The 113,341-nt window shown below is 70.2% G+C and carries 103 protein-coding genes, 5 pseudogenes and 1 riboswitch (2 of these 109 running past the window's edge); of the genes and pseudogenes, 60 read left to right on the forward strand and 48 right to left on the reverse strand.

Translation table 11 applies throughout. The annotated features are described in order from the left end of the window. A protein-coding gene (locus MRQ36_RS15500; protein ID WP_242796246.1) for a hemerythrin domain-containing protein crosses the window boundary here: on the reverse strand, positions 1-148 show its 5' portion. 452 nt of this gene lie to the left of the window's left edge; the window shows 148 of its 600 coding nt (coding positions 1-148); the start codon lies at positions 146-148; its stop codon lies beyond the left edge, outside the window. A 148-nt stretch (positions 149-296) separates the two neighbouring features. On the opposite strand from MRQ36_RS15500, the gene MRQ36_RS15505 reads away from it, so the two are divergent. From MRQ36_RS15505 to MRQ36_RS15540, 8 genes are all read left to right on the forward strand, one after another. Continuing rightward, positions 297-1,556, forward strand: coding sequence for a cyanophycinase (locus MRQ36_RS15505; protein WP_242796248.1), 1,260 nt, complete (start codon positions 297-299; stop codon positions 1,554-1,556). Between the two features lie 167 nt (positions 1,557-1,723). Further along, positions 1,724-2,983: an alkaline phosphatase gene (locus MRQ36_RS15510; protein WP_242796250.1), complete on the forward strand. Its 1,260-nt coding sequence runs from the start codon at positions 1,724-1,726 to the stop codon at positions 2,981-2,983. Positions 2,984-3,140: 157 nt separating this feature from the next. Next, complete coding sequence (locus MRQ36_RS15515) at positions 3,141-4,571, forward strand: hypothetical protein (protein WP_242796252.1); 1,431 nt, start codon at positions 3,141-3,143, stop codon at positions 4,569-4,571. Positions 4,572-4,677: 106 nt separating this feature from the next. Beyond that, entirely contained in the window at positions 4,678-5,571 is an 894-nt protein-coding gene (locus MRQ36_RS15520; protein ID WP_242796254.1) for a MurR/RpiR family transcriptional regulator, read from the forward strand. A 104-nt stretch (positions 5,572-5,675) separates the two neighbouring features. Then, positions 5,676-6,620 carry a transporter substrate-binding domain-containing protein gene (locus tag MRQ36_RS15525; RefSeq protein ID WP_242796256.1) on the forward strand — a complete coding sequence of 315 codons (945 nt, stop codon included), beginning with the start codon at positions 5,676-5,678 and terminating at the stop codon, positions 6,618-6,620. A gap of 171 nt (positions 6,621-6,791) precedes the next feature. Next, positions 6,792-7,646: an amino acid ABC transporter permease gene (locus tag MRQ36_RS15530; protein WP_242796258.1), complete on the forward strand. Its 855-nt coding sequence runs from the start codon at positions 6,792-6,794 to the stop codon at positions 7,644-7,646. Beyond that, the gene (locus tag MRQ36_RS15535) at positions 7,643-8,419 is read left to right on the forward strand and encodes an amino acid ABC transporter ATP-binding protein (protein WP_278187516.1); all 777 of its coding nucleotides are present in this window, start codon (positions 7,643-7,645) and stop codon (positions 8,417-8,419) included. The genes MRQ36_RS15530 and MRQ36_RS15535 overlap by 4 nt, the downstream gene beginning before the upstream one ends. After that, entirely contained in the window at positions 8,419-9,588 is a 1,170-nt protein-coding gene (locus MRQ36_RS15540) for a M20/M25/M40 family metallo-hydrolase (protein ID WP_242796260.1), read from the forward strand. The genes MRQ36_RS15535 and MRQ36_RS15540 overlap by 1 nt, the downstream gene beginning before the upstream one ends. Before the next feature lie 72 nt (positions 9,589-9,660). Here the strand turns inward: MRQ36_RS15540 and MRQ36_RS15545 are convergent, their stop codons facing one another. The 9 genes and pseudogenes from MRQ36_RS15545 to MRQ36_RS15585 form a co-directional block, all read right to left on the reverse strand. Continuing rightward, positions 9,661-10,329 carry a C39 family peptidase gene (locus MRQ36_RS15545; protein ID WP_242796262.1) on the reverse strand — a complete coding sequence of 223 codons (669 nt, stop codon included), beginning with the start codon at positions 10,327-10,329 and terminating at the stop codon, positions 9,661-9,663. 382 nt (positions 10,330-10,711) lie between these two features. Further along, the gene (locus tag MRQ36_RS15550; RefSeq protein ID WP_242796263.1) at positions 10,712-11,134 is read right to left on the reverse strand and encodes a pyridoxamine 5'-phosphate oxidase family protein; all 423 of its coding nucleotides are present in this window, start codon (positions 11,132-11,134) and stop codon (positions 10,712-10,714) included. Between the two features lie 49 nt (positions 11,135-11,183). Then, a complete protein-coding gene (locus MRQ36_RS15555) occupies positions 11,184-11,525 on the reverse strand; it encodes a DUF1232 domain-containing protein (RefSeq protein ID WP_242796264.1) in 342 nt (113 codons plus the stop codon). Positions 11,526-11,559: 34 nt separating this feature from the next. Beyond that, positions 11,560-12,414 (reverse strand): hypothetical protein, encoded by an 855-nt coding sequence (locus tag MRQ36_RS15560; RefSeq protein WP_242796265.1) that lies wholly within the window; start codon positions 12,412-12,414, stop codon positions 11,560-11,562. A gap of 160 nt (positions 12,415-12,574) precedes the next feature. Beyond that, positions 12,575-13,006 carry a hypothetical protein gene (locus MRQ36_RS15565; protein ID WP_242796266.1) on the reverse strand — a complete coding sequence of 144 codons (432 nt, stop codon included), beginning with the start codon at positions 13,004-13,006 and terminating at the stop codon, positions 12,575-12,577. A gap of 127 nt (positions 13,007-13,133) precedes the next feature. Further along, entirely contained in the window at positions 13,134-15,527 is a 2,394-nt protein-coding gene (locus MRQ36_RS15570) for an FtsX-like permease family protein (protein WP_242796267.1), read from the reverse strand. Continuing rightward, positions 15,524-16,206, reverse strand: a pseudogene (locus MRQ36_RS15575) (ABC transporter ATP-binding protein). The gene MRQ36_RS15570 and the pseudogene MRQ36_RS15575 overlap by 4 nt, the downstream one beginning before the upstream one ends. Continuing rightward, the gene (locus MRQ36_RS15580) at positions 16,203-16,727 is read right to left on the reverse strand and encodes a PadR family transcriptional regulator (RefSeq protein ID WP_242796268.1); all 525 of its coding nucleotides are present in this window, start codon (positions 16,725-16,727) and stop codon (positions 16,203-16,205) included. The pseudogene MRQ36_RS15575 and the gene MRQ36_RS15580 overlap by 4 nt, the downstream one beginning before the upstream one ends. A gap of 91 nt (positions 16,728-16,818) precedes the next feature. Further along, positions 16,819-17,157 carry a MarR family winged helix-turn-helix transcriptional regulator gene (locus MRQ36_RS15585; RefSeq protein ID WP_242796269.1) on the reverse strand — a complete coding sequence of 113 codons (339 nt, stop codon included), beginning with the start codon at positions 17,155-17,157 and terminating at the stop codon, positions 16,819-16,821. A 214-nt stretch (positions 17,158-17,371) separates the two neighbouring features. Between MRQ36_RS15585 and MRQ36_RS15590 the strand changes: the two genes are divergently transcribed. Then, the gene (locus tag MRQ36_RS15590; RefSeq protein ID WP_242796271.1) at positions 17,372-18,025 is read left to right on the forward strand and encodes a carbonic anhydrase; all 654 of its coding nucleotides are present in this window, start codon (positions 17,372-17,374) and stop codon (positions 18,023-18,025) included. 73 nt (positions 18,026-18,098) lie between these two features. On the opposite strand, the gene MRQ36_RS15595 is transcribed toward MRQ36_RS15590, so the two are convergent. Further along, the gene (locus tag MRQ36_RS15595; protein WP_242796273.1) at positions 18,099-19,118 is read right to left on the reverse strand and encodes a hypothetical protein; all 1,020 of its coding nucleotides are present in this window, start codon (positions 19,116-19,118) and stop codon (positions 18,099-18,101) included. A 4-nt stretch (positions 19,119-19,122) separates the two neighbouring features. Beyond that, positions 19,123-19,253: riboswitch (cyclic di-AMP (ydaO/yuaA leader) on the reverse strand. Positions 19,254-19,940: 687 nt separating this feature from the next. Here MRQ36_RS15595 and MRQ36_RS34450 point away from each other — a divergent pair. The 4 genes and pseudogenes from MRQ36_RS34450 to MRQ36_RS15615 all read left to right on the forward strand — a co-directional run. Then, positions 19,941-20,711: pseudogene (locus MRQ36_RS34450) on the forward strand (HAD-IC family P-type ATPase); the annotation flags it as partial. A 91-nt stretch (positions 20,712-20,802) separates the two neighbouring features. Next, complete coding sequence (locus MRQ36_RS34455; RefSeq protein ID WP_374250237.1) at positions 20,803-21,558, forward strand: HAD-IC family P-type ATPase; 756 nt, start codon at positions 20,803-20,805, stop codon at positions 21,556-21,558. A 50-nt stretch (positions 21,559-21,608) separates the two neighbouring features. After that, on the forward strand, positions 21,609-22,193 hold the full coding sequence (locus tag MRQ36_RS15610; RefSeq protein ID WP_242796275.1) for a hypothetical protein: 585 nt from the start codon (positions 21,609-21,611) through the stop codon (positions 22,191-22,193). Between the two features lie 70 nt (positions 22,194-22,263). Then, positions 22,264-22,908, forward strand: coding sequence for a DUF305 domain-containing protein (locus MRQ36_RS15615; protein WP_242796277.1), 645 nt, complete (start codon positions 22,264-22,266; stop codon positions 22,906-22,908). A gap of 55 nt (positions 22,909-22,963) precedes the next feature. On the opposite strand, the gene MRQ36_RS15620 is transcribed toward MRQ36_RS15615, so the two are convergent. Then, complete coding sequence (locus MRQ36_RS15620) at positions 22,964-23,179, reverse strand: SHOCT domain-containing protein (RefSeq protein ID WP_242796279.1); 216 nt, start codon at positions 23,177-23,179, stop codon at positions 22,964-22,966. A 144-nt stretch (positions 23,180-23,323) separates the two neighbouring features. Then, positions 23,324-23,623 (reverse strand): metal-sensitive transcriptional regulator, encoded by a 300-nt coding sequence (locus tag MRQ36_RS15625; protein WP_242796281.1) that lies wholly within the window; start codon positions 23,621-23,623, stop codon positions 23,324-23,326. Positions 23,624-23,713: 90 nt separating this feature from the next. Here MRQ36_RS15625 and MRQ36_RS15630 point away from each other — a divergent pair, with 90 nt between their 5' ends. From MRQ36_RS15630 to MRQ36_RS15660, 7 genes are all read left to right on the forward strand, one after another. After that, positions 23,714-23,974, forward strand: coding sequence for a heavy-metal-associated domain-containing protein (locus MRQ36_RS15630; RefSeq protein ID WP_242796283.1), 261 nt, complete (start codon positions 23,714-23,716; stop codon positions 23,972-23,974). 60 nt (positions 23,975-24,034) lie between these two features. After that, entirely contained in the window at positions 24,035-25,453 is a 1,419-nt protein-coding gene (locus MRQ36_RS15635) for an MFS transporter (protein ID WP_242796285.1), read from the forward strand. 100 nt (positions 25,454-25,553) lie between these two features. Next, the gene (locus MRQ36_RS15640; protein WP_242796287.1) at positions 25,554-25,763 is read left to right on the forward strand and encodes a heavy-metal-associated domain-containing protein; all 210 of its coding nucleotides are present in this window, start codon (positions 25,554-25,556) and stop codon (positions 25,761-25,763) included. A gap of 34 nt (positions 25,764-25,797) precedes the next feature. After that, on the forward strand, positions 25,798-26,697 hold the full coding sequence (locus MRQ36_RS15645) for a DUF748 domain-containing protein (RefSeq protein WP_242796289.1): 900 nt from the start codon (positions 25,798-25,800) through the stop codon (positions 26,695-26,697). After that, positions 26,694-28,949 (forward strand): cation-translocating P-type ATPase, encoded by a 2,256-nt coding sequence (locus tag MRQ36_RS15650; RefSeq protein ID WP_242796291.1) that lies wholly within the window; start codon positions 26,694-26,696, stop codon positions 28,947-28,949. Before MRQ36_RS15645 ends, MRQ36_RS15650 begins: the two co-directional genes overlap by 4 nt. An 82-nt stretch (positions 28,950-29,031) precedes the next feature. Continuing rightward, on the forward strand, positions 29,032-29,205 hold the full coding sequence (locus MRQ36_RS15655; protein WP_242796293.1) for a CsbD family protein: 174 nt from the start codon (positions 29,032-29,034) through the stop codon (positions 29,203-29,205). A 75-nt stretch (positions 29,206-29,280) separates the two neighbouring features. Next, complete coding sequence (locus tag MRQ36_RS15660; protein ID WP_242796295.1) at positions 29,281-29,796, forward strand: hypothetical protein; 516 nt, start codon at positions 29,281-29,283, stop codon at positions 29,794-29,796. 3 nt (positions 29,797-29,799) lie between these two features. Here MRQ36_RS15660 and MRQ36_RS15665 read toward each other — a convergent pair whose 3' ends face one another. The 3 genes from MRQ36_RS15665 to MRQ36_RS15675 all read right to left on the reverse strand — a co-directional run bounded on the left by MRQ36_RS15665 (position 29,800) and on the right by MRQ36_RS15675 (position 32,738). Further along, on the reverse strand, positions 29,800-31,056 hold the full coding sequence (locus tag MRQ36_RS15665; protein ID WP_242796297.1) for an RNA polymerase sigma factor: 1,257 nt from the start codon (positions 31,054-31,056) through the stop codon (positions 29,800-29,802). Further along, the gene (locus tag MRQ36_RS15670; protein ID WP_242801142.1) at positions 31,053-31,412 is read right to left on the reverse strand and encodes a YciI family protein; all 360 of its coding nucleotides are present in this window, start codon (positions 31,410-31,412) and stop codon (positions 31,053-31,055) included. Before MRQ36_RS15670 ends, MRQ36_RS15665 begins: the two co-directional genes overlap by 4 nt. A gap of 117 nt (positions 31,413-31,529) precedes the next feature. After that, complete coding sequence (locus tag MRQ36_RS15675; protein WP_242796298.1) at positions 31,530-32,738, reverse strand: DUF2786 domain-containing protein; 1,209 nt, start codon at positions 32,736-32,738, stop codon at positions 31,530-31,532. A 291-nt stretch (positions 32,739-33,029) separates the two neighbouring features. Here MRQ36_RS15675 and MRQ36_RS15680 point away from each other — a divergent pair, with 291 nt between their 5' ends. From MRQ36_RS15680 to MRQ36_RS15705, 6 genes are all read left to right on the forward strand, one after another. Beyond that, positions 33,030-33,788: a DUF3152 domain-containing protein gene (locus MRQ36_RS15680; RefSeq protein WP_278188321.1), complete on the forward strand. Its 759-nt coding sequence runs from the start codon at positions 33,030-33,032 to the stop codon at positions 33,786-33,788. 44 nt (positions 33,789-33,832) lie between these two features. Beyond that, the gene (locus MRQ36_RS15685; protein ID WP_242796303.1) at positions 33,833-34,498 is read left to right on the forward strand and encodes a response regulator transcription factor; all 666 of its coding nucleotides are present in this window, start codon (positions 33,833-33,835) and stop codon (positions 34,496-34,498) included. Position 34,499: 1 nt separating this feature from the next. After that, on the forward strand, positions 34,500-35,693 hold the full coding sequence (locus tag MRQ36_RS15690) for a cell wall metabolism sensor histidine kinase WalK (RefSeq protein ID WP_242796305.1): 1,194 nt from the start codon (positions 34,500-34,502) through the stop codon (positions 35,691-35,693). 212 nt (positions 35,694-35,905) lie between these two features. Beyond that, a complete protein-coding gene (locus MRQ36_RS15695) occupies positions 35,906-36,421 on the forward strand; it encodes a DUF2231 domain-containing protein (RefSeq protein WP_242796307.1) in 516 nt (171 codons plus the stop codon). Positions 36,422-36,560: 139 nt separating this feature from the next. Continuing rightward, entirely contained in the window at positions 36,561-37,409 is an 849-nt protein-coding gene (locus MRQ36_RS15700; protein WP_242796309.1) for an NAD(P)-dependent oxidoreductase, read from the forward strand. A 13-nt stretch (positions 37,410-37,422) separates the two neighbouring features. Further along, complete coding sequence (locus tag MRQ36_RS15705) at positions 37,423-38,400, forward strand: aldo/keto reductase (protein WP_242796311.1); 978 nt, start codon at positions 37,423-37,425, stop codon at positions 38,398-38,400. Here the strand turns inward: MRQ36_RS15705 and MRQ36_RS15710 are convergent. From MRQ36_RS15710 to MRQ36_RS15720, 3 genes are all read right to left on the reverse strand, one after another. Beyond that, positions 38,397-39,626, reverse strand: a complete 1,230-nt coding sequence (locus tag MRQ36_RS15710; RefSeq protein WP_242796313.1) for a PP2C family protein-serine/threonine phosphatase — start codon at positions 39,624-39,626, stop codon at positions 38,397-38,399. The two genes, MRQ36_RS15705 and MRQ36_RS15710, sit on opposite strands and share 4 nt — an antisense overlap. Before the next feature lie 11 nt (positions 39,627-39,637). After that, positions 39,638-40,072, reverse strand: coding sequence for an ATP-binding protein (locus MRQ36_RS15715; protein WP_242796315.1), 435 nt, complete (start codon positions 40,070-40,072; stop codon positions 39,638-39,640). Between the two features lie 137 nt (positions 40,073-40,209). Continuing rightward, positions 40,210-40,956: a cyclopropane-fatty-acyl-phospholipid synthase family protein gene (locus MRQ36_RS15720; protein ID WP_242796316.1), complete on the reverse strand. Its 747-nt coding sequence runs from the start codon at positions 40,954-40,956 to the stop codon at positions 40,210-40,212. 277 nt (positions 40,957-41,233) lie between these two features. On the opposite strand from MRQ36_RS15720, the gene MRQ36_RS15725 reads away from it, so the two are divergent. Both MRQ36_RS15725 and MRQ36_RS15730 read left to right on the forward strand, forming a co-directional pair. Then, a complete protein-coding gene (locus MRQ36_RS15725) occupies positions 41,234-42,268 on the forward strand; it encodes a PHB depolymerase family esterase (protein ID WP_242796317.1) in 1,035 nt (344 codons plus the stop codon). Positions 42,269-42,412: 144 nt separating this feature from the next. Further along, complete coding sequence (locus tag MRQ36_RS15730) at positions 42,413-42,928, forward strand: ATP-binding protein (protein ID WP_242796318.1); 516 nt, start codon at positions 42,413-42,415, stop codon at positions 42,926-42,928. Between the two features lie 18 nt (positions 42,929-42,946). Here MRQ36_RS15730 and MRQ36_RS15735 read toward each other — a convergent pair whose 3' ends face one another. Next, on the reverse strand, positions 42,947-43,135 hold the full coding sequence (locus MRQ36_RS15735; RefSeq protein WP_242796319.1) for a hypothetical protein: 189 nt from the start codon (positions 43,133-43,135) through the stop codon (positions 42,947-42,949). A 348-nt stretch (positions 43,136-43,483) separates the two neighbouring features. Between MRQ36_RS15735 and MRQ36_RS15740 the strand changes: the two genes are divergently transcribed. The 8 genes from MRQ36_RS15740 (at position 43,484) to MRQ36_RS15775 (ending at position 53,556) form a co-directional block, all read left to right on the forward strand. Next, positions 43,484-44,893, forward strand: a complete 1,410-nt coding sequence (locus tag MRQ36_RS15740; RefSeq protein WP_242796320.1) for a glycoside hydrolase family 6 protein — start codon at positions 43,484-43,486, stop codon at positions 44,891-44,893. Positions 44,894-45,257: 364 nt separating this feature from the next. Next, entirely contained in the window at positions 45,258-45,404 is a 147-nt protein-coding gene (locus MRQ36_RS15745; protein WP_242796321.1) for a hypothetical protein, read from the forward strand. Continuing rightward, positions 45,401-45,481, forward strand: coding sequence for a K(+)-transporting ATPase subunit F (kdpF, locus tag MRQ36_RS33320; RefSeq protein WP_308194969.1), 81 nt, complete (start codon positions 45,401-45,403; stop codon positions 45,479-45,481). The genes MRQ36_RS15745 and kdpF overlap by 4 nt, the downstream gene beginning before the upstream one ends. Next, positions 45,481-47,136 carry a potassium-transporting ATPase subunit KdpA gene (gene kdpA, locus MRQ36_RS15755; protein WP_242796323.1) on the forward strand — a complete coding sequence of 552 codons (1,656 nt, stop codon included), beginning with the start codon at positions 45,481-45,483 and terminating at the stop codon, positions 47,134-47,136. Before kdpF ends, kdpA begins: the two co-directional genes overlap by 1 nt. Before the next feature lie 20 nt (positions 47,137-47,156). Continuing rightward, positions 47,157-49,343, forward strand: a complete 2,187-nt coding sequence (gene kdpB / locus MRQ36_RS15760; RefSeq protein WP_242796325.1) for a potassium-transporting ATPase subunit KdpB — start codon at positions 47,157-47,159, stop codon at positions 49,341-49,343. Beyond that, a complete protein-coding gene (locus tag MRQ36_RS15765; protein ID WP_242796327.1) occupies positions 49,343-50,224 on the forward strand; it encodes a potassium-transporting ATPase subunit C in 882 nt (293 codons plus the stop codon). Before kdpB ends, MRQ36_RS15765 begins: the two co-directional genes overlap by 1 nt. A gap of 87 nt (positions 50,225-50,311) precedes the next feature. Beyond that, positions 50,312-52,861: a DUF4118 domain-containing protein gene (locus MRQ36_RS15770; RefSeq protein WP_242796329.1), complete on the forward strand. Its 2,550-nt coding sequence runs from the start codon at positions 50,312-50,314 to the stop codon at positions 52,859-52,861. After that, positions 52,858-53,556, forward strand: a complete 699-nt coding sequence (locus MRQ36_RS15775) for a response regulator (RefSeq protein ID WP_242796331.1) — start codon at positions 52,858-52,860, stop codon at positions 53,554-53,556. The genes MRQ36_RS15770 and MRQ36_RS15775 overlap by 4 nt, the downstream gene beginning before the upstream one ends. Before the next feature lie 126 nt (positions 53,557-53,682). Here MRQ36_RS15775 and MRQ36_RS15780 read toward each other — a convergent pair whose 3' ends face one another. Further along, positions 53,683-54,090, reverse strand: a complete 408-nt coding sequence (locus MRQ36_RS15780; RefSeq protein ID WP_278187518.1) for a cupin domain-containing protein — start codon at positions 54,088-54,090, stop codon at positions 53,683-53,685. Between the two features lie 170 nt (positions 54,091-54,260). On the opposite strand from MRQ36_RS15780, the gene MRQ36_RS15785 reads away from it, so the two are divergent. Continuing rightward, a complete protein-coding gene (locus MRQ36_RS15785; protein ID WP_242796335.1) occupies positions 54,261-55,214 on the forward strand; it encodes an acyl-CoA desaturase in 954 nt (317 codons plus the stop codon). A 231-nt stretch (positions 55,215-55,445) separates the two neighbouring features. Here MRQ36_RS15785 and MRQ36_RS15790 read toward each other — a convergent pair whose 3' ends face one another. Continuing rightward, positions 55,446-56,177, reverse strand: coding sequence for a GAF and ANTAR domain-containing protein (locus MRQ36_RS15790; protein ID WP_242796337.1), 732 nt, complete (start codon positions 56,175-56,177; stop codon positions 55,446-55,448). 32 nt (positions 56,178-56,209) lie between these two features. After that, the gene (locus MRQ36_RS15795) at positions 56,210-56,962 is read right to left on the reverse strand and encodes a GAF and ANTAR domain-containing protein (RefSeq protein ID WP_308194868.1); all 753 of its coding nucleotides are present in this window, start codon (positions 56,960-56,962) and stop codon (positions 56,210-56,212) included. A 302-nt stretch (positions 56,963-57,264) separates the two neighbouring features. Between MRQ36_RS15795 and MRQ36_RS15800 the strand changes: the two genes are divergently transcribed. From MRQ36_RS15800 to MRQ36_RS15815, 4 genes are all read left to right on the forward strand, one after another. Then, positions 57,265-57,675 carry an STAS domain-containing protein gene (locus MRQ36_RS15800; RefSeq protein WP_242796341.1) on the forward strand — a complete coding sequence of 137 codons (411 nt, stop codon included), beginning with the start codon at positions 57,265-57,267 and terminating at the stop codon, positions 57,673-57,675. Positions 57,676-57,851: 176 nt separating this feature from the next. After that, entirely contained in the window at positions 57,852-59,195 is a 1,344-nt protein-coding gene (locus MRQ36_RS15805; protein ID WP_242796343.1) for an AI-2E family transporter, read from the forward strand. Next, the gene (locus MRQ36_RS15810) at positions 59,192-60,004 is read left to right on the forward strand and encodes a SigB/SigF/SigG family RNA polymerase sigma factor (RefSeq protein WP_374250244.1); all 813 of its coding nucleotides are present in this window, start codon (positions 59,192-59,194) and stop codon (positions 60,002-60,004) included. Before MRQ36_RS15805 ends, MRQ36_RS15810 begins: the two co-directional genes overlap by 4 nt. 83 nt (positions 60,005-60,087) lie before the next feature. Continuing rightward, positions 60,088-60,915 carry an alpha/beta fold hydrolase gene (locus MRQ36_RS15815; RefSeq protein WP_242796345.1) on the forward strand — a complete coding sequence of 276 codons (828 nt, stop codon included), beginning with the start codon at positions 60,088-60,090 and terminating at the stop codon, positions 60,913-60,915. A gap of 59 nt (positions 60,916-60,974) precedes the next feature. Here the strand turns inward: MRQ36_RS15815 and MRQ36_RS15820 are convergent, their stop codons facing one another. From MRQ36_RS15820 to MRQ36_RS15830, 3 genes are all read right to left on the reverse strand, one after another. Beyond that, positions 60,975-61,274 carry a hypothetical protein gene (locus tag MRQ36_RS15820; protein ID WP_242796347.1) on the reverse strand — a complete coding sequence of 100 codons (300 nt, stop codon included), beginning with the start codon at positions 61,272-61,274 and terminating at the stop codon, positions 60,975-60,977. Between the two features lie 355 nt (positions 61,275-61,629). Next, on the reverse strand, positions 61,630-62,811 hold the full coding sequence (locus MRQ36_RS15825) for a low temperature requirement protein A (protein WP_242796349.1): 1,182 nt from the start codon (positions 62,809-62,811) through the stop codon (positions 61,630-61,632). A 196-nt stretch (positions 62,812-63,007) separates the two neighbouring features. Next, a complete protein-coding gene (locus MRQ36_RS15830) occupies positions 63,008-64,051 on the reverse strand; it encodes an acyl-CoA desaturase (RefSeq protein ID WP_242796350.1) in 1,044 nt (347 codons plus the stop codon). A gap of 444 nt (positions 64,052-64,495) precedes the next feature. Here MRQ36_RS15830 and MRQ36_RS15835 point away from each other — a divergent pair, with 444 nt between their 5' ends. Next, a complete protein-coding gene (locus MRQ36_RS15835) occupies positions 64,496-64,795 on the forward strand; it encodes a hypothetical protein (protein ID WP_242796351.1) in 300 nt (99 codons plus the stop codon). Positions 64,796-65,427: 632 nt separating this feature from the next. Here MRQ36_RS15835 and MRQ36_RS15840 read toward each other — a convergent pair. The 4 genes from MRQ36_RS15840 to MRQ36_RS15855 all read right to left on the reverse strand — a co-directional run bounded on the left by MRQ36_RS15840 (position 65,428) and on the right by MRQ36_RS15855 (position 68,871). Further along, entirely contained in the window at positions 65,428-66,315 is an 888-nt protein-coding gene (locus MRQ36_RS15840) for an aldo/keto reductase (protein ID WP_242796352.1), read from the reverse strand. A gap of 31 nt (positions 66,316-66,346) precedes the next feature. Further along, positions 66,347-66,751 carry a cupin domain-containing protein gene (locus MRQ36_RS15845; RefSeq protein WP_242796353.1) on the reverse strand — a complete coding sequence of 135 codons (405 nt, stop codon included), beginning with the start codon at positions 66,749-66,751 and terminating at the stop codon, positions 66,347-66,349. 14 nt (positions 66,752-66,765) lie between these two features. Next, the gene (locus MRQ36_RS15850; protein ID WP_242796354.1) at positions 66,766-67,791 is read right to left on the reverse strand and encodes an aldo/keto reductase; all 1,026 of its coding nucleotides are present in this window, start codon (positions 67,789-67,791) and stop codon (positions 66,766-66,768) included. Positions 67,792-67,977: 186 nt separating this feature from the next. After that, entirely contained in the window at positions 67,978-68,871 is an 894-nt protein-coding gene (locus MRQ36_RS15855; RefSeq protein ID WP_242796355.1) for a helix-turn-helix transcriptional regulator, read from the reverse strand. A 149-nt stretch (positions 68,872-69,020) separates the two neighbouring features. Between MRQ36_RS15855 and MRQ36_RS15860 the strand changes: the two genes are divergently transcribed. The 3 genes from MRQ36_RS15860 (at position 69,021) to MRQ36_RS15870 (ending at position 72,560) form a co-directional block, all read left to right on the forward strand. Beyond that, positions 69,021-70,058, forward strand: coding sequence for a zinc-dependent alcohol dehydrogenase family protein (locus MRQ36_RS15860; protein WP_242796357.1), 1,038 nt, complete (start codon positions 69,021-69,023; stop codon positions 70,056-70,058). 81 nt (positions 70,059-70,139) lie between these two features. Then, the gene (locus tag MRQ36_RS15865; protein WP_242796359.1) at positions 70,140-70,904 is read left to right on the forward strand and encodes an SDR family oxidoreductase; all 765 of its coding nucleotides are present in this window, start codon (positions 70,140-70,142) and stop codon (positions 70,902-70,904) included. Positions 70,905-71,075: 171 nt separating this feature from the next. Continuing rightward, complete coding sequence (locus MRQ36_RS15870; protein ID WP_242796361.1) at positions 71,076-72,560, forward strand: MFS transporter; 1,485 nt, start codon at positions 71,076-71,078, stop codon at positions 72,558-72,560. A 3-nt stretch (positions 72,561-72,563) separates the two neighbouring features. Here the strand turns inward: MRQ36_RS15870 and MRQ36_RS15875 are convergent. The 4 genes and pseudogenes from MRQ36_RS15875 to MRQ36_RS15895 form a co-directional block, all read right to left on the reverse strand. Continuing rightward, positions 72,564-73,764 (reverse strand): annotated as a pseudogene (locus MRQ36_RS15875) (low temperature requirement protein A). Between the two features lie 698 nt (positions 73,765-74,462). Then, positions 74,463-74,719 (reverse strand): annotated as a pseudogene (locus tag MRQ36_RS33935) (hypothetical protein); the annotation flags it as partial. Positions 74,720-74,845: 126 nt separating this feature from the next. Then, on the reverse strand, positions 74,846-75,292 hold the full coding sequence (locus MRQ36_RS15890) for a nuclear transport factor 2 family protein (protein ID WP_242796363.1): 447 nt from the start codon (positions 75,290-75,292) through the stop codon (positions 74,846-74,848). Positions 75,293-75,504: 212 nt separating this feature from the next. Continuing rightward, positions 75,505-75,957, reverse strand: a pseudogene (locus MRQ36_RS15895) (nuclear transport factor 2 family protein); the annotation flags it as partial. Between the two features lie 133 nt (positions 75,958-76,090). Here MRQ36_RS15895 and MRQ36_RS15900 point away from each other — a divergent pair. Next, positions 76,091-76,654: a TetR/AcrR family transcriptional regulator gene (locus MRQ36_RS15900; protein ID WP_242796367.1), complete on the forward strand. Its 564-nt coding sequence runs from the start codon at positions 76,091-76,093 to the stop codon at positions 76,652-76,654. A gap of 164 nt (positions 76,655-76,818) precedes the next feature. On the opposite strand, the gene MRQ36_RS33940 is transcribed toward MRQ36_RS15900, so the two are convergent. Beyond that, positions 76,819-77,055: a helix-turn-helix transcriptional regulator gene (locus tag MRQ36_RS33940; protein ID WP_308194870.1), complete on the reverse strand. Its 237-nt coding sequence runs from the start codon at positions 77,053-77,055 to the stop codon at positions 76,819-76,821. A 202-nt stretch (positions 77,056-77,257) separates the two neighbouring features. Between MRQ36_RS33940 and MRQ36_RS15910 the strand changes: the two genes are divergently transcribed. Continuing rightward, on the forward strand, positions 77,258-77,989 hold the full coding sequence (locus tag MRQ36_RS15910) for a transposase (RefSeq protein ID WP_242796371.1): 732 nt from the start codon (positions 77,258-77,260) through the stop codon (positions 77,987-77,989). A 346-nt stretch (positions 77,990-78,335) separates the two neighbouring features. Here MRQ36_RS15910 and MRQ36_RS15915 read toward each other — a convergent pair whose 3' ends face one another. Beyond that, positions 78,336-79,367: an XRE family transcriptional regulator gene (locus tag MRQ36_RS15915; RefSeq protein WP_242796373.1), complete on the reverse strand. Its 1,032-nt coding sequence runs from the start codon at positions 79,365-79,367 to the stop codon at positions 78,336-78,338. 202 nt (positions 79,368-79,569) lie between these two features. Between MRQ36_RS15915 and MRQ36_RS15920 the strand changes: the two genes are divergently transcribed. From MRQ36_RS15920 to MRQ36_RS15950, 7 genes are all read left to right on the forward strand, one after another. After that, a complete protein-coding gene (locus MRQ36_RS15920) occupies positions 79,570-80,520 on the forward strand; it encodes a CBASS cGAMP-activated phospholipase (RefSeq protein ID WP_242796375.1) in 951 nt (316 codons plus the stop codon). A gap of 4 nt (positions 80,521-80,524) precedes the next feature. Beyond that, positions 80,525-81,682 carry a nucleotidyltransferase gene (locus MRQ36_RS15925; protein WP_242796377.1) on the forward strand — a complete coding sequence of 386 codons (1,158 nt, stop codon included), beginning with the start codon at positions 80,525-80,527 and terminating at the stop codon, positions 81,680-81,682. After that, positions 81,654-82,070 (forward strand): hypothetical protein, encoded by a 417-nt coding sequence (locus MRQ36_RS15930; RefSeq protein ID WP_242796378.1) that lies wholly within the window; start codon positions 81,654-81,656, stop codon positions 82,068-82,070. Before MRQ36_RS15925 ends, MRQ36_RS15930 begins: the two co-directional genes overlap by 29 nt. An 85-nt stretch (positions 82,071-82,155) precedes the next feature. Continuing rightward, the gene (locus MRQ36_RS15935; RefSeq protein ID WP_242796379.1) at positions 82,156-85,155 is read left to right on the forward strand and encodes a hypothetical protein; all 3,000 of its coding nucleotides are present in this window, start codon (positions 82,156-82,158) and stop codon (positions 85,153-85,155) included. 243 nt (positions 85,156-85,398) lie between these two features. After that, a complete protein-coding gene (locus MRQ36_RS15940) occupies positions 85,399-86,484 on the forward strand; it encodes a hypothetical protein (protein ID WP_242796380.1) in 1,086 nt (361 codons plus the stop codon). A gap of 187 nt (positions 86,485-86,671) precedes the next feature. Then, positions 86,672-88,204, forward strand: coding sequence for a hypothetical protein (locus MRQ36_RS15945; RefSeq protein ID WP_242796381.1), 1,533 nt, complete (start codon positions 86,672-86,674; stop codon positions 88,202-88,204). A gap of 138 nt (positions 88,205-88,342) precedes the next feature. Beyond that, positions 88,343-89,272, forward strand: a complete 930-nt coding sequence (locus MRQ36_RS15950; protein ID WP_242796382.1) for a hypothetical protein — start codon at positions 88,343-88,345, stop codon at positions 89,270-89,272. A gap of 189 nt (positions 89,273-89,461) precedes the next feature. On the opposite strand, the gene istB is transcribed toward MRQ36_RS15950, so the two are convergent. Both istB and istA read right to left on the reverse strand, forming a co-directional pair. Continuing rightward, a complete protein-coding gene (gene istB, locus MRQ36_RS15955) occupies positions 89,462-90,250 on the reverse strand; it encodes an IS21-like element helper ATPase IstB (RefSeq protein ID WP_242796383.1) in 789 nt (262 codons plus the stop codon). Then, positions 90,250-91,479 (reverse strand): IS21 family transposase, encoded by a 1,230-nt coding sequence (gene istA / locus MRQ36_RS15960; RefSeq protein ID WP_242796385.1) that lies wholly within the window; start codon positions 91,477-91,479, stop codon positions 90,250-90,252. The genes istB and istA overlap by 1 nt, the downstream gene beginning before the upstream one ends. A 703-nt stretch (positions 91,480-92,182) precedes the next feature. Here istA and MRQ36_RS15965 point away from each other — a divergent pair. Further along, on the forward strand, positions 92,183-94,483 hold the full coding sequence (locus MRQ36_RS15965; RefSeq protein WP_242796387.1) for a DUF262 domain-containing HNH endonuclease family protein: 2,301 nt from the start codon (positions 92,183-92,185) through the stop codon (positions 94,481-94,483). Between the two features lie 165 nt (positions 94,484-94,648). Here MRQ36_RS15965 and MRQ36_RS15970 read toward each other — a convergent pair whose 3' ends face one another. Then, positions 94,649-96,142, reverse strand: a complete 1,494-nt coding sequence (locus MRQ36_RS15970; protein WP_242796389.1) for a DNA phosphorothioation-associated putative methyltransferase — start codon at positions 96,140-96,142, stop codon at positions 94,649-94,651. 212 nt (positions 96,143-96,354) lie between these two features. On the opposite strand from MRQ36_RS15970, the gene MRQ36_RS15975 reads away from it, so the two are divergent. Next, positions 96,355-96,729 (forward strand): hypothetical protein, encoded by a 375-nt coding sequence (locus MRQ36_RS15975; RefSeq protein WP_242796390.1) that lies wholly within the window; start codon positions 96,355-96,357, stop codon positions 96,727-96,729. Here the strand turns inward: MRQ36_RS15975 and MRQ36_RS15980 are convergent. From MRQ36_RS15980 to MRQ36_RS16020, 9 genes are all read right to left on the reverse strand, one after another. After that, positions 96,726-97,565, reverse strand: coding sequence for a phosphoadenosine phosphosulfate reductase family protein (locus MRQ36_RS15980; RefSeq protein ID WP_018584450.1), 840 nt, complete (start codon positions 97,563-97,565; stop codon positions 96,726-96,728). The two genes, MRQ36_RS15975 and MRQ36_RS15980, sit on opposite strands and share 4 nt — an antisense overlap. Then, complete coding sequence (locus tag MRQ36_RS15985; protein ID WP_242796391.1) at positions 97,562-101,137, reverse strand: hypothetical protein; 3,576 nt, start codon at positions 101,135-101,137, stop codon at positions 97,562-97,564. The genes MRQ36_RS15980 and MRQ36_RS15985 overlap by 4 nt, the downstream gene beginning before the upstream one ends. After that, complete coding sequence (locus tag MRQ36_RS15990) at positions 101,134-102,243, reverse strand: DUF4007 family protein (protein WP_242796392.1); 1,110 nt, start codon at positions 102,241-102,243, stop codon at positions 101,134-101,136. Before MRQ36_RS15990 ends, MRQ36_RS15985 begins: the two co-directional genes overlap by 4 nt. After that, the gene (locus tag MRQ36_RS15995) at positions 102,236-103,525 is read right to left on the reverse strand and encodes a cysteine desulfurase family protein (RefSeq protein ID WP_308194872.1); all 1,290 of its coding nucleotides are present in this window, start codon (positions 103,523-103,525) and stop codon (positions 102,236-102,238) included. Before MRQ36_RS15995 ends, MRQ36_RS15990 begins: the two co-directional genes overlap by 8 nt. A 493-nt stretch (positions 103,526-104,018) precedes the next feature. Next, positions 104,019-104,429 (reverse strand): hypothetical protein, encoded by a 411-nt coding sequence (locus tag MRQ36_RS16000; protein ID WP_018584454.1) that lies wholly within the window; start codon positions 104,427-104,429, stop codon positions 104,019-104,021. Further along, complete coding sequence (locus MRQ36_RS16005; RefSeq protein WP_242796394.1) at positions 104,429-106,582, reverse strand: AAA family ATPase; 2,154 nt, start codon at positions 106,580-106,582, stop codon at positions 104,429-104,431. The genes MRQ36_RS16000 and MRQ36_RS16005 overlap by 1 nt, the downstream gene beginning before the upstream one ends. A gap of 228 nt (positions 106,583-106,810) precedes the next feature. Beyond that, positions 106,811-108,946 (reverse strand): DEAD/DEAH box helicase family protein, encoded by a 2,136-nt coding sequence (locus MRQ36_RS16010; protein ID WP_242796395.1) that lies wholly within the window; start codon positions 108,944-108,946, stop codon positions 106,811-106,813. Between the two features lie 317 nt (positions 108,947-109,263). After that, positions 109,264-109,809, reverse strand: coding sequence for a prepilin peptidase (locus MRQ36_RS16015; protein ID WP_242796397.1), 546 nt, complete (start codon positions 109,807-109,809; stop codon positions 109,264-109,266). Positions 109,810-110,026: 217 nt separating this feature from the next. Then, positions 110,027-110,377 (reverse strand): helix-turn-helix domain-containing protein, encoded by a 351-nt coding sequence (locus MRQ36_RS16020; RefSeq protein WP_242796399.1) that lies wholly within the window; start codon positions 110,375-110,377, stop codon positions 110,027-110,029. Between the two features lie 974 nt (positions 110,378-111,351). Here MRQ36_RS16020 and MRQ36_RS16025 point away from each other — a divergent pair. The 4 genes from MRQ36_RS16025 to MRQ36_RS16040 form a co-directional block, all read left to right on the forward strand. Continuing rightward, positions 111,352-111,723, forward strand: a complete 372-nt coding sequence (locus MRQ36_RS16025; RefSeq protein WP_242796401.1) for a hypothetical protein — start codon at positions 111,352-111,354, stop codon at positions 111,721-111,723. Next, positions 111,717-112,580, forward strand: coding sequence for a hypothetical protein (locus MRQ36_RS16030; protein WP_242796403.1), 864 nt, complete (start codon positions 111,717-111,719; stop codon positions 112,578-112,580). Before MRQ36_RS16025 ends, MRQ36_RS16030 begins: the two co-directional genes overlap by 7 nt. Before the next feature lie 101 nt (positions 112,581-112,681). After that, on the forward strand, positions 112,682-113,257 hold the full coding sequence (locus tag MRQ36_RS16035) for an SAF domain-containing protein (protein WP_308194970.1): 576 nt from the start codon (positions 112,682-112,684) through the stop codon (positions 113,255-113,257). Between the two features lie 20 nt (positions 113,258-113,277). Then, positions 113,278-113,341: the 5' end (the start) of a hypothetical protein gene (locus MRQ36_RS16040; RefSeq protein WP_242801150.1), read on the forward strand. It continues 671 nt past the right edge of the window; 64 of the gene's 735 nt are visible here — the first part of the coding sequence; it begins with the start codon at positions 113,278-113,280; the stop codon falls past the right edge of the window.

Below are 113,341 nucleotides of genomic sequence, written 5' to 3' on the forward strand. Positions count from 1 at the left end.
GCTCGGCGATCACCACGTCGGCGAGCTGCCGGCGGTGCTCGGGGGTGCCCTGCCGGCTCTCCAGCTCGACGAAGATCGCCTCGACCTCTCGGTGGTCGGCCATCAGGACGTCGACGACGTCCTGACCCGTGGTCTGCGTGTGGCTCATGGGTTCCCCTTTACCGGTGCGGTCGGATCGGCTCATCGAAGGCACTACCCCGCAGTCGGTGGGTGAACCACGCGGACCGTTGTCGCTGCCGGCCCGGTGTCGTACGCTCTCCCCGGCCCGCCCTCACGGTCTCCAGTGAGGAGCAGTCATGCCCTTGAACCGCCTGCTGACCCTCGGGGTCGGCGCCTGCACGGCGGTCGCGCTGAGCGTGCCGATCGCCGCCGCGCCGGCCTCGGCCACCCCCTCCCACCACCGCACCGGCGGCAGCCTGGTGCTGGTCGGCGGCGCCCTCGCCGACGACAACGCCGAGGTCTACGACGACATCGTCCGGCTCGCCGGTGGACGCGGAAAGGCCCGGATCGGCATCGTCACCGCCGGTGCCCCGGTCCCCGCCGAGGACCCGGACGCCGACACCCCGGACTGCAACAACAGCGTCTGCAACGGCGACTACTACGCGAAGCTGTTCCGCTCCTACGGGGTGGCGGACGCGCAGTGGATCCCGATCGACCTGGACCACCCCGGTGCCGCCGAGGACCCGAAGGTCGTCGCGCAGATCAACTCGATGAGCGGGTTCTTCTTCGGCGGCGGCGACCAGTACCGGTACGTCACCACGATGACCCGGGGCACGGCCCAGCGGGACTCGGCGGCGCTGGCCGCGGTGCGGCGGAAGCTGCGCGGCGGCGCGGTCGTCGCGGGCACCAGCGCGGGCGCGCAGATCATGGCCGGCCGGGACATGATCACCGGTGGTTCCACCGAGCCGGGCCTGCGGGACGGCGCGAAGCCGGGCTACTTCGACGACGCGGACGTGCTCGGCTACCTGCCCAAGGGTGGCTTCGGCTTCTTCACCGCCGGTCTGCTGGACACCCACTTCTCCCGGCGGGGCCGGGAGGCCCGGTCGATCCGGCTCGCCTCGGACACCCACCACCCGCGCGTCTTCGGCCTGGACGAGAACACCGCGCTGGAGGTGACCGGGGTCGGCGGTCGCAGCGAGTCGCTGCGGGTGCTCGGCCAGCGCGGGGTCAGCGTGCTCGACCTGCGTCGGGCCCGGGTGACCGACACCGGCGGCGTCTGGGGCATCGAGGGCGTGCGGTGGAGCCGGCTCACCGCCGGGGACGCCTACCGGGCCAACGGGTGGCGGGTGGTCGTCGCCGCCGGCAAGGCGCCGGTGACCGCGGTGGACGGTCCGTGCACGGTGCCCGCGTCGGACGACGTCTTCTACGACTACGCGTTGGTCGGCCTCGCCGAAGGGCTGGCCGGGCAGGCCGGCTGCGCGTCGGTCGGCGGCACGTCGTACGAGAAGGACCCGCAGTGGGCTGCCCGGCTGACCCGGGGGTACGGCTTCGCCGCGTACCGGGCGGGGGAGTCGACCACGTTCACCGACGTGGTGATCGGCATCGCCAAGGCGTGACCGGAGGCCGGGCTCCCCGTGTCGGGGAGCCCGGCACCCGGCGGTCGGTTGCCCGGGGCGACAGATGTCCGACCGCTGTCCGCCCCCGGTTAACCTCGCGGTCAACGGCCGGGCCGCCGCCTCCTGTTGCCTGGTGTGCGAAGCGTCCCATCCACAGGAGGAAACGCGTGAATCTCCGCAGCAGCCGGCTCCTGGCCCCGGTGATCGCCGGCGCGGTCGCCGCCGCCGGGCTGAGCCTGGTCAACCCCGTCACCCAGGCCACCGCCGGGTCGGGCAAGGCGCGGGCCCGCAATGTCATCTTCATCAACGGTGACGGGATGGCCGCCGCCCAGCGCGAGGCCGCCCGCCTCTACCTCGCCGGCCTCGACGGCCAGCTCACCATGGACAAGCTGCCGATCTCCGGCCAGCTCACCACCAGCCCGCACGACCCGAAGGCCCCGGTCACCGACTCCGCCGCCGCGGCCACGGCGTGGGCGACCGGCGAGAAGACGTACAACGGCGCGATCAGCGTCGACACCGACGGCAACCCGCTGCCCACCCTCGGCGCGCAGGCGAAGGCGGCCGGCAAGGCCACCGGCCTGGTCACCACCGCCCAGGTCACCGACGCCAGCCCGGCGGCGTTCTTCGCCAACACGGCCAACCGCTCGGCACAGGACGAGATCGCCCGGCAGTACCTGGAGGTCACCCGGCCGGACGTCATCCTGGGTGGCGGCGAGGACTGGTGGCTGCCGGCGGGCACCGCCGGGGCGTACCCGGACAAGCCGGCCGAGGACCCGTCCGAGGCGAGCAAGGGCACCAAGGGAGACCTGATCACCGAGGCGAAGGCCAAGGGCTACCAGTACGTCTCCACCGCCGAACAGCTCGACGCGGCCAAGGGTGGCAAGCTGCTCGGCCTCTTCGCCAACGAGGAGCTGTTCCAGCAGCGCCGCGAGGGTGAGGGCGACCGCTACGACCCGCCGGCCAGCCTGGCCACGATGACCGCGAAGGCGCTCTCGACGCTGTCGAAGAACAAGAAGGGCTTCTTCCTCTTCGTCGAGGAGGAGGGCGTGGACGAGTTCGCCCACGAGAACAACGGCACCCGGATGCTCCAGGCCCTCGCCGAGCTGGAGAAGGCCGTCGCGGTCGCCCGCAACTACGCGGCCACCCACCCCGACACCCTGGTCGTGGTGACCGGTGACCACGAGTGCGGCGGCCTGACCGTCGAGGACACCGGCACCGCCGACGAGTCCGGTGACGGCATCTCGGCCGAGGACGGCCCGTTCCCGATCAAGGGGAGCAACCTGAGCTTCAACCTGGACTGGACCACCAGCGGCCACACCGGCGTCGACGTGCCCGTCACCGCCTACGGTCCGCTGGCCGAGCAGTTCACCGGCAAGCACCCGAACACCCACGTTCACGAGGTGCTCGCCCGGATCCTCACCCGCTGATCCGACCGGTTGCGCCCTCCCGCCCGTACCCGGGCCGGGAGGGCGCTGCCATGTGCGCGCCGACTGTCATCCCGGTGTAACAGAAATTACTCATTGAGCGTGGAAGTTAATCGATGTAACTTCTGTTTCATCGATCCGTGGCCCCTCGGAGGTGCCCATGTCCCCTTCCCGCAACCCCCGCCGGCTGTCCCTGGTGGCGGCCGTCGCCGCCCTGCTCACCGTCGCCCCGATCGGGGTGACCGCCGCGCACGCGCAGGTCACCCGCATCCGGCAGGGCAGCGCCGGCGACGTCAGCCGGACCGCCTGGTCCGGCCCGGCGTACACGATGAACGGCTCCGGCGGGATCATCGCCGCCACCATGACCCAGGCGATCAACGCCATCCGCGGCGGCACCGGGTCGATCGACGTGGTGGTCGTCGCCGGCTCCGGCAACACCACCCCGGAGTGCGACGTGATCACCGGGCTGACCGGGGTCAACTCCTGCACCACGCTGACCCTGACCGCCGCCCGCGACGGCAACGACGCCCAGGTCAACACCGACATCCGCAACGCCGAGTTCGTCTACTTCGCCGGTGGCAACCAGTGCAACTACGTGGCCTGGAAGGGCACCGCGCTGGAGGCGTCGGTGGAGTCGGTGGTCGCCAAGGGCGGCGGCGTCGGTGGCGGCAGCGCCGGGCTCCACGTCAACAGCGACATCGTGTACGACGCCTGCACCGCCAGCACCACCTCGGCGATCGCGCTGGCCGACCCGTACGACCGGTCGGTCACCTTCACCACGGGGATGTTCCGCTGGCCCAACTACGCCAACACGATCAACGACTCGCACTTCGTCACCCGGGACCGGATGGGCCGGACGATGGCGTTCGTCGCCCGGGCGGTCAAGGACGGGCTGGTCACCGGGGGCAAGGCGTGGGGCGTGGGGATCGAGGAGGGGGCCTCCTTCTACATCGACCGGAACGGGCTGGGCACCCTGAGCGGGCCGAGCGCGTACGTGGTGCTCGGTGACCACCAGCCCGAGGTGGCCGTCGCCGGCCAGCCGCTGACGTACTCGAACTTCAAGATCTGGAAGCTCGCCGGCGGCCAGACGTACGACTTCGCCAACCGCCCCACCTGCGGCTACTACCTGAAGAGCGTCCGGGCCGGCGTGCCGGACGCGAACCTCTACAGCGGCACCCCGGTGACCGACTGCACGACGCCCCCGCCGCCGCCCTCCGGTGGCTCCGGCTATGCCGAGGTGGAGCCGAACGACTCCCGCACCGCCGCCAACGACATCTCCGGGCTGACCTATCCGGCCACGGTGACCGGGGACATGAAGAGCGGCACCGACCGCGACTACTTCGCGCTCACCCTCGGCAGTGGACAGACACTCACCGCGACCTGCGCCGTCCCGGCCGCGTACGACGCCGACCTCTATCTGCTCAGCTCTACCGGGAGCACGCTGACCCGTTCGGTGAACAACGGCGCCGGCGCCGACGAGTCCGTCACCCTCGCCCGCACCACCTCCGGCTCCGCCACCTACTACCTCGACCTGGAGGCGTACTCCGGCTCCGGCACGGACGACTACACCTGCACCCTCTCCAAGTCCTGATCCCACCGCACATTCACGGAAAGAGTGGCCATTCCCCGCCGAATGGCCACTCTTTCCGTGAATTTGTCGTCGTCGGGCCGGAGGCGAGGGCGGTTAGGCTCGGCGCGTGTCGAAGACCGATCCTGTCTCTGAGTCGGGCGAGGCCCATGTGGTGGGCGTCGCGGCGCTGATCCGGCAGCGGCTCGGCGAGTGCAGTCCGGCCGAGCGGCGGGTGGGCCGCGCGCTGCTCGCCTCCTACCCGGCCGCCGGGCTGGGCACCGTCGCCGTTCTCGCGGAGCGGGCCGAGGTCAGCGCGCCGACGGTGCTGCGCTTCCTGGCCCGGCTCGGCTTCGGTGGTTACCCGGAGTTCCAGCGTGCGCTCCGCGACGAACTGGCCGAGCGGGAGACCTCGCCGCTGATCGCGTACCGGGCGACCGAACGCAGTGGGGTGCCGCCGGAGGGGGCCCTGGCCCGGGCGGCGGCCACCCTGCCCGAGGCGGTCGCCGGCACCCTCGCCGAACTGCCGCAGGGCGAGCTGGACGCCGCCGTACGCCTCTTCGCCGACCAGCAGTACCGGGTCACCGCGGCCGGCGGCCGGTTCTCCGGACTGCTCGCCCACTATCTGGTGCTGCACCTGATGCAGGTACGCGGCGGCAGCCGGCTGCTCCCGGCCGGCCCGGTCGAGCGCACCGACCTGCTGGTCGACGTCGGCAAGCGGGACCTCTTCGCGCTCTTCGACTTCCGCCGGTACGAGGAGCCGACCCTGGCGCTGGCCCGGGAGGTCACTTCGCGGGGCGCCAAGGTGGTGCTCTTCACCGACCGGTGGCTCTCCCCGGTGGCCGGCCTGGCCGAGGTGGTGCTCCCCGGCCGGGTCGACTCGCCGTCGCCGTACGACAGCTTCGTGCCGGCGTTGGCGCTGGTGGAGACGGTGGTGGCCGCGCTGATCGACCGGCTCGGGCCGGTCGCCGGGGCCCGGCTCAAGGCGATGGAGGCCGCCCAGCAGGCATTCGGGGCTGCCTGACGGGCGACGGAAGCGCGTTACAGAAAACTGTAACCCCACCGAAATCGTAACGTGGGTTACAGTCCGGGGGCTGGTTCGTCTGGCACCCCCGGAAGGACACCCCCATGCGTATCCGTCAGGTCGCCCTGCTCGGCGCGACCACCGTGCTGCTCGCCGCCACCGCCGCCTGTGGCGGTTCCACCTCCACCGCCGCCTCCGGCGACGACGTCAAGCCCGTCTCCGTCACCATCGACGGCGTCGGCGCGGTCACCACCGACACCGCCCTGGCGAAGAGGGTCCCCGCCGACGTGCGCGGCCGGGGCAGCCTGACCGTCGCCACCAACGCCCCCTACCAGCCCTTCATCGACTTCAAGGTCGAGGGCAAGAACGACGAGTTCAAGGGCCTCGACTACGACCTGTTCCAGGCCGCTTCGGCCCGGCTCGGGCTCAAGGCCACCTTCTCCCAGCAGCCCTTCGACGGTCTCGTCCCCGGCCTCCAGGCCGGCAAGTACGACGCCATCGCCGGCGGCATCACCGACAAGAAGGAACGCCAGCAGGTCGCCACCTTCGTCGACTACTCCGCCTCCGGCACCGGCTTCCTGGTCAAGTCCGGCAACGCGCTCGCGGTGAAGACGGTGGCCGACCTCTGCGGCCGGAAGGTCGCCGTGCAGAAGGCCAGCAACCAGTCGAAGAACCTGGCCACGTACTCGAAGGAGAGCTGCGCCGGCAAGGCCATCGACATCAAGGAGTACCCGGAGAACCCGCAGGCGGTGCAGGCGCTGATCGCCGGCAACGTCGACGTGGTCGCCGCCACCAAGGTCAACCTGGTCGACACCGCCGCGTCGCTGGCCGGCAAGGCGGAACTCGTCGCGGATGCCTCCGCCCCGAACGGCTGGCTGGCCAGCCCGAACGGCTTCGGTTTCCTCAAGGCCAACAAGGAGCTCGCCGAGGCGTACCGGGCCGCCGTGCAGTCGCTGATCGACGACGGCACGTACGCCAAGATCCTCGGCCAGTGGAAGCAGACCCCGATCGCCGTGAAGCAGGCCACCATCGACCAGGCCATCGACTGAGCCCGGCGGACCACCACCCCTGATCCGCGGTCGCCGGGCGCCCTCCGACTCCGTGAGGGCGGGCCCGGAGAGGCGCCCGGCGACCGCTAGACCTTCTCTCGCTCGCGACTGCGGGGCTCCGCTGCGCTGCACTCCTCGCGCTCGCCGCACCCCGCCGCAGGAGGCACCGCAATGACCACCGAAACCCAGGCCGTACGGGTCGTCCCCGTACGCCATTACGGGCGATGGCTGACCGCGCTGCTCGTGGTCGGGCTGAGCGCCCTCTTCCTCCGGGCGCTGCTGACCAGCCCCAACCTCGAACCGGGCACCATCGCCCACTACCTGTTCAAGGACTACGTCCTCGACGGCGTGGTCACCACGCTCTGGCTGACCCTGCTGGCAATGGTCTTCGGCACCGTCGGCGGCGTGCTGATCGCCGTGATGCGGCTGTCGGAGAACCCGGTGCTGCGCGGCGTCTCCTGGGTCTTCGTCTGGATCTTCCGGGGCACCCCGCTGCTGGTCCAGATCATCTTCTTCGGGTTCCTCGGGGCGCTCTTCCCCCGGCTCACCCTGACCGTCCCGTTCACCGGCACCGTCCTGTTCGACAAGCCCACCAGCGTGGTGGTCACCGGCACCGTCGCCGCCGTGCTGGCCCTGTCGCTCAACGAGATGGCATACGCCGCCGAGGTGATCCGGGGCGGCATCCTGGCCGTCGACGCCGGGCAGACCGAGGCCGCCGCCGCGCTCGGCATGAGCCCCACGCTCACCCTGCGCCGGGTGGTGCTGCCGCAGGCGATGCGGGTCATCATCCCGCCGATGGGCAACGAGACCATCACCATGCTCAAGTCCACCGCGCTGGTGTCGATCATCGCCGGTCGGGACCTGATGACCGCCGTGCAGACCGTCTACCAGGGCAACTACAAGGTGATCCCGCTGCTGGTGGTCGCCGCGATCTGGTATCTCGCGCTGGTCAGCCTGCTCTCGGTCGGCCAGTGGCTGATCGAGCGGCGGTTCGGGCGCGGCTTCACCCGGGGAGGCGTGCGATGACGACCACCACAGGCGTCCCGATGGTGCACGCCGAGGGCGTCACCAAACGGTTCGGCCCGCTGGAGGTGCTCAAGGGCATCGACCTGACCGTGGCCCCCGGCGAGGTGAGCTGCCTGCTCGGCCCGTCCGGCTCCGGCAAGTCCACCTTCCTGCGCTGCATCAACCACCTGGAACGCATCGACGGCGGGCAGCTCTCGGTCGACGGCGAACTGGTCGGCTATCGCCGCCAGGGCGACAAGCTGCACGAGCTGAAGGCCCGGGAGGTGGCCCGCCGCCGCCGGGACATCGGCATGGTGTTCCAGCGGTTCAACCTCTTCCCGCACCTCACCGCCCTGGGCAACGTCATCGAGGCCCCCGTCCGGGTGCTCGGTACGCCCCGGGAGAAGGCCCGTGCCGAGGCGCTGCGGCTGCTGGACCGGGTCGGCCTCGCCGAGAAGGCCGGCAACTATCCGGGCCAGCTCTCCGGCGGCCAGCAGCAGCGGGTGGCGATCGCCCGGGCGCTCGCCATGCACCCGAAGCTGATGCTCTTCGACGAGCCCACCTCGGCGCTCGACCCGGAACTGGTGGGTGAGGTGCTGGACGTGATGAAGGGTCTCGCGGCCGACGGCATGACCATGGTGGTGGTGACCCACGAGATGGGCTTCGCCCGCGAGGTCGCCGACTCCGTCGCCTTCCTCGACGGAGGAGTCGTGGTCGAGGCCGGCACCCCGGCCGAGGTGCTCGGCAGCCCCCGGCACGACCGGACCCGCGCCTTCCTCGACAAGGTGCTCTGATGGGTCCGCTGCTGGCGGCCGCCGGGGACCGGCTGGCCGACTACCACGACCGGCTGACCCGGCTGGTCGCGGTGGACTCCGGCTCCGGCCACGTCGACGGGCTGCGCGCCGCCGCCGACCTGGTGCAGACCTGGTGCCTGGAGGCCGGGATGGCGGTCGAGCGGGAACCGGTCGCCGACCCGCGCGGCACCCCGCTCGGCGACGTGCTGGTGGCCCGCCGGCGGGGGACCGGCCGCCGCCGGATCCTGCTGGCCGGTCACCTGGACACCGTGTTCCCGCCCGGCACGGCCGCCGCCCGGCCGTTCCGGGTGCACGACGGCCGGGCGTACGGGCCGGGGGTCAGCGACGACAAGGGTGGCCTGCTGGCCGGGCTCGCCGCCGTCGAGGTGCTCGCCGCGCTGGGCCTGCACGGGTACGGCGAACTGGTGCTGGTCTGCACGCCCGACGAGGAGATCGGGTCGACCGGAAGTCGGCCGCTGCTGCGTACCCTCGGCGCGGCGGCCGACGTGGCACTCTGCCTGGAATGCGCCCGCGACAACGGTGACCTGGTGTCGGCGCGCAAGGGCGTCGCGGACCTGGAGGTGACCCTGCGGGGCCGGGCCGCGCACGCCGGCATCGAGCCGGAACGCGGCGCGAACGCGCTGCTCGCTGCGGCCCGGCTGACCGTCGCACTGGACGCGCTCAACGGCCGCTGGCCCGGGGTGACGGTGAACGTCGGGGCGCTGGAGGCCGGTGGCCGGCCCAACGTGGTCGCCGACCGGGCCCGCCTGCTGGTCGACCTGCGTGCCTGGCGCAGCGCCGAGTACGAGGCCGCGCTCGCCGAGATCCGCCGGCTGGTCGCCGAGCCGACCGTCTCCGGGGTACGCGCCGAACTGGCCGTGCACGCCCCCACCCCGCCGTGGGAGCCGGGACCGTCCGGCCGCTGGCTGACCGAGTTGGCGGCCAAGGTCGGCGCCGGCATCGGCGTGCCGGTGTCCCACACGGCGACCGGTGGCTGCGCCGACGCGAACCTGCTCGCCGAGGCGGGCGCGGCGGTGCTCGACGGGCTCGGTCCGGTCGGTGGCGACGACCACAGCCCCACCGAGTGGCTGGACCTGGACTCGGTGGTGCCCCGGGTGGCGCTGCTCGCCGGCCTGATCGACGAGGTCGCCCGCGCCGAGCGGCCCTGACGACGCCGAAGGGCCGGCCTCCCCGCTGGGGGAGACCGGCCCTCCGTCGGTCGTGCTGCTCGTGCTGCCCGGTCAGGAGCTGTAGCCGCGGCCCGCGATCCAGTTGGCCAGCTCGGTCACGTCCATCCAGTACTCCGGCTCACCGGGGCTGGCCGGGTCGGCGATCAGCACCGTGTTGCCGTCGTCCTTGTACTCCACCACGGTCAGGTAGTGGCCCGGGTAGCTGTGCTCGACCCCGTCGACGTCCACCGCGCCGCCGAGGATGTTGGCGACGACCGGGCGGCCGTCGTCCACGGCGGCCCTGATGTCGACCCGTAGCCGCTCGACCTGCTCCCGGGTGGCGACGTCGTCGCGGATCTCGGTGGTCCGGTACTTGCCACCGGTGTACTCGTTGAGCACCCGCGTGATGTCGATTGCGGAGTCGGTGCCGTTCTCGGTGGTGCCCAGCTTGCGGGCCAGTTCGTCCTGGCTGACCGTCCTGCCCTCGGCCGACAGGGCGATCCGGGCCGACGCCGGACCACAGTAGAAGAAGTTCGGCTGCGCCTCGTACCGGTAGCCGGTGCGGCGCTCACCCTTGTCGGACTTGCCGTTGCCCTTGGTCGTCGAGCTGACCGGCTTGCCCTCGACCGGTCCGCGCTCGGCCGGGGCGGCGTGGGCCGCGACGGCGGGGCCGGCGACGACGCTGCCGGACATGACCAGACCGGCCACGGACAGCATGCTCCTACGGAAGATCGGGTTCATGTCGAAGCTCCATTCGGGGGTTTTTGCCGTCTCCGGGGCGGAGACGCAAGCACCGGGAGTGGCGCTCGGAACCGGTGTGCCGGGAGCGGACGGGCCGCTCGCCGCACGTCGTCCTGCTCGTCGTACGGAGGTCCAACGGCCGGGGGACGGCGCAGATTCCGGCCGGACCTGGCCGCCGAGACAGCGAATCGGACATCCGGCACGATGAGGGGCGGCCGGGTCGATTGGCCTGAGGTTATCCAGGCCGGGAGGTGGCGGCGCGGACGCCATGAATCTGATGACCGATGAATCAGACCCCACCCACGACGCAAACTTCTTGATCAACACTGCGGGTGCGGGTGCGGGTGCGGGTGCGGGTGCGGGTGCGGGTGCGGTGGGTGGGTCAGGGGGTGGTGGGGTCGGGGAGGCTGCCCAGGAGGCGGGTGACCGTGATCTCGATGACCACCCGCTGCGGGTTGGGGCGGGGCTGCCGGTAACGCTCGGCGTAGCGGCGCTCGGCCTCGGCCACCGACTCGGGGTCGCGGCGCAGCACCGCCCGGCCCTCCACGGTCAGCCACCAGCGCCCGTCCACCTGGCAGACCGCCACCGGGGTGCCTTCCGGCCCGGCCGCCGCCACGTGCCGAGCCTTGGCCGAGGTGCCCGAGGTGATCACCCGGGCCAGTCCGGCCTCGGCGTCGAGGGTGACCCCCACCGGTACGACGTGCGGGGTGCCGTCCGTGCGCAGGGTGGTCAGCGTGGCGAGGTGCCGGTCCCGGAAGAACGCGGCGACCCGCGTGTCGTGCGGGTCCAACCGGTGGTCCGCCATGTTCGATCCCCTGTCCGTCAGTGCGGACCGGCGGCCCGTTCGAGCCCGATCATGACACGGGACGGTGCAGCCGACCCGGCTCCGGCGGAGACTCCGGCTGACCGGGCAGTCGCCGCTGCGCCGCCCGGTGCTTCTGCACCAGCCGGCCCAGATAGAACAGCGACCCGGCCAGCACCCCCATGTCGTCCAGATAGATCGGGTCGGGGAGCAGGTCGACCGGGAGGATCGTGTAGATCAGCGCGCCGTAGAAGGCGACCTTGCCGCCCACGCCCAGCGCGCCGAGCAGGCGCCGGGTGCGGACCACCCGGATCGCGAGCAGTACGGCGCCGACGAGCGTCGCCAGCGCGACCACACCGGCGACCACGACCAGGACCCACGCCTCCCGCGACACACCGTCACGCTAGCCGAACCCGGCCCGTGCGGCGTCAGTACGCCGGGACGGCCGCCCGGCCGCGGGCGACCGTCGGGGTCTCGCGGGTGACGGTCGGGGTCTCGCGGGTGGTCTCGGTCGAGCCCCGGGTCGCGGTGACGGTCTCCCGGGTCGTCTCGGCGGCCGCCCCCGACACGTCCATGGTGGACAGCAGCGACTGGGCGTCCGGGGTGCGTCCGGTCGCCGCGTACGCCTCGTCGCGCAGGCTCCGGGCCGCGGCGGCGGCCAGCTCGGCGGCCCGCCAGGCGGCCTGTTCCCGCTCCCGGGCGACCTGGTGCCGGGCGAGCAGGTTGTCCTGGACCATCCGCCGCAGCAGCAGCTCCTGCTCGACCGGGTGCCGGCGGGGATCCCAGCCGACGTGGCCCAGGATGTCGCTGAGCTGCTGCACCGTGATCTCACCGCGCCACCGGGCGTCCAACGCCGCCCGGTGCAGCCAGCGCTCCCGGTCGGCGTACTCGGCGGGGGTCCGGACCGTACGCGGCAGGGGCAGCGCGGCGGCGGCCGCCAGCCGTCGGACGTCCGCCTCGACCTTCTCGTACGCCTGCCACGCCTCCTCGACCGTCTCCTCGGCCGCCAGCCACTCGGTGCGGCGACGCTCCGCCGTGGCCGCCGCGCGCTCCGCCGCGACCGCGACCTCCTGCGCGTAGCGGGCCCGTTCCCGGGCCTCCTCGGCCAGCTCGATGCTGCTCGGCATGGCGGCCTCGCTGATCCGGTCGCCGAACACGGAACGGAACAGCTCCGGACGGATGATCAACCCGGCGACGGCGACCACCGCCACGGCGAGCAGGGCGAGCCAGATCCCGGCGGCCTGGGGGACGTCGAGCAGGACGGAGGAGAAGACGGTCTGCATCACCAGCACCTCGTGGTGGAACGTTCGGAACGGACGGTCGGGGCCCGGTCGACGGGCGGAGCGCCACGCGGCAGCGCGGCGACGGTGCGGAGTTCCGCACGGGGTCGTACCCGATCGGGTCGGCAGGGACACGTGGGCCGTGCGGAAGACGGCCGGCGGCTCAGACGAGCGGGGGGCCGCGTCGGGCGACGGCGTCCCGGCCCGGATCGGCGGGCGCGACCACGGTGCGGGCCGACGGGCGGAGAGCCACCTCGTGCCGGTCCGGTCGCTGCACGCGGACACCGGGTGCCGGCGCGTCCTGCGCGCCGGTCGCCCGGTCGACGGTCTCCGCCGCACCGACGGTGGGCGAGGAACCCACCACGGGGGACCCGGGGTCGGCGACGATGTGCCGGCCCGGGGCCGCGGCGACGAGGGAACCGGCGGACCGGAACTCCGGGGCGGCCACAGGTCGGAGCGCGCCGACGGTGGACGTGGCGGCGACGCCGCCGAAACCGACGACGAGCACGAGGGCGGTGACCGCGAGCCGGGTCAGCTCCCGCAGGGTGCGCAGCGTCGCCGCCCAGAGGGTCGGGGCGAACGCTTCGAGCAGCACCACATCAACCTATCGGTCAGGTCCGCCTCGTGCAGCTCGACGATCTTCCTCAGCGACGTGACCCGGCCCACGTCGACGCATGTGGACGGTCCACCCGGTGCCCCGTGCCACCGGGTGGACCACCTCGTCACTCCGCGCGCAGTCCGTCCGGCCGGGTCAGTCGCCACAGCACCGGCAGGCTCGCCGCGGTCACCAGCAGCACCACGGCACAGCCCAGGCCGACGCCGAGCCCGATCACCGGCCAGCTCACCACGAGGGGCGCACCGACCATCCGCAGCAGGGCGGCGCCGAGACCCAGCCCGAAGAGCACCGCCAGGACCAGCCCGACCAGCACCGGCGCGCCGGTCTGCCCCAGCACCGACCAGCTCAGGGTGCGCCGCCGGGTGCCGACGGCGACCAGCATGGCGAGCAGCCGACGCCGTTCGCGGAGCTGCTCCAGGACGCCCACCAGCATGCTCACCCCGATCAGCAGCAGGGTGACCACCGCGCCGACGGAGAGCCCGCGACGGACGTCGGTGAACCTGCTGTCCTCGGTGACCGGGCTGAGGCGGGAGACCGAGGCGAGGAGATCGAGGCCGGCGGCGGCGGTGCGGATCCGCTCCACCGCGTCCGGGTCGGCCGGGTCGAGGCTGAGCAGCACGACGGCGGTCGACCGGCTCGGCGGGAGGGCGGCGGCGGCCTTCGGGGTGAGCAGCAGCCCGTCGTGCAGCCCTCCCACCGGATCCGGCCGTGAGGTGGCCGCCCGGGTTCCCGCCGGCACGGTCCAGGTCGAGGTGCCGTCACCGATGGTCACCCGGTCGCCGGGGGCGAACCCGGCGGTCGACCGGTCCGACCCGGGTGGCCGGGCCAGGAAGGCGTCCCCGTCGACGCAGGAGTCGAGCCGGGCGAACTCGGCCAGCGCCCGGCAGTCGCCGATCCGTACGTCGGCGATCGGCGGTGCCTCGTCGGTCGGGCCCGCGGCCGGGCCGGGGCCCTCCGCCGGTCGGGGATCGCCGGGCCGGGCGGGGGAGGCGGGTACGGCGGTGGCCACCGTGGACAGGGTGCCCACGCTCCCGGACACGCCCGGGATGGCGGCCAGGCGGGCCAGCGCCACCGCCGGCTCCGTCGTGCCCGGCCGGACCCGGACCTCCACCTGGGCCCGGGTCGGGTCCTGCCCGCTCGGGTGCCGGAACTCGTCCTGCACGCCCACGACCAGCATCTGCAGGCCGATGGTGCCGGCCACCGCGACCGCCACCCCGTTGACCAGGCGGGCCGAGGTGGCGCTGTCCAGCTGGAGCCGGCGGACCGCGAGCTGCCAGGCGGGCGGGCCGCCGCGCAGCCGGCGTACCAGCAGGTCGACCAGCCAGGGCAGCAGGGTGACGGTGCCGACCAGCAGGAGCACCGCGCCGGCCGCCACCTGGCCCTGGACGGCCAGTGACCGTTCGGTGCGGACGCTGGTCAGCGGCTGGAGCAGGGCGAGTCCGGCGGCCGGCAGCAGCAGCCGCCACCAGAGCCGGCGCCGGACCGGGGTGGCCCGGCGGCTCACCCCCAGCGGCTCGACCACCACCCGGCGCAGGGCCAGCAGCGCCACCCCCACCGCGAGCAGTGGTACGGCGAGCGCCACCACCGCCACCAGTGCCGGCAGGGGACGCAGGTCGTCGGCGTACACGCTGATGTCGGCGAGGGTGACCAGCGGGGCCAGCCGGCGGCCGGCCGCGAAGAGCACGCCGCCGACGCCCAGCCCGAGCAGGGCGGCGGCGGCCGCCTCCCCGGCGGCGATCCGGCGCACCATCGCGGTGTCCGCCCCGAGCAGCCGCAGTGCGGCCAGCCGGCGGTCCCGCTGCTCCCCGCCGAAGCGGACCGCCGCGCCCAGGAAGACCACGATCGGCAGCAGCAGCACCACGAAGACGACGACCACCAGGAGCACCAGGAGCGGGCCGAACTCCTCGCCCGGCGATCCGCCGCCGAAGCCGTCGATCCGCACCGCCGACTCCGTCGGCACGTCGTCGTCGCGAAGGTAGAAGGCGAGTTCGTGCGGGCCGGCCAGCCCGTCCCGGCCGATCGTGCCGACCACCCGCGCCCCGCCCAGCCGGGGCGCGAGGAGCGCGCCGTCGGGCGAGTCGAGCACTTCCCGCAGTGCCGGGGAGACGACCACCTCCCCGTCGCGCGGCAGCGCGGTCAGGCCGGGCGGGACGGGCGCGGCGGGCCCCTCCGGGTGGAGGATCCGCCCCCGGACGGGGCGCTCCCGGAAGGCGGTGTCCACCGCCGTCACCAGCATGGTGTTCGCTGCTGCCGTCTGCAGCTCCGCGCCCTGGCCCTGGTCGTTGCGGGCCGCGCCCCGCTCCTGCCGGGCGTCGAGCGCGCCGGGGACCGCCGCGGCCAGCAGCAGCATCGCCACCCCGATGCCGACGCCGAGCGCGGTCAGCGCGGTCCGGGTCCAGCCCTCCCGGCCGCCGGTGAACGCCAGCCGCGCGCCGAGCAGCAGGTCGCCGACGCCGGCCCGCAGCCGGCCACCGCGCCGCGGCGTCGCCACGCCGGTCACGCCGCCCGCTCCAGGTCGCGGGCCCGGCCGTCGCGGACCACGACCTCCCGATCGGAGTACGCGGCCACCCGCGCCTCGTGGGTGACCAGCACCACCGCGGCGCCGCTGTCCCGGGCCGCCGCCGTCAGCAGCCGCATCACCCGTTCGCCGTTGAGCGAGTCCAGCGCGCCGGTCGGCTCGTCGGCGAAGACCACCCGGGGCCGGCGACCAGTGCCCGGGCGACCGCCACCCGCTGGCCCTGCCCGCCGGACGCCTCGCCCGGTCGCTTGCCGGCCACGTCGCCCACCTCCAGCCGGTCCAGCCACTCGGCGGCCCGCCGCTCGGCCTCGCGTCGGCGTACCCGCTCCAGCCGCAGCGGCAGCGCCACGTTCTCCAGGCAGGTCAGCTCGGGGACGAGCTGCCCGAACTGGAAGACGAAGCCGAACTCCCGACGACGCAGCGCGCTGCGTCCCGCGTCGGAGAGGGTGGCCAGGTCGACGCCCCGGTAGCGCACCGTGCCCGAGTCGGGCGTGACGATGCCGGCGAGGCAGTGCAGCAGGGTGGACTTGCCGGAGCCGGACGGCCCCATCACCGCGACCACCTCACCGGCCCGTACGGCCAGCGAGGCGCCGGCCAGCGCGGGCGTCGGGCCGAACGACCGGTGCAGCTCCTCGGCGACCAGCAGTGGCTCCCCGGTCATCGGCGCAGCTCCTTCGCCAGCTCGTCGAGGCGCGCGGCGGTCAGTTCCAGCCAGCGCAGGTCCGCCTCCAGGTGGAACAGCGCGTGGTCGCAGATCAGCTGGTCGGCGAGGTCGCCGCGGGTCTTGCGGCGGGTGAGCTCACGCATCAGCCGCAGGTGCTCGGCGCGCTGGGTGTCCAGCAGGTCGGCCGCCGGGCGACCGGTCAGCAGGGCGAGCACCACCTTGGTGTAGAGGGTGCTCTGCAGGTAGGGCTCGGGTTTCTCCGGCTGGGACAGCCACTGCTGGACGTCGGTGATCCCGGCGTCGGTGATCGCGTACCGCTTGCGTTCCGGGCCTTCGCCCGGCTCGACCGACTCGACCTCCACCAGGCCGTTGCGCAGCAGCCGGGACAGCGTCGCGTAGACCTGGCCGAAGGGGAGCGGGCGGGCCTGCCCGAACCGCTCGTCGTACGCCCGTTTGAGGTCGTACCCGTGGCGGGGGCTCGACTCCAACAGGCCGAGAAAGGTGTGACCGATCGACATGCCGGGGACTATACACATGAGGTATACCTAGTACGTATACCTGGGTGTGCGGGTGCGCGCCGGGGTGCGGATGCTGCCCGCCCCGGCGGTCTCAGCTGCTGGTGGAGTCGCCCGCCGGCTCGTCGGTGAAGAGCGCCAGCAGGGCGCCGATCCGCTGGGCCGCCTCGGCCGGGTGCCGGAAGTGCCCGCTCGGGTTCACCGTGTACTCGTTGCGCCGGCCGACCCGGGTGCGGTGCAGATAGCCGTCGGCCTCCAGGTCGGCGACGATCGCCTGGGCGGCCCGCTCGGTCACGCCGACCTCGTCGGCGACGTCGCGCAGCCGGGCGGTGGGGTTACGCGCGATGGCGAGCAGCACGTGCCCGTGGTTGGTGAGGAACGTCCAGTTCCGGCTGCTCCCGTTCTCGCCTGCTGTCGTCGCCATGTCGGACATGGTAGGGCCCTCCTCGTGGTTCCGGGTGCGGGCCTCGGCCCGACGGTGCCTTCGGCACGCGCGTGACCACTGAGGGTCAAGGGATTTCCGACGCGTGAAATGTGGATCACGTAAATCTTGACGTATCTTTCGCTGCGTGTGACGGTGGAGGCGAGGCCGCCTCCGTCGCCGGCCGGGCTGACCAGGTCGTTTTCGTGCCAGGGACGAGGTGGGGATGACCCCGAACACTCCGGAGCAGGCGCTCGCCGAGCTGTACGCGGGCAACCGGCGATTCGTCGGCGGCGCGCCGCGCCACCCCAACCAGGACGCCGACCACCGGACGGCGGTCGCCGACGGGCAGCACCCGTTCGCGGTGATCGTCGGGTGCTCGGACTCCCGGCTCGCCGCCGAGATCATTTTCGACCGTGGCCTCGGTGACCTCTTCGTGGTCCGGACGGCCGGCCACACGGTCGGCCCCGAGGTGCTCGGCAGCGTCGAGTACGCGGTGACCGTGCTCGGCACCCCGCTGATCGTGGTGCTCGGCCACGACTCGTGCGGCGCCGTGCAGGCCGCCAGGGACGTGGCGACCACCGGCACGCCGCCGGCCGGCCACCTCGGGGCGGTGGTCGACGCCGTCGTGCCGAGCCTGCAGCGGGCCGCCGAGCAGGGCGTCACCACCATCGACGGGATCGTCGACATCCACATCGCGCAGACCGTCGAGGCGCTGCTGGCGAACTCCACCGTGCTGGCCGAGCGGGTCACCGCCGGGCGGTGCGCGGTGGTCGGCATGTCGTACCGGCTGAGCGCCGGCGAGGTGCGCACGGTGACCACCGTGCCGGCGGGCGAGCAGACCGCGACGGACCGGACCGCTCCCGCCGTCACCGGCTGAGCGCCCTCGGACCAGAACGAAGGGGCCGCCCCGCGTGATCGCGGGGACGGCCCCTTCGTCGTACGTCGCCGGCTCAGAGCAACGACATGTGTACGTGGTCGGTGTGGTTGGACGGGCCGCTGTAGGACTTCCACCCCGTCGCCGGGAACCAGATCTGCCGGTTCCAGATCACGTAGTAGATGCCGAGCCGGTCGGCGTTGCGAATCAGGAAGGCGGCGAGGTTGTTGCCGTACCGGCGGGTGTCGTTGTTGTGCCAGGGGGAGAAGCCGCTGTTCTGCAACGACCAGTCGCAGGCCCGGCCCTTCGGGTGCTCCCACGGCCCACCCGGCCGGTAGCAGCCGACGAAGCGGTTGAAGCCGGCCCGCTTGACCTCCTTGTACGCGTGCAGCGTGCGCGGGGTGATGCAGCCGGAGGTGGTCGGATCGTTCTCGCTGCACGACTCCGGACGCCAGTCACCGTCGGAGCCGCGACCGGGGGCGACCCGGGCGACCGGGGAGGTGGCCGAGACCAGACCACCGGTGAAGCCCAGCCCGCCGACCAGGGCGAGCGACTTCTCCGCCTCGTTCTTCTTGCGGGCCATCTCGTTGGTCAGCTTCGCCTGCTCGCGTACCTCGGCCTCGACCGCCAGCCGGGCCTGCTCGGCGCGGTTGCGCACCGCACTGACGTCGGCGAGCTTCTGCTCGTTGACCATGTTCAGCTCGTCCAGCGCGGCGGCCCGCTTCACGAACGAGTCCGGCGCGTTGCTCTCCAGCAGCATGGCCATCGCGCCGATCCGGCCGGTCCGGTACGACTGCGCGGCGATCTGCGCCACCTGGGGCTTCAGGGCCTCCAGCTCGTCCTTGGCCCGGCGTTCCTCGGCGGCGAGCTGGCGCTGCCGCTCCTCGGACTTGGCCAGCTTCGCCTTCGCCTGGATGTAGCCCCGGTTGGCCGCGTCGATCACGTCGGTGATCAGCGCCGGCTCGTCGTCCTCCTCGTGCCCCGAGGGGGCGGGGGTGGTCGGGGCGGCCGTCGCCGGGGTGGGGCCGGCCACGACAGCGAAGGCGGCGAGCACGGCCACCACGGGTGTCAACCAGCGGCGCAGGGGTGCCGTCACAGTGTTCCCTTCCGTCGACCGCCGACCGGGTTAGCTGACGGGTTCGGGACGGAAGTGGCCCCTACCGCTCGCGCGGATTCACCCCATGTACCTGGTTCCCCGGTTCGCCGTGCGGCGATTGGGCGGCGGCACCGCAGGCGCCGGTGCGCGCCTTCGGCGGTGACCGGCAGCGAGGTTACCCGAGAGCACTCCCGGGCAGCTACGTCCTGAAGCCCACCAAACGCGGTATTTCGCTGCGACCCAGCGTGACCAGCATCGCGTTTAACACCGGCCGTCACGCTGCGCAGTGTCACCATCCGACCTCCGTACTCCTCGGGGCGTCCGGCCACCCGACGCGGCGGCGGGCGGCATGGTGAAGGCATGACGGAGCACGGGCAGGCGACCGGTCACGCCGGGTACTCGACCGGCCACGCCGGGCAGGCGGGTGGCCACGGCGGGGCGGGCGGGCACGACAAGCACGCCGGGCACGACCCGGAGATGTTCCGGAGACGCTTCTGGCTCTGCCTGGTGCTGACCGTGCCGGTGGTGCTGACCAGCCACATGGTGATGGACTGGTTCGGCTACTCGCTGGAGTTCCCTGGCCGGTCGTTGGTCGGGCCGGTGCTCGGCTCGGTGGTGTTCTGGTGGGGCGGCTGGCCGTTCCTGGTCGGGGCGGTCCGCGAGGTGCGGGACCGCGCCCCGGGGATGATGCTGCTGATCGGGATGGCCATCACCGTCGCGTACGGTGCGTCGCTGGCCACCAGCCTGGGCGCGTTCGACCTGGACTTCTGGTGGGAGCTGGCGGCCCTGGTGACCATCATGCTGCTCGGCCACTGGCAGGAGATGAAGGCCGTCGGGCAGGCCCGGGGGGCGCTGGCCGCGTTGGCCGCGCTGCTGCCCGACGACGCCGAGCGGGTACGGCCCGACGGGGGCACCGAACGGGTGCCGATCGCGCAGCTGCGGCTCGACGACGTGGTGCTGGTCCGCCCCGGCGGCCGGGTGCCGGCCGACGGACGGATCGTCGACGGCGGCGCCGAGCTGGACGAATCCATGATCACCGGGGAGTCCCGTCCGGTTGCCCGGTCGGTCGGGGATCGGGTGGTGGCGGGCACCGTCGCCACCGACTCGGCGATCCGGGTCCGGGTGGAGGCGCTCGGCGAGGAGACCACGCTGGCCGGGATCCAGCGGCTGGTCGCCCAGGCGCAGCAGGCCGGCGGACGGGCGCAGGTGCTCGCCGACCGCTTCGCGGCGTGGCTGTTCTATGTCGCCGTCGGCACCGCCGTGGTCACCGTGCTGGTCTGGAGCCTGCTCGGCAACGTCGGCGAGGCGGTGGTGCGGACGGTGAGCGTGCTGGTGATCGCCTGCCCGCACGCGCTCGGCCTCGCCATCCCGCTGGTGATCGCCCTCTCCACCGCCCTGGCGGCCCGCTCCGGCATCCTGGTCCGCGACCGGCTGGCCCTGGAGCGGATGCGCCTGGTCGACGCGGTGCTCTTCGACAAGACCGGCACGCTGACCCGGGGCCGGCACGTCGTCACCGAGGTGGCCGGGACGGCCGGTGTGGCCGGGCCGGAGGTGGTGCGGCTGGCCGCCGGGGTGGAGGCGGACAGCGAGCACCCGCTCGCCCGGGCGATTGTCGCCGCCGCCGGGTCGGCCGGCGGGCCGGCCCGGGCGAGCGAGCGGCTTCCGGTCGCTGCCGGGCCGCGGCGTGCAGGCCACCGTCGAGGGCGCCGAGTACGCCGTCGGTGGCCCGGCCCTCCTGCGCGAGCTGGGCGTACGACTGCCGGACGACCTCGCCCGGGTCACCGGGCGCTGGGCGGAGCGGGGGTCGGCCGTGCTGCACCTGGTCCGCCTGCCGGACACCGTGCTGGGCGCGCTCGCCCTCGCCGACGAGGTACGCCCCGAGGCCCGGGAGGCGATCGCCGAGCTGCGGGCGCAGGGCGTCCGGACCATCGCCATGATCACCGGTGACGCCCGGCCGGTCGCCGAGGCGGTCGCCGCCGACCTGGGCTTCCGGCCCGGCGTCGACGAGGTCTTCGCCGAGGTCCTGCCCGCCGACAAGGACGCCAAGGTCACCGAACTCCAGCGGCGCGGACTGACCGTGGCGATGGTCGGTGACGGGGTGAACGACGCCCCCGCCCTGGCGCGGGCGGACGTCGGCATCGCCATCGGGGCCGGTACGGACGTGGCGATCGAGTCGGCCGGGGTGGTGCTCGCCTCCTCGGATCCGCGCGGGGTGGCCGGCGTGGTCCGGCTCTCCCGGGCGTCGTACCGCAAGATGGTGCAGAACCTGGCCTGGGCGGCGGGCTACAACGTGGTCGCGCTGCCGCTCGCCGCCGGCGTGCTGGCCTGGGCGGGGGTGGCGTTGAGCCCGGCGTTGGCGGCGGTGCTGATGTCCGCCTCGACGATCGTGGTGGCGCTCAACGCCCAGCTGCTGCGCCGGGTGCGGCTCACGCCGGAGTGACCGGACGGTTCGTCGCGGCGGGTCACCGCCGAGCCGCTACCGTGGTGGGCGTGCGGACCGAGGCGGGCGTGACCACCGGGCGGTGGATGCGGCTCGTGCTGCTCTGCTGCACCCTGGTCGGGCTGGCCGCGATGCACACCCTCGGCCACGGCGCACATGCCTCCGACAGCCACGGCGCACACGCCTCCGACGGGCCCGGCGCGCACGCCTCCGCTCCGGCGGAGCACCTAGCCGACGCGGTCGTGGAGATGGCCGCCGGTGCGGTCTCCGGTCATGTCGTGGACATGGCAGGCGTGGCCGTCTCCGGTCACGGCTCGAACGGGGCCGCCGGGGCGCTTCCCGTCGTGCCGAAGGTCGCGTCGGCGTCCGGACGGACCGTCGACTGCGCCGGGGACGGCTGCGGGGCGGCGCTCGCGGTTCCGCTCGGCCCGTCCGGGGGCGACCCGGCAGGTTGGAGCGTCTGCCTGGCCGTGCTGGGTGGCTTCGCGCTGGTGCTGCTGGTCGTCGTGCTGCTGCGTCGTCGACCGGTCGGCGTACGGCCCGCTGTCGGGTCGTCGCGCGTGAAGGGACCACGGGCACCCCCACCCCGTCCCGTCGGGCTGCGCCTGGCCACGGCGTCGGTGCTGCGCAGATAGGAACGCCCGACGCGGGGATCCCCCGCGTCCCGTTCCGCCGCGTACGTTCCGACTCCGAAAGGTTCTTCCCGTGTCCACTCGTACCATCGCGCGTCGTGCCGCCCTGGCCGGCGCGACCACCGTCGCCGCCCTCGCCCTGGCCGCCTGTGGCGGCGCGGACCACTCGACCTCCGGCTCCGGCCACGGCATGCCGGGGATGGGTGCCAGCGCCACCCCGCCGACGGGCGCCTCGGCCTCGTTCGGGGCCGCCGACGTGATGTTCGCCCAGATGATGATCCCGCACCACCAGCAGGCCGTGGAGATGGCCGACCTGGCCGCCACCCGGGCAGCCGACCCGGAGGTGAAGAAGCTGGCCGGCGAGATCCGGGCGGCCCAGGCCCCGGAGATCGCCACCATGACGGGCTGGCTCGGCACCTGGGGCGCGCCGGTTCCCGCGGCGAGCGCCGGCCACGGCACCTCGATGCCGGCGATGGACCACGGCATGCCCGGCATGATGTCCGACGCCGACATGGCGAAGCTGACGGCGGCGTCGGGTGCGGACTTCGACCGGCAGTTCCTGACCATGATGATCGCCCATCACGAGGGCGCGATCACCATGGCGCAGGAGGAGACCGCGAAGGGCGCCAACGCCGACGCCAAGGCCCTCGCCGAGCGGATCGTCACCGCGCAGCAGGGCGAGATCGCCACCATGAAGAAGATCCTCGACCGGCTCTGACGCCGATCGCCGGGTGCCGGGACCGGGTCCGGTCCGGGCACCCGGTGGTGCCGGCTCAGCCGATGCCGGCGCGACGGCGCCGGTACTCCTCCTCGTCGATCTCGCCGCGGGCGTACCGGTCGTCGAGGATGCGCCGGGCCGAGGTGGTGCCGGCCGGCTGCGGGTGGCCGGCGGTCAGCCGGACCACCAGCCACACCAGGATCGCCAGGACCGCCAGCACCAGCAGCGACCAGACCCACATCCAGCCCATCATCGGGCCGTTCCACATCATGGGGCCGCCCTCCCGTCCGTGCTCGGGGTCGGCCGGTCCGGGGCGCCGGGGGCGCCGGCACCGGTCGCCACCATCGAATCTACGGGGGTCGGGGGTCGCCGGGGTGGGGCCGGCGGACCCCGGCGTACGGGCCGAAGGTCCTGGTCAGCCGCGCTTCATCAGTCGGCCGACGGCGGCCATCATCTCGCTCGCCATCTCGTCGGCGCGTCCCTCGACGGCGCCCTCGTGCATGCAGTGCCGGGCGTGCCCGTCGAGCAGGCCGAGGCCCACCTTGTCCAGGGCGGCCTGGATGGCGGAGATCTGGGTGAGCACGTCGATGCAGTAGCGGTCGTCCTCGACCATCTTCTCGATGCCCCGGACCTGCCCCTCGATGCGGCGGAGCCGCGCGAGCAGCTGGTCCTTGCTGGCGGTGTAGCCCCGGGTCGGGGTCGTCGGTGCGGTCATGACACCAAGGGTACCGGTACCCCCGGCGGGTATGCTACGGTCCTCAGGCGGTTATACCCCTACCGGGTACCCCTACCAGAGGAGTCAGTCATGGGCTGCCGTCAGCACATCCCCGCAGGCACCGCCGCGGAGCCCGCCGAGTCGGACGCGGGCGACCGCACCCACCTGATCGACGGCATGTCCTGCCAGCCGTGCGCCGCCAAGGTCGACGCGGCGGTACGTGCGGTCCCGGGCGTCACCGATGTCCGGATCGATCTCGCCGCCGGCCGGCTCACCGTCGCCGGCTCGGCTTCCGACCAGGCCGTCCACGCCGCCGTCACCGACGCCGGCTACCAGATCAGAGGTTCGTGACCGCCGAGGCGGTCACGCGTTCGCCCCGGCGTACGGCGCCGGGGTCAGGAAGGACTCGCAATGTCTGCTGACCCGCGACGCTGGTGGGCACTGTCCGTGCTCGCCGCCGCGCAGTTCATGGTCATCATGGACACCTCGATCATCGCGGTCGCGCTGCCCGACATGCAGCGTGATCTGGGCTTCTCCCCGCAGGGCCTGCAATGGGTCTTCAATGCCTACGTGGTCGCCTTCGGCGGGTTGCTGCTGCTCGGCGGCAGGCTGGCCGACCTGTGGGGCGCCCGGAGGGTCTTCGCCACCGGCTGGGCGATCCTCGTCCTGGGATCCGTGCTGGCCGCCGTCGCGGGCGACGCCGCCACGGAGGTGGCCGGCCGCGCCGTGCAGGGCGTCGGCGCCGCGCTCATCGCCCCCGCGGCGATGACTCTGCTCATGTTCCTCTTCGCCGGTCAGCCGGCGGAGCTGCCGAGGGCGCTCGCCTTCTACGGGGCGGCGGCGCCGGCCGGCGGCACCGCGGGTGTGTTCATGGGTGGTGCCGTCACCGAGTGGCTGAGCTGGCCGTGGGTGTTCGTCATCTACCTGCCGATCGGGCTGCTCACCCTGGCCCTCACCCCCACGACCCTGCCCCGGGTGCCGGGTCGACGCGGAAGTTTGGACCTGGCCGGCGCGGTGGTGGTCACCGGCGGACTGGCCCTCGCCGTGTACGCCATCGTCCGGGCGCCCGAGCGCGGCTGGTCGTCGCCGGAGACGGTGGCCCAACTCGCCACGGCTGTCGTGTTGCTCCTCGGATTCGTCGGCTGGCAGCGGGTCGTCCGCAGCCCGCTGATGCCGCTCTCGGTCTGGCGTACGCCGAATCTGGCCGCCGCCAACCTCGCGATGGCGCTGCTCGGTGCCGCGTGGATCCCGATGTGGTATTTCCTCAACCTCTACATCCAGCAGGTCCTGGGCTTCGGCGCGTTCGCCAGCGGCGCCGCACTGTTGCCGATGACCGCACTGATGATGGTCCTCATGGTCGCCGTCACCGGCCGGCTCATCGCCAGGTTCGGCACCCGGCCGCTGATCGTGGTGGGCCTGGTGGTGCTCGCCGCCGGGCTCGGCCTGCTCGCCTCCGCCGACCCGGACGGCAGCTTCGCGGTGGACGTGCTGCCCGGCTCGTTGGTGGCGGCGGTCGGCATGTCGCTGGTGTTCATCCCGGCCACCATGGCCGCGATCGGGGCGGTCGCCCCGGAGATGGGCGGCCTGGCCTCGGGCATCGTGAACACCACCTACCAGGTCGGGTCCGCGCTCGGCCTGGCGGCGATGACGGCGGTCGCGACCTCCCGCGGCGCGGATCGGCTGGGCGATCCCGGGGCGCTCACCGAGGGCTTCTCGGCGGCGTTCGTCGGCGCGGCCGTGGTCGCGCTGGTCGGGGCCGTCCTGGCGGCGGTCACCCTCCGTCGACCAGCGCCGGTGCCGGCGGCTGACCGGGTGCCGGTCGACGCCTGACCCGGGCGACTGTAACCAGACACACGTCAATCAGGGAGACGTCCGCCTTGCTGGTACCCCTAGGGGGTATATAGTGAGGAGGTCGGAAGGAGAAAGCGACATGGTCACCACCACGTACCAGGTGCAGGGCATGACCTGCGGGCACTGCGTCAACTCGGTCAGCACCGAGCTCGGCGCGCTTCCGGGCGTCAGCGACGTCCAGGTGGAGCTGGCCTCCGGCCAGGTCACCGTCACCAGTGAGAGCCCGTTGGACACGGACACCGTCCGCGCCGCCGTGGACGAGGCCGGCTACGACCTCGTCGGGGCGTGACGGGTCCGCGGACCCGCAGAACCGAGGTATCACGATGAACACGGCGACAAAGCTGAGCGGCTTCGCCCTCGGCCTCGCGGCGGTGTTCGGCGCGGCGTACGGGGTCGGCCAGGTGGCCGGCCCCGGCACCCCCGTCGCCACCACCCGGCACGACACCACCGGCACCGGTCACTCCGACGGTGACCACGCCACCGACGACACCACCACCCACCTGCCCGGCGGGTTGCTCGTCTCCGACCGGGGCTACACGCTGCACCCGGTGGCCGCGCCCACCGGGGAGTTCGCCTTCCGGGTCACCGGCCCGGACGGCGCACCGGTCACCCGCTACGACGTGGCGCACGACAAGCGCATGCACCTCATCGTCGCCCGCCGGGACCTCTCCGGCTTCCGGCACGTCCACCCGGAACTGGCCACCGACGGCACCTGGCGGGTCGCCACGCCGCTCGCCGGCCCCGGCGTCTGGCGGGCGTTCGCCGACTTCACCCCGAGCGGCGGGGAGCCGCTGACCCTCGGGGTCGACGTGACCGTCCCCGGCGCCCTGGCCGACCGGCCGCTGCCCGCGCCGGCCACCAGCACCACCGTCGACGGCTACACCGTCACCCTGACCGGCACGCCCGAACCGGGCCGGACCAGCGAGCTGACCCTCACCGTCAGCCGGGACGGGCAACCGGTCACCGACCTGCAGCCCTACCTCGGGGCGTACGGGCACCTGGTGGCGCTGCGTCAGGGCGACCTGGCGTACCTGCACGTGCACCCGACCGGCGCACCCGGCGACGGGCGCACCCCGGCCGGCCCGGCGGTCAGCTTCCTCGCCGAGGTGCCCTCGGCCGGGGCCTACCGTCTCTATCTGGACTTCCGGCACGGCGACACCGTGCACACCGCCGAGTTCACCGTCGTGGCCGGCGGGCACCACGGACAGGAGGTGCCGCGATGACCTCGACCGCCAAGCCGCTGCCGGTCGCCCCGAACCGGATCGAACTCGCGATCGGCGGGATGACCTGCGCGTCCTGCGCCGCCCGGATCGAGAAGAAGCTCAACCGGATGGACGGCGTCGAGGCGACCGTCAACTACGCCACCGAGAAGGCCACCGTCCGGTACGCCGACGAGGTCGCCCCGGCGGACCTGATCGCCACCGTGGAGAAGACCGGCTACACCGCCGTCGTACCGCCGCCGCCCGGCTCGGCCGGGGCGGAGGCCGTGGCGGAGCCGGTGGACGAGCTGCGCGGGCTGCGGACCCGGCTGTGGGTGTCGGTGGCGCTGGCCGTACCGGTGATCCTGCTCGCCATGGTCCCGGCCTGGCAGTTCGACTACTGGCAGTGGCTGTCGCTGACGCTGGCCGCCCCGGTGGTGGTCTACGGCGGGCTGCCGTTCCATCGATCCGCGCTCATCAACCTGCGGCACGGCGCCGCCACCATGGACACCCTGGTGTCGCTCGGCACCCTCGCCGCGTTCGGCTGGTCGCTCTGGGCGCTCTTCCTCGGCGACGCCGGGATGCCGGGGATGACCCACCCGTTCCGCTTCGACATCACCCGCACCGACGGCGCCGGCAACATCTATCTGGAGGCGGCGGCCGGGGTCACCGTCTTCATCCTCGCCGGCCGCTACTTCGAGGCCCGCTCCAAGCGGACCGCCGGCGCGGCCCTGCGCGCGCTGCTCGAACTGGGCGCCAAGGAGGTTGCGGTGCTGCGCGGCGGGCAGGAGACCCGCCTCCCGGTCGACCAGCTCGTGGTGGGGGACCGGTTCGTGGTCCGACCCGGCGAGAAGATCGCCACCGACGGTGTCGTCGTCGAGGGCACCTCGGCGGTCGACGCCAGCATGCTCACCGGCGAGTCCGTGCCGGTCGAGGTCGGTCCGGGCGACACCGTGGTCGGCGCGACGGTGAACGCGGGCGGCCGGCTGGTCGTCCGGACCACCCGGGTCGGTGCGGACACCCAGCTCGCCCAGATGGCGAAGCTGGTCGAGGCGGCGCAGACCGGCAAGGCGGCCGTGCAGCGGCTCGCCGACCGGATCTCCGGCGTCTTCGTACCGATCGTGATCGCCCTGGCCGTCGGCACTCTCGGCTGGTGGCTCGGCTCCGGCGCGGGGCCCACCGCCGCCTTCACCGCCGCGGTGGCCGTGCTGATCATCGCCTGCCCGTGCGCCCTCGGCCTGGCCACGCCGACCGCGCTGCTGGTCGGCACCGGGCGGGGCGCCCAGCTCGGCATCCTGATCAAGGGCCCCGAGGTGCTGGAGTCGACCCGGCAGGTGGACACCGTCGTGCTGGACAAGACCGGCACCGTCACCACCGGGAAGATGACCCTGGTCGACGTGCTCCCCGCCACCGGCGAGGACGCCGACGAGCTGCTCCGGCTGGCCGGCGCGCTGGAGGCGGCCAGCGAGCACCCGATCGCCCAGGCGATCGCGGCCGGTGCCGCCGAGGCGGGCGACCTGCCGCCGGTGACCGGCTTCGCCAACCTCGAAGGGCTCGGCGTGACCGGGTCGGTCGACGGTCGTGACCTGGTGGTCGGGCGGCTGCGGCTGTTGCGGGAGCGGGGTCTGGACGTACCCGAGGAGGTCGTGCGGACGGTGACCGGGGCGGAGGCCGCCGGGCGGACGGCGGTGCTCGCCGGGTGGGACGGCCGGGCCCGGGGTGTCCTCGCGGTGGCCGACGTGGTCAAGCCGACCAGCCGGGCCGCGATCGCCCGGCTGCGGGAGCTGGGGCTCACCCCGGTGCTGCTCACCGGCGACAACACCACGGTCGCGCAGGCGGTGGCCGCCGAGGTCGGCATCGACCGGGTGACCGCCGAGGTGCTGCCCGCCGACAAGGTGGACGTGGTCGAGCGGCTCCAGGGCGAGGGACGGACCGTGGCGATGGTGGGCGACGGGATCAACGACGCCGCCGCGCTCGCCCAGGCCGACCTGGGACTGGCCATGGGCACCGGTACCGACGTGGCGATCGAGGCGTCGGACCTCACCCTGGTCCGGGGCGACCTGATGGCCGCCGTGGACGCCATCCGGCTCTCCCGGCGCACCCTGGCGATCATCAAGGGCAACCTGTTCTGGGCGTTCGCCTACAACGTGGCCGCCCTGCCGCTGGCCGCCGCCGGCCTGCTCAACCCGATGATCGCCGGGGCCGCGATGGCCTTCTCGTCGGTCTTCGTGGTGGCCAACAGCCTCCGGCTGCGCCGCTTTCGTCCGGTCGGGTGACTGTTCGCACCCAGACGGTTGAGTCCGGGCAGGGTGGGGTACATCTCCGGGCGTAACGGAAACCGCCGAGTGGAGGTACGCAATGGGTATCGACGACAAGATCGACAACGCGTCCGAGAACACCGCCGGTAAGGTCAAGGAGGGCCTCGGTCGGGCCACCGACAACGAGCGCCTCGAGGCCGAGGGCCGTAACGACCAGGCCAAGTCCAACCTCAAGCAGGCCGGTGAAAAGATCAAGGACGCTTTCAAGAGCTGACGTACGACTGCACACCGCCGGGCCGGCCAACGCCGGCCCGGCGTGCTGCCCGGCCGATGACGTACGGGGAGAACGATGTCCGGAACCACCGTGATCCGTGCCGCCGCCCTGGTGGCGATGACCGCGCTCGCCGCGGGCTGCCAGTCCACCGGAACGGACGAGGCCGCCGCCCCGGCCGGCAGCAGCACCCCCGCCGCGCCGAGCGCCGACCCGGAGGCCGCTCCGGCGGTCACCACCTCCCCGGTGTCCTCGCCGTCACCGGCGACCGCGGCCAACACCGTTGCGGTCTGCTCCACCGTGGACAAGCTCATCATCACCAAGAGCAAGGAGATCGCCGCCGGCTCCGCGTCGGCCACCCGCCGGGAACTCACCCCCGAGCAGATCAACGCCGAGGTGAAGAGCGACCTGGCCGACCTCGCCGACGACGTACGCGGGCAGGCCGCCCGCGCGACGGACCCGGAGATCAAGGCACTGATCACCGCCACCGCCAAGCAGATCGACGCCGGAGCCGACTCCGCCACCCCGGTGAAGTGGCTGAGCTCGACCTTCGTCGGCATCCCCCAGCGCCTCAGCGAGCAGTGCCGGGTCTGACCCTCACGCCGGTCCGCCGGTGGCCAGCCGGGCGGCGCGCAGCTCCAGGTAACGCTGCTCGGGCCGGCTCGTGGTGCCCCGCGCCGCCGCCAGGTACGCCGCCCGGGCCGCCGCCCGCTCCCCGGCCAGCTCCAGCAGGTGCCCGCGCACGGCGGCCAGCCGGTGGTGCCCGGCCGTACGCTCGTCGTGGTCGAGCGGGGCGAGCAGCGCCAGCCCCGCGCGCGGGCCGTCCACCATGGCCACCGCGGCGGCCAGGTTGAGGGTCACCATCGGGTTCGGCGCGAGCCGGGCGAGCAGCCGGTAGAGGGCGACGATCTGCCGCCAGTCCGTGGCCGCCGCCGAAGGTGCCTCGGCGTGCACCGCGGCGATCGCCGCCTGCAGCTGATACGGCCCGGGCGGCGACCAGGTCAACGCCTCGGTGACCAGGGCGACCCCCTCGTCGATGGCGTCCCGGTCCCACCGGGTGCGGTCCTGCTCGGCCAGTGGCACCAGCTCGCCCGCCGGTCCGGTCCGGGCGGCCCGGTGCGCGTCGGTCAACAGCATCAGCGCCAGCAGGCCGGCGACCTCGCCGTCGTCCGGCAGCAGCCGGCGCAACCGGCGGGTCAACCGGATCGCCTCCGCGGTCAGCTCCGTCCGGTGCAGGTCGGCGCCACCGGAAGCGGTGTACCCCTCGTTGAAGACCAGGTAGAGCACGCGCAGCACGGTGCGCAGCCGCGCGTCGCGCTCGTCCGGCGCGGGCAGCGTGAAGCGGGCGCCGGCCGCCTCGATCCGCTGCTTGGCCCGCCGGATCCGCTGGCTCATCGTCGCCTCCGGCACCAGGTAGGCCCGGGCGATCTGCGCGGTGCTCAACCCGCCGACCGCGCGCAGCGTCAACGCCACCTGCGCGGGGCCGGTCAGCGCGGGATGGCAGCAGAGGAAGAGCAGGGTCAGCGTGTCGTCCCCGGCCGGCGGCTCCTCGTCGGCGGCCGGCGCGACGCCCGCGTACGCCGGCTCCCGTCGGGCCACCGCGACCTCGCGCTGCCGGCGGGCACGCTCGCTGCGCCACTCGTCGGTCAGCCGGCGGCTCGCCACGGTGACCAGCCACGATCGCGGTTGCTCCGGCACGCCCTGCGCGGGCCACTGGACGGCGGCGGCGAGCAGGGCCTCCTGGACGGCGTCCTCGCAGGCGTAGAACTGGCCGTGCCGGCGGACGAGCACGCCGAGGACCTGCGGCGCCAGGGTGCGCAGCAGGTCCTCGACGGCGGGCCCGGGGTCGGTCACCCGTCCGTGCCGGCCTGGTGCATCAGCGGCCGGACCTCCAGCACGCCGACGCCGTACCGCACGTCGGGCCAGCTCGCCGCGATCTCCGCCGCCCGTTCCGGGCTCTCGCAGTCGACCATCAGATAGCCGGCGAACTGCTCCTTGCTCTCCAGGAACGGCCCGTCGGTGATTTCCGCGCCGGTGCCGCCCTTCCGGACGGTACGGGTCTGCGACGGGTCGGCCAGCGCCTCGCCACCGACCAGCTCACCCGACTCGGTGAGCTTCTTCATGATCTCGTCGACGTCACCGAAGATGGTGTTCCGCTCCTGCTCCGTGAGTTCCTCGACGAAGCCGGGACGGTTCCAGATCAGCAGCATGTACTTCACGGTGCAACTCCTCGAAGGTGCGGGCCACCGGCGGTGGCGCCTCTCGGTGCCTGGTCGGAGCCGGGGCGCCGTACCCGACATCCTCGCCGGAGAAGTTGCGGGAAGTCGTCAGCGACGCCCGCGTACCTGCTGGCGGGCGGGGGCGTCGGCGTCCAGGGAGGCCCGGTCGGCCGCCGAGGTGCCGGACGTCCAGCCCTCCGCGTCCCGGACGGCCAGCCGGTGCCGGGTCACCCCGGGAAAGAGCGTGTCCAGCCGTTCCCGGACCGCGTCGGAGCGGGCGGCGAGCACCGGGAGCAGGGCGTCCGCGCCCCGCGCCGCGACCGCCTCCTGCCCGGCGGCCTCGGTGGCGGCCCGCAGCCGTTCCCCTATCCGCAGCGCGAACGCGTTGAGGAACGACTCGTCGTACGCCTTCGTGCGCCGGCTGCCGCTCTTCGACCGCCGTTCGCCCCGGCCGCGCAGCATCGCCGAGGTGGCCTGCACCAGCAGGGACGTGTGCAGCAGCTCGACCGCCGCCAGGTCGGCCGGGAAGCCGAGCACGGTGGCGAAGCCCAGGTCGTCCGACCAGACCGACTCGCACCGGTTCGCGCCGGCCACCTCCTGCACGAGCAGCGCCTTCGCCGCCGCGTACGGGGCGTCGGTGCCGATCCGGACGCCGCTCGGCCGGTCGGGGCGTTCGGCGGTCGCGTCGAGCAGCGCGGCGTCGATGCTGTGCCGGGCCATCAGCTCCTGCGCCTTGCCGGTCAGCGCCTCCGCCTCGGCGGGGAAGGTGGTCGACTCCGCCTTCGCCAGCAGCGCCCGGACCCGGTCCAGCATCCGCGAGCCGGACTTCCCGGCGTCGCCCCTCGGGGTCGCGTCCGGGCGACCCGGCGGCGGACGGAGCACCGCGATCGGCGGCAGCCCCTCGACCAGGACGAGGGCGTCCACCGCGTCCCGCAGGGCGGTGATCCGGTCGCCGTCCGCCCGCCGGGTCAGCCAGTCGGCGTCGTCGTCCCACCGCCCGCCCAGCTCGGCGAGCTGGTCGTCGAACCACGCGGGGACCGGGCCACGCTGGTCCCGGCGCTGCGCGGCGGCGGTGTCCCGGAGCAGCCGGGCGGCACCGGGTTCGAGCCGTCGGGTCGCCAGCCGGTCCAGGTCGACCGGCTGCCAGCCGCGCAGCCAGAGCCGCCCGACCGCGCGGGTCAGCCGGGCCAGCAGGGCCGCGTCCACCGCCGCCGGCGCGCCGACCACCAGCCGGTCGAGCGCGCGCTCGGCCTCGCGTACGTCGGTGCCGCGCGCCGCCGTCAGGGCGGCGGCGACCAGTTCCTCGGCGTCCGGCACGGGCGGGTCCCCTCCTCGACGGTCGGCCCGATGCGGGGCGACCCGGGGCGGCGAGCTGCCCACCCGTGCAGGAACGGTACCGGCGGAACCGCTCCGCCGACGGGTGACCGCCACCACGGCCACGTCGCAGCGGTCGGCCGGGTCGTTCAACCATCGGGGCCCGGCGTGCGTACTCCTGACCGAGCACCGCCAGGGCGACGGACGGAGATCGATGTGCGCGGGCGAACGACCAGCGGGCTCCACCGCCGGCCCCGGGTGTCCCGGGCCGGCCCGACGGCCCTGCTGGCGCTGCTGGTCGTGGTCGGCGTCGCCGCCGGTGGCGCGTACGCGGCCCACCCCGACCTGCTGATCGCGGCCGGGGTCCGGCCGGCCGGTCCGCCGTCCGCCCACCCGCGGCCGTCCCCGCCCGCGACCCCGGCCCCCGGCCCGACCACCCGGCGGCCCGAGCCGACCCTGAGTTATCCGTCCCGGGGTACGGGCCGGTTCCGCACCGCCACCGCCCGGGGCGCGGTGGCCGGCCGCACGGGACAGCTCCTGCGGTACCGGGTGGCCGTCGAGGAGGGCATCGACACGGTCGACGTAGAACGGTTCGGCCGGGAGGTGGCGGCGGTGCTGGCGGACCCGCGCGGCTGGACCGGCGGCGGGCGGTGGCGGCTGCAACGCGTCGGCCCGGAGACCCGCGCCGACTTCACCGTGCTGCTGACCACCCCGCAGACCCGGGGACGGCTCTGCGCCGACCCCACCGACCGCTACACCTCCTGCCGCAACGGCGACCAGGTGGTGATCAACGTGGCGCGCTGGGCGCGCGGGGTGCCGCAGTTCGGCGGCGACCTGGCCCGCTACCGGCAGTACCTGCTCAACCACGAGGTCGGCCACCGGTTGGGCCACGACCACGAGCGCTGCCCCGGCGTCGGCGACCCGGCCCCGGTCATGCAGCAGCAGACGCTCGGACTGCACGGCTGCACCCCGAACGCCTGGCCCCGGGTCGGCGACACCTCCTACGCCGGACCACCCGGCCAGTACGACGACCCGGTCCCGGACACCGACTGAGCGGCCCGGCCGGAGCCCTCCGGCCGCGGGTGAATACTGGGCGGGTGGAGAGCACCCGGCCCCGCCTGCTGCTCGTCGAGGACGACCGCGCGCTGACCGGGCTGCTGGCCGACCTGCTCGACGAGGAGGGCTACGCCGTCGACGTGGCCGGCGACGGGCACACCGGCCTGCACCTCGCGCTGAGCCGCGACTACCAGCTCATGGTGGTCGACCGGGGACTGCCGGTGCTGGACGGGCTGGAGCTGGTCGCCCGGCTCCGGGCGCGCGGGATCACCTGCCCGGTGCTGCTGCTCACCGCCCGCGGCGCGCTGGCCGACCGGGTCGAGGGGCTGGACGCCGGTGCGGAGGACTACCTGGTCAAGCCCTTCGAGGTGGCCGAGCTGCTGGCCCGGCTGCGGGCGCTGCGCCGCCGGCACCCGGAGACCGCCGGCTGGTTGCCGCTGGGCCGCCGCCGGCTCGACGTGGCCAACCGCCGGGTGCTCGACGGCCCGCGCGAGATCCCGCTCTCCGCGCGCGAGTTCGCCGTACTGCACGCGTTGGCCGGCCGCCCGACCAAGGTCTTCACCCGGGCCGAGCTGCTCAGTGCCGCGTTCGACCACGCCGACGCGCCGGGCACCGTCGACGCCTGCGTCCACCACCTGCGCCGCAAGCTGGGCCGGGACGCCGTCCGGACGGTGCACGGGCTGGGCTACCGGCTCGGGGCGGAGTGACGTGGACGAGATCCGGCTGGTCCGGGCCCGCCGCCGCAGCGTCGCGCAGACCGCCGGGGCGATCGGGGTGGTGCTGCTGCTGGTCGGCGCGCTGATGTTCGTGCTGACCAGCCGGCAGGAGTCCCGGGCGCTGAACGGCACGCTGACCCGGGTGCTGGCGGTGGCGGAGGACGTGGACGACCCGCCGCCGGGGCAGTACCTTGCCCGGCAGCGAGCCGGCGCGACGGCCGTCGAGGTGACCCGGAGCGCGCCGCCGGAGCTGGTCCGCGTACTCGATCAGGCGGTGCGGCGACCACCGGGCCGGTTCGACGCCAGCGCGGGCGATGACCGGCCGGTGCGGGTGCTGGTGGCCCGCCGGCCGGACGGCAGCCGCTGGGCGGTCGCCGCCGACCTGCGCCCGCTGCGCCGGCAGCGCGGCCAACTGGCCCTCGCGCTGCTCGTCGCCGAGCTTGCCGGGCTGGCCGGTGCGCTGGTGGCCGCCGCCCTGCTGGCCCGGCGGGCGGTCGCGCCGCTGGCCACCGCGCTGGCCCTGCAACGCCGCTTCGTCGCGGACGCCTCGCACGAGCTGCGCACCCCGCTGACCGTGCTGCACACCCGGGCGCAGCTGCTGGCCCGGCGGGGCCGCACCCAGCCGGCGGAGCGGCTCACCGACCAGCTCGACCAGCTCGTGGCGGACACCCGGGCGCTCGGCGAGGTGGTCGAGGACCTGCTCGTCTCGGCCGCCGCCGAGCACCAGCCGCTGCCCGACACGGTCGTCGACCTGGCCGAGGTGGCCCGTGAGGTGGTCGCCAGCATGGGCCCGTACGCGCAGGGCCGGGAGGTGGAGCTGCTGGTCGACGCGGCGGGGTCGGCCCCGGTGCGGGGTGCCCGGACGGCGTTGCGCCGGGCGCTGACCGCCCTGGTCGACAACGCGATCGGCCACGTACCGCCCGGCGGCACGGTGCGGGTGAGCGTGCTGCGGCGGGACGACCGGGTCCGCGCCGCGGTCGCCGACGACGGGGTGGGGCTCGACCCGACCGAGGCCGACCGCCTCTTCGACCGCTTCGCCCACGGCGCCTCCGGTGCGGGCCGCCGCTTCGGCCTGGGCCTGGCCCTCGTGCAGCACGTCGCCCTCGCCCACCGAGGCACGGTCGACGTCACCGGCACCCCCGGCCAAGGCGCCACCTTCACCCTCGTCCTACCCGCGGCGGCCTGACCCCACCCGCTGCCCGCTCCGCCGCTCCGCCGCCCCGCCGTTTTCACGGAAAGCGGGGTCATTCCGTGCCGGATGGCCACTCTTTCCGTGAATCAGGCCCCACCCGCCGGGTGGGGCGGGCGGGGCGGGTAAGGCGGCGCAAGAACTTCGCAAGAAACGGTGGGCAGGGTGGGGCGGACAGCGAAGCCTGCGAGCTCCTCGAGGAGAAGACCGTGCCCGACACCGTCAACGGACTGCCCCTGCACCCGCTCGTGGTGCACGCCGTCGTCGTCCTCCTGCCGCTGGCCGCGCTCGGCGTGGTCGCCCTGGCCGTACGGCCCTCGTGGCGGGGCCGCTTCGGGGTGCTCGTCGTGGTGATCTCCGCGCTGGCCACCGCCGCGATCCCGGTGGCCACCTCCAGCGGCGAGAGCCTGGAGCAGCGGGTAGGTGACCCGGGCCGGCACGCCGAGCTGGGCGACCAGCTGCTCTGGTTCGCGCTGCCGCTGCTGGTCCTGGCGGCCGCTCTGGTCTGGCTGCACCGGCGGGCGGCCCGTCCGGTCGACGGCACGACCGAGCCGGTGCGGTCGGCCCGTCCGGGGGCGCTGGGCCTGGTGGTGGCGGTGCTGGCCGTGGTGGTGGCGGCGGCAAACCTGGTGCAGGTCTACCGGGTGGGCGAGTCCGGGGCGAAGGCCGTCTGGGGCGACACCCCGGCCGCGACCGCGGGCAGCCACGGCGACGGCGACGACTGAGGACGGCTCCGGGTGCGTCTGTCGTCGTCCCAGCGACGACAGACGCACCCACCCGTTCTCGGGGCGCTCCGCGCTGCGCCGCGTGCCCGCCGGTGGTGAGATGGACCGCGGGCGCGGGGCGAGAGGGAAGGGGCGGCGGATGAGCCGGGTCGTGGTCACCGGAGGCAGCGGGAAACTCGGGCGGGCCGTCGTGGCCGAGCTGGTCGAGCACGGGTACGACGTGGTCAACCTCGACCAGGCCCCGCCGGTCGAGCAGCGGTGCCCGTTCACCCGGATCGACCTGACCGACCAGGGGCAGGTGCTGGAGGCGTTCACCGGCATCGACGCGCGCTATTCCGGGGTGGACGCGGTGGTGCACCTGGCCGCCATCCCGGGCCCCGGCGTCGCGGGCAACGCGGTGACCTTCCGCAACAACATCACCGCCAGCTACCACGTCTTCTCGGCCGCCCGGTCGGTCGGCATCACCAACGTGGTGTGGGCGTCCAGCGAGACCCTGCTCGGCCTGCCGTTCGACGAGACGCCGCCGCCGTACCTGCCGGTGGACGAGGAGTACCCGGCCCGGCCGGAGACGTCGTACGCGCTGGCGAAGCACCTGGAGGAGCAGTTGGTCGCCCAGTTCTGCCGCTGGGAGCCACGGCTGAAGGCGATCGGCCTGCGCTTCTCCAACGTGATGGAGCCGGCCGACTACGCCGACTTCCCCGGCTACCACGCCGATCCGAGGCTGCGGTCCTGGAACGCGTGGGGCTACATCGACGCCCGGGACGGCGCGCAGGCGGTACGGCTGGCGCTGGCCCACGAGGCGACCGGGATGGACGTCTTCGTGATCGCCAACGCGGACACGGTGATGGACCGGCCGAGCGCCGAGCTGGTCGCCGAGGTCTTCCCCGGGGTGCCGCTGCGTCGGGAGCTGACCGGCACCGAGACCCTGCTCTCCATCGACAAGGCCCGGCGGGTGCTCGGCTACGCGCCGAAGCACGGCTGGCGCTGAGGAGGACGACCCCATGGAATACGTGAAGTTCGGCGGCACCGGCCTGGAGGTGTCCCGGCTGAGCCTGGGCTGCATGAGCTACGGCGACCCGGGTCGGGGAGCGCACCCGTGGTCCCTGCCGGAGGAGCAGAGCCGGCCGTTCATCCGGCAGGCGCTGGAGCTGGGGATCAACTTCTTCGACACGGCCAACGTCTACTCCGACGGCACCAGCGAGGAGATCGTCGGCCGGGCGCTGAAGGACTTCGCCCGCCGGGACGACGTGGTGATCGCGACGAAGGTGCACGGCCGGATGGGGGAGGGGCCGAACCGGGGCGGACTGTCCCGTAAGCACATCATGAGCGAGATCGACGCCAGCCTGCGCCGCCTGTGCACGGATCACGTCGACCTCTACCAGATCCACCGCCTCGACCCGGGCACCCCGATCGAGGAGACCCTGGAGGCGCTGCACGACCTGGTCCGCGCCGGCAAGGTCCGCTACCTGGGCGCCTCCTCGATGTACGCGTGGCAGTTCGCCCAGGCGCTCTGGGCCGCCGAGCGGCACGGCTGGACCCGTTTCGTCTCCATGCAGAACCACTACAACCTGCTCTACCGCGAGGAGGAGCGGGAGATGCTGCCGCTCTGCGCGGACCAGGGGATCGCGGTGATCCCGTGGAGCCCGCTGGCCCGGGGGCGGCTGACCCGGGACTGGGGGGAACGCACCGAGCGGGCGGAGAGCGACGAGTTCGGCCGGGGGCTGTACGCGCGTACCGAGGAACCGGACCGCGCGGTGGTCGAGGCGGTGGCCCGGATCGCCCGGGAGCGGGGCGTACCCCGGGCGCAGGTGGCGCTGGCCTGGGTGGCCCGCAACCCGACGGTGACCGCGCCGATCGTGGGCGCGACGAAGCCGCACCACCTGACCGACGCGGTCGCCGCGCTGGACCTGGCGCTGACCGACGAGGAGGTGGCGGCGCTGGAGGCGCCGTACGTCCCGCACCCGGTGGCCGGCTTCTAGGCGAGCACCCCGGCCGGCGGTTCCGGCCCGGGCCCGGGCGGCCCCAGCCAGCGGACCAGCAGCACGGTGGCGTCGTCGGCGAGCTTGTCGTCCTGGTACGCGAGGATGGCGTGCACCAGTCGCCGACCGGTCTCCGGCAGCGGCAGCCCGTCGGCGAGGGTCCGGACGGCGAAGTCGACCAGCCGGTCCGTCCCGAACGGCTCGCCGTCGGCCGACCGTGCCTCGGTGATCCCGTCGGTGTAGAGGAGCACGTCGTCGCCGGGTTCCAGGGACTCCAGGACGACCACGGGCGGGCGTTGGTCGCCGAGGGTGACCGGCAGCGCGGTGGGGGTGGGCAGCACGGTGGCCAGCCTGCCGCGGCGGATCACCAGCCCGCTCGGATGGCCGGCGGAGATCACCCGCAGCCGGCCGGTGCGCTGGTCGAGTTCGGCGAGGATGCCGGTGATCATGCCGCGCCGGTCGTGCTGCCGGACGGCGTCGTCGATGTGGTGGTAGGTGTCGACCAGGTCCATGCCGCTGCGGCGGGCGTTGCGGTAGGCGGCGAGGGCGAGGCTGGCGAGCATCACCGCCCGCATGCCGCCGGCCGAGCCGTGCCCGACGGCGTCGAAGAGCGCCAGGTGCGCGGTGTCGCCGTTGACCGCGTAGTCGAAGGCGTCGCCGCCGACGTCGTAGCTGGGCTCCAGGATGCCGCTGATGACCATGCTGCCGGTGGAGAAGGTCAGCGGCGGCAACTGGGCGCGCAGCATCTCCGCCGCCAGCCGCATCGGCGCCCGACGCCGGACCCGCTCCACCGTGTCGCTGTAGAGCGACCGGGTGACCAGCAGTTCGGCGAGCAGCGACGCCGCCGTCCCGTACGCCGCCACCCGCTCCGGCGGCACCGGTGCCGCCGCGAGCACCTCGACCACGCCGAGGCGTTCCATGCCGTCCAGCAGCGGCACCCAGAGCCGGGTGGCCACCGCGCCGTCCGCGCCGCTCTCACTCGGGTACGGGCACAGCATGCCGAACGCCCGCCCGGCGAGGGTGCCGTCGACGGTCAGCACCTGGCGCGCCGGCGTGTCCGGGCCATGCATCGGCAGTAGTTCCCGCTGCTCGTGGTCCACCAGGTAGAGGATCATGTCGGTCGCACCGAGCCGCTCGGCGGCCCGCCGCGCCATCACCGGCAGGTCCTCCGGACGCGCGTGGTGGGAGTGGTGCAGCAGGTCGTGCAGGGCTTCCCGCTCACTCATCCGGTTCTCCGTCAGTCGGGGTGGCGCGGGAAGGAGGCCCAGATGTTCTTGGTGGTGTCGGTGGCGTACCAGCCGACGGCGAGGGAGAGGGACTCGGCCAGTTGCAGCCCGCGACCACCGGAGTCGAGGGCGCCCGCGTCACCCGTCTGCGGCACCGTGGTCGTGTCGTGGTCGGCCACGTCGAGGATGAAGCAGTCGTCGCTGGCGAGCAGCGTGACGATGGTGGGCGGCCGGCCGTGCCGCAGCGCGTTGCTGGCCAGTTCGGTGGCGACCAGGGCGACCAGGCCGGGTACCTCGTCCAGCTCCTCGCCCTGCACCAGTCCGTGCCGGGTCAGCGCCTCGCGCAGGGACGCGCGCAGACCACGCAGGTCCGCCGCGTCGGCCAACGTCCACGACTGGAGTTCGGCGGCCTGCGGCGGCGGCGGTGAGGTGCGCAGCTGTCCCATGATCCTGCTTTACCCTGCGTAGCGGGCCGTTAAGCAGCGTCCGGGCGGCCGATACTGTCACTCGCGTCTCCCCGGCGAACCGGCGCGGCCCGGACGGGCGGGTACGGACCCACCCGCCCGGGCCGGCGGTGCCGTGGTCAGCGGCGCAGCAGCGCGAACACTCCCCAGCCGAGGTGGTCCCGCCGATGGCGGACGTGCCGCAGCGGGTCCTCGGTCAGCTCCTGCCGCAGCTGCGGCGCGAGCTCGTCGTCCGGGTTGGCGTCCAGCCAGCGGCGGAGGCTGAGCCAGTGCGCCGCCGCGTACCGGTCCCAGCTGTCCTGGTCGGCGAGGACCATCTCGACCAGGTCCCAGCCCTCGTCCTGAAAGAGCCGGACCAGCCCGGGCAGGTCGTGGAAGTCCGCCCGGGTGGTGGCGTGGCATCCCTCGACGGTCTCCTGGTCGGGCGGGTCGAGCCGCCAGTACGGCTCCCCGACGAGCAGCATCCCGCCCGGGCGCAGGCTGCGTCCCAGCAGTTCCAGGGTGCCGGGGACACCCCCGCCGATCCAGGTGGCACCGACGCAGGCGGCCACGTCGACCGGCTCGTCGGGTACGTACCCGGCGGCGTCGCCGTGCACGAAGCGGACCCGGTCGGCGACACCGAGTTCGGTGGCGCGTTCCCGGGCGGCGGCGGTGAAGGCGGTGCTGAGGTCGACGCCGGTGCCGACGATGCCGTGGTCCCGGGCCCAGGTGCAGAGCAGTTCGCCCTTGCCGCTGCACAGGTCGAGCAGCGACGAGCCGGGGCGGAGCTTGACGGCCCGGCCGAGGGTGGCCAGCTTCGGCGCGTCGATCGGGTTGAGGATGCGGAGGTCGCCCTCGCGGATGACGAAGCTACGGGGCAGATCCATGTCGATGACTCCTGACGGTGGAAGGGGGTGTGCGGGCGGTCTGGCGCTGGTCGGCGGGGATCAGCGCAGCGGGCTGCGGCACGAAAACACCCTCTTCGGCGTCGCGGAGTGACGGAGCGGCCAGGCTAAGCCGCTCGCGTCGGGCCGCCAACGGGTTTTCGTCCACATGCCGGGCGGCCCCGGGGTGTCGGCCGCGCGGATATCGGCTGTGGTCCATGTCACGTTAGCGTCGCCGCACGTCGGTCCTACCGGCCGGCGCATGAGGACGGGAGGGCCCATGAGGACACCCTGGAAGACCGCTGCCGCCGCCGTCGCCGTCCTGGTCACGGTGGCGCTGACCGGTACGCCGGCGCACGCCGCCGGCACGCCGTACACGAAGACCCCGGTCGCCGGCGCGCTCGGCACGTACCCGGTCTCCGCCGTCTACGTCGCCGGGGTCTCCTCCGGCGGCTACCTGGCCACCCAGCTCCAGGTCGCCTACTCGGCGCGGATCCGGGGCGCCGCGATCTTCGCCGCCGGTCCCTACTACTGCGCCCAGAACAACGTCGCCCAGGCGCTCTACGGCTGTGGCGACAACCTCTACCCGACCCATTTGCCCGCCCTGGAGACCTACACCCGCACCTGGGCGTCGTACGGCTGGGTCGACGGGGTCGGCAACCTGGCCGGCCAGCCCGTGTACGTCCAGCACGGCGGCAGCGACGGCACGGTGAAGAAGTCCGTCTCCGACGACCTGGTCGGCTACTACCGGGACTTCGGAGCGAACGTGCAGTACGACGCCGGCGGCTCCGCCGGGCACGGCTGGGTCACCCCGTACGGCACGGTGGGCTGCACGGCGACCGCCTCGCCGTACCTCAACGACTGCGGCACCGACCCGCAGGGCAGCTTCCTCACCCGGCTCCTCGGCGCGGTGCAACCGCCGAACACCGGCCCGCTCGGCGGCACCCTGATCAGGTTCGGCCAGGACACGTACGCGGTGAACGGCTGGGCGGCCGGCCTCAGCATGGACGCCAGCGGCTTCGCGTACGTCCCGGCCGCCTGCGCCGCCGGCACCACCTGCCGGCTGCTGGTCGCCCTGCACGGCTGCGCCCAGGGGTACGCGAAGGTCGGCACCGCCTTCGTCGACCGCGCCAACCTCAACCAGTACGCCGACACCAACCGGCTGATCGTGCTCTATCCACAGGCCACCGCCTCGGCGGTGAACCCGAACGGCTGTTGGGACTGGTGGGGATACCTCGGCGCGACGAACTATCCCGTCAAGGGCGGCGCGCAGGTGGAGACCGTCATGAACATGGTCCGCCGCCTGGACGGCTGAGCAGTTTCCGCCGCGGGACGAGCCGCCGACTGACGGATCAGTGCCGGTGGCGGCTCACGCCGGGCGACCGACCCCGCCGGACACCGTGGATGGTTGTTGCCGCGCAACGGTCGCGCTGCCGGCGAACCTGAGTAACCTGCGAGCGTGCCCGACGCTGCAGCGACACCCGACTCCGGTCATCCGGCGTCGGCCGGCGTCGCCGGCATCGTGCCGCTGATGTCCCAGGACTTCACCGCCGGCACGGTCACCAGCCTCCGCCACGCCCTCCAGGCGCAGGTCACCGCGGCGGGACTCACCGGGGACGTGGGCTACGACTTCGTCCTCGCCGTCCACGAGCTGGTCACCAACGCCGTACGCCACGGTGGTGGCCACGGGCACCTCGACCTGCGCCGCCACGACGACGTCCTGATCTGCGAGATCACCGACCAGGGTGCGACCGGGGGCAGCCTGCCGGTACGACTGTCCGCCACCGACATCGCCGGCGGACGTGGGCTCTGGCTGGCCCACCAACTGACCGAGGGCCTCATCCTCACCCAGCGGGCCAGTGGGGTGACCGCCACCGTCACCGCCTGCCTCGACCGGGCCGACCGGAACGCCGACCCGACACCGCGCTCATCCGGCCACGGCGAGCCCGGCCGGGCGGAGGACGCCCAGGGCTGACCTGACAGCGGGAGCGGATCAGCCGTGCTGCTGCGTGTCGTGCGCCGCCGACTGGTGGGGCCGCGCCGCCGGGTCCACCGCGAAGGGGTGCCGGAGCCGGCGCATCGCTTCCTCGCCGCCGTCGAAGGCCAGGCTCGGGGCGTCGGTTCCGTCGGTGGTCGGCATGGCGAGGAACAGTGCCGATCGATCAATGCCATTCGATGTCATGCGGGAGTCCTAGGGTTCTGCGGAGGAGTGGTTCAGGGCGCGGTCGGGTGGACCCGCGCAATGCGAGTCGGCGCGCTCGTAACGACAACCGGAGGTGTCCCGATTCGCGGGGCGACCGCCCGGCGACGCCGACCCTCGCACCATACCCGCCGTCGCGGCCCGTCATGCACCACTGCCGCAACCGGTTCCGACGCCCGGCGAGCCCTTCGCTGAGTCGCCGTCGCGGAAGGCGGCGGATCGGCGTGACGAGCTGAGTTCCATGTCTTGGCAGCGGAGCGCGCCTCGGTTACCGTCTGGGAACGCTCCCACAAACTTAGAAACATCTATGTGATCAGGAGGCAACACGTCGTGGCTACTCTCTCCTCGCTACGCCGCAGATCGGCGGCCGTCGGCACGGCCGCCGTCGCGGTCGCCACCGCCGCCGGCGTCTGCCTCGCCGTCAGCAGCGCGTCCGCCGGTACGGTGTCCGGATCGCTCTACCGTGACCCGAGTTCGGCCGTGGTCCGCTGGGTGGCCGCCAACCCCGGCGACTCGCGTACCGCCGTCATCCGCGACAAGATCGCCAGTCAGCCGCAGGCCCGCTGGTTCGCCAACTTCAACCCGTCGACCGTGCAGTCCGAGGTCTCCGGGTTCATCGGCGCCGCCAACGCGGCGCAGCAGATCCCGGTGCTGTCGGTCTACGAGATCCCCAACCGGGACTGCGGCGGGGCCAGCGCCGGTGGCGCACCGGACCTCAACCAGTACCAGACGTGGGTGTCCAACTTCGCCAGAGGACTGGGCAACCAGACGGTCATGATCATCCTGGAGACCGACGCGCTCGCCCTGCAGACCTGCCTGAGCAGCGGTGAGATCAGCGCACGCGACCAGGCGATCGCGACGGCCACCCGGACCATCAAGTCGGCCAACCCCAACGCCAAGGTCTACCTGGACGGTGGCCACTCCACCTGGAACAGCGCCAACGAGACGGCCAACCGGCTCCGGGCGGCCGGCGTGCAGTACGCCGACGGCTTCTTCACCAACGTGTCGAACTTCAACTCCACCTCCGGCGAGGCGAACTTCGGCCGGGCGGTCATCTCCGCCCTGAACGGCATGGGCATCCCGGGCAAGCGCCAGGTCATCGACACCAGCCGCAACGGGGGCGCCAGCGGGGACTGGTGCGCCGACGACAACACCGACCGCCGCATCGGGCTGTACCCGACGACGAACACCGGCGACGCCAACATCGACGCGTACCTCTGGGTGAAGCCGCCGGGGGAGGCGGACGGCTGCCGCTACGCGGCCGGGTCGTTCCAGCCGGACCTGGCCTACAGCCTGGCCACCGGCGCACCCAACCCGCCCACCACCACGCCGCCGACCACCGCCGCGCCGACCACCGCTGCGCCGACCACCGCCGCCCCGACCACGGCCCCGCCGACGACCGCGCCGCCGACCACGGCTCCGCCCACCACCACGCCGCCGCCCGCGGGCAACGGCTGCTCCGCGTCGGTGGCGGTCAACCAGTGGAACGGCGGCTTCACCGCGAGCGTCAACGTCACCGCCGGCTCCGCGGACGTCAACGCCTGGGCCGTGACCATCACGCTGCCCGGCGGTGCCGCGATCACCGGCACCTGGAGTGCGCAGGCCAGCGGCACCAGCGGGACCGTCCGGTTCACCAACGTGAGCTACAACGGACACGTCGGTGCCGGGCAGTCGACCAACTTCGGCTTCCAGGGCACCGGCACCGGCCCGGGCGCGACGGCCACCTGCGTGGCCGGCTGAGCCCACCCGATGTCGCGGCCCGGCGCGGAGGACACTCTCCGCGCCGGGCCGGCTCCTTTTCCGGTACGGCCCGGACCGTGGATGCCCGAACGGCGGGTGGGCGAACCGCACGGCGGTCGACCCCGGGCCACGGCGCTGTCGTGCCGCGCGGCCTCAGTGAACCGCGGTGTCTGCCCGGCCTGACATGACGGCCGACGGCGGTCGATCCAACGGCCCTCACTTTCCGCTACGAACTCTTCACCTGGCTGATATGTCGGTGACCGGCCTCACCTGATCGAGGGACGGCGTGAAAACGGCGTCAAGAATCGCCCGTTCGCCGTGATGGTCGCGTTATAGCCCCTGTCGTCGGGGCGCGGGTGGCGTTGTGATTGCTCGGCGCGGCCGGACGGCGGCCGCGGCGACGTGGTCGGAGATTGGGGAGTCAGACGTGTCTGACGTGGTGTTCGTGGTGTTGACGGTGGCGCTGTTCGTGGCGCTCGCCCTGGTGGTGAGGGGCGTGGAGAAGCTGTGAGCGCCGTCGGCCTGGTGCTGGCGAGCGGCCTGGGCGTGTTCCTGGTGGTCGCCCTGCTGTTCCCGGAGCGTTTCTGATGACCACGACAACGGCCGGGGTGCTCTTCGTGCTGTCGCTGGTGGTGGCGCTGGTCGCCGTCCACCGGCCGTTCGGCGACCACCTGTACCGGGTGGTCTCCGGCACCCGGTCCTGGCGGGTGGAGCGGGGGATCTACCGCCTGGTCGGCGTCAACCCGACCGTCGAGCAGTCCTGGGGTGTGTACGCCCGCAGTGTGCTGGCCTTCTCCGCCGTCTCCGTGTTGTTCCTGTACGCGTTCCAGCGGTTGCAGAACCACCTGTGGCTGTCGCTCGGCTTCGACCCGGTGGTGCCGCACGGCGCCTGGAACACCGCGGTGTCGTTCGTGACGAACACGAACTGGCAGTGGTACTCGGGCGAGTCGACGATGGGTCACCTGGTGCAGATGGCCGGCCTGGCGGTGCAGAACTTCGTCTCCGCCGCCGTCGGCATCGCCGTGGCCGTCGCCCTGGTCCGCGGGTTCGCCCGCAGCCGCACCGGCGAGCTGGGCAACTTCTGGGTCGACCTGGTCCGGATCGTGCTGCGGATCCTGCTGCCGGTCGCGGTGCTCGGCGCGCTCGCCCTCATGCTCGGCGGCGTCGTGCAGAACCTCTCCGCCGGCACCGACGTGACCACCCTGACGGGCGGCACCCAGCACCTCACCGGCGGCCCGGTGGCCGGCCAGGAGGTGATCAAGGAGTTGGGTACCAACGGCGGCGGCTTCTACAACGCCAACAGTGCCCACCCGTTCGAGAATCCGACGGCCTGGACGAACTGGTTGGAGATCTTCCTGATCCTGGTGATCCCGTTCAGCCTGCCCCGAGTCTTCGGGCGGATGGTGGGGCAGAACCGGCAGGGCTACGCCATCGCCGCGGTGATGGCCATCCTCGCCCTGGCCAGCATCACCCTGACCACCGTCTTCGAGCTGGCCGGCCACGGCACGGTCCCGCAGACGGTCGGCGCCGCCCTGGAGGGCAAGGAGGTGCGCTTCGACGTGTCGAACTCGGCCACCTTCGCCGCCGCCACCACGCTCACCTCCACGGGGGCGGTCAACTCGTTCCACGACTCCTACACCGCGCTCGGCGGCGGGATGCTGCTGGGCAACATGATGCTCGGCGAGGTCGCTCCGGGCGGTGTCGGCTCCGGCCTCTACGGGCTGCTGATCCTGGCGGTTATCACGGTGTTCGTCGCCGGCCTGATGGTCGGGCGCACACCCGAGTACGTGGGCAAGAAGATCAGCTCGCGGGAGATCAGGATCGCGTCGCTGTACTTCCTGGTCACCCCGGCGCTGGTGCTCGCCGGCACGGCCGCGGCCTTCGCCACCGGCAACAACGCGACCGCGCTGAACGTCGGCCCGCACGGCCTGTCCGAGGTGCTGTACGCGTTCACCTCGGCGAGCAACAACAACGGCTCCGCGTTCGCCGGCATCACCGTCAACACGCCCTGGTGGAACACCGCACTGGGGCTCTGCATGCTGCTCGGCCGGTTCCTGCCGATCATCCTCGTCCTCGCGCTGGCCGGCTCACTCGCCCGCCAGCCACCCACCCCCGCCTCCGAGGGCACCCTGCCCACCCACAAGCCGCTCTTCGTCGGCATGGTCGTCGGCGTCACGGTGATCCTCGTCGCGCTCACCTTCCTGCCCGCCCTCGCGCTCGGCCCCCTCGCTGAGGGGCTGTGACCACCATGAGAGAGACCGACATGACCACCTCCACGCCGGCACCGCACGGTACGGCGGACGCCCCCACCCCGGGCACACCCGCCGCCCACGGCAACCGCGGCGGCGGGCTGCTCGACCCGCAGCAGCTCGCCCGGTCGCTGCCGGACGCGCTGCGCAAGCTCGACCCGCGCACCCTGTGGCGCAACCCGGTCATGCTGATCGTCGAGATCGGCGCCGCCTACACCACCGTCCTCGCAGTGGCCGACCCGTCGGTCTTCGCGATCGCCATCGTGGTCTGGCTCTGGCTGACCGTGGTCTTCGCCAACCTCGCCGAGGCCGTCGCCGAGGGCCGGGGCAAGGCGCAGGCCGCCGCCTTGCGCCGGGCGAAGACCGACACCGTCGCCACCCGCGCCCTCGACTGGACCGCGGGCGCCGCCCCCGACGCCTACCGCACCGAGTCGGTGCCGGCCCCGCAGCTCAAGCAGGGCGACATCGTCGTGGTGCAGGCCGGGGAGATCATCCCCGGCGACGGGGACGTGGTCGAGGGCATCGCCAGCGTCGACGAATCCGCGATCACCGGCGAGTCCGCACCGGTCATCCGGGAGTCCGGCGGCGACCGCAGCGCGGTCACCGGCGGCACCAAGGTCCTCTCCGACCGGATCGTCGTGCAGATCACGCAGAAGCCGGGCGAGAGCTTCATCGACCGGATGATCAACCTGGTCGAGGGCGCCAACCGGCAGAAGACCCCGAACGAGATCGCGCTGAACATCCTGCTCGCCGCGCTCACGATCATCTTCCTGCTGGCCGTGGTCACCCTCCAACCACTGGCCATCTTCTCCAAGAACTTCCAGGCCGCCGCGCCGGACACCGCGGCCGTCACCGACGGCGGCATCACCGGCATCGTGCTGGTCTCGCTGCTGGTCTGCCTGATCCCCACCACCATCGGGGCGCTGCTGTCGGCGATCGGCATCGCCGGCATGGACCGCCTGGTGCAGCGCAACGTCCTCGCCACCAGCGGCCGCGCCGTCGAGGCCGCGGGCGACGTCAACACCCTGCTGCTGGACAAGACCGGCACCATCACCCTCGGCAACCGGCAGGCCGCCGAGTTCGTCCCCGTCGCGGGCACGGACGCGGCGGCGGTGGCGGACGCGGCGCAGCTGTCCAGCCTCGCCGACGAGACCCCCGAGGGCCGCTCCATCGTCGTGCTGGCGAAGAACGAGTTCGGCCTGCGCGAACGCGAGCCGGGTCTCATCCCGCACGCCACCTTCGTACCCTTCACCGCCCAGACCCGGATGAGCGGCGTCGACCTCACCGCGGGCGACAGACCGGCGCGGCGGATCCGCAAGGGCGCCGCCGCCGCGGTGGCGAAGTGGGTACGCGACAACGGCGGCCACCCCACCGAGCAGGTCGGCCAGATCGTCGACGAGATCAGCGGCATCGGCGGCACACCCCTGGTGGTGGCCGAGCAAGTCGACGGAGTACCGGCCCGCACCCTCGGTGTCATCCACCTCAAGGATGTCGTCAAGGCCGGTATGCGGGAGCGCTTCGACGAGATGCGCGCGATGGGCATCCGCACCGTGATGATCACCGGCGACAACCCCCGCACCGCGAAGGCCATCGCCGACGAGGCCGGCGTGGACGACTTCCTCGCCGAGGCCACCCCGGAGGACAAACTCGCCCTCATCCGCAAGGAGCAGGAAGGCGGCCGGCTCGTCGCGATGACCGGCGACGGCACCAACGACGCCCCCGCCCTCGCCCAGGCCGACGTCGGCGTGGCGATGAACACCGGCACGTCGGCGGCGAAGGAGGCCGGCAACATGGTCGACCTCGACTCCGACCCCACGAAACTCATCGAGATCGTGGAGATCGGCAAGCAACTGCTGATCACCCGCGGCGCGCTCACCACCTTCTCGATCTCCAACGACATCGCGAAGTACTTCGCGATCATCCCGGCCATCTTCGCCGGCATCTACCCGAGCCTGGAGACGCTCAACGTGATGCGGCTGGCCAGCCCGGCGTCGGCCATCCTCGCCGCGGTCATCTTCAACGCGCTGGTGATCATCGCGCTGATCCCGCTCGCCCTGCGGGGGGTGCGTTACCGGCCGGCGGCCGCGTCGAAGCTGCTCAGTCGCAACCTGCTGGTCTACGGACTGGGCGGCATCATCGTGCCGTTCGCCGGCATCAAGCTCATCGACCTGCTCATCCAGCTCATCCCCGGGATCTCGTGATGCGCCTACCCACCTGGCTCGCCCAGCACCTCGCCGCCCTGCGCGCCCTGCTGGTCCTCACCGTCCTGCTCGGCCTCGCGTACCCGCTCGCTCTGGTCGCGGTCGGCCGGCTCCCCGGCCTCGCCGAGCGCACCGACGGGTCGCTGGTGACCGCGCACGGGCACCCGGTCGGCAGCGCCCTGATCGGGCAGTCGTTCACCGACGCGGCCGGCAACCCCGTCCCGCGCTATTTCCAGTCCCGCCCCTCCGCCGCCGGCGACGGCTACGACCCGACCGCCACCGCAGCCAGCAACCTCGGCCCGGAGGACATCGTCGACACCCTCGCCACCGACCCCGAGGGTTCCCGGCGGAGCCTGCTCACCCAGGTCTGCGCGCGCAGCAGAGCCATCGGGGAGTTCGAGGGCGTCGACGGCGCCCGCCCCTACTGCACGGCGGACGGAGTAGGGGCCGTCCTGGCGGTCTTCCGCCGCGACGGCCTGACCGGCCCCGCCACCCGGGTGGTCAGCGTCAACCAGGCCGCACCCGCCACCCCCTTCCTCAGCGACTACGAGGGCGTACCCGTGGAGCCGGCCACGCCCGGCGAGGACTACCGGGCGACCGGGGCCACCATCGTCGCGATCCGCGGGGCCGCGCCCGCCGACCCCGCGGTGCCGGCCGACGCGGTCACCGCCAGCGGCAGCGGCCTCGACCCGCACATTTCCCCGGCGTACGCGAAAATCCAGGTCGCGCGGGTGGCGCGCGAGCGCGGCGCGGACCCGGCCGCGGTCCAGCGTCTCGTCGAGGAGCACACCAGCGGCCGGACGCTCGGTTTCCTGGGCGCACCCGCGGTGAACGTGCTGGAACTCAACCTCGCGCTCGACGAGACGCTCCCGGCACCCTGAACACGGTGGTGCCGGGCCGCGACGCGCCACGCCGGCCCGGCGACCACCATCGCGCCGCCGATCGCCCTGGGGGAAGGAGGAACTGCTGTGCCGCGAGGGGAACTACGCATCCATCTCGGCGCCGCACCCGGCGTCGGCAAGACCTACGCCATGCTCGAAGAGGCGCGGCGCCGCGCCGAACGCGGCACCGACGTGGTCATCGCGCTCGTCGAGACGCACGGCCGGCCGCACACCGCCGCCATGATCGGCGACCTGGAGACCCTGCCCCGCCGCGTCATCACCCACCGCGGCGCCGACTTCACCGAGATGGACCTCGACGCGGTGCTCGCCCGCCGTCCGGAGGTGGCCGTGGTCGACGAACTCGCCCACACCAACGTCCCCGGCTCCCGCCACGAGAAGCGCTGGCAGGACGTCCAGGACCTCCTCGACGCCGGTATCACCGTGCTCACCACCGTCAACATCCAACACCTGGAATCGCTCAACGACGTCGTCGCCCAGATCACCGGCACCACCCAACGCGAGACCGTCCCCGACGCCGTCGTCCGCGCCGCCGAACAGGTGGAGCTGGTCGACATGACCCCGGAGGCCCTGCGCCGTCGGATGGCGCACGGCAACATCTACCGGCCCGACAAGATCGACGCCGCGCTCGGCAACTACTTCCGCGTCGGCAACCTCACCGCGCTGCGCGAGCTGGCCCTGCTCTGGCTCGCCGACAAGGTGGACGCGCAACTCGACGCCTACCGCGCCCAACAGGGCATCTCCGCCACCTGGGAGGCCCGCGAACGGGTCGTCGTCGCGCTCACCGGCGGACCCGAGGGCGAGACACTCATCCGCCGCGCCGCCCGGATCGCCGCCCGCGGCAGGGGCGCCGACCTGCTCGCCGTACACGTCGCCCGCAGCGACGGCCTCGCCGGCGCCGACCCCGCCCGACTCGCCCGCCAGCGGGTCCTGGTGGAGAGCCTCGGCGGCACCTACCACCAGGTCCTCGGCACCGACATCCCGGCCGCGTTGCTGGCATTCGCCCGCGGCGTGAACGCCACCCAACTGGTGCTCGGCGCCAGCCGGCGGGGTCGCTTCGCCCAGCTGTTCGCCCGCGGGGTCGGGGTCACCACCACCGCGCTGTCCGGGCCGATCGACGTCCACCTCGTCACCCATCCGCAGGCCGGCCGTGGCCGCGCCGGCGGGGTCCCGGCGGCGCTGTCGCGCCGCCGCCGGCTGCTGGGGTTCGGCCTCGCGTCGCTGGGCATGCCGCTGCTCACGTGGCTGCTGAGGGCGCTGCCCGACCTGACGCTGACCAACGACATCCTGCTCTTCCTCGCCGGCGTCGTCGGCGTGGCGCTGGTCGGCGGGCTGTGGCCGGCGCTGGTCGCCGCGCTCGGCGGCTCGCTGCTGCTCAACTGGTTCTTCACCCCGCCCTACCACACCCTGACCATCGCCGAGGCGGACAACCTGCTGGCCCTCGGCGTCTTCGTCGGCGTCGCCGTCGCGGTCAGCTGGGTCGTCGACGTCGCCGCCCGGCGTACCCGGGAGGCGGCGCGGGCGTCCGCCGACGCGCAGACGCTGGCCACCGTCGCCGGCGGCGTGCTGCGCGGTGAGCGTGCGCTCCCCGCGCTGCTGGACCGGCTGCGGGAGACGTTCGGCCTGCGCGCGGTCAGCGTGCTCGAGCTGACCGCCGAGGCCGAAGGCCGACCCGCCCGCGCCCGGGAGGAGAGCGCCTGGCAGGTCGCGGCCAGCGTCGGAGAGGCGCCTCCCGGCAGTCCCAGCGCCGGGGAGACCGCCGTACCCGTGGACGACCGGCTCACCGTCGTGCTGGCCGGCCGGCGACTGGAAGCCGCCGACCGGCGGGTGGTCGAGGCCTTCGCCGCGCAGGCCGCCGTCGCGCTGCGCCAGGAACGCCTCGCCGAGGAGGCCGCCACCGCCCGGCCGCTGGCCGAGGCCGACCGGATGCGTACCGCGCTGCTCGCCGCCGTCAGCCACGACCTGCGTACGCCGCTCGCCTCCGCCAAGGCCGCCGTGTCCAGCCTGCGCAGCCACGACGTCGAGTTCGACGCCGACGACCGCGAGGAACTGCTCGCCACGGCCGACGAGTCGCTGGACCGCCTCGGCCGCCTGGTGGCGAACCTGCTGGACATGAGCCGGCTCCAAGCCGGCGCGCTGGGGGTGACCCGGACCGCGATCGGGCTGGAGGACGCCGTACCCCGAGCCCTGGACGAGCTGGGCCCCGACGCGGCGGACGTGGCCACGGACATCCAGGCTGACCTGCCGGCGGCGCTGGCCGACCCAGGGCTGCTGGAACGGGTCCTGGTCAACATCGTCGCCAACGCGCTGCGACACAGCCCACCCGGCCAGCCACCGCGCGTCACCGCCAGCGCCCACGCCGGGCAGGTCGAGCTGCGGGTCATCGACACCGGTCCCGGCATCCCCGCCGATCAGTGGGAACACGTCTTCCTGCCGTTCCAGCGCCTCGGCGACCGGGACAACACCACCGGCGTGGGGCTCGGTCTCGCCCTGTCCCGCGGCCTCATCGAGGCGATGGGTGGCAGCATCACCCCCGAGACCACCCCCGGCGGCGGCCTGACCATGGTGCTACGCCTACCCGCCGCCGCACCGACCAGCGCGGAAGGGCCGCAGGAATGATCCGCATCCTCGTCGTCGACGACGAACCGCAGATCCTGCGCGCCCTGCGGATCAACCTGCGTGCCCGCGGCTACGACGTCCAGGTCGCCGACACCGGCACCGCCGCCCTCAAGACCGCGGCCAGCCACCCACCGGACCTGGTGGTACTCGACCTGGGCCTGCCCGACATCGACGGCGTCGACGTCATCCGCGGACTGCGCGGGTGGACCACCGTGCCGATCATCGTGCTCTCCGGCCGGGCCGGCAGCGAGGACAAGGTCGCCGCCCTCGACGCCGGCGCCGACGACTACGTCACCAAACCGTTCGGCGTCGACGAACTCCTCGCCCGCATCCGCGCGGTCACCCGCCGCCTCGCCGCCACACCGGCCGACGGCGCCGCGTCCGGCGCGACGGCCGCGCCCCGCGTCGGCCGGCACACCGTCAACCTCGTCGACCGCACCGTCACCCGCGACGACGGCGTCGAGGTGCGGCTCACCCCCACCCAGTGGGCCATGCTGGAGAAACTGCTGCGCCACCCCGGCAAGCTGGTCAGCCAACGGCAGCTCCTGCACGACGTCTGGGGGCCGGAATACCAGCACGAGACCAACTACCTGCGCCAGTACATGGCCCAGCTGCGCCGCAAGCTCGAAGACGACCCCGCCCGCCCCCGGCACCTCATCACCGAGCCCGGAATGGGCTACCGTTACCGGCCCTGAGCCTCCGTCCCGTGGAGGCTCCGGTGCAGCAGGCGAGGCCGGCGATGAGGTCGTCGCCGAGGCGGGCGGCGGCTCGGCGTAGCGCCGCCCGCCCCGGAGGGACCGGCCGAGTAGCCCGGTGTGCGGCTACAGGAACTCGCTGCGGTAGGTCGAGGCCAGCTCCGCCGCGCGGCGGCGGCGTTCCGCGACTTCCTTCGGCGACAGCTGCGGCGGCGGCGCGTCCCGGCCCGCGAGGACGTCGCCGATACGCAGGAAGTACTCGTCCTGCCCGGCAGGGGTGCACATGCAGAGCATCCGGGCCGGCGCGCCGGAGACGTTGCGGAAGTTGTGCGGCGCGTTCGCCGGGATGTTGACGGTGGACCCGGCCCGTACGGTGTGCCGCTCGCCGCGGAAGGTGAACTCGATCTCGCCCTCGAGGATCGTGAACATCTCCTCGAAGTCGTGCCGGTGCGGCGGCGGGCCGCCGCCGTCCGGACCACCACGACGGGCGGTGTTTCGTCCGGTGACTGAAGGGCATCTCTGTATCGGGGTCATCGACTCCAACGTTGCGCCGGCAACGCGGTGCCATCCACCGCATAGCCGGCGGACGGCTGCCCAGACCTCGCGGCCTTCCCCTCGTCAGTCCTCCGGTTCGGGATCACAAGCTGGTGCGCTCCGCAGCGGGCGTACGTGATCGTCGGACCGGTCCCGGAAGGTATGTGGTGATGAGCGTAGAACTGTCCGCCGGCCGCGCGAGTACGCCCCGTCCGGCGCCGAAGCCGCTGATCGAGGGCACCCAGTCGGCCGGCTCCCTGATGATGTTGTGGATCTTCCTGGTGCTGCCGGTTGCGGCGCTGATCGCGGCGGTGCCGCTGGCCTGGGGCCGGGGTCTGTCCGGGCTGGACGCCACGATGGCCGTCGTGGGCTACGTGATCGCGATGGCCGGCGCGACTGTCGGGTTCCACCGGCATCTCACCCACCGATCGTTCAAGGCCCGCCGCGGCCTGCACATCGCGCTGGCGGTGGCCGGCAGTCTCGCCGTGCAGGGAAGCCCCACCAAGTGGGTGGCCGACCATCGCCGCCATCACGCGTTCACCGACCGGGAGGGCGATCCGCACTCGCCGTGGCGCTACGGCACCGGCGTGGCGGCGCTGGCCAAGGGACTGCTCCACTCCCACCTGGGATGGCTGCTGAATCGGGAGATCACCAACAAGGCCCGCTTCGCCCCTGACCTGCTCGCCAACCGCGACATCAGGGTCGTGGACCGACTGTTCGGACCGTTGGTGGCCGCGTCGCTGCTGCTCCCGGCGGTGATCGGTGGTCTGGCCAGTGGCTCGTGGGCCGGGGCGTTGACCGGATTCTTCTGGGCCGGGTTGGTCCGTATAGCGGTGGTGCACCATGTCACCTGGTCGGTGAACTCGATCTGTCACGTCGTGGGTCAGCGGCCGTTCGCCAGCAAGGACAAGGCCACGAACTTCTGGCCGTTGGCGCTCCTGTCATTCGGGGAGAGCTGGCACAACTCCCACCACGCCGACCCCACCGCTGCCCGCCACGGTGTGCTGCGCGGGCAGATCGATCCCGCCGCCCGGCTGATCTGGCTCTTCGAGAAGCTCGGCTGGGCCCGCGACGTCCGCTGGCCCGACCCGGCACGCCTGGCCGCCCGCCGCACCAACCCATGACCGGCCGGGAGCCTCGCCGACCCGAGAGACACCTCGCACCAGGATGCCCGCCGGCACCGATGGCAGGCGTCACGTCCCAGCCAGATGCTCGGCGGGATCGGCGCACGGCTGTCCCGCGTCGGTCACAGGTCGTAACGGTAGGCGCTGCGGCGCCTGCACCCGGTCGGCGCGCCTCTCGGCGAGTGCCGTTGAGGCGGCACCGCGGATCGCCGCCGGCCGGACAGGCGACCGCTACGCGTCGAGGATGTGGGCGAGCATCGCGGGGTCGCTGAGGACGCCGTGGGCCACCTCGGTCAGTTTGCGGTTGTGGCGGCGGGCGTAGCCGCGGATGGCAGCGAACGCCTCGTCGACACCGAGGCCGGTCGCCTGCGCGACCGCGCCCTTGGCCTGCTCGATGACGATGCGGCTGTTCAACGCACCCTGCAGCTGCTCGGTGAGGAGTTCGCCCCGGCGGATGGCGCGCTCCTGCAGCAGTCCGATCGCGGCGACGTCCGCCAGGGCCTGCATGACCGGCACATCGGTGCCCGCGAAGTCGCCGCCCTTGGTGTCACCGAAGACGTTCAAGGCCCCGATCACCTGCGTGCGCAGCCGCAGCGGGAACGCGTGCACCGATTGGAAACCCGCCGCGGTGGCCCGGGGCGCGAACCGGGGCCACCGGTCGCTCGCCTTCGCCAGATCGACGTTGATGACGGGGACACCGGTCCGGAAGGCTTCCTGGCAGGGACCCTCGTGGGTCTGCAGCTGGAACAGCTCCACAAGTTTGACGTTCTCGTTCGAGCCGGCCATGAACTCGAGCCGGCCGTCCCGGCCGGCGAGGACGAGCCCCACAGCCGCCGCGCTGACCAGGTCGGCCGCGCGATCGGTGAGCATGTGCAGGAAGTCCATCAGGTCGAAGTCGTCCACCAGGGTGTCGGCCACCTCGACGAAGATCGTCGCCATCCGTTCGGCTGAGACGATGGTCATGCTTGCCTCCCGGCTTGTCCGGCTGTGGACGGTCATGGGGATCCTCCGGATTGCGACCCGTCGCGGTCGAGCCGTAGCCGCCGCGCGACGATGTCCCGGACCACGTCGCTGAGACGGCGATTCTCCGCGTAGGCGTGGGCACGGATCCGTGCCGTCGCCTGACCGATTGGTATCCCGAGCTGCACCATGACCATGCCCTGCGCTTGGAACAACTCCGCACGGTACTCGCCCGCGTCGTCGTCGATGTCGGCGATGCCGCTGCTTGCCGCCTGTTCCTGCCGGTCGAGCAGGGCGGTCACCGTGACGTCGGCGAAGGTTAGGGCGTCGGCGAACTCCGCGGCGGTCAACCGCCCCGTGCGGTCCCGGAACACGTCCAGGACGCCGAGACGGGCGGCGCCGATCTGCAGCGGGAACGCGAACACCGCGCGGAGACCGCCGTCGTGGGCGGCGGGAGCGTAGAACGGCCAACGATCGCCCTCCCTGGCCATGAGGTCCGGAAGATCCGAGACCAACACCGGACGGCGGCTGGTGAAGGCGTCCACGCAGGGGCCCTCGCCGAACATGGACTGCAACTCCTCGAGGCGTTCGCTGGCCGGGTCGGACGCGGCGGTCACCGCACCGATACCGTCCTCCGTCATCACGCTGATCCCGACCCCGCACGCCGACAGTTCCCGCGCGGCGACGTCGCAGACCCGCCGCAGCAGGTCGTCCCTGCCGTCGGGCCCGGGGGCCCGCCGCAGGACGAGGTTCCTGAGGTACGAGACGCGGTCATCCACGGCTCGCACCGACGGCGCGGTTGGCTGGCGCGCCCAGGTTGGGCGGTGACAGTGAGCAGGAAGTCACGAAATTTGGATCGAGCACAGCGGCACCTTCCAGGTGCGGTGCCGCCGGAGGGCTGGGGCAGCAGAACTCGCGGAGTGTTTCCGTCAGCCTAGCCCCGAATCGACGTCGGCGTATGGAGGCCTTCGGTCGCTCCGATCGTCGGGCGTTCGCGCATCGGGTCATGCGGCGGTAGTGTCGAGCTGCGGCCCTTCGCGGTCGTTGCCCAAGCCCCCGGCATCAGGTGACTCGTGCCGAGGTGGGACTGATGGTCCAGGTATCCGGTGACCATTTCGTCATCAACGTGCTGACCGCCCCGCGACCTCCTGCCGCCCTGGTGTGCCTGGCGGGTGAGATCGACATGGACGCCGACCCGGCATTGGCGGGCGTGGTCGACCGGCTGTCCGCCGTGGCGCCGTCCGAGGTCGTCGTGGATCTGGCCGACGTAACCTTCGCCTCCTCGACGCTGCTCAACTTCCTCGCCCGGGCGCACCTCGCCCTCACCGCCGACACGGCGCTGATCGTGTGCCGCCCCGGGCCCCACACCCGGCGGCTGCTGGAGATGACGGGCGTGGGGAAGTTGGTGACGATGCGCGGCGACCTGCCGCCGTCCGGCTACTGGATGCCGCACGCCGCCGCGCGGCCGGAGGATCCGCCCGCCCTCGGCGACATCGACTGACCCACCTTCGGCAACCCCCGGCACCGGCCGCGTTCCCTTCCCCGCCTGCAAGCGCACCTGGGGCGACCCACTTATATAGAGGATTTTCGATGAAAGAGACACCTCCCACCGTTCCGGAACCCGGCACCACCTGGATCGAAACCGCCCGGCGGCGGGCACGAAGTCGTCTCGTCCCGATGCGGCGGAGATGGGAACCGCCGGCGTTCACCAGCGGTCCGCCGATCGGCGACACGACCGCGCCGGTCCCGGCGCAGGAGCGGGCACCCACCGTCGACGACGGGCTTCCCCCAGGCGTACGCACGGCGGGCGCCTGGGCGTGGCGGATCATCCTGTTCGTCGCGGCGGCGTACCTGCTCGTGCGGGTCGTCGAACTGCTGCGGGTGGTGGTGATCCCGGTCGCGGTCGCCCTGCTCCTGGCGGCCCTCTTCGAGCCGCTGGCCGCGGCGCTGCGCCGGCGGGGCGTGAACCGTTCCCTGGCCGCCGTGCTGGTCCTCGTCACCGGACTGACGGTCGTCTTCGGTGGCCTGACGCTGATCGTCCGGACCTTCATCTCCCAACTGGACGACCTCAGCACCCAGGTCGGGGAAGGGGTCGACCAGGTCCAGGGGTGGTTGGCGCAGGGGCCCCTGCACCTGTCCCAGACGCAACTCGACGGTGCCGTCGACCGCCTCCAGGCGTCGATCACCGACAATCAGGCGGCCCTCACCTCCGGCGCGCTGAGCACTGCGGCCACCCTCGGCGAGCTCGCCGCCGGGTTCTTCCTCGTCCTGTTCACCCTGTTCTTCTTTCTCCGCGACGGCGGGAAGATCTGGGCCTTCATCTGCCGCCTGCTTCCTCGCGCGGCGCGGCTGCCGGCCGCTCGTGCCGGGCACTACTCCTGGCACACCCTGGTGTCCTACGTACGCGCCACCGTCCTGGTGGCCCTCGTCGACGCCGTCGGCATCGGCATCGGCCTCGCGGTGCTGGGCGTACCCCTCGCGCTGCCGCTGGCCGCGCTGGTCTTCCTCGGCGCCTTCATCCCGGTCGTCGGCGCCACCGTCACCGGCGTGGTCGCCGTCCTCGTCGCGTTGGTGACCCAGGGACCGCTCAGCGCGCTGATCATCCTCGGCGTCGTCATCGCCGTCCAACAGGTCGAGGGACACCTCCTCCAGCCGCTGATCATGGGGCGGGCGGTGGCCCTGCACCCGCTCGCCGTGATCCTCGCGATCGCCACCGGCGTCGTCGTCGCGGGCATCGTCGGCGGCCTGGTCGCCGTTCCGCTGCTCGCCGTACTCAACACCGCCGTTCGCTACCTGGTCCACCACCCCGGTGGGGAACCCACCCCCGATCGAACGCCTCCCGGCACCACCGCCACCGACGACGAGCGAGCCCAGGACGAGCGGGCGGCCGAGCAGGCCGGGCGGCATGCCGACCCGGCCGCACCACCGCCGGCCGCCTCCTCGGTCGAACCGACCGACGAGGTGCCCGCCCGGAGTGCGGACCAGCAACCGCTCACCGTGGTGAGAGGCACCCCGTCATGACGCGCGTCGTGCCGCCCGTGACGGTCGGCGACCGGCCGGCGAAGCGGAACCGCCATGGTGCGGCCGACGGCGACGACCTGCTGCGGCAGTTGGCCGCGATGCCGATCGGTGATCCCTGCCGGGCGGCGCTGCGGGAACGGGCGGTCGAGGCCTGGCTGTCGTTGGCCAACCACCTGGCCAAGCGCTACGCCGGCCGCGGCGAGCACGTCGACGACCTGACCCAGACCGCCATGGTCGGCCTGGTCAAGGCGGTCGACCACTTCGACCCTGCCCGGGGCGTCCCCTTCACGGCGTACGCCATTCCAACCATCATCGGGGAGCTCAAGCGGCACTTCCGGGACCGCAGCTGGGCGGTCCGGGTGCCGCGTCGTCTCCAGGAACTCCGGCTGGCGATCAGCGCGGCGAACAGCACCCTGACCCACACCCTGGGACGTTCCCCCAGGATCGCTGACATCGCCGTGTATCTGGGCGTCACCGAGGAGGACGTCCTGGAGGGGATGGAGGGGGCCCGCGCGTACCGGACCACCTCGTTGTCCACCCCGCTCGGCCCTGATTCCACCAGCGAACTCGGTGACACCCTCGGGGTCGACGAGGGCGACTACGAACTGGTCGACCTGCGCGTCTCGCTCACCCCCGCGATGGCCGCCCTGCCTGACCGGGACCGCAAGATCCTGATGATGCGCTTCTACGGCAACCTGACCCAGGCCCAGATCGCCGAACGGGTCGGCCTCTCCCAGATGCACGTCTCCCGGCTGATCGCCAGGTCCCTGGCCAGCCTGCACCGGAGCCTCACCGACGAGGTTCGCTGAGCCGGTCGTCCCGCCGGTGGTTCGGCGATCGGCGATCATGAGGTCTCGACGGAGGGACGGTGGCCTTCTTGCGAAGAGCGCTGATGAGCCCGGCCGAGCGGCGCTTGGTGCATGCCGCTCCGAGGCCGGCGCGGGGATTCGTCAGCCACCGGGCCCGGGTCGGTCGGTCGTGGCTGCACGTCCGGGTCCGGGCGGGAGCGGACGAGGGTGGTCCGCCGTGGGTGCTGGTGCACGGCTTGGCGGTGTCGCACCGCTACCTGATGCCCACCGCTGTCGCGTTGACCGGAGGCCCGGTCCACGTACCGGACCTGACCGGCTTCGGGCTGTCGCCGAAGCCGCCGCGGGTCCTGGACGCGACGGAGCACGCGACGGTGCTCGCCACCTGGATGGATGCCGAAGGTCTGGCCGGCGCCCGTCTGGTCGCGAACTCGTTCGGCTGCCAGGTCGCGGTCGAGCTGGCGATCCGGCGACCGGATCTGACCGCGTCCCTCGTCCTGGTCGGCCCCACCGCGGACCCTGCGGCGGCGACCGTCGGCGGGCAGGTCCGACGCCTGCTGCGCGACCTGACCGTCGAGGATCCGCGCCAGCTCTCCACCCTCGTCGCCGACATCCGGGATGCCGGACCCCGACGGGTGCTGGGCACGCTGCGGCACTGCGTACGCCACCGGATGGAGCAACGGTTGCCGCTGGTGCCGGCACCCGCTCTGCTCCTGCGCGGAGAGTACGACTCGATCGTGCCGAGGGCCTGGCTACGGCAGGCTGCGGCGCTGGTGCCCGACGGCTCCTGCGGTGAGGTGGCGCACGCGGCACACAACGCGGTCACGACAGCCGGCGGCGACGTCGCCGCCCGCGCCTCGGCCTTCTGCCGGCAGCACGGTACGGACACCGGACCCGTTGCCGTCCGACGGTGACGCGAACCGCCACCCGGTCCGCTCAAGCGGTGACCGGGTGGCGGCGTGGTGCGAGGGGATCAGCCGTTGTGCGCGGCGCGGCTACCGGACTTGGCCAGGCCGCGACTCACCAGGTAACCGATGGTGAGCATGACGACATAGAGCCAGGCGCGGTCGGCGCGGAAGTAGTCGCCACCCGCGCCGTTGTCGCCGTTGCCGTTGCCGTCCACCACGAGAGAGGCGATCAGCACGCCGAGCACCATGGCCACGTAGGCGATGAACTCGGTGGTCTTGAAGGCCGGCTTGGTCTCGTCGCTGCCGCGACGGGGTTCGGTGAGATTGTTGTCGTACCGGGTGGTCGTGCTGGATGACGAGGTCATCAACTACTCCTGTGATCGTGGTGCGCTGAGGGTGAGGGCCCGCGGGTTCGCCGCCGTCGGGGTGGATGCCTGACCATCACCGGCGAGCGCGATGACTGCCGAGGGTCCTCGGAAGAACGCTTTGTGATCACGGATGTCCGGGTGACCTACCGGTGAGCGCTGGCGTCACCGTCACGGACGGTGCCGCGCTTACCGACCAGTACCCGCGTCCGGATCGACACAAACATGCGGTACGCCTCGAACGTCCCACTCCCGACCGCGGTGACCGCCAGTTCTCCGTCTCCAACTCGAGCCGGCGCGCGGCACCGGAGGGGACGGATGGGGTTTGCCGCATGGTGGTCCCGCGCGCTCGGCGCTACATGGAGGGGCGTGGTTGCTCGGGTGGGCCTCCGCGGGCCCGCACGGCGTCCGCGACAGCGACTCCTGCCAGGACGAGGACGGCGGTGAGCCCGGCCACCAGTGCGGGTGCGAGCAGCAGAGCGGGGCCGGCGACGAGCAGCATGAGCAGCGCGACCAGCCGCGTCCGTGACACGCGGCTGAACACCTCGTACTCGAAGCGGACTCGCCCGGCCAGGAACAATGCGGGGCCGCCGAGCATGATGCCGGCCAGCCACGGTTCGGTGTGGTCGGTGGGGTGGGCGATGACGACTTCGAAGCCGGCGGAGGCGGCGACGACGCCGGCCACCATGAGTAGGTGGGTGTTGGGTGCGGACCGGACGAACCTGCTCGGGTCCCGGGAGGATTCGATGGTGGCCTTCAGCAGGGCGCCGGCGCGGTGGACGTAGATCTGCCACAGCAGCACGGTCGCGGCGAAGGCCAGCAGGAGCGCCGCTGTGCGGCCGAGTGTCGTCTCGTTGTCGGCGTAGGTCAGGGTGGTGAGCAGGATGAGATCGCCGAGGGCGAGGGTGAAGAACTGCTGGTACCGCTCCGCCAGGTGGTCGGCCGCCACGGTGTACTCGGAGGTCGGTATGCGACCCAGTCGAGGCGTCGGGTAGCGGAGCCAGGCCGATCCGTAGTCGATGGCGAGCGCCGCGGTCCACAGCAGGCCCCGCGCCGAGCCGGTCGCGAGACCACCGGCGAGCCACGGTACGGCGGACACGAGGAACCAGAAGACGAACCGGCTGGGGTGCAGGAGCGCCGCCCGGTTTCTCAGCGTGGCGACGAGGAGGATGCCACGTCCCAGGTGGATCGCCACATAGGCGCCCGCGAACACCGAAGCACGGTCGGAGAAGGCGTCGGGCAGCGTGCCCGCCATCAGGAGGGTTCCGAGCATGACCCAGAGCGTCATGACGAAGATGGGAGGGCCCTGCGCGTGGTAGAGGTCGGTGACCAGCGCGGTGGCCGACCAGACCCACCAGATCGCCAACAGCAGCACCACCGACTGGAAGGCTCCGACCCGGTCGAGATGCTGCGCCAGGGTTCGGGACGTCAGGGCGAGCGCGGCGACGAAGACCAGATCGAGAAACAGTTCCAGCAGGGTGGCCCGTTGAGGTCCCTCGCTCTCCCGGGCCAGCCCTACTGCTCGGTCGGTCGCCATCGAACTCCCGTCTGTCGACCGGGTCCTCACCGCCAGCGAGAGACCTGCGGCAGGGAACGCGGGCCGGGCCGGGTGGCGAGGAAGCCCTGAGCGATCTTATGGACCAACCGGACCAAGTGTCACAAATATCGGCTATGTCCCACCTGTGCGGGACGGCGACGAACGTCGCCGGCTGGGAGACCGAAGGCGGCCACATTCAGCGCACGGCGATCTTCGATCGTTGGTCGACGGCTCCGACGTCGTGCAGGTGGCGTAGCGCCTCCGCCCAGGAGCGGCCCAGGCCGGTTTCGTGGTAGTCGATGTCGTGCTCGGCGCAGAACCGCCGGATCAGCGGGCGGGCGCGCCGCAGGTTGGGGCACGGCATGTTCGGGAAAAGATGGTGTTCGATCTGGTAGTTCAGGCCGCCGAGCGCCACGTCGACGAACCGCCCACCGCGGACGTTGCGGGACGTGAGGACCTGCCGCCGGAGGTAGTCGACGGTCTCGTCGGCGCCGAGGATCGGCATGCCTTTGTGGTTCGGGGCGAAGGAGCAGCCGAGGTACACGCCGAGCACGCCCTGGTTGACGAGGATGAAGGCGACCGCCTGCGCGGGGCTCAGGACCAGGAACACGGCGGCGAGGTAACCGCCGATGTGCAGGGCCAGTAGTCCGGCTTCGGCGGGCCGCCGGGCGATCCGGCGCGGGCCGAGGACGGCCCGCACGCTGTTGGCGTGCAGGTGCAGGGCCTCCAGCAGGAGCAGCGGGAAGAACAGGTACGCCTGATGACGCGTCACGAGTGCGCCGAAGCCACGCCGGCGGCGCGCCTGGTCGGCGGTGAAGGCCAGGGGCGCCACGGTGATGTCGGGGCCCTTGCCCTCGGTGTTCGGGTGGGCGTGGTGCCGGTTGTGCTTGTCCATCCACCAGCCGTAGCTGAGCCCAGTCACGAGGTTGCCGTGGATGAGGCCGATCAGGTCGTTGGCCCGGCGTGAACGCGCGATCTGGCGGTGTCCCGCGTCGTGGCCGATGAACCCGGCCTGGGCGAAGACCACCGCGAGGGCCACCGCGACGCCGAGTTGCCACCACGACTCACCCAGCCGGGCGAACAGGATCCACAGCCCGCCGAAGGACCCGGCGACGAGGCCGATCCGCGCCGCGTAGTAGCCGCGCCGCCGGCCGAGTAGACCCGCGGCGCGGACCTGGCGGGACAGGTCGGCGTAGTCACTGCCCCGTTGCCGGTCAGCGTCAAGGCTGATGTCGCTCATCGATAGCTCCCGCTGTTCCCGCGTCAGGTCACGGCCCGCCGGCTGGACTCGCCGAACCCGATGTCGCGGTGCGCTCCCTTCCCGCCCGCAGTTCCGGCCGACTCGCCTGCCAGGTCGTCCTCAGTCTGAACCGACCGCTGGGCCGCCCGAGGCCGATCGCGGCGATTGCGAGCCAGTGCGACCGAGGCACGCTCGGCGGGGGATGGAGGCCCCGTGCGGGCAGGGGCGACGGATGGACCCCTGTGCCGTGTTTGCGGAGATCGCGGTGGGGCACCTCATCACTGCGCCAGTCCGCCGCGCACGGCGACGTTGGCGCCTCCCAGTGGGTCACCCGGAATCCCGTGATCTGACCCTTCTCGATCTCGAGCCCTTTGCATGCGCGCCAGGAGAAGCAGACCTGGGCGTCCCCCACCCTGCGCGCACCCCGACAATCAGGAGCTGTTCATGACTTCGTCCCCCGTCTCAACCAGCCAGCGCGACATCAACGCCACCGAGCGGCGTCGCGTCCACAGCGAAACGAAGCCGGCCTTCAAGACCACCGAGTTCATCGCGTACGTGGTCATCGTCCTCGGTGTTCTCATCGCCTCTCTCGTGGTCGACGGCAACGGCAACGGCGACAACGGCACCAGCGGTGACTTCTTCCGCGCCGACCGCGCCTGGCTCTACATCACCATGCTGACCATCGGCTACATGGTCAGCCGCGGCCTGGCCAAGGCCGGCAGCCGCTCCTCCCACAACGCCTGATCCACCGCGCCGCAGCGCCCGGTCACTACATGTGGCCGGGCGGTGGGCGTCGGCGACACCGCCGTTACGCACCGGTGCGTGGCTGGCGACCCGGCCAGGACGAGGGTGGTGGTCGCGAACTGTCTCGTCGCTTTCGCCGTCGACTGCGCCACGTTCCGTGGATGGGCGCCTGCACCGCCGCCTGAACCAGGCCGCTCTCCGCCGACGCGGCTCCATCGCGCCGGCCATACCGCCCTGCCCGCCAAGATCAACCTGGTTCACCTGGAGACCAGGGGTGTGATCCTGGGCCGGGAGAACGGCGGTTCGGTGAACGTGGGTGAACGCGGGCCACTCCCTGCCACCCCAGGTGAACCCCCAGGTGGCCAGACTAGGCCCTCGCGCCCTCGTAGCTCAGGGGATAGAGCATCGGTTCCTAAGACGCAGATCCGCCCATTTCCGTAGGTCGATGACCTGCTGATCTTCTTTTGATGTCTGCGTGTGCCGGTCGCAGGCGGGGGCGGCTGTGGTCGCTTGCTGAAGATCAGCCAGGTGGCCTTCGACATGGTCAGGCTCTGGCTCGGAACGTGCTGATCCGCAGTCGAATGGCCATCTCTCAAGATCCTGAGTGGACTCGTCGCAAGAGCCGGGGCGGATCAGGCTTCGGGGATCGGCCTGCCGAAGTTTGCCAGGGTGATGTCGGCCGGCTCGGGGCCGCCACGGCGGCCGGTGTCGAGGCCGTCGATGGCGTCGAGTTGCGCGTCCGTGAGTTCGAAGTCGAAGATGTCGAAGTTTTCGGCGATGCGTGCGGGCTTCGTTGACTTGGGGATCGCCGAGCGGCCCTGCTGCACGTGCCAGCGCAGCATCACCTGTGCGGGAGTCTTTCCGTGGGCCTGTGCGATTTCACGGATCACTGGGTCCTGCAGGGTGCTGGTGTGTTCGCCGTCGCGGTAGAAGGTGATGCCGCCGATCGGCGACCATGCCTGGGTGAGGATGCCCTGCCGCGCGCCGAACGCCTGGACCTCGTGCTGGGTGAAGTACGGGTGCACCTCGATCTGGTTGACCGCGGGGATGACCGTGGCCTGATCCAGGAGCGCGGTCAGGTGATCGACCATGAAGTTGCTGACGCCGATGGCGCGGACCTTGCCGTCGGCCAGCAGCGTCTCAAGGGCGCGGTACGCCTGCAGGGTCCTGTCGAACTCCGTCGGTAGCGCCTGGTGCAGGATGAGCAGGTCGATCTGGTCGACGCCGAGCTTGCGGGCGCTCTTGTCGAAGCCGTGCAGGGTCTGGTCGTAGCCGTAGTCGCTGATCCAGATTTTCGTTTCGATGAACACCTCGGGGCGGCCGATGCCGGAGTTGGCGATGGCTTCGCCGACCTCGCGTTCGTTGCCGTAGGCGGCTGCCGTGTCGATGTGCCGGTAACCGGCCCGGAGGGCGGCGTCGACGGCGGAGCGGGTTTCCTCTGGTGGGGTCTGGAAGACGCCGAACCCGAGTACGGGCATCTCGACGCCGTTGTTCAGAGTCGACAGCGGTGTGTCGGCCATGTTGTTCTCCTTGTGGACATGCGTGCCTGGATCAGGTGGGTACCGGTGCGTCGTACTGCTCGTCGGTGACCTTTTCCAGCCACTGGACGCCTTGGCCGTCGTGGACACCGGTGAGGGCGATGTGGGTCATCGCCGAGTTCGGGGAGGCGCCGTGCCAGTGCTTGACCCCGGGCGGGCACCAGAGGACGTCACCGGCGCGAATTTCTTCGACCGGTCCGCCCCACTGCTGGGTACGGCCGATCCCATCGGTGACGACCAGTCGCTGCCCGGCGGGGTGGGTGTGCCAGGCCGAGCGTGCCCCGGGCTGGAAGGTGACATAGGCGCCGGTGTACGGCGCTGTCTCCGCTTCGACGAACAGGGGCTGGACGAGGACGTCGCCGGTGAAGTTCTCCTCCGGCCCGGTGGCGGGCGCGAACGTTCCACTTCGTGTGATCACTGCTGGGGCCTCTTTCATCGGCGGCGGGCTGAGGGTTGCAGGGACGGGCTGAGCCAGCCGTTGTCGGCGGGGTTGAGGGTGACGCCGGGCGCGACGATCTGGTCGATGCGGTCGAGCACGTCGTCGGTGAGTTCGACGTCGGCGGCGGCGAGTTGAGACTCGAGGTGGTCCATGGTGCGCGGGCCGATGATCGCCGAGGTGATCCCGGGGTGGCGTAGGACGAATGCGATGGCCAGCTCGATCAGGGTGATCCCGGCCTCGTCGGCGAGTTCGCGGAGGGCGTCGGCGGTGTCGAGTTTGCGCTGGTTCTCCGGCAGGGACAGGTCGAACCGGTTCGCCAGCCGCTGCCGGGCGACGGATGCCGGGCCGGTGGTGTCGGTGCCCTTGCGGTAGCGGCCGGACAACCAGCCGCCGGCGAGGGGGCTGTAGGAGAGCACACCCATGCCGTACCGCTGGGTCAGCGGCAGGATCTCGTTCTCGATGTTGCGGGTGAGGATCGAGTAGGTGGGTTGCTCGGTGACGAAGCGTTCCCGACCATGCTCCCGAGCAACGTACTGGGCGTCGACGAGGGCGGAGGCCGGGAAGGTGGAGTGGCCGATGTAGCGGACCTTGCCGGCACGGACCAGGTCGGTGAGCGCACCGAGGGTCTCGTCGAGGTCGACGTCGGGGTCGTACCGGTGCATCTGGTACAGGTCGATGTGGTCGGTGCCGAGCCGACGCAGCGAGTTCTCGACCGCTGTCATGATCCAGCGGCGGGAGCCGCCGCGGTGGTTGGGGTCGTCGTCGAACGGCATGAAGAACTTCGTCGCGAGCACGATGTCGTCGCGGCGGCCCTTGAGTGCCTTGCCGACGATGACCTCGGACTCGCCCTGGGAGTAGACGTCGGCCGTGTCGACGACATTGATCCCGGCGTCGAGCGCCCGATGGATGATCTTGATGCTTTCGTCGTGATCCTTGGTGCCCCAGTCGCCGAACATCATGGTGCCGAGGCATAGCTTGCTGACCTGGACGCCGGTGCGTCCCAGCGGTCGACGTTCCATGGGTCTTACCCTTCTGTCGCCGGCTACTTGTTGCCTTGTGCCGGGATGACCTCGTCGATCAGCCGGACCGCGCCGCACCGAGCATCACCCGATACTCGGTCGAGGCCTGGCCGGCGATCGGCGCAGCAAGCCGGACCGGCAAACGGGTCCGGATGTCCAGGTTTCCGCGGCGGCCGTTCGTTCGGCTCATTCGGGCCGACGGACCAGGGGGCTCTCGTGGAGTTCGGTTGTCCAACTGGCGAGCAGGTCGAGTGCCTGCTGCTCGGGGGAGTCCGGCTCGGGGGTGTAGACGTTGAGGCGCAGCCCCGGGTCCGCGGCGAGCTCCAGCGCCTCGTACGGCAGGTTGAGCTCACCGACGACCGGGTGCCGGAGCCGCTTGATGCCGGTGCGGTGGAACTTCACGTCGTGCCGGGCCCAGCGGACCGAGAACTCTGTGCTGCGGGTGGTGAGCTCGCCGATGAGGTCGGTGAGGACCCGGTCGTGGGGGGAGCGGCCGGCTTCCGAGCGTAGGAAGGCGACGGCGTCGTTGGCGCCTTTGTCCCAGTCTGGCCAGAAGTCGGTGGCGTTCGGGTCGAGGAACATGAACCGGGCGGTGTTGACCGGTCCGCGCTGGGCGAACAGCGGCGAGTCGAACACCGGCGCATACAGCGCCCGGCCCAGCTGGTTGGCGCCCAGGATGTCGAACCGGCCGTTGCGGACGTACGCCGGAACGTCGGTCATGGCGTCGAGGACGCGCAGGATCGTCGGCCGTACCGTCGTGGTGCTCCTCGGGCGATGGCGCTGAGGGCCCGACGCGCGGGCGAGGTCGTAGAGGTGGGCGCGTTCGGCGTCGTCGAGGTGCAGGGCGCGGGCGAGGGCCTCGAGCACCGATTCGGAGGCGCCAGCGAGGTTGCCGCGCTCAAGACGCACGTAGTAGTCCACGGACAGGCCGCTGAGCAGGGCGACCTCCTCGCGACGTAGTCCCGGGACCCGCCGGTTCCCGCCGTAGATCGGCAGGCCGGCTGCTTCCGGGGTGAGCCGGTTGCGACGGCTCACCAGGAAGTCGCGGACCTGGGCGCGGATGTCGGTCGGACCAGCCATGACCCGACCGTACGTCCGCCTCGGCGGGCGTGGGAGGTACTGGCGTTACCTGGAACGACAGCCACTCCCACGCGCCGGGGAAAGGGAGTTCTGTCGGAGGGGCAAGCGCGCGAACGCCGTGAACGTCACGGTCCGAAGGGAAGGAACCCATGCGAGCAACTCTGATCTACGGCGTCGGTGACGTCCGGGTCGAACAGGTTCCGGACCCTGTCCTGAAGCAGCCGACCGACGCCCTGGTGCGGGTCACCACCGCGTGCATCTGCGGCAGCGACCTGCACCCCTACCGCTCCAAGTCTCCCGCGGACGGGCCGGCGCGCATCGGGCACGAGTTCATCGGGGTCGTCGAGGACACCGGGTCCGACGTCACCACGGTCCGCACGGGCGACCTGGTCGTCGCGCCGTTCGCCTACTCCGACGGCACCTGTGGGTTCTGCCGGGAAGGTCTGCACACCTCCTGCCTGCACGGCGGGTTCTGGGCCACCGGCGACGTCGACGGCGGCCAGGGCGAGGCGGTCCGCGTGCCGCTGGCCGACGGCACGCTGGTCAAGCTGCCCGTCGGTGCGGATTCGGCGCTCATTCCCTCGCTGCTGACGCTCTCGGATGTTTTCGGCACCGGCCATCATGCTGCGGTCAACGGCGGTGTCACCCCGCGTACCACCGTCACCGTGATCGGTGACGGAGCGGTCGGCCTGCTCGCGGTCCTGTCGGCCAAGCGCCTGGGCGCCGAGCGGATCATCCTGATGGGCCGCCACAAGACGCGTACCGATCTGGGTCGGGAGTTCGGCGCGACCGATGTCGTCGCCGAGCGCGGCGAGGAGGGCATCGCGCAGGTCCGTGACCTGACCGGCGGCCAAGGCACCCACGTGGTACTGGAGGCGGTCGGGCACCTGCCCGCCTACGAGCAGGCCGTCGGGGTGGTACGGGCCGGCGGCGTGATCAGCCGGGTCGGCGTCCCGCAGTACGAGCAGGCCCCGATCGGCTTCGCCAGCCTGTTCGGCGGCAACATCACCCTCACCGGCGGCCCCGCTCCGGCCCGCGCCTACCTCGACGAACTGCTTCCCGACGTCCTCGACGGAAAGATCGAACCGGGCAAGGTCTTCGACCGCACCGTCGACCTCGACGGAGTGCCGGACGGGTACCGCGCCATGGACCGACGCGAAGCCCTCAAGGTTCTCGTCAAGCTCTGACCCCCGCCCCGGACGGCAGCGGCGGTCGGCCCGAGCACCCCGACGCCGATCGCCGCCAGCCACCGGCTGAAGGAGAACCTCATGGTCCAGTCCCAGGTGAGCACCGTGCTGGTCGTCGGCGCCACCGGCCAGACCGGCCGCCACGTCGTGGCTGCCGCGGCCCGCCAAGGGTTCACCGTGCGCGCCCTGGTCCGCGACGCCGACCGGGCCCGTGCGGTCCTACCCGATGTCGAGATCGTGGTCGCGGACCTCACCGATGCGGACACCCTGACGGACGCCGTCGTCGGCGTCGACGCGGTGATCTTCACCCACGGTGCGAACAGCTACGGCGACGACGAGGTATTCCAGCGCGTCGACTACGGCGGCGTCGTAAACGTCCTGCGCGCACTCCGGAGGCGGCCGGTCCGGGTCGCATTGATGACATCGATCAACGTCACCCGGCCCGACAACGGCGGCTACCAGGGACTGCTGGACTGGAAGCGGCGTTCCGAGCGGCTGCTGCGCGCCAGCAAGCTGCCGTACACGATCGTGCGTCCAGGCTGGTACCAGCCCCGACGTGGCGGCGGTCTCCTCCTGCGGCAGGGCGACACCGGGTCCGGTTCGGTCAGTCGTGAGCAGACCGCGGACGTGCTGGTTCGGAGCCTGCTCAGCGACGCCGCGGTCGGCAAGACCTTCGAGCTGTTCGCCGTCGAGGGGTCGACACCCGTGGACTGGGACACCCTCTTCGCCACGACCGATCCGGACACCCCGGACAGCCTGGACGCGGTGCACGACCGGGCGACCCTGCCGCTGGACCGGGAGCCGCGCCTGGTGACCGGTGACATCGAGCAGTTCGACCACCGCTGACGCGGCAGCCGGTGACGTGATCAGAACATTGCCACCCCAGCTCGCCCTCGGACGGGCCGCTGCGGCCGTGGGAGGTACCGCCGGCACCCGGAAGAGCAGGAACTCCCCGGCCCCATCCCAGCGCGGTTGCCTGGACAGCGCAGACAACCGCAAACCGCATCAAGGAGAGTCGTGGCCACACCTCGTTCCGCCAGCGCACCGGCCCCGTCCGGGCCGGTGCACCCGACGGCCATTCTGGCGATCATCTGCGTCAGCTACTTCATGGTCATCCTGGACAACTCGATCATCTTCACCGGGCTCCCGAGCATCCAGGCCGCCTTCGGCTTCTCCCCGGCTGGCCTGACCTGGGTGCAGGACGCCTACACCCTCGTGTTCGGCGGCCTGCTGCTGCTCGGCGCGCGCGCCGGTGACCTGGTCGGTCGGCGGCGGATGTTCACGCTGAGCCTGGTGCTGTTCTCCGTGGCGTCGTTGCTGGTGGGCGCCGCGCCGACCGGGTGGTGGCTGGTGGCCGCCCGGGCCCTGCAGGGCGTCGGTGCCGCGATTCTCGCCCCGTCGTCACTCGCGCTGCTGACCGCCAACTTCCCGGCCGGGCCCGCCCGCAACCGGGCCGTGGCCGCGTACAGCGCGGTGGCCGGCATCGGCGCCAGCCTCGGCCTGGTGGTCGGCGGGGTGCTGGCCGACTGGGTGTCCTGGCGGGCCGGCTTCTATCTCAACGTGCCTATCGGCATCGCCATGCTGGTCGCCGCCCGCCGCTACGTCGCCGAAACCGAGACCCGGCCCGGCCGGTTCGACCTCATCGGCGCCGGCTGCGCCACTCTCGGCGTCGGTGCCTTGGTCTTCGGCGTCATCGGGGCCGCCGAGACCGGTTGGACCACGCCCACCACTCTCGCCGCGTTCCTGCTCGGTGTCCTCCTGCTGGTCGTGCTCGTGGCCAACGAGGCACGCGCCGAGCAGCCGATCATGCCGCTGCGACTGTTCGCCGACCGGCGCCGCAACGGCGCCTACCTGGTCCGGATGCTCTACCTCGGGGCGATGATCGGGTTCTTCTTCTTCATCACCCAGCTGCTGCAGGGCGTCTGGGGCTTCACCCCCTTCCAGGCCGGGCTGGCCTTCCTGCCGATGTCCGTGGTCAACTTCGGCATCGCCCTGCTGGTCTCCCGACTGGTCACCCGATTCGGGTCGACTCCGGTGCTCGCCACGGGTGTGGCGCTCACCCTGGTCGGCATGGCGTGGCTCAGCCGGGTCGGCGCGGACGGCGACTACCTCACCGCGATCGCGCTACCGATGGTTCTCATCGGCGTCGGTCAGGGCCTGGCATTCGCCCCGATGACCAGCGCCGGTCTCGCCGGTGTACGGAGCGGCGACGCCGGTGCCGCCTCCGGTGTGGTCAACACCGCCCACCAACTCGGCAGCGCGCTCGGACTGGGCATCCTCACCGCTGTCGGCACGGCCGCGGTACCGGCAGGGGGAGCCGCTCCTGCCGCCATGACCGAACGGGTCAGCGCGGCCCTCACCGCAGGCAGCGTGCTGCTGGCTGTCGCCCTGCTCCTGGTCGGCGTTCTCATCGCCCGACCGGCCAGCCCGACTCCGCCGGCCTCCGACGTGGAGGCGCCGGTCTCCCCGTCCCCGGCGCGAGATGCGGTGACCACCCGCTGACCATCACCCACGCCCGAGCGCCCGCCGAACGTCGGCGTACCGGACGGTCTCTCCGACAATCAGGACGGCCAGAACACCCACCAGACCAGCGAGCGCGGCCAACGGGGGCAGGACCGCCGCGGCCGGTAACCAGCCCAGCAGCACGACCATGGTGACCACCCGCCCGAGATGCGCCCCGTAGCGCATGCGGTTGGCGAACAGCAGGTGCCCGACGAGGTACAGCACGCCTCCACCGCAGAGCGCGGTGGCGTAGAACCATCCCAGATCCTCGTGCCCAGCCGCGTAAGCAAGGACACCCTCGACACCGAGCGCGGCGAGCACGATCCCCGCGATGATCGGAAAATGGGCGTACGAGTACGCCTCCACCGCCAGCGTCGCCCGGGTCTGCCCCCGAGCCCGCTCAAGCCGCCGCTCGGCGGACGGAGCCACCAGGTCGAAGTACAGCCACCACAGGCCGATGGCGACCGCGACCCCCAGCACGGCCGCCACGATCAGCGGCAGACTGATCGGCTGGTCCGCGGCACCGATACCAATAGCGAGGATCGACTCGCCGATCGCCAGGATGACGAACAGGTCGTGCCGCTCACTCCAGTGGCTCGCACTGTGCACCCGCCAACTACCGCGACGAGAGGTGATGAAAACGACGCCCCAGTCCACCAGCAGCGCCGTCGCGAACAGCACCGTCTGCCGCCAGCCGCCGAGCAACACACCGGCCAGCAGCAGAGCGGCACCAGCCACGGTAGGGATCCATGTGATCGCGAGCTGCCGGCGCAGTCCCGCATCGCCGGCCGCCGCCGCCGAGTAGACCGTCAGATGCACACACCGCACCACCAGGTAGGCAGCCAGCAGCACCAGCGGGCCGTTCAGACCGCCCGGCTTGTCGTGCCAAGCCTCCGGGATGGTCAGGTCCACCACGAACAGCGCCGCCATCGCCACCGACATACCCGCCCTCAGCAGAGCCTGATCGGCCCGTGCCTGGTTACCGAGCCACGCATACCCCGACCACGTCCACCACAACAAGCAGCAAGCCCTGCGCCACCCCGTGAACGCTGTGGGCGCCCGCCATGTAGTCGGTGACCCGCGTGACGGCGAAGACGTACACCAGATCGAACAACAACTCGAACCGGGTCACCGACTGGCCCTCACTGGTGGGACTGAGCGCCCCGGACGCTTCACGTCGCCCTCCGCCGCCCGCTACAGCCACGCCGTCCGCCTCCCCGCTTCAGCGTCGACCCGCACAAGCCGGCGCTTACGCCATGTTCGCTGCTGGGCCTCCGTAACCAACCAGCAAAAGGGCATATAGGCTCAAAACTACCATTTCGGTCTGACCCTTTTGTCGCCGGTCTGCGGCCTGACGTCGGAGCGGCTGCCGGAGATGCGCGATGCGACATGACCGCCTGGCCGGCGGGTGGTCGAGCCGCGGGTGCTGCACGCCCGCCAGCCCGGCCGGCTCGACGACTCAGCCTCGCAGGCCTTGATGCCTGACGCATGGTTCGCCGCTCGCACCGATCTCCCGCGACTCCGGCCGCCGCCAGGGCCACCAGGTCCGGCCCCACCGCTACCACCGCGGGCTACGCCGAGTGTTCAGCACGTCCAGCTTCACCGCCCTGACCCACTGCCCACGATCACGCGCCTACTACGACAAGAAAAGAGCCGAAGGAAGAACACACCGCCGAGCCACCGCCGCCCTGTCCAGACAACGCCTCAACGTCCTCTGGGCCTGCATCCGCGACAAGACCCCCTGCCAGCCCAAACAACCAAGATCGGGGGAGCTGGCGTCATGCAAACTCGCGTAGAGACTCCGCTTGCTGAAGATCAGCTGGAACGTTACGGGTTCGGCGAGTGCAGGCCTGTCACTGCCGCGCGCAGGGTGCGTCCGGGTGCCAACAGAGCGCTACGGGATCAGCTGGCGGAGCCGTCAGGTCGAGCGGTCTCCTCCTCGTCGAGCAATTCACGGCGCCATTCGGCGAATCGGCTACGGAGATCGTCCAGCGCTCGATCGGTGACGCCGTATTGGGCGAAGTCGTCAGGATCGAGCAGGGCGGCTTGTCCGAGACCGTCGGCGAAGACGCGTCAGTCGAAACCACGGTCGGCGCGCTGCGCGAGGGTGAGGAGTCGCGGGTGTAGCGGCCGGATCGGAGTGTGGCGTCGATGTCGACGGTCGTGCTGAGGCTGGGCGCTGGCTAGGTGGTCGGGCCGTTGCACGCGAACTCGGGCCGCGTTTGCGGGGACCGCCGATGGCGCCTGGCTCGCCTGATCGGCTTGGGAAACCGTGATTACTCGGGTCACTGTGCGAAGACACCGATGTTTCCCTCGATCCAGATGGGTCGGGCTACCAGCCTGCTGATTCGCCATCGCTCGCCTGCGCGGCGCAGCTCGAACTCGTAGGTGCCGCCGTTGTGCCACAGCCGTCCGCCCGGCACGTTGTCGCGTCGTAGCCAAGCCAGCACGTTCGCGGTTGCGGTGGCGGTATCGCCCGTCACATCGGCGATCACCCCGGTGACCACGTGCTGTGTGCCATCCAACACGCCAAGATCCCGTCGCCACCGATCTACCTGCTCGGGACCGGAGAGAGTCTCTGCTCCGCCGCCGCTCATCGCGGTGTAGTCAACGACCACGGTGTCGGCGAACGTCGCCACCAGAGCGTCCCAGTCTCGGCGGTCCACGAACCAGGCGTACTCGGTGATCACCCGCTGGATGGCGAACTGGTCAATGAGATCCTCTTGATGCATGTCATAACTCCTCTTTGTGGTGGCTGGGGTGAAGGTACGGCCGGCGGTGCCCGTCGTCGCCGTCGTCGACCATGCCCAGAGTCGAGGATCGCGTTGACGAGGGTCGCAGCTGATGAACGAGACTGGTTGCCAGGCTGACCCGGCCCGGACAGCAGTCTGGCGAGGATGTGGTGATGGGGCGCCTCGACTCGAGGCGCCCCAAAACCACTGGCCTAGTTGGCGTCGAAGGCCGCGTACAGGCTGGTGTCGCCCGTCGCGTTGAGCGCTTCGGCCGCGACCAGCGGGTTCCAGAAGTCGACGTAGCGGCTGATCTTTCCGTCCACCGTCTCCACGACGGAGATGTAGGTCTGGTTGTACGGCTTGCCGGTGCTCAACGCCTGGCCCACGGACTTGAACTCGGCGATGACCAGGGTGGGGTCGACGGTCTCGTGGAAGCGCAGGTCGATGAACTCCACCTTGAAGTGCTCGGGGAAGTTCTGCATGTAGTCGAACAGGGCCTGCTTGCCTTCGACCTTCTTCGGGAAGTCGGCCGGGCCGTACGGGAACTCCAGGACTCCGTCCTCGGTGAACAGATCCACCCACTCCTCGATCCGCCCGGACGACAGGTACTCCAGGTGGTTCTTGAAGGTCTGCTGGGCGGTTTCGCGAACGCTCACGGCATTTGTCCTTTTCTTGGGTGCGTGCGATGGGTGTTGAAGGGGCTCGGGTTGGCTGGCCGGCCGACTAACGCGAACATCTTCGCGTCAACGGTAGCCCATGCCGCGCTAAACGCAAAGCTCTCCGCGTTAAGATTGCCCCGTGAGTGACCAACGCCAGTCCCGCCCCGGTGGACGCACCGCGCGAGTCCGCGCCGACGTCCTACGCGCAGTCGACGACCTGACAACCGAACAACCGCTGGCCCAACTCACCCTGGCCCAGGTGGCGGAGCGTTCGGGAGTGCACCTGGGCACCCTCTACCGGCGCTGGGGCTCCCTCGACGGCCTACTACTCGACGCGGTCGCCGAACGCCTCACCACCGGCTCGCCCGTCCGCGACACCGGCAACCTCCACGCCGACCTGGAGGACTACGCCCACCACGTCGCCGAAGACCTCTCCGGCCCCGACGGAGAACTCCTGCTACGCACACTGGTCGCCGTCCGTCTCGGAACCCAGGCGCAACTACCACCCGCCCTCACCCGACGCTACGACGAGATGCAGGCACTACTCGATCGGGCCCGCGCACGTGGCGAGAATCCGCCCACACTCCAACAGATCGTCGACGTCGTCGTGGCACCGCTGTACACAGCCCTACTGTTCGGGACCACACCAACCAACCCAGCCACCCTCGTCGACCGACTGCTGCAGCTTCACCCCGACCAATGACCAGGCCGGCGTCGACGTGATCGACCGGGCCCTGCAGGGCCACAGGGTCCTTTACCGAAGATGAACTCGCCGCCATGCCTTCTTGGGCGGCCGGTGGCACCGGGCAGCAGGGGTGGCGGTCTGTCTCGGCTGCTGCCTCTACGTGGCCGCCGCAGTCTCGGCCCTCACCGCGTAACCGACCGGGGGTCCGTACCTGCGGGGGCGGCGCGCGACGCTCGCGCCCGGACGAGGGCGGCCAACTCCGCCCGCCCGGTCACGCCGAGAATCCGGTACGCGTTCGCCAGATGGTATTCGACGGTGCGAACCGAGAGGGAGAGCCGCTCGGCGACCTCCCGGTAACTCAGATTGTCCGCGACGGCGGCCGCCACGCTCCACTGGCCCGGGTAGGGCGCCCGCCACACCGTCCGGCCCGGCTCGGCGCCGACCGCAGGCGGCGAGTTCCACCTCTGCCTGCGCCATCCACGGTGCCGCGCCGAGCGACCGGAACAGGGAGCTGGCCGCCTCCAGATGTGCCCGCACCCGCCCCTTGCGCCGCCGCCGGCGCCGGACGATGCCGTAGCAGAGCAGCGTCCGAGCCCGCGCGAGCAAACTCGTTCCCTGCTCGTGCAGGCGCAGCGCCTCCTCGAACGCCTGCTGGGCCGCGATCTCGTCGTCAGTCACCCGATGATGGTCCTGGCCTGCTGGCAGACACCGACCGCGATCCGGCACGCCGGCGTCGACCGCATCACCGCCCTGCTCCGCCGCGGCCACGTCAAGAACGCCATCCAGGTCGCCGAGGCGATGGTCGCCGCCGCCCGGCAGCAGACCGTCACCCTGCCCGGCCAACGTTCCGCCGCGGTGGTGGTCGGGCAGATGGCCACCGAGATTCTCGCCCTCGAACAACGCATCGCCGCCGTCGACGACCTCATCGCCGACCACCTCGACCAGCACCCCCTTGCGCCGATCATCGGAAGTCTGCCCGGCATGGGCCCCCTGCTGACCGCCGAACTGCTCGTCCACACAGCCGGCATGAATGAGTACGACAGCCCGGCGAGGTTGGCCGCGCACGCCGGTTTGGCGCCGGTTTCTCGCGACTCCGGAACGGTCTCCGGGAACCATCGCCAGCCTCGCCGCTTTCACCGAAGGCTGCGACACATCCTGTGGATGGCCGCCTTCATCGCCGCCCGAGAATGCCCCACCTCCCGCGCGTACTACGAGAAGAAACGCGCCGAAGGCAAGAAACACCGGCAAGCCATACTCGCCCTCGCCCGACGACGCGTCGACGTCCTCCGGGCACTCATCCGCGACCGCAAAACCTTCGCCCGACCGACGCCGGCAGTCCGCGCCGCAGCCTGAACTAGCACGCTTCCCGCCGACGCGACCCCATCGTGCCGGCCGCTTCACCCTGCCCGCCAAGATCTGCCGGAGTCACATGGAGACTCGAGCTGTGGTCCTGGGCTGGCCGAACAGGGGTCCGGGTGACGTGGGTGAACGTGGGCCACTCCCTGCCACCCCAGGTGAACCCCAAGGTCGCTAGACTAGGCCCTCGCGCCCTCGTAGCTCAGGGGATAGAGCATCGGTTTCCTAAAACGGTGCTCTATTTGTGTCCGCAGGCCGACTGCCTGCGGTTTCCCTATTTCTGCCCCTTGCGTGCGGGTCGCAACGGACGGGTGCTGTGCTCGCTTGCTGAAGATTAGTTTCTTTATTCGGTAGTTGTCGTGGCTGTGGTGATGCCGGCGATGATGTGGGCTGGTAGGGCTGTCCGTGCGGTCTTGCTGTGTGGGGCTTCAAGGTAGCTGAGCAGGCGTGATGGCGTCTCGGGTGGCCCGAGTGGGACTGGTTCGAGGCGTCGCCATCCGCGGGCAGAGGAGGCCTTGATGGCTGTGAGGTAGGTGCTTTCAGTCATGCGGCCTAGGGTGCGGGCGCGCATGAGTAGGGCGGCTAGGGACACCTGCCAGTATCGCTTGAGTTCGAATAGCTTGGGCCAATCTACTGTGGTTGGTAGTTGGTTTCGGATCTCGTCCGCTGGCATGAGGAATGCCGCAGCGAATTGGTGCGCCTGTGTTTCGACTTCTTTTATTCCCCAGATTTGTTCGCCGTGGAGGACGAGGTGGGCGAGTTCGTGAGCGGCGTCGAAGCGTGAGCGTGCCCGGTCATTCTTGTCCGTACCGAGGACAACGACTGGGTGGTCGGGGAAGGGCAGTGAGAAGGCGTCGACGTCTGCGGTTCCGAGCGGGAGTCGGATGACGGCGATGCCGTGCCCTTCGAGGAGCCGGACGACGTCGGTGATCGGGCCGGCGGGGAGCTTCCATGTCTTGCGGACCTGGTCGGCGATCCGCTCGATCTCGCTGCGGGGAGCGTCGAGTCCGCTGGAGGGGATGCGGGGGACGTCGCCGCCGGCGAAGTGCCCGGTCCGAGTCGCGTGGAGGGCTAGATCATGGGCGACGTGGGCGATCGCTCTTGCGCGACGGCGGTCCACCACTGCGGTCCGGCGCAGCGACCTGAAGAAACCTTCGTGTGTCTCGGTCAACGGCTGGGCGAGGAACTCGGTGGGCACGTGCAGCGCGGCGCTGAGGGCGTGAACGCTCTCCAGGCTGGGCCGTGCTGCGCCGCTCTCGAACTGGCTGATGGCTGCCGGTGTCAGGCCGACGGCGGCAGCGAGCTGTGCCTGGCTGAGCCCGACGAGTTCCCGGGCCACCCGCAGGCGTCCCCGTTCGAACGTCGACGTGCTCATGACTCTCCCAACCCGATCTTGTACTTCCGCATTGTGGCTGATCCGGCGCGTCGTGCCCGGTTGGCGCGGCGAAACAGTTACCTTCCGAGTGTAGAAGCACGCGCGGAAGCAGGCGTCGTGATATTAAGTACCAGGGAAAAGTCGATGATCGTCGAGGAGGGTGGATCGCGGTGGTGACGGTGACGAGGCCGGGTGCCGGCGGGTGACGACGCAGCGGTTCCAGATCCTGTCGCTGGACGGCGGGGGGTTGCGGGGGATGTTCTCCGCAGCCGTGCTGGCCCGGCTCGAGGAGGATCTCGGCATCCGGGTCACGGATCACTTCGACCTGATTGCCGGCACGTCGACCGGTGGCATCATCGCGTTGGGCCTGGGGTTGGGCATGACACCTCGCGAGATCCTGGAGTTCTACACCGACCTCGGTCCGCGGGTCTTCCGTGACCGCAGCCGGTTGCGGGGGCTGCGGCACGTGGTCCGGGCCAAGTACGCCGCTGGGCCGCTGCGCGCCGCGCTGACCGAGGTGCTGGGCGAGCGGACTTTCGGCGAGAGCACCAAGCGGCTGGTGATCACCTCTTACAATGTTGGCGCCGACGACGTGTACCTGTTCCGCACCCCGCACCTGCCGCAGCTGACCCGGGACTGGCGCGAACGGGCCGTCGACGTCGCCATGGCCACCGCCGCCGCCCCGACCTATCTGCCCGGCATGCCGCTGGGCGGTACCCGGCTGGTTGACGGTGGCGTCTGGGCGAACAACCCGGCGATGGTGGCCCTGACCGAGGCCGTCGGGCCGCTCGGCCTGCCGCTGGACGCGATCCGGGTCTTCAGCTTGGGTACCACCACCGACGTGCGCCACCGTAGCCGCCGCCTCGACGGGGGAGGGCTTCTGCCGTGGGCTCGAGACGCGGTCGAGGTGCTGATGCGCGCGCAGAGCGAGAGCGCGATTAAGCAGGTCCGCCACTTCCTCAGCAACGACCGGGTGCTCCGGCTCAACCCGACCGTGCCAACCGGGGTGCTCGCCTTGGACAAGGTCGACGCAGACGACCTCATCGGCCGGGCGGCCCACGAGAGCCGCACCGCCTCCCCGAGCTTCAACCGCTGCTTCGCCGACCACCGCGCGCCGGCGTACGTCCCGTACCATCCGGCCCGGAAGGACTGACGCGATGGACACGATCGAGCAGATGCTTTCCATGCTCCTCGACGGGGCGGTGGAGACCCTGGACATCTCCCCGCACCTGCAGCAGCTCGCCGTCGAACGCTACGAGGAGGTTGGCACCTGGCTGGCCGAACACGGCGAGCCGGACTGGCGCATCTACCCCCAGGGATCCTTCCGGCTGGGTACCGTGGTGCGTCCGAGCACCCGGACGGGGGAGTACGACATTGACCTGGTCTGCCGGGTGCTGCGGCGCAAGGAGAGCATCACCCAGGCCCAGCTCAAGCAGTTGCTCGGTGACATGCTCCACGCCTACCTGCGGTGGAAGAACCGGCAGGGCCACACCGACGGTCCCAAGTCCTGCGAGTCCCGCCGCCGCTGCTGGACCCTTGAGTACCCGGACCATGGCTTTCACCTCGACGTCCTGCCCACCATCCCGGACATCGAGCACCCGCCCACCGGCATCCTGCTGACCGACCAGAACCTGCGCGAGTGGCAGCACAGCAACCCGATCGGCTACGCCGACTGGTTCAAGCGGCGCTGCGAACAGGGCCGGAGCCTCGTCGAGGCCAAGCGCCACCTCAACGTCGCTGACGTGCCCGACTGGACGGTCCGCAGCACGCTGCAGCGCATTGTCCAGGTTCTCAAGTGGCACTGCATGTTGCGGTTCGCGAACGACCCGGACAAGCGGCCCCCGTCGATCCTGATCACTACCCTCGCCGCCCGGGCGTACCGCGGCGAGCAGGACCTGTTCACCGGCGCTCGAGCCGTGCTCGACGGGATGACCTCCTTCATCGAGAACCGCCACGGCGCATGGTGGGTGCCCAACCCGGCGCACGAGGAGGAGAACTTTACGGACAAGTGGAACGAGTACCCCGAGCGGCGCCTAGCCTTCATTGCCTGGCACCGGGACATCGTCACCGTGCTCGACGACCTCGCCGGCCTGCAGGGCAAGGGCCTCCAAGTCATCGCTTCCCGCATGTCCGAGGGCTTCAGTGCCGGACCTGTGTTCAAGTCGGTGGAGGGTTACGGTGACCGCATGCGCCACAGCCGGGAGACCGGGGCCCTGCGCATGACCTCCACCGGCCTGCTCACCACCACCGCCACCACCGGCCCCCGGGTCCGCGACCACCACTTCCATGGCGAGCACCCCGACCCGCGCCGTTAACCTCCGCCGTCAGCTCATCGCGATCACCGCACTGCTACCGGACGCCGTCGGTGCGGTCCACCGCGGTGAGCTGGCGTGCATCATCCGCCTGCAACCGTCCCCGGTCAGCCAGATCTACACCGTGCGGCTGACCTATCGGCACGGCCGACGCCCCGAGGTGATGGTCACCGACCCGCCGCTCGCCCGGCACCCAGGGGCTGCCGCCCTGCCGCACGTCTACGCCGGCGATGAGCTCTGCCTGTACTACCCCGGCCAGTGGAAGCAGGACATGTTCCTCGCCGCCACGGTCGTACCGTGGGCTGCGGAGTGGCTCATGCACTATGAGATCTGGCTCGTCACTGGACGATGGACTGGAGGTGGCCACACCCATGCCGGCGCAGGCCGATAGCCAGCTAGGAGCTACAGGGTCGTGGACCCCGGTTCCGCTCGATTCTCGGCTGCACCGGGGCCCTGCGGCCATCACCTTCGCTCCCGTGCTCGGGAAACTCGAGTCGCTGCCGTTGGACCAGCTCACCTGGGAGAACTTCGAACGGATCCAGTGGCGGGTCATGCGCGATGTCGAGGGTCTGCGTCACGCGCAGATCTACGGCGAGCGCGGCCAGAGTCAGTACGGGCTGGATGTTGTCGCGCTCGCGCCGGACGGGGTCGGCGTTGCACTGCAGAGCAAGCGCTACAAGCGGTTTGGCCCGGCAGAGCTCAAAGCCGCTGTGACGAAGTTCCGGTCGACGACCCGTCCGTTCCAAGTAAGTCGGCTCATCATCGGCGTGAGTCGCGAGGTCACGTCGACCAAAGTCGTCGAGGACCTCGCTAAGTTCCGGGCCGAGTTTCATCCGATCACGTTGGATCTGTGGGACAGGCAGGAGCTGTCTCGACTCCTTCGCGGCGCGCCGGAGATCGTCATCGAGTTCTTCGGCCTGCCGACAGCCGAGGCCTTCTGCCTGCCATTCGAGCTTGAGCCCGTGCGGGTGCCGACTGCCGACGCGGTAGCCATCCGTGAGGCGCTGGCCCGGACGCCGGAGGAGACCACGGGTGCAGCCGCCCTACTCCGGGAGGCGCGCGCCGCGTCGGAAGAGCCCGAGCGCGCCTTGGCTCTGATCGAAGAAGCTCAGGCAAAACTGCGCGCAGCGGGATTCGGCAGCTACGCCGAGCAGCACGAAAACGAGCGTAATCGCCTTCTGGCGGGTCTCGGTCGCGTGGGCGAGGCGGCTCGGCGGACCCTGGATGGCATCTGGACAGCTCTCGACCGAGGGCTGAGCACAACCGCGCAGATCGGCCAACGGCGACTGCGCGAACTCGCCCGCGACGGGGCAACGGAGGGGCCAGCGAGGGAACTGGTGAAGGTCGCCGACGCGGCGATGGAGTTGTATTTCGACCCGCTGGCGTCCTTGCCGGAAGCCAGTGTGCTGGTCATCGGTGAGCACGCTGACCAGGTCCGACTCGCCGTCCTTGCCGGCGAGACCGCACTCGCGAATGGCGACCATGCCTGGCTTACCCGCGAGCGGCAGAATTTGGCCGCGCTGGCGGAGACGGAGACCAGTGACCGAGTGCTCCGGACGCGGCTGCGGCTGCTGGTCGCCGAGTCGAGCGGTGACTGGTCGAACGTTCTTGAGGACGCGCGGAAGCTGCGCCTCGGGCACGCCCTCGGTGGCCTGGTGACAGCGCGCTATGCGCGGCACTGTGCGCTGCATCAGAGATTCGAGGAGGCAGAAGCCCTCTGGGACGAGGCAGCCGGCGACGCGTGCCTCGCCCAACGCTGGACAGACGCGGCAACCTGGACATTCAGCCGTCGAGCCTTCCGGGGCCGCTGGAAGCCATTTACAAGCGACGAACTGCTGCCGCTGCAGACGGCGCTACGCGAGATGGGGCCCACTCGCCCCGTCATCGCGACTGCGGAGGGCGCCTACGAGGAGGCTCTGGAAGGGCTACGCGTTCAGAAACTACGCTCCGCAGCAATTTCCGCTCAACGAGCACTGCGAGACGCTGTGGCGGTGAGCGACTGGGTGGCAGAGGGTAAGGCCAGGCAAGTCCTGGCCGCCGTGCTGGTCGAGGCGGACGAGCCGGTGGTCGCCGCGCGTCACCTCACTCGGGCGGGCGACGTCGAAGCCATCAAGAACCTAGGCAAGGCGTGCTCCAGCAGCTTTATCGACATCACCGCTGAGCTGTCGGCCCCCAACTACTGGACCGTCGGTACCGCCTACCGGCTGATCGCGCAGCAGGCAGACGTGATTCCCGACGGCATGGTAAGGGTGATCGCGGGTCACATTGTCGCCGAGATCGCAGGCGCTGAAGCACACGAGCTGGTCGACCTCAGATCCTTCGCGACCTCTCGTTACCGCGGAGCACTGAGCGCTCTCGCCGGCATCTCTGACCGCCTCACGTCTGAACATGCCGAGACGGTCTTGTCCCACTTCGAGCGGCAGCCGAAGGTAGAAGTGAATCACTATCGCCTCCACGATGAGGACGAAGCCGCAGCGGTAGCGCGTATCGCAATCAACCAGCCGGCACTCAGCCAGCGAGCCATACCGCACTTGGTGGCGTTGTTGGCCCGGTCGCAGTCATCGCGCAACCAGGCCGCGCGGGAAGCTATCGACCATTACATCGAGATCGCGAAACCTCACCTCGCCGAGCTGGCCGCCGAAGATGACGGGTGGGCGCAGGAGACGCTCGCCTATCACGATCCCGAAGCCAACCCGCCGGAAGTTGTCGAGCAGGCGTTGAGCCGCCTCACTACCCCCCTCAGCCACCAGCCGGGCGTCTACAGCACGGGAACCACCGCCGTCGGCGACTCGCTGCTCGTTCGTGCGATGCCCTCCACGCGCCTGGAGCCGGCCGTCGCGGAGCTCCTCCGGCGAGCCGACGACCCCCACGTCGGCTCCAGCGACCGAGGGGAATACCTGGTCGCCGCGTCCAATCTCGCTCCCCATCTCGACGACGACGACCGCGACAAGCACTTCCCGGTCGCCCTGCGATGTGCCTCGGCGCCTACATCGTCTGACCACGATGAATTTGATCAGCGGTTCGACCATCGGCTCGGATTCCTACGGATCACCAACCCCGACCAGGACAGCCGTGACCGCGCGTTGTTCCTCGCGGCCTGCCTAGCCACCGACGACGCTCGACGCGCCGCAGTCAGAAGCCAGGCGTACGCACTTCTCGGAGCCGGCGAAAACTCGGACTACTGGCCGACCCGAGCCCTGCAACAACTCGGTGACGCACTGAAGGACGATGTTGGATTCCTGGTCGCGCAGGGGTGGGCACTCAGGTCGTTCGCGGCAATCCTCTGGACGCGGCACGGCAACCCGCCGCAAGTCGGGGCACGGCTCGCCGCCGACAAGGACGTCCGCGTCCGACGAGCCCTTGCCGAGGCCCTCGCCAGCGTCGAAGTCGCGGGCTATCAGTCCTCCGCGCGCGACCGGCTCGCCCAAGACCCCTGCCACAGCGTCCGCTCCGCCCTGTGTATCCGGACAAGATAGTCCGAGTAGCGTGACCCCACGCTGCGCTTGACTGCCGCTCTTCGGCCGGGATGCTCCGCCTTTCCGGGGTGCTCAACGTTGCGCCAAGGCATCAGAATGGACTGCGTGGCAGTTTCGCCCGGCACAGCAAGAGCGACCGGCCCCAACGGCAACTCGTCGGCATCGACGGTCCCGGGTAGGTCTAACAGGCCCGGTGGCCTATCTGGCCCTGCCTACGTCAGATATTCCCGCGACACCCTGACCGTGGACGGCGGGCCGGACGGCCGGTGGATCGCCGCAGACGAGTCGGGCTGGGATGGCGAGGCCCTTTTTCAGCCCACCGAGCCGTACATGACCATCGGTTCGGTCGCCATCGACGACGGCGACGCCGGGACGGTGTTGGCCCTGCTGCGTCGCGACGCCGGTATCAAGCAGGCTGGTGAGCTGAAGTTCAGCCACTTTGCCCGGGGCGGTAACCAGCGGCGGCTTGAGGTACTCGCAACGGCGCTGGAGCCCGGCGGCATGCTTGCCGGCAGGGCGAGCATCTTCATGATCGACAAGCGGTTCTTCGTGACAGCCAAGATCATTGACTTGCTGCTTGAGGAGTATGCGCACGAGAACGGCGTGGACCTGCACGCGGACGACCAGGCTCGGCGGTACGCGCAAAAGCTGATCGAAGAGGGCCCGCGGGCGCTTGGGGCCCCCATGTTCAACGAACTGATCAGAGTGTTTGTCCGCTTCGGCGGCATCCGCAACCGAGGACAGGCGTTGGTCGAGGTAGCCGAGTTGTTCCAGGTACTCGATGTTGCCGAACGCCGATCGCATCGCCGAGCGATCACGGACATCCTGGGCATGCTGGTACGGTGCCGCGCGCAGGCTGATGAACTGCAGAAGACGATGCTTGAACCGGACTTCCTTCTGGCGATGGAACCGTTGATCCCGGCGATGCCCGCCGTGCTCAACGAGTGGTCACGGCAAATCGGGCCGGCCAGCCTGCTCATGGACGCCCACAAGGTTCTGACCGACGACCGCATCGACATCTTGTGGAAGGCCATGACGGCGGGTCACCCAGACTTTCGATTCCTCTGGACTGGCGTCAGGCCGCGAGGGCTGGCACGGGGTGACTCATTGGAGCATCCGTCGATCCAACTCGCCGACCTCGTAGCGGGGGCGGGACGCGCAGTGGCGCACTTTCACGAAGGCCTGACCACCCCCACCGCAGAAGTCGGCGCCGCACTCGCAACCAGCGTCGCCCCGCTCATCACACCGCACAGCCTGATCGCGCACGACGAGCCCGCCCGCTTCTCCCGGCCAAAAGAGTCGAGGGGCCACCCGCCTACACGCTCGTAGATCTCAGACAGCCGGATCTTGTTCGGTGTCAACCCGGGTTCAACCTTGACCCCTCTGATCAGGCGGGTTCCAAAACACGGGTCAGTTTCAGGCGGAGCCGACCAGTTCGGTTCGTTCTCGGGCCGGGGCTGCCATATACGACCGTGTTCAGCTCCATCGAGTACGCCGTGCCCCTTACTGTCGGGTGGTGCAGCGATGGGATTCGCTCAATGAGCGGCAGCTCGACCTGCTTCGCCGGATCCACGGCGGTGATGACCTCAGCGGCCCGGACGGCGTCGAGTACCGCCGGTCGGCGCGTGCGCTCCAAGACCGGAACCTGGTGATGGTGACACGCAAGGCAGGGGTGTGGAGGGCGTGCTCGACCGATGCCGGTCGCTTCTACCTTGAGCATGGCCACCATCCCGATCATCCCGACCACCGTGCTTCCCTCCCGCGGTCCGAGACGCCGGCACCCGGCGACAACACCGGCGGCGCTTCGTCGGCGGACCTGCTGCGATCGGCTCGCGAACTGCTCGACCGCCTGCAGCACGAGGGCGGCATGGTCCGTATCGAGAGTCCCGACAGTGGAACGCGGGCCCGGTACCGCCGGATCATTCACGCGTTCAAGCAGCAGGGACTTGTGTCATCGGGTCACCATCTACGCCACACTGGCCGCGACGCCGGCGACATCGTCATCCGCCTGTACACCGATGCCGGTCCGGACGAGACCGACTGGAACCGGATCCGGCTCAACACCCGACGTGTCACCACCGACCCGCATCTGGCCTTCAGCGCCCTCGAAGCCGATCCGACCAACCTCGCCGTCAGCCCGGACTCACTGCCCCGGGCGTTGCTGCTGATCCGGCAGCTCGCCGGCGAGGCGGCCCGGCGTGGGCACCGGCTCGGGGTCAACACCAAGGCGAAACACCCGAGGGTGTTCCTCCAGGCCGGGCAGGTCCGACGCACGGTCACCCTGACCGAGGAACGCGACCAGGTCCCGCACGAACCCACCGCCGAGGAGCTGAAGGTGCTGCGCCTGCGGCCGTGGATGAAACCCGCGGAGTTCGACGTCGTCGACTCCGGCAGGCTCCGCTTGGAGATCGCCCGGGCCGGACACGACAACCGGGACACCTGGACCGACACCCCACGCGTACGTCTGGAACAGCGCGTCGCGCAGATCATCCAAGGGTTCGAGGCTGGCGTCACCGCCGACGAACAGCAAAGGCGGGCAGCCGAGGCCGCGAGGGAGAAGGCCGAGGCCGAACACCGTCGGCGGCAGGAGGAAGCCGCGGCCGAGCGCAGACGGCAGGAGGAGGCCACCCTCGCCCGATGGCACGCCGCGATGGCCGACGCCCGCGTTCAGGCCGCGGACAAGATCCGCGCGGAAACCTTCCGCAACGCCTACCAGGCGTGGACCACCGCAGCCGGCATCCGCGCGTTCTGTACCGCCCTTGAACAAGCGGCCGAGGGGCGGACCGGCGTCGGCGGGTACCTCGCCAGCTGGGTCGCGTGGGGCAGGGCCGCCGCCGACCGGATCGACCCCATTCGCAATCCCCGCGTGCTAGCTGACATCGATTACAACCCCGAACCCGGACCCGACGATCTGCGCCCGTTCCTCGGTGACTGGAGCCCCCATGGGCCGCGCAAGGAGCACCGCCCTGATCACGACCGGCAGGCCCACGCCGGCATCCGCCGACAGGCCGAATCGTGGCACCACGGGCTGCTCGACCGCGGCGCCTGAAGTGCGTCCACCTCAACCTCCACCACCCTCCGGCCGGATGCGCACGAGCCTGCGCCGGGACCTGCCGCCATCGCGGCGCGAACCGCCAGCACGACCCGGTACCACGCAACAAGCGACGCTCACCCGAAGGACGGCTGGATGAGAATCGACCCCTCCTGCTTCACCGTCGGCGACGCATGGGCGTACCGGCAGTCGGACCACGGACCGTCCGAACGCGTCCGCATCCTGGCCGTCGAGCCGAAGAAGACCAGCGCTCGCCTCGAGATCAGATTCCTCGACGACCCCGACGAACGGGTGGAGAAGGTCCCCGGATCGCGGCTGCGGGTGCCGTGGAACGAGGTCGGGACCTTCGACGCGCTGATGGCGAACTGGCAACGCATCGACGACCTGAGCCTCGATCACACAGAGGAAGCCTGCATCGAGGAGATCTTCGGCCTCCTGATCAGCGAAGACGTAGCCGAACTGCTCTGGTCCCCGGTGTCATGCGCCACCGACATCCACGACAGGGCCCGGCTGAGCGAGATCATCGACGGCCCGGTCGACGACATCCTCGCCTCGGCTGAATGGTTCGACCACGACGGCCGGACCATCCTGTCACCGGCCGGCACCCTCCACCTGGTCGAGGCCGCGTGCCATGCCCATCCGACCCAGGTCCTCGACCTCGTCATCGAGCAGGAAGCCCAGTCCCGCCGCAAATGCAAGTTCGGCGATGAGCACCGCGTCGGCCGCGACAGCCGGTCGACGACACCGGAATGGGAGTACGACTGGTACCGCCGCCACGACCGGCCCCGCCACGAACTACTACGCCAGTGGTGCGGCCACCGGGCAGTCACCCACCACGAACGGTTCCTCGCCGCCGAAGCCGAAACCCACCGCCTCGACATCCTGATTACCGACCTCCTCAAGGCCCTTGACACCCTCGGCGAACACGAACAGGCCACCCGGTTCGCCGAGGAACACGAACGCGACCGCATCACACCCCACACGATGCGCCCCGTCGTCGAACGCCCCCTACACCCCTCCGAGATACCCGTACGCGAGATCAAGGTCAGGCGCCGCTGGTGGTGAACTCCCTGCGCGAGTTGAGCTGCGGCTTGTCTCCGCGCTGAGCAGCCAGCGAGCTGGCCGCCGGCCGATCTGGATGCGCGGGCGTTGGCGTGGGCGGCTGTTGGGACGTCGGCGCCGGTTGTCAACGCCGGCTGAATTTTGACCCCTCTGTTCCGGCCGAATTTTGACCCCCTCGTTGGTTGTTGATGTTCAGTCGTTGGTCTTGGTGGCTGCGGGGACGCGGCCGAGGTCGCGGTCTTTGAGTCGGTAGCTGTCGCCCTTCATCGAGATGACTTCGGCGTGGTGGACGAGGCGGTCGATCATGGCTGCGGCGACGACGTCGTCGCCGAACACTTCGCCCCAGCGGCCGAAGGGCTTGTTGCTGGTGACGATCAGGCTGGCTCGTTCGTAGCGGTTGGAGACGAGTTGGAAGAACAGGTTCGCGGCTTCGGCTTCGAAGGGGATGTAGCCGACCTCGTCGACGATCAGCAGCGGGATCCGGCCGAGCTTGACCAACTCGTCTTGCAGGCGGCCGGCGTGGTGGGCGTCGGCGAGGCGGGACACCCATTGGGCGGCGGTGGCGAACGCGACCCGGTGTCCGGCCTGGCAGGCCCGGATCCCGAGGCCGATGGACAGGTGGGTTTTGCCGGTGCCAGGCGGGCCCAGGAAGACGACGTTCTCTCGGCCGGTGATGAAGTCGAGGGTGCCCAGGTGGGCGATCGTTTCCCGCTTCAGAGAGCGTTGGTGGTCGAAGTCGAACTCCTCCAGGCTTTTGCGGGCCGGGAACCTCGCGGCCCGGATGCGTCCCTCACCGCCATGAGCCTCCCGAGCGGCGACTTCCCGTTGCAGGCAGGCGGCGAGGAACTCCTCGTGCGTCCACGACTCCGCCCGGGCCCGCTCCGCCAACCTCTCGACGGAGGCGGCCAGGGACGGCGCCTTCAGGGCTCGGGTGAGGAACGCGATCTCGGATGCGACGTTGCGGCTGGTCTTGGCGGCCATCACGCAGCCACCTCAACGTCGAGGCCGAACAGACGGTCGTAGTCGCTCAACGGCCGACGTTCAACCTGAGCGTCGACGGCGGTCGTCGGGGTGCGTTGGACGGCGACGCGCAGGTCCGCTGCGGCTTGGCGGTGAGCGGGGTCGGTGATGCTCTGATGGTTCGCCCAGCACCGGTCATGCCTGGCCACCACCCGACCGTCGCAGAGCACCGTCACCTGGTCGCCGTCGGCGGTGACGTCAACCCGCCGGCCGACCACGGCTGGGTGCACCGAGTAGTCGTTGCCGTCCAAGCGAACGTAGTGATCGCGGGGCAGCCGGGTGGTCTGCCTCCAGCCGACCACCGGCGCGACCGGTGGCAGCGGCAGCATCACCTGCCGGTCGGCGTCCCACCGCTCAGCCGGCCGGCAGCCCAACACCCGGTGCTGACGGTTGTTCGCCCGCACCAACCACTCGGTGAGCTGGGCGTTGAAGTCGCCGGGTGAGGCGAAGCGGCGTCCGGGCAGGAATGAGGTCTCCAGATAGCCGTTGGCCCGCTCGACCAGGCCCTTCGATTCGGGGTCCGCCGGCCGACACTGGATCACCTTGATACCGAGGGTGCCGCGGAAGGCGTTCATCGCCTCGGTCAGCTGCGGCCTGCCGGCCCGCCACTGCCCGATGGCGGACTCGTTGTCCCACACCAACGCCTTAGGCACCCGCCCCCAGCCGGAGATCAACGTCCAGTGCCCGGCCAGCAGATCCGGCGACTGCCGCGACGGGATCATCACCGCCGACAGCCACCGCGAATAGCCGGACACCATCACCAACACCGGCGGACGGCCGACCTGCCCGAAGCCCAACGGCACGTCCGCCGGCGGGAACCACAGATCACACTGCGCCAGCTCACCCGGCAGATACTCCGTCCGCTGGCTGGGGTCGGGGCGGCGGAACAGCGGCCGCAGCTGCTGCACCCGGTCGGCGAACACCGTCGTGCCGCGAGTCCACCCGACCCGTTCCATGATCACCGTCGTTGGCATGTCCGGGAACTCCGCCAACAGCGCCCGGATCTGCGGCTCGACCGCGTCCACGATCGAGCCCTTCGCCGCCCGCTGATAGCGGGGTGGCTCATGACTGGCCAAGGCCTTGCGCACCGTGTTCCGCGAGACCCCCAGCCGGCGGCAGATGGCCTTGATCGCCATCTGCTCCGCCCGGTGCAACCGACGGATCTCCGCCCAGTCCTCCACGCTCAGCACCTCCCGATGCTTCCGGAAGGGGTCAAAATTCAGCCGGAACCACGGGGTCAGTTTTCAGGCGGAGTCGACACCGGTCGGACTTGGTCGAGTCCACGGCTATTGCCGCCCCTGTTGTGCCGGCTGTAGACCTGGCCACCAGGCTGGAGCTGCTGGTGACATCTGTCAGGCTGGGTGCGCCCCAGCCGTCAAGCGGGTGCCCCAACTACCAGCCAGCCCCACAGTCTTCGGTGGCGAGAGCCTCTGCGAGTTCCACGACGCCCAGACTGGCACAAACACCAACAGGCGCAGGGACCGCTGCCGTGCGCACCTCGCGTCGGGCACGACACGCCATCTGGCGAGCTCGTCGGGTTCCAAATCAACGTGTCGTAGATGCCCAACATCCCCAGCACCGGCACGCCCGGTGAACGAACGTCCGCCGAGGTGCGCACCTCCCCGAGCGCCGGCCGGTCCCGCAATTGCATCGAGTCCATGCTGCACCTGCTCACCCGAATGCTGTGGGCTGACCACCGCTCCACCTCGACCCCATCACCATGCAGGTCACATCAGCTGCCCGCACAGCCAACCTCATCGCCTCCGTCGGCGGGATCAGCGACGATCGCTGTTCACGTTCTAAGATCCCACCGAAGCTCATGCTGAGTCGCCTTCACACGTCACTCCGCTGGGCGCGGCCATCCAAGGTTGATCACCCCGGGTAGGTTCCCATATGCCAAACAACTTCACCGCCGACCCCTCGACGCTTCGTCAGCTGATCCTGCAGCCGGGGCAGGGGTTCTATGTTCCTGCCTATCAGCGCGACTTCACCTGGGGCAAGGACGAGATCAGTCGGCTGTTCGAGGATCTAGAGCAGGGAATCACAAGGGCCACGCAGGGGCAGACGCCCTCAACCTTCCTGGGCTCGGTGATCCTCGTTAGTGACAGAGACAGCGTGATGCCAAAGCATGCAGACGCGCTTCCTACGACGGTACTCCAGGTCGTAGACGGCCAGCAGAGGCTTTCGACACTACTCACCGTGTTCGTGGTCCTGTCGAGGTTCGTCTCTGACGATATGCGATGGCTCCAGCAGCAAATCGACGGCGGGTCTACAGACCCGCTCGATATCTGGTTGCTGAACACCCTGGGTGAACGGCGCGACGAACTCCTCGACGCGATCGCTTTCAAGACATTCTCAGGAACCGGCGAGTTCAAGTGGAAGCCTCGGCTAATTCGTCAGGTGAGTGATGTATGGGGTAATGACCCGACTCATGCTACTTATCAGAGTGACATCGCGTGGCTGCTGATGGAGGTAACTCGCCACCGTAATCAAAACAAGCAACATGTCGCAGTATCCGCACCCTCGATCCGGCCACACCTGGGGCTGGTACTCGCGGTGATCGGCGATCAAATCGATGATCTACGGAGGGGCGAGGGCGAGGTTGATTGTGATGTCCTCACAGAGCTCCAGTTTCTTTCGAACATCGGTATGGCGAACTCCCTCGTCGGGTCCAGCTCGGATCCTGTGGTAGACCCAGACGCGTTGGATGACCGGAGGAAGTCAGCCGCGCGTCTTCTAGTCGTTGCGTCGTTCCTCCTGAACGGCGTGCTGGTAATCGACGTCAAGGCCCCCGACGAGGACTACGCCTTCGCGTTGTTCGAACCCCTCAACACTACCGGACAGCCTCTGACCGCCTTGGAGACGCTAAAGCCGTTGGTCGTTCGTAGCGAAGGCGGAATCTCGAATTACAGTGTGTCGCCTTCGGCGGGGCTGTTCAAGGGCGTTGAGTCTTATTTTCCGGCCAGCATGCGCGCAGAAGACCGCTCGAAATTGGCAGCGGACATGCTGACCGCGTTCGCGCTGGCGGACACCGGGCGAAAGCTGCCGCGGACTCTTCTCGATCAACGGCGGTATCTCCGCCTTCAGTTCCAGTCCGTGGCGCCGCCGGACGGAAGCATCGAAAGGGCTCGGGCGTTCGTGGGGCAGCTTGCCGACGTTTCGGCCTTCCTATTCGAGGTCTGGCGTGCCGGCCAATCCCCGCTTATGGCCTCCGCCACCGACCTGGACCGTTTGTGCTTGGAGGTATTGCGATCGACTAAACACACGGTCGTCCTTGCCTTGCTAGCACGCTATTACTCGCAGTGGGTCGCTAACCCGAGTCCGGCCAATCGAGATGAGTTCATGAGGGTCTTGCGAACCGTGACTGCCTTCTGGGTGCTCTGGCGGACGTCGCGGGCGACGACGAGGGGGATCGACGACGTTCATCGCAAACTGATGGTCACTGGCCACCCCACGACAGGACTGCCGGCGATGGCGAGGCGCGCTGCTGGTGCTTCGGCGACCCTGCCGGCCGCCACGGAGGTCAGCGCGGCCTTGAAGAGCCTCCTGTCGACGCGCGGGAACATAACCGCCGAGGCGGACTGGGTCGCAAAGGTGACAGTGCAGCCGCTGTACCAGACCAGTCAGCAACTCGCGAAGTTTGTCTTGCTGTGCGCCCATGACGATCGAATCGATGATGATGCCGTACCCGGCTTGGTTAGGCGAGGCGTTTCCGGGTGCTTCCGAGCCTTGACCCCCGAGGCCTGGGAATCCCATTACTCGGTCGAGCACATCGCACCCCAGAATCTTGCCCGGGGTGACACCTCATACGAGCAGGCGATCTACGACCAGGGACTCATGGACCGTCTGGGTAACCTCACGCTAATGCCAGTCGACCTCAATGAGCTAATCGGAAACAAGGCATGGCCATACAAGAGGAGCATCTATGCGGTCCTGTCCGAGACTGACCCGGGTGCGCGGGTGGCCCACATGAAGCAGCAACTACCGGGTCTAGCCGACAAAACGAAGAGCGTTCTACAGTCGGCCTCATACCTGCCGTTCTGTGAGTTCCTTGACAAGCAGACAGCGTCAATCCTGCCCCGCACGTATGTGATGCAGCGGGGACAGCGCCTAGCGGAGCTCGCGGTCGAGCGGTTATGGCCAATGCTGGCAGGACCGGCATCAGAATCCGCTAAGAACGAGGACCTCGGCTGACCCTTGTCATTGATCAATGAGACCCTAGCCGCGTTCGTCGAGGCGTGCTTGCCAACCCCAGGGTCTCCAACCGAGGAATCCACCTCCAGTAGCCCAGTACGCCCTTCTTGATCAGTGGCCGGACGGACTTGTGCCGCTGGGGATGGCCGATTGTCTTGAGCTACGTCATTGGATGCCGGTCGGGGAAGTCGTCGTTATGCGAATGATGCGGTGCCCGGCTAGCCGATAGCCTCGGTCCTGTAGCCGTCGCTCCCAACCGGCATAGGTACCAATGGTCGCGGACTCATCCAGTAGGCCGGCACGCTCCTCCTGCTTCGTGAGACGCGCGAACTTGTCGCGGCCTGGGTAGTCAAGGGGTACGAACGTCTCTTTGCGATGTAGTACAGGTGGGTTGGTTGAGTTCCGAAAATCGGTGTATTTGACGTCCAGCGTCCTAAGATTTGCTCGCAAAGATGACGCCAACACGGGGTGCGGGGATTTGTCGAAGTCCGGATATGAGAGGTAGGAAACCTTGGTCGCCATCCGTGAGAACTTGATAAGTGTGCACTCTTGCGCTGACCCGATGAGCGCACGAGCGCATCCTTCGTAGATGCGAAGAAGTGGGTCGAGCGCTTCGATTGCTATGGCGTGGACGTACAGGGCATCTGCCGTTAGCTTCCCGATGCTAGAGGCACTGCATACATTGTTTAACGCTTTCTGATCCGCGATGGCCTGCAACAGTTCATCCGCCTTGGAGCAGGCCATGCGATACGATCCGCATAGCGCTCGCACATCGAGTGCTATGCCTTTGGGTAGATCCGACGCTTTGGGGCGTCCTCTAAAAGCGGCGAGCGCGAGATAGACCAGGAGATCCTGTTCCGCTTGCCGGCGGGCTCGTTCGAGATCCTTGTCCCAATCCTCGCTGCCGACAACATCGCGCAAAGTCGCTGCGGCCTGTTTCAGTGAAGGGAAGACGCGCAGGAGACGGTCCGCTGTTTCAGGGGCTTCCTCTGGGTCAGGAAGTCGGCCGCGGCTGCTGATGAAGGCGGCTAACGCATTCATATCTTCGCGGTGGGCGTCGTAGAGGGTTTGCCGGATACGTGGCTGCCGCGTGGGTTTCGGGCGGTGCCGCATGCGCGACGATAGGAAGTTTTGGGCCTGAATGTCTTGCCGGAAGATATAGAAGATACCGGGAGCAGCGGCGATGCAGTCAGTACGGAGCTGCAGGTTGATCCAGTTGCGCAGTTCCTCCTGAGCATAGAACTTCTGGAAAGTGCCGCGCTTGGTAATGATGCCGTCGCCGTGACGGTGGCCTGTGACGGTTCGCGCTTCCCAGTCGGGTCGGGCCGCAACGATAAGTACCTGCCGAGCGAGTGCCCAGGCCGATGCCAGCGTTTGGGCGCGTTCAATGGGGTCTTCGATGACGTTGATGACGTATCCGAGGTTGACTACGTCCGCTGCGTGCCGGTTGGCCTGGGCGTCGTGCACCGGGTCCCAACCGTGAGCGGTGTAGCCCATGGCCTGCAGACGTGCGACGTCTCCGCCACGTCCGCAGCCATAGTCGAACAGCGTCGAGGCTGCGGTCAGGATGCCGTCCGCCACCGCCAGCGCGACGGGCTTGGACAGGTGCTGGCGGGCGATCGCTGTCTGGTGTCGGGGAATCGCCTGCGCGGTGTCCATAGGTCACGATTCTGCCGGTTCATAGCCGAGACTTGAAGCGTACACGCGGCAGCGGGCCTTCGCTGCCGTTTCACCGACCCGGCCACATTGGGCGGGCGGATCGGTAAGCTTACTTAGCGTCATTCTGCTAGTTCAACAGCGCATAGTCGACTTGACTGGGCCCAATATTCAGCGGTCACTGTCTAGAGAGAGGTCTACCCACTGGAGCTAAGGTGATTCTGAAAGCACGCGCAACTGATGAAGATCACATTTGTTTTTTGCTTACGGACTCAGTTGGCAGACAAACTGAATTCGTTGCAGCCAGGGTGCCGCCTTCAGACGTTCAGCGGTCGACAGGCACCTTCCGCGACCCAGATTTGCTGGTCGACTTGACGCCGGCGCTGGTTTCCGCGCTGCTCGATGCGTCCGAGCCTGAGGTTGGCATGGTGATGACGCTAATTGTTCACACGGTAAGCCGGCGTGCAGCTGCAGTCGGATCATTTACGGACACGGCAGCGGCCAGGGTCTGGTGGCACCAGCCATACAACAGGTTGGCACGTGACCCGGACGTACTGTTCCTGACGGTGCCAGTGGAGGCCGACGCTTAGAGGTGGCAGACAGCGCAGCCCGCCTCGTCATTCTCCTCGTCGAGGGCATCGGTGAGCACCTCGATGAGGGGCAGATTGGGACGGGGTTTAGCTGCCGCGCGAGCAAGAGCGGCGGCATGCCGCTCTTCGATTGCATCGCGCCGTTCGAGAAGGTCGCGCAGCGACTCACCCTGAGACCACGTGTACTGACGGCCGCGCATCGCCGTGGCCTGGTAGTTGACCTTGTCCTCGTATTCCACCGCGCGTTCGAACAGCTCCGGGTGTCGGTCGGCGAGGCCAACCCATTCGTGTTTGCGCTGGAAGAAGCAGAAATAGCAGCCGGAACGGGTGCGCCACTCGTAGTAGGCCGGCAAGCCGATCCCGGACTCCTCCAAGATGCGGTTGACTCCGTCACGGTCGATGCCGTCTTCTCTGAACGGGAATACAGCCTTGATGTTCGGCTTGGTGCTGACGTAGCCGAGACGGTTTTCATCGGCGCGGATGGCGACGTACGAGATGGCGGGGCTGTCGCCCAGCCATTCCTCCAGCGGCTTGATCTTGAGGTTCTTGGTGCACCACCGCATGGACGCGCTCGGCAGCGTGCCCTGGTAGACCTGCAGCCAGTGGTCGAAATCGCGGGTGGCGTTCAGGCGGACGATCTGCTTACCGAGGGCCGCTTCGAGCCGATTGAGGTAGTCGTACGTCTCGGGAAGCTCGGCGCCGGTGTCGCAGAAGAAGTACTCCATCTGCGGCACCTTGGTGCGCATGTAGATCGCGAGGGCGGAGGAGTCTTTACCTCCCGAGATGCCGAGAACGTGGCGGGTCTCACCGGGCGTACGTTGCCGGGGTGCAGTCATCGGGTCGACTTCCTTCGCGTGGATGGTGCGCCGTCGCTGCCAGCGTCCCTCTCGACTATGACACTTTCGGCCAGCAGGGCGAGCAGTGCCCGCTCACCGTTCTCGCTGATCTTCCTACGAGCTAGGGCGATCACCTCCGGCAGCAGGGCCTGCGCGCTGGCACGTTCGTCGTCGGAGAGGTGGACGACGGTGTGGAGCTCGTGTCCGTCGGCCTGGGTGACGGTGATCGCCTGGGAGACGAAAGTGGCGTCGGTCGGTTCGGCCGTCGTGGGCTGGTGCAGGTTAGCCAACCGCTCGATAGCGCGAGCGGCTGCGCGGACCTCGTTGGTGAAGGTACTGATGTCACCGTCACGCCAGTCGGAGAGCCCACGGCCAACGATCCGTACGACGAACGGGTCGAGCCATTCGTCATCGCTGAGCGTGGTCTCCTGAGCGAGAGTAATGACACCGCGGAGTTTCGCCTCGACCAGGTTCACGTCGGCGAGGTGTCGGGTGTAGACCGCAAGGCGCTGACGTAGCTTGCCCAGATTCGTGGGCATGTGGAACGCCTCGGCGATGGCCTTGACAACTTGTGTGCGGAGACGTTCGTCCGCCCGGCCGAGTTCGGTAAGCGCCTTGCTCAGCGACTCGGCGTAGCGGCGCGCGACTTGCTCGTCGATCTCACCGTTCGCTGGGATCGGCTCGAGGTCGAGGGCGGACGGCAGGTCGGTGAACAGGAGCGTGTCGGGTTCGCGAGCGGTCTTGAGCGCTTGGCGTACGGCCCGTGCCTGCTTGGGGAGTTGTTGGGTGTGATCGGCGTACGCGGACAGGCTCCGGGCACGGTCGAGCAACTCACGCGTGAGCGTCAGAGGCGCGACGTTGCGGACGTTGACCGGTGGTGCTGCCGGCATCCGCGCACCGATCACCTGGGCGATCTCGGTTACTGCGGTCTTGCGCGGACCTGCTTGAATGCCCATGGCTTTGACCGCGAACCGTTCCGGGCTCTTGATCATGCGCTCAGCGAGGGCAGCGGTTAGTCGTGTCTGGTAGGTGCCCTCCTCGAAGAGGGCGAGTTCTTGGCTCCCGATGATGAGCGCGGTCAGCACGATGACCGGGATGACGCCTGGCCGTATCCCGAAAGGAGGCGCTTCGAGCAGTTCGTAGACGGCGTCGAGCCTCAGCGGCTGTGCGGTGGCTGCCCGCATCTGCTGCTGCATGGCGGTCCAGGCCGGGTATAGCGAGTTGCCGGGCTCTGGTTCGCAGAAGCCGAATGGAAGCAGCTCGGTGTCGTCGTCGGTGCGCTGATCGGTGGGGCGGTGCAGCTGGAGGTATTCCAGGACTCCGCTGTACATCGCGCGTTCCGGCCCGTAGCCCTCGATGCCGAGGTACTGATGGGAGGGTGCCGTGATCATGGCGATGATCAGCTCACGGCGTGCCTTGGCTGCTTGGCTGGTCAGCTTATGCCGGCCCAGCATTTCGTTACGGATGTGCGGAGCGTGGGGGAACACGCTCTCGCACGCCTTGGAGACGAGCTCTGCGAGGCTTCGGCCCTTGATGGTCTCGGCGTCAGCTGTGAAGACGGCGGCCCCGGCCCTAGCCGGCAGCAGGTACCAGGTGGGGGCTAGCTGGCTTGGCAGGAAGGCTTCTGCGACCCGGGTGGCCAGTTCGGCGCTGGCCTGCGCGATACGTTCGCTGACCTCGGAACTGGCCACGGCGTCGAGTTCGACGTTGGCCGGTAGCTCGTGGAGAGCGTGCAGGTAGCGGGCGGTACTGAGTACTTTCTCCGCGTGAGCGGTCACGCCGGCGATGACAGGGCGGTCGGTTCGAACCGTGGGGATGGTGTATTCGTCCCCGAAGTGGAACAGCAGGAGTCCGTCTTCGGCGTCAGCGGCGGACGGCCCGATGAGCTCGGGCGAGCCTGCGTCGGTGGCCTTGGTGACGAAGTGGCGCAGCATACCGGTGCGTTGGCTGTGCTTGCCCGCCACGACGGCGGTTGGCAGGTAGGTCGAGATGACCTTGACTGCGGCGTGATCGTCGCAGGCGTTGATCAGCTGCTCGATGTGGCTCGTGAGATCGACGTCGCTGCCCCGCCATACCCGGTACTCGTCGCTGAACTGTCGGTACACCAGGAAGCCGCGGTCGACGAGGCTGGTGACTTGGTCGGCCAGCAGTTGTCGGGCCGTGGGGTCGTTGAGCGTGATGGGGTCGCTCAAGGCGAACAAGACGGTGTCCATGCTGGCGCGCAGGGCGCCAGAGGCGTCGACGAGGTTGAGCATGCCAATGGTCTTGAGGATGACCTGGTCTTGCTCAGGGAGCCCGTTGGCCTCGGCGATGCGGTTGTCAATCTCCATCCACCGGCTCGCATTGGCCGAGGCCAGGATGGTGGTGCGGCCAGCGGTGAAGAAGTAGTCAAAGGCGTCTGCGATGCGGACGGTGGACGCTGAGGAGGGGCGATTCGATGCGTAGCTCTGCAGGAAGCGTCGCACTGTGTGAGGTTCGTCGTTCGCGATGAACCCGGTCATGCTGCGATCGTGCTGCCCGATCTGCGCGGCCAGCAGCGGCGCGACCACCGTGGTCAACGGGTGCAGGGGGTACACGTGGGTGAACGTGTCGTGACCTGCGGCGAGGATGCCTTCGAGACCGCGTTCGGTCCAGGCCTGAGCGGACGCGGCGGCATGCTGGGCTATGAGCTTGCTTCCCTTGGGCGACACGCCGTTGTGGTCGAGGGTTCGGCGGATCAGCTCGACGGTGTCGCCGAGGTGGATCGTCATGAGGATGTCCTCGAACCGGCCCTGAACCTTCGCCCACTCCCGGCTTTGCAGCGTGCTCGCGCGGGAGGCGTAGTCGGCGAAAGACAGGTGCTGCAGCGTAAGGAGGTAGAGCGGCACGCCGCGGGAGCCTGCACCGAGCTCAGCGAGTTCCTGCAACAGGAACACGTCGCTACCGGCATCGCTGAACTCACCATGGGAGGCGAGGTGCTCTAGCGACTTGCCGAACTCGTCAATGACCAGCATGACCGGTGCCTGCTCGCAGAGAACCTTTACGGCGGACACGAGCTCCTGATTGCTGAAACCCGGAGCATTGAGGGGCGCGAGCGCTTCCTGCACGGGTGTGGGCATGTGGTTGTCAGGCCAGGCGCGGGCGGCACCATCGAGCAGCGCTCGCATGATGCTGTCGAGCAGAGGCTCTCGTCGTGCCGTGGCGACGCAGGTGATGAATCCGTTGGGCGCGGTGCGGTCACGAGCTGCTGCCAACCGGCGGGCCAGGATCGGACTCGTCTCGGCGAGTACCTCTTCGGCCTCCATCCGGCGGTTCCCCGCACGGCCGAGCAGCGACACGACGACCAGAGCCAGTGTCGACTTGCCTGAGCCGTAGGGCCCCGTCAGGGACCAGGCGCGGGTGTTTGCTTGGTCCTCCAGGGCGGCCGTGACTCGTTCCAGCATGTCCTGTGCCCGGATGCCAATGTGCACCGGGCCGAGATGCTCGTCGCGGACGTCGCGTTCGATGTTCGTCGACCGCAGTCGGCTGCTGACGATGTTGATCCCGGCCGGCGTCTGTGGGCTGATGCCCGACGGTGCACCATTGGCGGTCATACCAGGGCTCCTGCGAGTCGATCGAGAGTCGGCTGGTCGAGCAGGTCGGTGCGGCCACGTCGCCGCATCTCTCGCAGCATCCCGGGTGGTTGCGTGGCGTACCAAGCTTCCCGATCTGGGAGGCTTGCGCGGGTGCGAACGTTGCCGTAGTAGCCGTCCAGCACGTCCCAGGCCAGGTCCTTGGGATTGCCCTCGAACCGGAGGCTGCGTTGTCCGATGCCCTCCACCAGGGCCATCTGCGGGTACTCGCCGGCGACCTCCTCCAGGGCATGCGCGATTTCCGGCTCTCTGAGCCGGAAGGCGCGCCCTGGGCCACCCGGCTCATTGGTGAGACGGGCCAGGGCGATGGAACCACTCTGCAGAGGCTCGCTGCGTGCCGCGTAGTCCAGGCATGCGTAGGCGACCAGGGCCGGCGGCAGTGAGGTGCGGGCGTTGCTGGTGAAGTGCCAGCGGCTCGCTGCGTTGTTGCGGCCGAACCCGGTGGGCTCCAGTAGCCCGAGTTCCCGGAAGGGGGAATCGAGCAGGTCCTCGAAACTTCCGCCCGAACCCGCGGTGGGTTCACGCCGGCGTGCGTACATCTTCGTGAGGCAGTCCGCGTCCTTGGTTACGGATGCCTCTACCGGGGGCTCCCAGCCAGCCAACCGTACGTGTCGCAGCGTGGTCTCGGTGAGCTCGCTTGTGGTGAATCGGGACGTCGACTGGGCGTGGAAGGCCACCCACCAGGTGGGAGTGTGGCAGGGTTTTGCCAGTAGCCACCAGTGCAGCAGCCACAGACTCGCAGTGTCCTCAAGGTAGGGGTCGGCGCCGTTCTCGTCGAGCAGCCATTTCGCCTCCCAGGTCGGTGAGGCGACGTTCGCCCGAGACGTGGGGTCCTTTGGGTACTCGATGGTGAGTTTGAAGGCGTACGACCAAAACCGGATTGCATTGACCATGTTCTTACCCACGCCGAGTTTCACCGTCGCGTTCTCGCGCAGAAACACGTCACTGCCGATGTTGGGGTCAGTCAAGGCGCTGTACGCCTTATGCAACCAGCCGAACCGGGGGTGGAAGGTCTCATGGCGGGAGAACGACGGCTCGGCGACGTCCTTGAGCTTGGTTTCAAGCATCGTGTCTCCGCGGTCCTTCCTGCCCCTGGGCGGTTCCAGAGGCAGACGTGGTGGTGTTTGGGTACAGGGCAGCGTGAACCCGGCGCTCAGCGTCGATCACGTGGCGAATGGCGCTATCAATGTCATCGGCGGTAGTGGCGTAGCCCAGAGAGAAGCGGATAGTACATTCGGCTTCATCCCGGCTCAGGCCCATGGCCAGCAGGACCCGGCTCGGCTCCATAGCGCCGGCCGCGCAGGCGCTGCCCTCGGACGCGGCTATGGCGGGCATGGCGGCGAGCATCGCGTCGGCCGGCAGGCCGTCGAAGGTCAGACTCGATACGCCGGGTAGCCGCCGGTCGGGATGACCGTTGCGGCGGGTGCCGGGTAGGGCGGTCATGACAGCGGTCTCGAAGCGGTCCCGCAGCAACCGGATACGCGAGGCCTCTTGATCGAGGCAACGGGCGGCAGCTTCAGCAGCGGCACCCAGGCCGACGATGCCGGGCACATTCAGGGTTCCCGGCCTCCGTCCGCGCTCATGACCGCCGCCGTACGCCAGCGGCCGGATCGCCATCGGTGTGCCCCGCCGCACGAACAGCGCTCCGACGCCCTGAGGAGCCCCGAACTTGTGGCCTGACAGCGACAGAGAGTCAAGGTCCAATCTGCGAAGATCGATGGGCAGTCGACCCACTAGCTGTGTCGCGTCGGAGTGCACCAACGCGCCGGCTTCGTGTGACAGCTTCACGACGAGTTCCAGGTCGTTCAGGACTCCGGTCTCATTGTTAGCGGCCATGATCGATACCAGCGCGGGTTTCGCCGCCAGTGCTTCTTCTAGTTCATCGAGACACAGCGTGCCGTCGGGGTAGACACCGATCGTGTGAACCGTGCCGTCGAGAGTCGCTGCGGCCTCACTCACCGCCGGGTGTTCTACGGCGCTAATCACTAGACTGCGGCCAGGTGCCGCGGCGGACCGGATGGCTAGATTGTTGGCCTCTGTCGCACCGGATGTGAAGATCAACTCGTTTGCGGCGCAGCCCAACAGTGCCGCTACCCGGGCGCGCGCCTGTTCAACAGCGGCGGCAGCTTCCCTGCCGGGGGCATGAGCGCTCGATGCGTTGCCCACCGATCTGAGGGCCTCCGCCGTCGCGTGTAGCGCTTCGGGGCGGATTGGGGCGGTGGCGTTGTAGTCAAGGTAAACGATGGGACCAGTGCCTGTGCGGCCCATCCTCCTCCCTTCGTTTTGCACCCACCCTATGGGCTGGTGGCAGTCGGCAGAACCTCGACACGCCCCACCAGCCGTGATCATGGATGGCAAGGCTACCGCATGAGGGTTCCCGTCCGCTCTACGCCGGCCACGTCGTTACGCCGTCGACTAGAGAATGCCAACCATCGCGTTGGCGCAGTCGGGCGCCCGCTCATGTCGATGTCGTAGGCGTCCGTCTCATGATCCACGCGGCTAGGGACTTCGAGGCGGAGCGCGCGGCGGATGTCGTTCAGGCAACCGCACTGCTGCACTGCTGCGGGCAACGTGACGCTGCGTACCCTCTTCGCCGTTGTCCCCTCGCCCACCACACTCGTATGCCGACTCAACGCCCTAGCCGGTCGACCGGACATCTCCGGCGCGACGAGCAGGCCGATGGCTCGCAATCACTGCCCTGCTCGCAAGGCGCTCGGTAGCACCGGACTCCGGCGGGCGACGCGAGGCTAGGTTGAGCTCGACCCTCGCCATGCCGGCACCCGGAAGGGCCATGGTGGGGTCGAGTGACGTAGCGGCTCCCTGATGGCTGCGGTCCACGTAACTAGAGCGTCGCGGGGTCCAAGTAGTTCATGAGGGTCAGCGTAGGCTCGTTCTGCCCAGTCAACGTATCGACGAGAAGCTCGAGTCCATAGTTCGCGTGCTCGGTGGCCAGTTGTATGACATCGCGCGGTCGAGTCAAGATGTCCTCACCGCGGAGGCCGAGCGCAATCAATTCCAGATGGACAATCCGCCAGGGGTCGCTGCTGAGGATCGTTCCGTCCATGAACTTGGTGCGCCTGTCAGGCAGGGGCCGCGTCTGATTGTGCCGGACGCCTAGGCAGAACGCGATCCACCATGCGTCGACTTGCCGTTGGAATGGCTGTCCTGTCCCAACATACTCACGGATGACCCGGTGCTCGTCCTCCGGCATGAATAGGTCGATGGCTGCGTACCGATTGTTGATCTCTACCATCAGACAGTGACCTCAATATCCTGAAAAGCCAGTCCGTGTGCGTTGTCGATGTGACGGGCGCAGATGCGGCATGACTGCTCGTGGGTGCAGGCGCACGCACGCACCTCGGCCTGTTCGCTGTCCTCGCCTAGCCAGTCGTACACGAGGTCCGTAGGGTAGTCCTTGCTGCATGAGATCGTGGTGAAAGCCCCGGCGTGCTGTTGCAACAGGTCGCCAACCTCCATGATTTCGGAACGGGTCAGCAGGAGGATGACCTGGTATGGCGGTTCGTCGCCGGTCGGTGGGTGGGTGATGGTGTTCACCATCCGCTGCTTCACTCCTCCGGACACCATGCCCAAGGGCGTATCGATCAGACGTGGCGCCGTGATGGCTGCCACCTCCATGAGCGACCAGATGAACGCTAACGTGAGAGCACGTTGCGAAGCGCCGTTGAGTTCATAGTCGGTGTCAAGATTCGTGCCGTTCTGGCTCTCGACCACGATGTCGAACTTGTCGGTGATGGATACACCCTTGAAAACCCCGAGATGGGCGTCCGGCTCTGCTCCGACAATTGACAGGAAGATCTCCTGAAGGCGCGTCGAGACCTTTTTTACGTACTCGTCCTCCAGGCGTCGTTGCACCCGTTCGGCAAGTTCGCGTAGTTCCTCGGCTACGTCACGCTTGATAATGAGGTCTTGGTTCGCCCGGTTTTTCTGCGTGACTTTAGACAGCTCCTGTTCGCGCTCCTCGAGCTGCCGCTCGTACTGGGCGATGCGCTCGGCGATGCGGCCTAGTTCGAGGACACCGGCGGCGATCTTCTTACCGACAGCGGCGAGCTCATCGGTCAGTGTTCGCACCCGCGCGTCATCGATGCGGCTGCGCTTCGATTCTGCCTGCTTCAGCTCGACATCAGCTCGGTTAAGGTCATCGCGGGCTGCGGTGTAGTCGGCCAACGTTGCTTGACGCTTGGCCGCGAAGGCGTCGACGTCAGCGGCAGCGAGATCGAAGGCGGCCGCACTGTACCTCAGCTCAGTCAACCGTTGGGCCATGTCTGAGTGCTCGCGTTGCTCTTCAAGCAGTTGGACAACGTGGTCCCGCAACGCGGTACCCGGATGCAGGTCAGACCCGCAGATGCACTCCTCTTCTTCGAGCCGATCTTGAAGCACCTTCAGGGACGTGTTCGGGATGACGCGCCGGTCGGCGAGCTCCTCGAGCTTCGCTTGCCCGTTTGCCAGGCCAGCTGCGGTGAACGCTCGCGACAAGGGTTGCCCCTTGAACGCGGATTTCATGTCGGCCAAGGCTGCGTCCTCCCGGGCACGACAAGCCTGTATGCGGCCCTTAAGCGTACTGATCTGAGCGTTCAACTCGTCGAGGTCGCCTATACCGCGCAGCTGTGCGAGTTCCCGTTCCCACTCGTGCTGCTGGGTCTCCATTGACTTCTTGCGGCCTTCGGTCGCGGTACGAAGCTGCTCTTGCTCGGTTATCTGCTGCCGGAGCGCCTCGCACTGCTCCTCGAGTTCCTCGGCGTCCTTGCCGCTCTCCGCCGACACTCGCCGCTTCAGCCCGCCATGGACATTTTTGAGGTCGCCTACGGCGGTCGTCAGTTGATCGATACCGAGAAGTTCCCGGATTGCCTGATGTACCTTTGCCTGCCGCTCGTGGGAGTACACCCGCCCCGAGATGAACTTCTGGATGTCGTCACCATTGGTAAAAAACAGCTCCGACAATCGCAGTGGGACGAGTCGTTCGACCCACGCTTCCGCCGCCGGCACCAACTTGTCGCCCTCTGGGGTGAGCCTGGCGAGCGTGAGCGAATCTTGGCTGCGCCGCGGGGGACCCTCTACCTGAGGCGTCTCCAGCACCATGCGGCGCAACCGAAATTCACTGTTCGTGCCCATGTCGTCGGTGTGGCTAAAGACGATCTCAACCTCCACCGCCACAGGCGAGCCTGCACGACAAAAGGTTGAGGTGAGCCGAGGGGCCTCGATGTTGGCGACCTTCGTCAGCCCTGCCATGCCGTAGAGGCCCCACAGCATCGCGTATAGCAAGCTGGTCTTACCGGATCCGTTCTCACCGCGGATGACCGTCAGCGGCCGCTCTGGATCCACCGAGAAGTGGATCGTCACATCACGCAGCAGCTTGAAGCGAGAGATGTGCACCGACTTGATCATCATGAGCTTGCTCCCCCACGCGAGGTGACGGCGGATCGACCGAGAGCGTGGACAATCTTGGCGACTTCGTCACGACGCTGGTTCGTATGTGCTATCGACTGCTTAACAACAACCTCGTCGAGAGCCTTGACCAGTGCTGCCCGGAATCCGGGATACCTTTCGGGGATTGCAAGTACTTCCTGCTCGGCGACATCGTGAATCCGGGGGGTGACTGCCATTCTGACCTCTGCTCTAGACGCTGCGTTCGAGCCTGCTGATGATTGTTCGGGGGCCGTCGGGGTCGTACTCGTTCTCCGCTGCGCCGGCGAACTCTCGAGCCCGGGCAAGCTCGCCCGCAAGAATGGCGCGGCCTTCGTTGGTGTCGTCGCTGGGCGGCAGGACGATGAAGTCGTGCAATATGGCATGGGATTTACCGACCGCCCGTCGTAGGATCCTGCCTCGACGCTGGACCCATTCCCGGCGTACTGTGCTCGATGCCAACAGGTACGCGGTGTCGGTCTCCGGCAGGTCGATTCCCTCGTCGAGAACCTTCATGGCGGTCAGTGCCTGGTACTCGCCGCGGCCGAATGCCTCCAGATACTGCTCAGATCCGCGCCGGCCGGTCTCCGCACTGGTGAATTCGTGGAACCGGATCCCGAGCCGCCGAAGCAGGGCGTTGGCCTCGTCGAGCTGCTTGGTGCCGCCTAGCACCTGTTGCTTGGCGGAGGCGTAGATCAGGGTGCGAGCTACCTCACGGACGCCGGTCTCCACGAGGAGCGCTTCTAGCGCAACGATCTTGGCGGAGGCTTGCTCCAAAACGGCGCGGCGCTTACGCAGCAGGTGTTCGATCTGATCCTCCAGACCGTCGACCGAGCCGTCGTCCTGTCTGTTGAATCCTTTACGCCGCAACTGTCGGCTCAAGTCGACATAGACGGCGAACTCGTCGGCGGTGAGTCTGACCTCGTGCAAATAGTACCGGTACGGCGTTAGACATCCGACCTCAATCGCATCAGCAAGCGTGAACTCGTATATCGGCGGCCCGAAGTAGTTGAACAGCTCGGCGCTCCCGGCTTCGTCGTACTGCCGCGATGGCGTCGCGGATAGGCCGAGCCGGACGTCGAAGCGGTGTGGCGCCACCCGCAGAAACGTTGGGGCACCTAGATTGTGCACTTCGTCGCCGATTAGCATTGTCAAGACCCGTTGCGGCAGTGCTTCGATGCTCTCGCGGAGGCCTTCATCACGAACAAACAGCTGCTGGGTGCACAGCACCACTGTCGTATAGGTGGCTTCCGTGGTCAGACTGGCTTTCAGCTCTTCAAGCCAGACGCGTCGCTTCGGTATGGTCAGCGCGCTCGGTACGGCAGGTTCGATACCGAAGCGCCGCACTACCTCGATCCATTGACGCATCAGCGGCGCGGTCGGCACGATGATGACTATCAGCATCGGCCCGGTATGACGGTCCTGTTCGTTCGCCGCGGCGATCAACGACGTTTGGGTCTTGCCTCCCCCTGTAGCAATGGCCAGGATCCCCCGTGAGCCTGCGCCGATGAAGGTCCGCACGGCGACACCTTGATGCCGGTACAGCCCTGTCTCCCATTCGACGTCGTCGGGTACGACCAGTACGCGAGGAGGGTGTGTCACCACGCCCGGCGGTAGGGCGGGCTCGAGCCCGCGCATGTGGTCGGCCTGCCAGGCTCGCCAGAAGTCGTCGATAGTGGGTACGGAACGCTTGGCGCCACGTCGGTCAAGCATTCGCAGGCCGTCGGTGACGTCGATGGACAGCACGTGCGGATTCTCGTTGTTCCAGTCCCGCTCCCAGCCGCGGAGCAGCTTTGTCACCCTGGTCTCGGCCGCCGGACCGTCCGCCCATGGCCGGTCGACTGTCATTTGCTCACCGTTGACCAGCAAGCCGCGAGCGGTTGCGTTGCCCGAACCATGCACGGCAAGCCAGTCGGTCCCGCCGCGTAGCAGCCACTTCTTCTTGTGGTACTGGCCCCGAGCCATCAGCGCGAAACGTACCGTGAGCCGGCCGGTGGCGATCAGATAGGCGAGGCAGTCGAGCGTGTGCTGCACGAGGGCCGACGCCGACACGACCGCGTCGGCGAGCAGCCGCTGCTCGATATCGTGTATCACCTGCTCAGGCTGCTTGGTACCTCGCTCAAGAGCCTCACGGTCCGCATCGTCGATTTCGGGACTGATGAGAAGGCTGAGATGACGGCCAGAGTGAGCCAGGAAGTCGGCGAGCCCGGGCGCGATCTGAGCGAAGCAGCGCGAGCTGAAGAACCCTGCCCCGATGCGAGCCTCATCGGCTGCGGCCATCGCCGGAATCAGGACCTCTCCGACAAGGTCATCGTCGGGAATCTGGTAAAGAGGGTCGACCTTGATCATCGCCGCGACAAGAGGCGAGTTCAACCGGCGCCTCCATCCTGTCCTCGCTGACCGTCCCGGGCCTTCCTTCGACCACCAAGCCGGGCCCTCTCGACCACTGATCTCGGCGTTCCTAAGTCTACGGACAAACCTCGTCGAAGTCTCGATGGTGCAGCGGTCGCCTGGCGACGACCACGAACGGGCAGTCTTTGACTGTCGACTCCGGCCGACAGCAGGGCAGGTTAACCCTGCCTCCGTGCCGGCAGTAGGTTGTAACCGGGGGAGGGTAACGACCCATTGCCTGAGCAGAAGGTGCACCAGACCGCCTCTCGGCCTGCTCATGACGGGGCGAGCAGAAGCACAGCGAGGGCACCGGCCACGAGGTACGGCCCGAAGGCCATGCTGCCCTCAACCCGGCCGACCAGGCGGATGAGCGCGGCAGGCGCGGCAAGCAGGTACGGCAGGACCGCGCCGAGGAGCACTGCGTCCCAGCCGAGCGTGCCGAGGGCGGCGCCGAGTAGGGCGGCGAGCCGAAGGTCGCCGAGTCCCATGCCGCTGCCGGCGATGAGGGCGAGCAGCAGGTATCCGCCGCCGAGCACCGCACCGGCCGCCGCAGCGCTGGCTAGCCGCCGCCCGTCAGCGGTGATGGCCGCCTCTGTGGCGAGGATGGCGAAGACCGCTGCTGCCGCGGCGGCGATGACAGGAGTGGGCAGGCGGCGCGCGGCGATGTCGACGGCCGCGAGCAGTGCCCCGCTGTAGAGAACGACCAGCCATATCGCCAAGGTCGCGAGGCGGGGTGGCTCTGCAGACCGTAGGCGCAATTCGATGCCGACCGAGGCGACCGCGAGGCTGGCGCTACCGACCAGCCACCCAGGCACGCGCATCCACCGCCAGCTTGCAAGCCGTTCCCGGCTTCCCCGGAACGTGCCCTCTGTCGATCCCGTGGTGATGCTGCCACACGGGCTGGCTGGCACCGCTAGCAGCCGCGCGGCCCGTGGTAGAGCTGCGCCCGCCAGCGCACCGGTGAGCCCGACACTGGCGAGCACGACGGCCACGTCAATGTGACTCACCACGACTGAGCCCGTGCCTCCTCGGCGCCACTCAGGCGCGGTCGCGGTTGTGGACCGAGGACTGGTTGGTCTCGTCGCCGTAGGTGTCGAGCCACTGCCCCAGGTCGGCCATGAATGACATGAGCACAGGCAGTAGTTCCTCGCCGGCTTCGGTCAGGGCGTAGCGGCTGCCCTCGGGGCCCTCGACGTGGCCGACGAGGCCGTGCTCCTGCAGCCGCCGCAGAGCCTCGTTCAGCGATTTCGAGCTGGGCGCAGGGCTGATGGTGTGCAGCAGATCGGTGAAGCGCATGGGCTGCCCCTGCTGCAGCGCGGTCAGGATCTCCAGGGACCACCGGTGTCCGCACAGCCGGACAGCGTCGTAGACGCGTTGAAAGGAATGCACCGCCTTCCCTCCCCGTCAAGGTCGGCTACCCCGAAGAGTGTAAGGGCAGCACTGCGCAGCGTGAATAGTAAAATTCACGACCTCCGAAGGATGAGGTGCTGGCTAATCGACAGGTGTGCGTCCTGGAGAGTGGCGTTCGCCCAGCTTGTCGCACGCCTGCGCCAACGCCGCGAGGGAATCGGCAAGGGCCCGACCGGGCCGTGAGAGCAGGTAGACCGACGCGGTATCTGTTACGTCCCAGCTTCCGGCTCCCGAGGCGCGTCGCACCAGTCCGGCAGCCGCCAACCAGCGCAGGTCGCACGCGAGTCCAACACCGTCTCGGCAATTACCAAGCCGCGCGAGCTCGTCCAGGTTGGAGTCACCGTGGTTGCGAAGAGTGACAAGAGCGGCGACCGCGTTCGCTCGCCGGCTCAGTTCGCGGGCTAGGTCGCGGGGGCAGCGAGCCTCGGCACTGCGACTCATATCGGGACTCCCTCGAACTGTTCAGAGGGATTCTAGAGGCATCGATGCCTGCGGGCATAGTGTCGCTAACCCGACACCCGGCCGCCGGTTTGCTCTGCTTTCAGACCATTGGCGCTTACCGAAGAGTGCTCACGGAGTCGTAATCACCTCACGGTAAGTACGTTGCGGTAACTGCGGGGTCCGGGTGTAGAGGTGGATTCAGACCGCGCTCCCTGGAACTTCCACGCATCGCTCCAGGAACGCCGGCGCGTGCTGTGGAGGGGCGCACCTGAGGAGGGAAAGTGACTGTCCGTGATCGACGGAGGCGTCGGGTCAGGCACCGACCATGCCGACCCCGCAATCCGCTGCCCGCTGTAGCTGTTCTCGCCGCACTGGTCGCTATCGCGGCTGCGGGCGGCTGCACGGGTGCCGAGCCCGCCGAAGACGGCCGAACTCCGCTGCCATCTGTTCCCGCGCCGACCCAGGACGCCCGCGGCAGAGCCGAGGAAGCGGCGCTGGACGCCTACCGAGGCATGTGGCAGGCCTACGCGAAGGCCGGCCTGACGGCCAACCCGGACGAGCCTTCCCTGGCTGTGCACACCACCGGCGAAGCGTTGACGAACCTGAAGAACGGCCTGGCGAAGCTTCGCCGGGACGGCGAGGTCGTCAAGGGCGAGTACCAGTCGGATCCGCAGGTCACGGAAGCCTCGCCTGCTGCCACGCCGTCGAGCATCTCGGTGCTGGACTGCCTGAACACGGCGCGATTCCTCACCTACAAGACGGCGACTGGAGCATTGGCCGATGACGTGCCGGGCGGGAACCGTGCCGTGAGGGCGACCGTGACCCGCGACGACGGCGGCTGGAAGGTGTCCAGCTTCGGTGTACAGGCGGTCGGCTCATGCTGAGGCGTGCTCTGCGCGCTGGGATCGTGCTCTTGATTGTTGGCGTCGGCGTCGGCGCCTTCTCCCCGGCTTGGGCCGACGACGGGCTGGGAAACGTGGACTGCAGCCAGACCCCGAACGCGGCCGAGTGTGACATCAGCGTCGGCACCCCGGGCGGACCGGGCGGCTCGAATGGCGGCAACCAGGGCGGCGGCGGTTCCGATGACGGCTCGGATGGCGGCGGCGAGGACGGCTGCTACTGGGCGCCGGTCGACGTAGACCTCCCGCCGCCGCCCGGCAAGGGCCCTGAGGGCGGTTGGTATTCGCGGACCTGCGTGGCCAACGGGCTGGGGTCGCAGGACGTGCCGGTGTGGCTGGACCAGGCGCCGACGGTGGACCTGGCGGCGTTGGCGCAGTCAGCGCGTTCTCGGCTGCGCCTGCCTTCGCCGCAGATCCGCACGAATCCCGGCACGGCGCCGTTTGTGCTGGTGCAGGTGCCGGTGTGGTTGTGGGTGGACCCGGCGACATGGGGTGCCCGTTCGGCGACCGCGTCGGTGCCAGGGGTGTCGCTCACCGCCACCGCGACGCCAACGCAGGTGGTGTGGTCCTTCGGCGACGGCAGCGACGACCTGACGTGCACTGGTTCGGGCAAGCCGTGGGAGCCGGGAACCGACCCGCGGGCGTCCTCGCCGTGCGGGCACACCTACACCTCCTCGTCCGCTGCTGCGGCGGGGGCGGCGTTCCGGCTGCGGGCGACGGTGACGTGGTCGGTCACCTGGTCTGGCGCCGGTAGTGGGGGCACTCTCGCCCCGCTCACGACGACTTCGATGGTGTCCGTGCGGGTGGCGGAGTCCCAGGCGATCGTCGGAGGTGCCCGGTGAGCGTCACCACGGACCGTCCCCGCGCGGGGAGCAGCGCCGCTGCGGATCTGCCGCCGGTGCCCGCCGGTACGCGGCGGGCGGGGCGGCGCAGCGGCCGGCGGGTGGTCGCCGGCCTGCTGCTGGTCCTGGCGACGGTGGTGACGTTCTGGCAGGTGGACCTGCGCCGGCACGCCGACGAGCAGTTCCTCGCCGTCGCGCGGGACGTACCGGCGGGTCAGGTCATCACCGACGCCGATGTGCGGGTGGTGCGGGTGGCGAACCCGTCCGGCCTGGACCTGGTCCCGGCCGAGCGGCGCGGCGGGATCGTCGGCCGTTCGGCGGCGGTGCCGCTGGCGGCAGGGAGCCTGCTGGTGTCGGCGCAGGTCGGGCCGGCAGCCTGGCCCGCGGCGGGGCAGGCGGTGATCGCGGTGCCGGTCAAGCCGGGCCGGGCCCCGACGAGCCTGACCGCCGGGTCGCGGGTGGTGGTGCTGGTCGCCCCGCCGACCGGAGGCGGGCAGCAGGCGCCGCAGCAGAACAACGGTATACGCCGGGCGGTGGCCACGGTCGTGTCCGTGGCGGCGGGCGCCGACCAGGTGGGCACGCAATTGGTGACGGTACTGCTCGCCGCGGATGCGGCGGAAGCGGTCGCGGCAGCCCCGGGGGACGTGTCGCTGGTGCAACTCGGCCCGTCCCAATGAGACGTGAGGAGGCGCGGGAGATGTTGGTGGTGGTGGCGTCGGTGTCCGGCGCGCCGGGCGCGTCGACGGCCGCGTTGGGGATGG

This window comes from Micromonospora sp. R77 (assembly GCF_022747945.1).
Lineage (GTDB): Bacteria > Actinomycetota > Actinomycetes > Mycobacteriales > Micromonosporaceae > Micromonospora.

Bases quoted from the DNA above. Each gene is read 5' to 3' on its own strand.
- MRQ36_RS15505 (WP_242796248.1), top strand. From the start codon at position 297: ATGCCCTTGAACCGCCTGCTGACCCTCGGGGTCGGCGCCTGCACGGCG.
- MRQ36_RS15660 (WP_242796295.1), top strand. From the start codon at position 29,281: ATGTCCGGAACCACCGTGATCCGTGCCGCCGCCCTGGTGGCGATGACC.
- istB (WP_242796383.1), bottom strand. From the start codon at position 90,250: ATGGCCGCCAAGACCAGCCGCAACGTCGCATCCGAGATCGCGTTCCTC.
- MRQ36_RS15530 (WP_242796258.1), top strand. From the start codon at position 6,792: ATGACCACCGAAACCCAGGCCGTACGGGTCGTCCCCGTACGCCATTAC.
- MRQ36_RS15995 (WP_308194872.1), bottom strand. From the start codon at position 103,525: ATGATCACGGCTGGTGGGGCGTGTCGAGGTTCTGCCGACTGCCACCAG.
- MRQ36_RS15815 (WP_242796345.1), top strand. From the start codon at position 60,088: ATGAGCCCGGCCGAGCGGCGCTTGGTGCATGCCGCTCCGAGGCCGGCG.
- MRQ36_RS15545 (WP_242796262.1), bottom strand. From the start codon at position 10,329: ATGAACCCGATCTTCCGTAGGAGCATGCTGTCCGTGGCCGGTCTGGTC.
- MRQ36_RS15805 (WP_242796343.1), top strand. From the start codon at position 57,852: ATGCGGCGGAGATGGGAACCGCCGGCGTTCACCAGCGGTCCGCCGATC.
- MRQ36_RS15515 (WP_242796252.1), top strand. From the start codon at position 3,141: ATGTCCCCTTCCCGCAACCCCCGCCGGCTGTCCCTGGTGGCGGCCGTC.
- MRQ36_RS15785 (WP_242796335.1), top strand. From the start codon at position 54,261: ATGAGCGTAGAACTGTCCGCCGGCCGCGCGAGTACGCCCCGTCCGGCG.
- MRQ36_RS15590 (WP_242796271.1), top strand. From the start codon at position 17,372: ATGACCCCGAACACTCCGGAGCAGGCGCTCGCCGAGCTGTACGCGGGC.
- MRQ36_RS15865 (WP_242796359.1), top strand. From the start codon at position 70,140: ATGGTCCAGTCCCAGGTGAGCACCGTGCTGGTCGTCGGCGCCACCGGC.
- MRQ36_RS15735 (WP_242796319.1), bottom strand. From the start codon at position 43,135: ATGACATCGAATGGCATTGATCGATCGGCACTGTTCCTCGCCATGCCG.
- MRQ36_RS15860 (WP_242796357.1), top strand. From the start codon at position 69,021: ATGCGAGCAACTCTGATCTACGGCGTCGGTGACGTCCGGGTCGAACAG.
- MRQ36_RS16030 (WP_242796403.1), top strand. From the start codon at position 111,717: ATGCTGAGGCGTGCTCTGCGCGCTGGGATCGTGCTCTTGATTGTTGGC.
- MRQ36_RS15850 (WP_242796354.1), bottom strand. From the start codon at position 67,791: ATGGAACGTCGACCGCTGGGACGCACCGGCGTCCAGGTCAGCAAGCTA.
- MRQ36_RS16005 (WP_242796394.1), bottom strand. From the start codon at position 106,582: ATGATGATCAAGTCGGTGCACATCTCTCGCTTCAAGCTGCTGCGTGAT.
- MRQ36_RS15650 (WP_242796291.1), top strand. From the start codon at position 26,694: ATGACCTCGACCGCCAAGCCGCTGCCGGTCGCCCCGAACCGGATCGAA.
- MRQ36_RS15645 (WP_242796289.1), top strand. From the start codon at position 25,798: ATGAACACGGCGACAAAGCTGAGCGGCTTCGCCCTCGGCCTCGCGGCG.
- MRQ36_RS15720 (WP_242796316.1), bottom strand. From the start codon at position 40,956: ATGGATCTGCCCCGTAGCTTCGTCATCCGCGAGGGCGACCTCCGCATC.
- MRQ36_RS15825 (WP_242796349.1), bottom strand. From the start codon at position 62,811: ATGGCGACCGACCGAGCAGTAGGGCTGGCCCGGGAGAGCGAGGGACCT.
- MRQ36_RS15855 (WP_242796355.1), bottom strand. From the start codon at position 68,871: ATGGCTGGTCCGACCGACATCCGCGCCCAGGTCCGCGACTTCCTGGTG.
- MRQ36_RS15980 (WP_018584450.1), bottom strand. From the start codon at position 97,565: ATGACTGCACCCCGGCAACGTACGCCCGGTGAGACCCGCCACGTTCTC.
- MRQ36_RS15840 (WP_242796352.1), bottom strand. From the start codon at position 66,315: ATGGCCGACACACCGCTGTCGACTCTGAACAACGGCGTCGAGATGCCC.
- MRQ36_RS15670 (WP_242801142.1), bottom strand. From the start codon at position 31,412: ATGCTGCTGATCTGGAACCGTCCCGGCTTCGTCGAGGAACTCACGGAG.
- MRQ36_RS15620 (WP_242796279.1), bottom strand. From the start codon at position 23,179: ATGATGTGGAACGGCCCGATGATGGGCTGGATGTGGGTCTGGTCGCTG.
- MRQ36_RS15930 (WP_242796378.1), top strand. From the start codon at position 81,654: ATGGCGAGCACCCCGACCCGCGCCGTTAACCTCCGCCGTCAGCTCATC.
- MRQ36_RS15705 (WP_242796311.1), top strand. From the start codon at position 37,423: ATGGAATACGTGAAGTTCGGCGGCACCGGCCTGGAGGTGTCCCGGCTG.
- MRQ36_RS15970 (WP_242796389.1), bottom strand. From the start codon at position 96,142: ATGGACACCGCGCAGGCGATTCCCCGACACCAGACAGCGATCGCCCGC.
- MRQ36_RS15790 (WP_242796337.1), bottom strand. From the start codon at position 56,177: ATGACCATCGTCTCAGCCGAACGGATGGCGACGATCTTCGTCGAGGTG.
- MRQ36_RS15655 (WP_242796293.1), top strand. From the start codon at position 29,032: ATGGGTATCGACGACAAGATCGACAACGCGTCCGAGAACACCGCCGGT.
- MRQ36_RS15915 (WP_242796373.1), bottom strand. From the start codon at position 79,367: ATGAGCACGTCGACGTTCGAACGGGGACGCCTGCGGGTGGCCCGGGAA.
- MRQ36_RS15725 (WP_242796317.1), top strand. From the start codon at position 41,234: ATGAGGACACCCTGGAAGACCGCTGCCGCCGCCGTCGCCGTCCTGGTC.
- MRQ36_RS15710 (WP_242796313.1), bottom strand. From the start codon at position 39,626: ATGAGTGAGCGGGAAGCCCTGCACGACCTGCTGCACCACTCCCACCAC.
- MRQ36_RS15525 (WP_242796256.1), top strand. From the start codon at position 5,676: ATGCGTATCCGTCAGGTCGCCCTGCTCGGCGCGACCACCGTGCTGCTC.
- MRQ36_RS15775 (WP_242796331.1), top strand. From the start codon at position 52,858: ATGATCCGCATCCTCGTCGTCGACGACGAACCGCAGATCCTGCGCGCC.
- MRQ36_RS15985 (WP_242796391.1), bottom strand. From the start codon at position 101,137: ATGACCGCCAATGGTGCACCGTCGGGCATCAGCCCACAGACGCCGGCC.
- MRQ36_RS15640 (WP_242796287.1), top strand. From the start codon at position 25,554: ATGGTCACCACCACGTACCAGGTGCAGGGCATGACCTGCGGGCACTGC.
- kdpA (WP_242796323.1), top strand. From the start codon at position 45,481: ATGACCACGACAACGGCCGGGGTGCTCTTCGTGCTGTCGCTGGTGGTG.
- MRQ36_RS15990 (WP_242796392.1), bottom strand. From the start codon at position 102,243: ATGCTTGAAACCAAGCTCAAGGACGTCGCCGAGCCGTCGTTCTCCCGC.
- MRQ36_RS16010 (WP_242796395.1), bottom strand. From the start codon at position 108,946: ATGATCAAGGTCGACCCTCTTTACCAGATTCCCGACGATGACCTTGTC.
- MRQ36_RS15635 (WP_242796285.1), top strand. From the start codon at position 24,035: ATGTCTGCTGACCCGCGACGCTGGTGGGCACTGTCCGTGCTCGCCGCC.
- MRQ36_RS15715 (WP_242796315.1), bottom strand. From the start codon at position 40,072: ATGGGACAGCTGCGCACCTCACCGCCGCCGCCGCAGGCCGCCGAACTC.
- MRQ36_RS15560 (WP_242796265.1), bottom strand. From the start codon at position 12,414: ATGCAGACCGTCTTCTCCTCCGTCCTGCTCGACGTCCCCCAGGCCGCC.
- MRQ36_RS15965 (WP_242796387.1), top strand. From the start codon at position 92,183: ATGCCAAACAACTTCACCGCCGACCCCTCGACGCTTCGTCAGCTGATC.
- MRQ36_RS15625 (WP_242796281.1), bottom strand. From the start codon at position 23,623: ATGACCGCACCGACGACCCCGACCCGGGGCTACACCGCCAGCAAGGAC.
- MRQ36_RS15810 (WP_374250244.1), top strand. From the start codon at position 59,192: ATGACGCGCGTCGTGCCGCCCGTGACGGTCGGCGACCGGCCGGCGAAG.
- MRQ36_RS15535 (WP_278187516.1), top strand. From the start codon at position 7,643: ATGACGACCACCACAGGCGTCCCGATGGTGCACGCCGAGGGCGTCACC.
- MRQ36_RS15780 (WP_278187518.1), bottom strand. From the start codon at position 54,090: ATGACCCCGATACAGAGATGCCCTTCAGTCACCGGACGAAACACCGCC.
- MRQ36_RS15700 (WP_242796309.1), top strand. From the start codon at position 36,561: ATGAGCCGGGTCGTGGTCACCGGAGGCAGCGGGAAACTCGGGCGGGCC.
- MRQ36_RS15540 (WP_242796260.1), top strand. From the start codon at position 8,419: ATGGGTCCGCTGCTGGCGGCCGCCGGGGACCGGCTGGCCGACTACCAC.
- MRQ36_RS15820 (WP_242796347.1), bottom strand. From the start codon at position 61,274: ATGACCTCGTCATCCAGCACGACCACCCGGTACGACAACAATCTCACC.
- MRQ36_RS15835 (WP_242796351.1), top strand. From the start codon at position 64,496: ATGACTTCGTCCCCCGTCTCAACCAGCCAGCGCGACATCAACGCCACC.
- MRQ36_RS15925 (WP_242796377.1), top strand. From the start codon at position 80,525: ATGGACACGATCGAGCAGATGCTTTCCATGCTCCTCGACGGGGCGGTG.
- MRQ36_RS15950 (WP_242796382.1), top strand. From the start codon at position 88,343: ATGAGAATCGACCCCTCCTGCTTCACCGTCGGCGACGCATGGGCGTAC.
- MRQ36_RS15890 (WP_242796363.1), bottom strand. From the start codon at position 75,292: ATGCATCAAGAGGATCTCATTGACCAGTTCGCCATCCAGCGGGTGATC.
- MRQ36_RS15765 (WP_242796327.1), top strand. From the start codon at position 49,343: ATGCGCCTACCCACCTGGCTCGCCCAGCACCTCGCCGCCCTGCGCGCC.
- MRQ36_RS16000 (WP_018584454.1), bottom strand. From the start codon at position 104,429: ATGGTAGAGATCAACAATCGGTACGCAGCCATCGACCTATTCATGCCG.
- kdpB (WP_242796325.1), top strand. From the start codon at position 47,157: ATGACCACCTCCACGCCGGCACCGCACGGTACGGCGGACGCCCCCACC.
- MRQ36_RS15550 (WP_242796263.1), bottom strand. From the start codon at position 11,134: ATGGCGGACCACCGGTTGGACCCGCACGACACGCGGGTCGCCGCGTTC.
- MRQ36_RS16025 (WP_242796401.1), top strand. From the start codon at position 111,352: ATGTGGCAGGCCTACGCGAAGGCCGGCCTGACGGCCAACCCGGACGAG.
- MRQ36_RS15580 (WP_242796268.1), bottom strand. From the start codon at position 16,727: ATGTCGATCGGTCACACCTTTCTCGGCCTGTTGGAGTCGAGCCCCCGC.
- MRQ36_RS15585 (WP_242796269.1), bottom strand. From the start codon at position 17,157: ATGTCCGACATGGCGACGACAGCAGGCGAGAACGGGAGCAGCCGGAAC.
- MRQ36_RS15830 (WP_242796350.1), bottom strand. From the start codon at position 64,051: ATGAGCGACATCAGCCTTGACGCTGACCGGCAACGGGGCAGTGACTAC.
- MRQ36_RS15800 (WP_242796341.1), top strand. From the start codon at position 57,265: ATGGTCCAGGTATCCGGTGACCATTTCGTCATCAACGTGCTGACCGCC.
- MRQ36_RS16015 (WP_242796397.1), bottom strand. From the start codon at position 109,809: ATGCGCGTGCCTGGGTGGCTGGTCGGTAGCGCCAGCCTCGCGGTCGCC.
- MRQ36_RS15630 (WP_242796283.1), top strand. From the start codon at position 23,714: ATGGGCTGCCGTCAGCACATCCCCGCAGGCACCGCCGCGGAGCCCGCC.